The organism is Rhizobium sp. KNZ14-9A, from assembly GCF_056755015.1.
In genome coordinates this window covers 114,886-230,228 of sequence record NZ_JBPGXB010000004.1, presented here as the reverse complement: position 1 = coordinate 230,228, position 115,343 = coordinate 114,886, and the positions used below count along the sequence as shown (strand labels likewise).

The following is a 115,343-nucleotide window of genomic DNA, read 5'->3' as shown; positions in this document are numbered from 1 at the left end:
CGATCTGATCGCGATCGTCACCGCCCGCGACGTCGAGCACTATGACGACATCGCGGCCCTGATCATGGCGGAAAACCCGCAGATCCGCCGCATGCACACGAATGTCGTGCTGCGAGACGTCAAGCTCGGCCTGTTCGTCCCGCTGGAATAGCGTGCAAGCAATGGTCCCGCCACCCCGTTGGGTTTGGGCAGCGGAGAGGTCCCAGGTAGAACCGGCCACTTATTGGGTGACAATCAAGGCTCAACAGAGCCTGACAGCTCATTCCTCAGGCACGCCGTCAAGAAGGCCATCATAGACATCCATGAGCGCGTTGGTGATCGCCTGACCCAGCGCGTTTCCGGCTTGGCGAACATCGTCATCGGTGCCGTCCCGCGCTGCCCTTGCAAGCTCGAAGCCCTGGTCGCCAACGATCTGCTTGGCCATTTCGATTGCCCATAGCCCGAAATCGCCGCGGTTATCGATCTTGATTGTATCGTTCATGTGCTGGGCTCCTGTGATCAGCAGCGAGGATTTACCCACTCGCGCCAGGAAAGGCCAGCCTTCGACGTGGTGTGATCTGCTTCAATCTTTCATGATGCGCCTGGATGGGCACCGGCGCTCTCAGCGAACTGGTTGTCGCAAGAAGCCTATGGGAAGTCAAAAGCGCCGCGATGGCTTGGCGGATCGTTCAATCCAAGGATTTTCTGCGGTGAATTCGTTTGTGGCGATCTCGAGGAGCTCCGGGGCGGATGCAGGATTTGCCGGCGCTCTGCTCTAAGCCGATTTTTTCAAGATTATTGTCGATTTGCGAAAGGCTGCTTCGTTGTCAATATGAGCGGGCTTGTTCAGCGGCAATGGTGCCGGCGTCTCGCTACCGGAGGAATCTTCCTATGCGTTTCATGTCTATCGTCACGTCCACCGATTCGATGCACCCGACGCCCGAGCTTATCGAGGCGATGGGCAAGCTTGCCGATCGGGAAATCAAGGCCGGCCGCATGCTCGACACGGCAGGCCTGATGCCGCTCGCGACCGGCGCCCGCGTCACGATCCGTGAGGGCAAGCTAAACGTGATCGACGGGCCTTTCGTCGAGGCCAAGGAGGTCGTCGGCGGTTATGCGATCTTCGAGCTGCAAAGCAAGGAGGAGGCCGTGGCGCTGGCGGTCGAGTTCATGCAGTTGCACAAGGATCTTATGCCCGGCTGGGAAGGCACGTGTGAAGTGCGCGCCTATTTTGAACCGGGTGCAGACGGAATCTGCGACCCTCTCGCCGAAGCAAGGGCATGATCCTCTCGACCTGTAATCGGGACGGACGGCCGTGACGGTCGCCGGCACCCATCAAACGATCCTGGCCGTCTGGCGGATCGAACAGCCGCGGCTTATCACCAGCCTGGCACGATTGCTTCGCGACGTGCCGCTGGCCGAGGATCTTACCCAGGAAGCGCTCACTGTAGCACTGGAACGCTGGCCGACGACCGGAATCCCCGAACGGCCCGGCGCATGGCTCATGACCACTGCCAAGCGTCGGGCGCTCGATCATCTGCGGCATCGCCGGATGCTGGATCAGAAGCACGAGATGATTATTCGGGAAATGGAAGCAGAAGAGCAGATCATGCCCGATCTAGACACTCCTCTGGATGACGATATCGGCGATGAAATGTTGCGCCTGATATTCACGGCATGCCATCCGCTGATCTCGCGCGAGGCGCGTGTGGCCCTGGCTTTACGGATGATCTGCGGCCTGACGACGCAAGAAATCGCCAGGGCATTTCTGGTGACGGAAGCGGCGATCGCCCAACGCATCGTCCGCGCCAAGAAGACATTGTCGGAATCGGGGCTGGCCTATGAGACACCGCATGGCGAGCAGCTGCCGCAACGTCTCGCTTCGGTGCTGGAAGTCATCTACCTGATCTTCAACGAGGGTTACACGGCCGCCCGCGGCGACAACTGGTTTCGGCTGCAATTGTGCAATGAGGCGCTGCGGTTGGGCAGGGTCCTAACGTCAGTGGCGCCGCAGGAGCCGGAGGCGCACGCTTTGCTGGCCTTGATGGAGCTGAACGCGTCCCGTGCTGCGGCGCGCACGGATGCGGCCGGCAATCCGATCCTGCTTCTAGAACAAAATCGCGGCCGCTGGGATCAGTTGCAGATTCAGCGCGGGTTGAAGGCGTTGATGCGGGCACAGGAGCTTGACGGTACTGGCGGGATTTATGCCCTGCAGGCCGCGATCATCGCATGTCACGCAAAAGCGATAAGCGCCGATGAAACCGATTGGAGGCGGATCGCTGATATCTATGCGGAACTTGCCGGGATTCTGCGTTCGCCAATCGTCGAACTCAATCGAGCCGTGGCCATCGGCATGGTCGAAGGCCCCAAGGCGGCACTGGACATCATTGAAAGCCTGCGCGATGAGCCTGCATTGAAGAACTATCATCTTCTGCCGAGCGTTCGCGGCGATCTTCTTTATAGGCTTGGCCAATACGACGAAGCGCGACGAGCCTTTGAAGCGGCAGCCGCGCTTTCCGAAAATAACAGGGAGCGTGATTTCCTCATGCGCCGTGCTGGCGAAGCTGCCGCCGCATCGAAGGGTTGATCCGGCTGAGAGCGGCTCTTTTTGCTTTAAGCTATTCTACAGCCTGAAGGCCGCCCCATCGGTCTCCGCCGTTTATCACGACCAGCGACACAGGCTTGCCTTTTCTATTGCCCCGTCAGTCCTGCCTGAATGTCCCGGCAATCGTGCTTGCCTCCTGCTCCTGCGAGACTAGCCAGAAGATCCCTCCACCGCTCGTCATGCTTTGCGACGTCATCCTGCTGAGCCCAAAGCTTGACCTTCTTGGCTGCGGCCTCGTCCTGATAGGTTTCCGCGACATCGCTGTGCAGCGTCAGAACCAGCGTTTCAACGTCTCGGGCAGACAGGATCTCGGTCTCCGATAAGCTCTTGGGATTGGTGAACGAGAGCGAATTGGGAAGCAGCCAATGCGTCCCGATTCCGCCATCTCGGAAAACACGCGGCATGGTGATCTCGTGGATGCTGACTTCAGAATTATGATCGCAATAGAGCTTCTCGATCGCCGTGCGAAGCTCCGTCTCGAGGCCGAGGCCCAACTGGCCCCCGGCGCCAAGCACCGAGCCAAAACCGAAGCTCTCGCTATAGCGGCCGGCCGGCGCCGAAACATCGGCGATGACGACGTGCAGCGGCGGCAGCGTCTGCGGTGATTGCGGCGCTGAGTGGAACGCATTGCGGATGGCGTAGTAGAGCGTCATAGCGCCACGGTTTTCGACCGCTCCGCCATCGGTCACCCAGTATCGTGTCCTTGCTTGGCCGGATGCTTCGATGTCGATTGCAGCATCGGGAAAGACCGGCGGAAAGTTTGCGCTCAGGGCTGCGGCGCGCGCGATCGACATGTCCGCATTGTCGAGTGTGACGAGCTGCATGTGCAGCGATCCGTCGTCCGGCGGAGACGCAGGCGCGGCAAGATTGGTCAGCACCAACCGCCCGCCCGCCTGGGCGGCATCCAGAAATTGGCGGCAGCGTGTCGCTCTCTCGGGAAGCGAAAGGCTCCGATCGGCTTGGCAGGAGGGGCTGTCATCGGAAAAAGATCCGACGATCGCGGTGTTGAGCATCACGCCGAAGGACGGCGCTTCCATCGTCCCGGCACCCATATGACAGATGAAGGATTCAGCGAGAATCGCGCCCAATCTCGAGCGTGCCGGTATCCAGCCCGTCACGTCCTCATCCGGCCTTTGAGCTTCACGGCAGGCCGAGGACGCCCAATGCCAGCGCCCGAAGGCGAAGCGCATATCGCTCGCACCATCGATCACCTGTTCGATGAAGGGCAGCGCCATGGCTTGCGAAAAATCATCCCATGCCTTGACGTCCATGCTGTCACGTGGCCGGCGAAGCTCCTGCTCATGAAGCGCGAAATAGCCGAGCGCAGCGCTGCCACCAGAGACGCCACTGACAAGCACGACGTTGCAGATCTGGTCGTGCTCGGCCAGCCCCCGCAGCAGCGAGGCCGTGTAGATCGCCGCACGCGTGCCGCCACCGGAGGCGATAACTGCAATTCGCGGCGTTGTGGGCTGGAGCGGACCGCAGCCGCCATTGGGTTGGCCGCTTTCGAATAGGAATGACGCGGGCTGCTTGCCCACATGTCGTTCGGAGCGTGTTGCAAGTTCCGGAGGCTGGATCGCCCGCAGGAAACTGAAGACAGCAGGACCGCCGATGAGGCCATAAGCCAGCGCGCCGACGAGGGCGGGATAGACGAGCGTCGAGCGCTGGAAATTGCGCAGGCTCGCAAGCAGATCCCCGGCCGGCGCCTGCTCGGCGGGCAGGCGCTCCAGCTGCGCACGAAACTGCGCGAGCACTTCCGCCGGCGTCATGAACTGTATCGCCCGGCCAGACGCGGCCTTGGTCCGCTGCTGGTACTGATCCTCGTAGCGGCCCTCGATCTTCAGGCGCCCCGCGCCATGCAGCGCGATTGTTCGGCCTTGGTTGCGGACCGTGCTCAAGGTCTCGCTGCCTTCATAGTCGTAAGCGATTTCGACAGGAGTGATCGTCTGCCGCTCCCTGTCCATGAGACGCATAAGCCGGCGCGCGACGAAGTGATCGCACCAGAAGGCATAGTACCAGGCGACGGCATAGGCGAAGGCGATATAGCGCATGAGCGTCGTATTGCCGTAGCCTTCGGAGCCGGCATTGAAGAGATAGGTGATGTAATGAACGTCGGCGAGGCGAAGCACTGCGACGACAATGACGAGAACGCTGATGACCCGCTGCGGGCCAATGAAGAAAAGACGCCCGATCGTCTGAAGGATTTCCATCAACCGGTCGAACAGGATGCCGAGGAAAAGGGCGATCCATGCGGCAAACCCGGTCACCAAGAAAGCGTACCAGAGATAGTGATCCGGCACGAACAGGGTGAGTAGCGATCCGGGCAGAAGCAATTCGACCGGATAGCGGATTGGGGCGATGACAAGGGCCGACACCAGCGCGGCAATCGGTCCGCGGCCCATGAAATCGTAGCGATTCTTGGGCAGGAAAAGCTCCACTTTCGGCAGGCTGTCGGCAAGCCCGCCGCCTGCATTGGAGCGGAATAGGCACCGCGAGAGCAGCCAGGCCGCCGGCAGCGCAAGCACGAGTGCGCAGACGATCACGGCGCCGATATGCAGGCGGGGCCGCGCCGTCATCATGCCGTAGGTTTCCGGGCGCGAATTGATGATGAGAAGCGCGGCAAGGGCCGCAAGGATCACCAACTGTCCGGCAAGCAGATACTGGTTGAAGACCGCTTGCCGGCTAGCTGCCGCATGCAGCAGGAAAAGAAGCGCGAACCCGATCGCAAGCAGACCGAGATTGCCCCAGCGCATCTCGACGGTCGGACCGAGCGCCATGGCAAGGGTCAGAATGCCCCCGAGCAGCGGCACAAACCAGGCATAGCCGTCGGGTGCGAGCCATCGCCACGCGAGGCGCCGCCCCTTCGGCAGCGGCTGGTTCAGCCAGGCATCGAATTCCCGCCACCATCGAACGAAGCCCCGGACGCGTTCGCCGAGCCAATTGTAGATGCTGGCTTCCCGATGGATGGGGTGTTCGCTCATCAGCGTGTTTCCAGTCAGCTGTCGGTGAGAATGACATCGGCCGCCTTCTCGGCGACCATGTAGACGGCAGTGGCAAGGAAGTAGCCGGGAATGCGGGGAAAGACCGAAGCGTCAACGACGCGCAGGCCTTCGATGCCGTGCACCCTGAAGCGGCTGTCGAGCACGCCGCCACCTTCGCGGGGGCCGATGGCGCAGGTGCCGCAAGCATGATGGCCCCAGGCGTTTTCGGCCACATAGCGGCGAAGCGCTTCGTCGCTCTCGTTCTGCCGGCCAGGCTCCTCTTCGCTTGCGATGAGATCGTCCATCGCATCGTTGACCTTCCTGACGAAGCGGATGGCATGGACGACGGCATTGAGATCGAGGTCGTAATTGCCTGTTCCCTCGAAGAAGGAATGAAACATGACGGCAGGCGGGGCCGCGGGATCGACGCTTCTCAGCCGCACCGTTCCGCCCTGATTTTCGGTATAGGCCTTGAGGATCGCCCAGGTCATGTAATCAGGCTTGCGGATGCGTTCGGAATAGCGAGGATAATAGCCGCGGAAATCGGCCAGCAGCGAAAAGCAATGCAGGTCTGGTTCCGTCAGCGTGTCGCGGGATTTAAGCGTCAGGGAAAACATGACGCCGTTGCTTGTATAGTTGCCGATGCGAAATCTGCGCCACCGTCGGTAATGGGCGTCCCCCGTCGTATAGGTGACGCCCTTGAGGGCCGACCAGGGTTCGTTCACCCGGCTGACGACGCCGACCTCGTAGCGGTCCTGCAGGTTCCGCCCGACGCCCGGAAGCGCCTCGACGACGGGAATATTGTGCTCATCGAGATGGCCGGGATCGCCAATACCGGAGAGCATCAGAAGCTGGGGCGAGGCGAAGGCGCCGCCTGACAGGATGATCTCGCGGCCGGCCCGAATGACTTCCTCACGCCCCTCCCCGTTTATGCAGCGAATCGCGACCGCGCGCTTGCCGTCAAATTCGATGCGCGTGACCAGAGTGTTCAGGCGAAGCGTCAGGCGGTCGGGGTACCGCTTCACCACGTCGAGCAACCGCTCGCGCGGCCCGTGCCTGGTGTGGCGTCGCGTCGAAAGCGGTGTGACGCGCACGCCGCAGGCGCCGACGTTCCAATTGCGGTGGTCGTTGGGGTCGATCTCGGTCGTCTCCCAGTCGGAGCCCCGCTTGCCGAAGGCGTCGGCCGCCGCGCCGACGCAGCGCAGCAGCGCCCGCCACAACGGCCAGTCGCGCAAGGCCCGAAGCGGCAGAGCCCGCTCCGTCGTCATCCATCCCCACCATCCGTGGCCCGTCGGATTGAGGCCTGTTGCCGCGGCGAGCCACCGCCACAGGAAGAAGCGGTAGCGGCAGCGCTCGATGCGCTCGAAATAGCCCTGCATGTGCGAGGCCTTCCAGCTTTCGTCTCCGGTGATCGCAAAGATGTGGTTCCAGTCGCGATGATTGGGCCGCACGATGATCATCGCATGATGGGCGGTGCAGCCGCCGAGCCCACGCACGCGCGGATAAAGCACACCGTCCTTTTCTTTGCAGTAGCGCCAGTCGCGCTCCTGCATTTCCTGATTTTCGTAGTGGCGCACCCAATGGTTCTCGGCCATGCCGGGATGTTCGGAGGCAAAGGCATGAAAGGCAGGCACGCGACAGGCATCGGCAAGCGGCATGTCGGAGCCGTCGTCCGACTTCGCCAGCGGATCGCCGCCGGCCTCGATGACGAGCACCTTTCGCCCCTCTTCGGCCAGCCGCGCGGCGAGAACGGCGCCGCCGGCGCCGCTGCCAATAACGATATAATCGTGGGTCGGCCCGCCGGACATCGTCAGAACTGCTTCAGATAGGAAATCAGGGCATTCTTGTCCGATTGCGGCAGACCGGCGCCGAATGTGTGCCCACCATTGACCACATAGTCAGGGCATTTGCTCAAGCCCACCAGGCGATCGATGAGCTTCGTGTCGCGCACGACCTTTTCAGCTTTGGCGAGCACGGCGGGATCTGCGAGTTCCTTCGGCGTGCATTGCCCGCCGAGCTCTGAGAAGGCCCCAATCAGCGCCGGGCCGTTGGCAATTAGGCGCTTGTAATTGGCGAATTTGCTCTCCTCATCATTGTCGGGCAACAGCTCGGTGTTGGTCAGCGCGTTAATAGGGAAACCGGCTGGGAACGGGCCGACGGTGATCGAGCCGTCCTTCTTGAAGGCCCAGCCGGCGACCTTGTTCAGCAGGCCGGTGAAGGGCTTCACCTTGTCGGGCACGAAGCCCGGCGGCACGATGAGGCAGGAGGGAGCGCTGGTGCGGTAGATATAGCCCGGCACCGGCGCCTCGGTCATCTTATCCATGCGGCGGGTCTGCGGCGAAAGCATCTGGCGAATGGACCGGTCGAAAACCCCCAGCCTGTTTTCGACACAGGGCAGATAGGGATCGTCGGCATCGGCCGCCGGGCACGCGGTGCCGCGACCGGCGCCGTAGCCTGCGGCATGGTCCTGATTATAGTAGTCGGCCCCGTAATAGCTGTCCTCGTGCCCGACCGAATTGTTGAGCAGGAAGGGCGCCGTCGACCACAGACTGACCAGCGAGGGCGGCCTCAGATAGCCGCGCCCGTTGCCGGCCGCCTGCAGCGGCGTTGCCGCCCCCGAAACCGGATGATTGACCGTCACCTCATGTGGAGGCGGCAGCGACTTGTAGGTGGAGGAGGTGAAATTGTCCCAGATATCGCCCGAAAGACCGTTGGTGGCGATCGCGCTGCAAGCATTGGTGCGCACGACGTCCATCGGCACGCGCCGTTCCGTCGACAGGTAATTGCCGTCGAGGAAATCCTTTCCGTTCTCATCCTTTTGCGTGACGAGCTTGACCATGCCGTGCTTGAAGGCATCCGACTGCGCCCAGGCCCAGTAGCGGTCCCAGCATTCGCGATAATGCGGGCCGGCACCGCCGCCTGCGCAGATGCCCTGATCGACGCCGAGCTCCGGCCCCGGCACCGGCTGCTTGCTCGAATGACAGGCGGCGCAGTTTTCGGCAAAGACGATCTTTCCGCGCTCGACCTCGGCCGGATCGCGCGCTTCGAGCAACTTTTCTCCGACCGGCGTATCCTTCAGGTGATCGGCGCGGGCCGCGACCAGGAAGAATATCGCCATGTCAGGCGTCATCGCCTCAGCGGCCTGCCAGTAGACCGAGTTCTTCGCGGCTTCGGCGATGCGGATCGGCGAGATCTTCTGCCCCCCGAGGAAGGGGCGGAAGTGCAGCAGCCATTCCTCGCTGAAGAGGCCGATATTGAGATAGACGCGATTGAGCGCACCGAGCGTGCCGACGGAATCGGCGCCGTCCTTCAGGACGCGCATCGAGGCGACCGTGCCGGTCGCCTTGTCGTAGAGGGAGCCGAAGGCTGCGGTCTGCGGATAGTCCTGCGCCTGCTTGTTGTCCTTCTCGTCCCCCTTGATGATTTCCTTGCCGGTCTTTGCCCCGATGCGCAGCCGCTCCAGGACGTCGTAGACGGCATTCATCGTGCGGGGATTGTTCATGTAATCGGTCGAGACCAGCGAGGTATCGAGCGAACCCGGCGGGTTCGTATGGAACAGCTGGAAGAGGAAGTTCCTCTCGTTCTCGGCCGGTTCCCCAGGCGTCGCGCGCGGTTTGGTGTTCCAGAAGAAAATGCGGTCGACCCAGAAATACTGAGCGCCGGGATTGGACGAGATTTCGGAGAATTCCGGGCTCTCGACATTCTTTGGCGGGTTGATCGGATTGGGGCCGACATGACAGAAGGCGCAGGACATGCCGACGCGATAGGGACGCACGAGATCCTTGTCGTTGTAATAGGAGGGATCGGTGTAATAGCGCACTGCATCCCAATGTTCGGCGGCCTTGCTGTCGAAGTCAGGATTGGGGAAGAGACGCAGGCCCATCACGCCCGTCGGTTCGCCATAGTAAGAGCCGACCGGGATTTTCTTCTCTTCGTCCTTCACCTTGACCATGGTGCCGCGCGCGCCGATCTGCACGCCGGGATAGCGGGCATCCGCCTCGGCATTGCCGCCGAAACTGTCGGCCGCGCAGTCCTTTTTGCGCTGATCGATCCACAGCCCCCAATGATCGGGATCAGCGCTCTTCGGAGTGTCGAAGCAGGGTTCGTTGACGAGCCCGAGATAGCGGAAGCGGTTGTTACGGCCATAGGCCATCGTCGGATGGGACGAGATGGTCTTCAGGAGATCGAAGGAGCCAATCGTCGCGCTGGCAGCGAAGTCCCAGAAACGGTCGTTGCCGCCGGTCCAGACGATCCAGGCATTCTGTCCGCGGATCGCCGCCTTGCGGACGGCCTCCGGATCGAGCCCGGTGGCGGTTGCGACCTCCTTGATCTCGTCGGGATAATCGGCGCCGGCTGCAGGCGGCAGCAGCAAGCCCTTGTCCATTGCCGCGAAGTAAGGCTCGCCGGCCCCGGGAAATTCCTCGACCTTGCGATGGACTGTCTTCGCCTCGTCCTCAACATTGCCGAACTGGCTCGCATCCGGCTCGATCAGCCACCAGACGATGAGCGCAACCGCAGCAATGGCGATGACGGCGAGCGTGACGACGGCTGCCACGATCCAGGCGAGAAACCGCACGATGCGCTGTCTGACGTTTGCCATTGCCCCCTCCTGATGGTCAAAGTGTCTTGAGATAGGAAAGCAGTTGCTCCTTCGCCTCCGGCGGCAAATCCGTGCCCCAGAGATGACCGCCATTGCCGTTGCCCGGAAGGCTCGTATCGTAGAGCGTGCCGTATTGCTCCCCCGGCGTATCCGGCATGCTCACGAAGCCGCCATTGTCGGCATCCACAAGATCGGAGCCGCGGTAAAACTGCCCCGGCCGCTCGGCAGGCGGAAGCAGCAGGGCGCGCAATGTCGGAACGCTGCCATTATGCAGGTAGGGACCGCGCAGCCACAGGCCACCAAGGCCCGTGGCGACATAACCGTCGGTCTTCTGGAAATTGGCAAAACCCCAGGCATAGCGCGGCTCATAGGCCGCATAACGGTCGCGGGCTGCTAATGTCCACATGTCGAGGCGATGGCGGTCCGTACCGAGCTCGACGATCGGGACCGGTGTCCGGTAGCGTGCGCCCTTGGCTTCATGGCAGACGGCGCATTGCGCGGTATAGATCGCACGGCCGGCGTCGACTGCCGCCGCATCGACATGATAGGGATCGCCTGCCGGCTTGAGGGGAGAAAACGGCGACGGCGGCGGCCCCTGCAGGCGGATGAAATCCATAATGCGGCGAAGACCCTCTTCGCTTCCCCCGTAGGATTTGTAGGTCATGCCGTCGCCGATCGCGCCCGAGACCACCGTCTCGTAGAGATCGGTCTGCAATCCGTCCCAATGGAGTGAGAAGCGGCGCGTATTGGTGGCGGCGAGGTCGGCAAGCGACCACAGCGGCATCATGTCGGAATTGCCGATCGTGTGGTCATCGGCAAGTTGGAGGTTCTGGAACTTGACCGGATTGAAAGGATCGATCCGGCCCGGTCCCCAGTCCGGCCAATCCTTCATCCAGGCAAACTGCCGCCCCTGTTCCTGGAGGGCTGCCCGGGTCGCCGGCACCAGGACGAAGCGATAGAGCGCCCGCTCCCAGACCGGCATGTCATAGATCCTACCGATCTCCGTCATCACCCGGTCGGCGGTAAACCGCGGATCGGCGCCGACATCGATCAGAAAGCGGATATAGGCCTGCGGATTGACCCGCGTCCCAGGGCCTGCCTCGACCAGCCGCGCCGGCTCGGCGGCATGGAGCCGATAGCTGCCCTGGTGGCAGAAGGCGCAGTTCGGCGCAACGCGCTCTATGACGCCGAGCGTCTTGACCGACAGGCCGACCGGAACCTCGTCGCCGGCGCGCCAGTAGAGGCCGAAGGCGCCATAACCGTCCGCGTTTGCCGGCAGATGTTCGGGAAAGAGCTGCGGCAGGACGCGCCAGATCCAGTAGGGAATTCCCTGCGCCTCTTCATTGCCGATCGAGCCGTGATTGAAGACTTCGGCCAGATCGTTCGTCCTCGGCTGGGCGACCGGCCGGAAGAGCAGGAAGAACAGCGCAAAAGCGCCGACGACGATCAGGACGAGAACGGCGAAAAGCCATTTCCAGAAGACGCGCCTCATGCCTGTCTCCCTTCGGCGATGTTCTGTTCGAGCCGCAGGATGCGCAGGAGACAGAAAAGCGTCGCAATGCCGACCGACCCGTCGAGGAAGACGCCGGCGAGATAGCCGATCGGCTGGTCGAACACGAAGACGGCGAGAAAGAAGAAGACCGTGCCGAGCGTGCGGGAAGGGAAGACCGCGAGCCAGGCGAAGACGCGGTAACGGTCGATATCGAGCGTCGCCGGAATGTAGAAGATCGACAGGATCCCGAGCAGCAGTCCGGCAAAGCGCGGCCAGATCAGCTGGTTGACGGTGATGCCGAAGAGGCCGAGGATCCATTCCGGACAGAAGATGAGCGGCAGGACGAAGGCGAAGTTCAAAAGGATGCCGATCCAGACGAGGACCGCATGCCGTGCCTTCCATTTGCTGAGCGATCGCGACTGGGTCATAGCGTCTTCATATATTCGACGAGGGCGTCTTTTGCCGCCGCCGGCAACTCCGTGCCGTAGCGATATCCTTCGTGGCCGGCATTGCCATTTCCGGGACGCGCCGTGTCGTAGCGAAAGAGATCGCCGCCGGCAGACTGATCCGAGCGATAGCCCACTTTGGCGAGATCGAACTCGTCGCTGCCGCGGAACCAGACGGACGGCCGCTTGGCGCTCGGTTCAAGCAGATCGCGCAAGGTCGGCACCGAGCCGTTGTGCAGATAGGGCGATCGCGCCCAGATGCCGTCGAGCGGGTGATTGGCATAGCCGTCCGTCTTGTGGAAGCGGCTGAAGCGCCAGGGATAGCCGGCATAGAGCAGGTTCTGCTCGGCGGCGAAATTTGCCGTATAGGAGGTCCAGCGTCCCGCATCGGTGCCGATATCGGCGAGCGGAACCGTCTTGCCGAGGCGCGTGAAACGCTGCCTGTCGTAGCTGTAGTCCTTCGCATTCTTGAAGCCGTGGCAATCGGCGCAATAATGCAGGAACAGCGTCTTGCCCTCCGCCGCCTTCGCCTGATCGATCTTGGCGGCGACGGGGAACGGCGGCGAAGGCAGATCCCACATCCAGTCCTCAATGCGCGCGATCGACGCCCGGTCGACCGTCACGGGCGTCACACCGGCGCCGAGTGCGGCACTCAGGTTTCGTTCGGCCACGGAATCATTGTTGCCGTCCCAATGGAGGTTCATGCCCTCGCGCGGGCGCTGGCGCCAGATGGCGGGATAGTCGGAAGAGCCGTTCAGCGCAGCACCACTGATATGGGCCTCGTCCATCGGAAAGTTGAACTGCAGCGCCTTGTAGGGATTGAACGTGTCCACGCGGCCCGGGCCCCAATCCTCCTGGCGCTTGACGAAATCGAGCTGGGTGCCGAGATCGAGGAAGGCGTTCTTGACCCGAGGGAAGACCACGTAGCGATAGACCAACCGCTCGAAGACATTGAGATCGCCGCCGACCTTGGGGCTATCGATCGTCGCGATCAGCGCATCCGCGGTAAAACCGGGATCGCGGCCGACATCGATGAAGAAGCGAATGAATTCCTGCAGGCGCAGATTATTGGAAGGTGCGCCGGGGATGAGATGGCGAACCGCGTCGCCAGAAAGATGATAGGTGCCGACATGGCAGACGGAACAGTTGAGCCAGACCCGCTCGACGCCTGAGACCACGCGGCGCGACACCCCGATCGGAAGGTCGTCGCCAGGGATTTCGTAGAGGAAGCCGAAGCGGGCCCAGCCTTCCGGCCCGAGCTTGTCGGCATACATGACCGGCAAGGCCTTGAAGACCCAGTAAGGCGGTCCCGTCGCCGTCTCACTGCCGATCGAGCCGTGCATGAAATGCTCGCTCTGGCTTTTGAAGGCGACGACATACTGGTTGACGAACACCAGATAATAGACGAGCGCGAGCAACAGCAGCACGACGATCGCCAGCCACCAGCGGCGATGGCGGGCGACGGCGATCTCGACGGGCGTCTTGCGGTCGTTGTCGCTGCTCATAGGTCCACTCCGAATGCGCGGGTGATGGCGCGTGTCAATGGAAGGTCGGCGGCTCGAAAACCGACATGACCTGCTTGATCATCTTGCCGTAGCGATCCTCGAAGCTCGTTCCGTCAAACCGGCTGAGATCGTAACAACCGAGTGGGTTTTCGAGATCGTTGAGCAGACACTTGTTGCAGTAGGTGCATTCCTTCTCCGGGCCGTTGGCCTCGGCGAGGATCTTCGGCAGATCGTTGTTGGCGATCAGCGGGCGGGCCATGGTGACGCCGTCGCAGGCTTTCGAGCGGATGGCTTCGGCGATCCTGTCGGCATGCTGGAACCCGCCGGTACAGAGCACCTTGATGTCGGGATCGATCTTGCCGATCGCTTCGGAAACCGCCCGCGCATAATCGAGATTGATGCCCTCGATGACCTTGCCCCTGCGCCAGCGCCAGAGCGCCTGGAAGGCGCGCCCCAAAAGGGGATTGGAAAAGATCGCATAATTCATCGGCGCCCGCGTGCCCTGCGAGAGCATGCCGTCGTACCAGCGATGCAGGTCGTTCAGCGGCAGGTCGCCGGCCGGATTGCGCGGATGCGGAAATGTCGAGCCGCTCGAAACATGGAAGGAGTCGACGCCCTTGCCGCCGTCGAGCAGCATCGTGCAGATCTTGAGCGTCTCGTCGAGCGTGTTGCCTTTCTTGATCCAGGGATAGAGCCAGTCATTGTGGTCGACGCCGTTGATCTTCATCTGCAGATGGAAGTCCTGGCCGACCTCGCGGCGGATCGCCCTGACGATCTCGAGCACGAAACGCGCCCTGCCCTCCCAGCCGCCGCCATATTCATCCGTCCGGTCGTTGATGCCGGAACTCAGGAATTGCGTCAGCAGATAGCCGTTGGCGCCGTGAAGCTCGACACCGTCGAGCCCCGCCTCCCGGGCACGCCGCGCCCCTTGCGCGAACTGCTCCACCACTTCCGCGATTTCGGGTTTCGTCATCGCCTGGGCGAGCAGCCCATGGAAGTAGTCGCTCTTATCGGTCGAACTCAGGCCCTTGTTGAACAGGTTCTCGACGCCGCCCATGTCCTGCTGGCGACCGGAATGGCTGAGCTGCATGATGAACCGACAGTCATAGCCGTGGATACGACGGCCGACCTCCCGCCAGAAGGGGATCTTATCGTCGTCGTCGATCATCGCATAACGCACGAGGATTCGGCCACGCACGGAGACCGGCGTAAAGGAGGAAATGATGCAGCCGATCCCGCCGCGCGCGAACTTCTCCTCCCAGTTCAGCCGGGCGTTCCCGCCGTGACCGTTATAGTCGTCGAACTGGCCGGATATATTGGATCGGAAAAGACGGTTCTTCACCGTCAGCGATCGAAACTTAAGCTCATCGAAAATGAGCGCCGCATTGTCGGCGTGGATGTATTGACTGTCTGGATGCATGAAGGCCTATCCGATTGACGTGCCGAGGCAACGGAAGAGGAAGTAAAAGCCGATATGCAATGCTAAAGTTATAACTTTCTAGTGTATTGAAAGCTAATGCAATTTAATGTGGTTTGCAAACGAATTTCGGGAACATGCACCGCTTTACGCGGCAAGTCGCATGCAACCATCAGGATACAAACCCGGCGATGTTTGCAGTCATCTTGTTGATCGTGCCCGTGATGATCAGCAGGGCGGCGAGCACCACCAAATGGTTTCAGCAATTTGTAGGTGCATCGAAGCGGTCAATCGCCAATCCTCTGGAGGATAGAATTGCAACGATCCGCCGGTCGCCTCATCGGCGCAGCCTCAGGAGCGGCAGAACGCTTTACGCCTCGACATCGCCGGCATGAACGTGAGCCGCGGCGCCGATAGGCGGTTTTGTGATGGAACTGCCGGTCTTGGCTCGAAAGAGATGAAGGCGCGCGGGCCGGACCACAAGCTGCAGGGTTGCACGGTCCTTGACCGCCACATGATCAGGCAGGTGGACGATCGTTGCAGTCCCGCTGCCCTCCACCACGCCATATACATAGGTATCCGTGCCGATGCTTTCGGCGTAATCGACTTCGAAGCGGATCGGAAAACCGTCGGCGCCATTGCCCTTGGCGAGTTCGAAATGGCTCGGCCGGACACCAAGGACCACAGGTTCGCCGACGGTCGCATCCCCCAATTGCGCCGGAATGTCCAGGCGGCCGAAGCCCGGTACGTCGACAACAACATGACCAGGACCGGTCCCGGCAAGCATTCCATCGAAGAAGTTCATCTGCGGCGAGCCGATGAAGCCCGCGACAAACTTGTTGGCCGGGGCCTCGAACAGCTCCAAAGGGGTGCCGACCTGCTCGACGCGTCCGGCATTGAGGACGACGATGCGGTCCGCCATCGTCATGGCCTCGACCTGATCATGCGTCACATAGATCATGGTGGCGCCAAGCCGCTTGTGGAGGCGACTAATCTCGCCTCTTGTCTGCACGCGAAGTGCGGCATCCAGATTGGACAGCGGTTCATCGAACAGGAAGAGCTTGGGGTTCCTGACAATCGCACGACCGATCGCCACGCGTTGCCGCTGGCCCCCCGAGAGCTGTTTCGGGCGTCTATCGAGGAGAGGCTCGATCGCAAGCATTCTTGCCGCCTCCACCACACGCCGATCGATTTCGGCCCGGCTCATCGTGAGGTTTTCGAGGCCGAAGGACAGATTCTTGGCAACGGTCATATGCGGGTACAACGCATAGGACTGAAACACCATCGCGATCCCGCGATCCCCTGGAGGCGACGCCGTCACATCATCGTCGCCAATGATGATCTTTCCCGCGCTCACACTTTCGAGGCCAGCGATCAGGCGAAGCAATGTGGACTTGCCACACCCTGAAGGGCCGACCAACACGACGAATTCGCCCTCACCCACATCGAGATCGACACCATGGAGAATCGAATGATGGCCGAAGCTCTTCCTGACATCGTTCAATTTGAGACCGGCCATGAATCCATTCCTTTGACGTTTCTTCCGGAGGCGGCCGCAGCCACACCGAGGCGATCGGATCTCCTCACATCTCGGTTCAGTCTGCGTGGAAGCAATTAGTTCGTCAAGATGACGAACGTATTTTTCTATCGGCGACCATCAGTTTCCTCCCGTCTGCAGACAGGATTTTCAATAAACCCCATCCTGAGCGGCTCGCGCCTGCGCAGGTTCCGGCGGTCATTGTTCTCGGCTATCTGGCCTTTGGCGATGAGCAGCCGCCGTCGCCTTCATCGGTGGCGGGACCGTCATTGCGCCTGGCCATTCCGGTACCGCGACCATTGTCGTGTGACACGGAGATCTGAGTGACAATCAAAGCGGCGGCGGCGGCAAGCGCCGCTGCTCCGGCAAGGTCTGGGGAGAAAAAAGCAGGTTGTGAACGTGGTTCAGTCCAATCGCGAGAGCCCCGACCAGCGTTGCCCGACCGCCAAGAACACTTGCCTCGACATCAATGGCACGGCGGCTCGCCTTCACGATACCTCGCCGAACGCCTTCGGCTATCAGGGGGTGGCGACCGATACTGCCGCCGAGAACGACGATCTTGGGATCGACGATCGCATTGACGGACACGACAAGCAGCGCGGCAATGTCCGACACCTTGCCGATCACCTCGACCGCGATCGGGTCGTTCTTTTCGGCAAGTTCCAGGATGTCCCGGACCGAGGTGTCCTTCTCACCCCCCGAACGCTCGTAGAGCTCGCTAATTCCGCGAGCCGCGATCGCGCATTCCAGCGCGCCCCTTTCAAGACTGTCCTTCGTGTATGGATCGGCACCGAACGGCATGTAGGAAATCTCGCCGCCCGCTCCGTTTGCGCCACGCATCAGCTTGCCGTCCTGGAGCACGCCGAGCCCGATACCCGTCCCGAGCGAAATGAACGCCACGGTATCGATTGCGGTCGCGCATCCCTGCCAGGACTCGCCGATAACGGCTGCGTTGACATCGTTTTCCAGGACGACGGGACAGCCGAGCCTCTGGCTGAGCGTCCTGCCGATATCGATGCCGGCGATATCGGCGAGGTTCGGCGCCATCGAGAGCGCACCCGTCGTAGGATCGACGACCCCTGGCGTCGCTATCGCCGCTACGAGAACGAACTCCCTGGCGATGCCCATCTCCACAAGCATCTTCGACAGCATTGCTTCGGCCTGGTCGATCAGATGATAGCCGCCACGGCGGTCGGACGGATAGTCGATCTCGCCGACAACGTTTCCGACGATGTTGCCAAGCACGATGCGCGTCGTTGTCGCGCCCATGTCGATACCGACAGCATAGCCGGCATCGCCATTGACCTCATAGGTAATGGCCGTGCGGCCGATGCGACCGCTCGTGACGCCTTTTTCCCGAACCCAGCCACCTTCTTCCAGCGCCCTGATGACCTCGGACATCGTCTGCTTCGAAAGGCCTGTGATCTTTGAAAGCTCGGCTCGCGAGGTAGGTCCGGCATGGAGCAGCACGTCCATAACCGCGCGCACGGAGATCTGTCGCAGCACGGGAGGCGCGTTTTCGGTCAATACCATCGTCGAGCTACCCCGCCAGATCCGTCTTCATCGTTGCACCGGTGTTTTGCTTTTTCCATGAAAGCCCCCCGATTTCAAACAGCTTGTTGACAGTTCGTGGGCGCGGCCATAATAAATTCGTCAACCTGCCGAACAAATATCGCAAAAGGACTGCATTTGTCAAATATATCAACCATTGCGTCTGGCTTGCGACAGGCGAACAGCGTCCATCGTTCGGACGAAGCGGGCGGATCTGAAGGCATGGTCGCCGGTGTCGACCTCGGCGGTACCAAGGTCCTGGTAGGACTTGCCGATCTGCAGGGGCGTATTGTGGCAAAGGCCGAAGAGCCGACCGAACACGGCGCGGGAGCCCCTGTATTGCGGCAAATTCCACGGATGATTTTGTCCCTGGTGCAGGACAATCGCGATCGGGGGCCGTTGTGCAAGGCTGTTGTCGGCGTACCGGGTGCGGTATCGCCGTTGACGGGGCTTGCGTCACTTTCCCCTCACCTGGCCATTCCAGCCGATCAGCCGCTCGCCGCGCTGCTCGCACGAGCCCTGCCCTGCCCCGTCGTGGTTGAAAACGACGTGAATCTCGCAGCTTTCGCCGAGGCCACTCTCGGCAAAGGACAGGATCAGGACTCGCTTGCATTTATCGCTTTCGGAACCGGTGTCGGCATGGGGCTGGTCATCGGTGGAACGCTCTTCCGCGGCCAGCACGGGCGGGCAGGCGAACTGGGTTTTCTGCCGCTAGGTCCCAATCCTCATCAGGCGGCGCCGCAGGCCCGCGCCGGTCTCTTCGAGGATCAGGTTGATTCACCCGCGGTGCGCAGCCTGTATGGCGATGGGACGCTGTCGGTCGCCGAGATATTCGCTCGCGCTGCTGCCGGAGACGGGGAAGCTGTCGCGGCCATCGAAACACTCGCAAAATCGGCGTCGGTCGGCCTGGCCTCCGTGCAAGCCCTCTTCGACCCCGCTCTCATCGTGCTCGGTGGGGGCATCGGGTCGCGCGGCGAGTTTGTCGACGCCGTCAGGCGTCACATGTCGACGCTTCTGCCGTTTGAGACACGGATAGAGGCAACCGGGATTGGCCCCGAAGCTGGCATGCTCGGGGCGCTTATGCTTGGCCTGACCGATCTTGCGGCAACTGAGAATGCAGGAAAACAGGAAGCCATCCAATGAGCGCCGCATCAGCAAAACCGCAAGTTCTGATACCACTTGATGACGGACAGCTTCGTTCTACGACACCGGTGCTTGTCCCGTTCATGGCTCCGCGCCTGCAGGGCGATTGTCGGCCGGAAGGCAGGATTGAACTTTCGCTATGGGGCGCCGGCAAGCTGGTCAATCTGACCTTCACCGGCTGGAGCGCCCCTTTCACCTATTCCCCGAACCGGGTGGAAGCGCATGGCGGAGGGCTTTACGTGGCGCAGTCGGCGCCGGCGCTCTTCTTGAAGGGCGCAAAGCTGCGGACCTTCATCCCTGCCCGGCGCTGCGCCTGGTGGGGCACGATGGCGAAACGCGAACCGATCGAACGGCAAGAGGGTCGCCGCATTGCGCGCACCGGTTGGGGCGTCGCCATCGCCGAACAGAGGCGGGACGGCATTTTCGTGACCGCCGGCGCGACGATCGAGGAAGCGCTTGCAGCGCTCGAGCTCGACCAGACGAAACTGATTGCCGAGGCCAATGCCTACGTCACGCGTTGCGATGCGATGCCGGAGGCGCCTGCCCTGATGCGCAGCATGATCTCGCAAAGCCTGCATGCCGCTCTTTCCAGCATAAGGCGGGACGAGCATGGTGCCTTTGCCGGCCTCGCCGCCGGCCAGGCCTACAGCGCGCCGGCTCGCACCTATTACCGTGACGGCTATTGGACGCTCCAGGCTCTCCTGGATCGGGAACCAGAGGCAGTTCGCGCCCAGATCGATCGTCTTGCGCGCGGTGTGCAGGAAAACGGCGAGGCGCCAAGCGGCGTCATCCTGACGGGACCTGGGCAGGCCGAGGAATGGGAAAAGGTGCGTCTGACAGATCCCCGGATCAAGGAGGAGCACCTTCGACCCGGCGACTGGTGGAGCGATCACTTCGACAGCCCGCTCTTCTTCATTCTGACGATCGGCGACTATATCAATGCGACCGGCGACGGCTCACCGCTGTCCCTGTACTGGGACAAGGTGGTGGCGATCTTCAATCGTTACTGCGGCTTCGACGAGACGGGAACCGGCTTGCCGATCAAGCCGCGGCATGACCGCGATTGGGCCGACAATGTCTACCGCCACGGTTACGTGGCCTATGATCTCGGCCTGTGGATCGGTGCCCTCGACGTCATCGCACAGCACGGCGCCTCGCTCGACAAAGCCGTTGCATCGAAGGCGGCAGCCGTGGCGCAAAAGGCGCGCGCTTCGCTGGACGAGGCGCTTCTGCAACCGGGTGGCACTTACGCGGACTACGGGACAAAGACAGATTTCGTCGAAGACCACCTGACGCTGGACAGCCTGACTCTGCTTCGCTTCAAGGCGGTTTCTCCCGAGCGAGCGAAAAGCGTTCTCGCCAAGGTCCAGGAGATCCTGGAAAGTCGCAACAACGACGGCCAGCCTTATGGCGACTGGGGCGTGCTTTGCGCCTATCCGCCGTTCAAGCGCCCCAAGGATACGCGTGAGAAGTCCTATTTCGCGTATCGCTACCACAATGGGTCGGACTGGCCCTATCTTTCGGGCCTTTATGCCGAGCAACGGCTTGCCTACGGCCTGGACGGCGCGGACTACCCGCTCCTGCGCTGGTGGAAGACCTGCCTCGAAGAGGGCTGGATGGGTGCCGTCGAATATTTCTCGCCACCCTGGGGGCGTGGCTCGCTGCTTCAGGGATGGAGCAGCATGCCGGCCGCCGCAGCCCTCGCCCACAAGGACAAACTGCCGGCGGCGATCCGCTAGAGGTTTTCCGACCGGTCGCCACGGAGACGGCGTTTGAAAGAGAAAATGCAAAGGGCCGCCGGAGAGGCGGCCCTTTTTGCACGATATGTTGCAGCACTATTCCTTCGTTGCGCCCGCCATCAGGCCGTTCATCAACATGCGCTGCAGGGCTGTAAACATGACGAGCACGGGCAGCACCGAAAGCACCGACATGGACAGCAGCCTGGGCCAGTTGATACCGAAGCGCCCCACCGTATTGGCAAGCGCGACCTGGACCGTCCACTTGTCCTGGTCGCTGATGATCAGGAACGGCCAAAGATAGTCGTTCCAGCGCCATACGAGATTGAAGGCGAGCAGCGTGCCGATTGCGGGTATGGCGAGCGGAACGATGATCCGCCACAGGATCCGCCATTCCGGCGTACCATCGAGGCGCGCCGCCTCTAAAAGGCTGTCAGGAATGTTGGTGATGTACTGGCGCATGAGGAAGACCCCGGTCGGGGTTGCCGCCGGCGCGATGATGATGCCTGCGAGCGTATCGAGAAGATTGAGATCCCGCAGCACCAGAAAGACCGGGATCATGATGATCTGCAGCGGCACCATCAACGACGACATGATGAGCAGGAAGAAGAGCGTGTCTCCTTTAAACCGAAACTTCGCAAGTGCGTAGCCGGCCATGACGCTGATGGTGACGGACAGCAGCGCCGAGAGCACGGAGACAATGGCCGAATTGCGGAAGAAGATGAGGAACTTCGCGCGCGACACCGTGTCGATGAAGTTCTGCAACGTCGGTTGCGCCGGCAAAATGGTCGGCGGCCACTGGAAGATCTCCTGTTGTGATTTCAACGAAGACAGGAAGAGCCAGATCGGCGGCATCAGGAAGACGAACAGTGTCAGCACGACAAAGGCCAGTCGCCAGGGAGAGTAGATACGTGTCATTTCTCACTCCGCGATATGCGCAACTGGAAGATGGTGAGGAACAGCAGGATGATGAACAGCACCATGGATTGGGCGGCCGCAACGCCAGCCTGCATCGGTTTCTGGAACGCAGTGTCGTAGATCGTCTGTATGAGGTAGACGGTCGCCTTGCCCGGACCGCCGCCCGTCAGGGATACGACGAGTTCGTAGACCTTGAAGGCCTCGATCGAGGACAGGACCAGGACGACGGCGAGCGTCGGCTTGAGGAGCGGCAAGGTGATATGGGTGAATTGCCGCCACTTGCTGGTGCCGTCGATCGAGGCCGCCTCGTAATAGTCGGTGGAAATCGCGGTCAGGCCTGCAATGAAGATCATCATGTTGAAGCCGGCTTGCGCCCACACCCAGGCGATGACGACGGCGATCTGAGCCATCGTGTCCTGTTCCAGCCATGGGATTGGCGCGATGCCGGTCAGCGAAAGCAGGTAATTGACGAGGCCGTTGTTGAGGCCGAACAACCAACGCCAGGCGACGCCGATGATCAGCAGGCTGATCATGGACGGGAAGAAGACGATTGTGCGTACGATGGCAAACAGCCTGGTCTGTGGCGCCAGCAGGAGAGCCAGCGCCAACGAGACGACGATGTTCAGCGGAACCGCGACGATGACGAAAAGAACGGTCTTGAGCAATGAAACCTGAAAATCGGCATTGCTCAGGAGCCCGATGAAGTTATCCAGGCCGACATATTGCGGCAAGGTGCTGGGCACCTGCGGAACGACGACCACACCCCGCTTGAAAAAGGCCATGAAGAGGCCCTGGACCAGCGGGTAAAGGGTGAAGGTAACGAGGAGCGCCATTGTCGGCACCATGAGCAGGTAGGGCCAGCCGAGGCTTGCCAGGCTGCCTCGCAGACCTTTCGGCACTGGGTGGGGACCCAGTGCCGAACGGCTATCTTCCAGTATGTCCGTCGTCACTTGCCAGCCTCAAGCGAGGCATCGGCAGCCTTCTTGATCTGCGAAATGGCCTCGGCAGAGGAGATCTGACCGGCAACAGCCTGCGTGACGGCTGTCTTCACGGTACCCCAAACAGCCTGCATCTGCGGCCAGGCCTGGTCGGTCGCAGCGTAAGCAGGGCTGGCGTTCAACTCGGCCTGCATTGCCTTGATCGCATCGGTCGCGGCCGGATTATCGTACTTGACGGCTGCCGCCTTCAGGTTGGCCGGGATCATGCCGAAGGTCTTGGCGTACTGTGCCTGAATATCCGGCGAGGTGACCCATTTGATGAAATCGATCGCTTCCGGAAGATGCTGGCTCGTGTTGAAGGCCACGATATAGTCGCCTCCGTAGATCGACGAGGCGACGGTGCCCCGCGGCGTCGGACCGGCCTGCCACGCAAAATGCGCGTTGTCCGCCAGTCCGGCGATTTGCCAGCTTCCCGACATATAGGCTACGGCCTGACCGGCTGTGAAGATTTCCTTCGGATTGTCCGAACTCGCACCGGACCAGAGCCCGGGCGGCATTGCGGCCTTCGTGATGTCGATGAACTTGTCGAGCGCGCTCGTCCACGCTGCCTCGTCCATGACGACCTTCACAGGTTCTTTTTCCGTATAGATGTGGTTTCCGTACTGATACTCGTGAACGATCCAGCGGCTTGCCGAAACGTCCCAGACAAGCGGATAGCGCGTACCCGACTTTTCGGCGACTTCCTTGATCTTCGGAACGAATTCATCCCAGGTCCAACCGGTTGCGTGGTCCGGGATGGCAATCCCGGCCTTCTTGAAGGCATCGACATTCAGGAAGACGCCCGTGGAGGTTACACGCAGCGGCGCGGCGATAACCTTGTCGTCGAGCTTGGCGCCATCGCCCCAGCCCTTGACGAAGTCGTTGATCCATTCGGGGCCGATCTCCTTGTTGAGATCGACGAGGAACGGACGGATAACCGGCTCCATCGACGAAGTGAGCGACAAATCCGGCATGATGCCGGAGGCCGCATATTGCTGGAACTTCTGGACCATCCCGTCATAAGGGGTGATCTCAAGGTCGAAGGTCGTGTCCGGGTGCAGTTTCGTGTACTGATCGAGCAAGGCGCGTGTGTTTGCCTCTTCCTGATCATTGTCGACATACCAGACGATCTTCAGTTCGGATGCTGCCGCAAGCGAAATCGTCATCGCCAGGGCGCTTGCCGTCATAATCAACGTCTTGAGCGGTTTCATAGGGTTCCCCTTCTTTGCTCCTCAAACTTTGGCAACAACCGGCCTCCAAATCTCCCTTTGGCCGATCGTTTGTTCGTAACCATGACGAATTAAATACGAGTTTTCGGTGGTGTCAACACAAACAAGATTGACCGCATCAATTAGTTCGTCCTGTTGACGAATAAAATGGCATAGCTTAATCATCCCGAGAGCCAGAGGAGAAGCAATGGATATTTCAGTCGAGCCGAATGGCGCTGACCTGCAGCAATCTATCGACAGGCTGGTTAGCGCCGGCGGAGGAACGCTTCTCCTGCAAGCGGGCAGGCACATTACGGGACCCATCCGCCTGTTTAGCGGTATTACGCTGTCAATCGGGCCGGGTGCCACGCTAGAGTTCGTCCCCGATTACGCGCTCTATGCCGGAAATTCGGTGAGCGTAATCGCCGAGGGATCCGATCGCGCCTATATCGTCGCGCAGGAGGCCCATGACGTCGCGATCACAGGCGAAGGCAAGATCCTTGCTTCGGGCGGCGCCTTCAGCACCGGCTTCGACGAGACGGTCGGCACCTACACGCCGAGCGAAAAGCGGCCGAGGGTCCTGGTGTTCGAAGACTGCAGCAAGATCAGGCTGGAAGGCTTTGTCATCGAAGATTCGCCGATGTGGACGGTCCACCTGGTGCGCTGCCGTGACGTGATCGTCGAGGGCATAACGGTATTCAACAACCGACAACTCCCGAATACGGACGGGATCGTCATCGACAGCTGCGCAAAGGTCGCAGTGCGCCGCGTCATCATCAAAACGGCGGACGACGGCGTCTGCCTCAAGACCAGCCGAAGCGAAAGGGGCATCGCAGGCTGCGTGGAAATCGAGGTTTCGGATTGCCTCGTCGAGAGCAACAGTTGTGCATTGAAGATCGGCACGGAGAGTTTTGGTGACATCCGCAACGTCGCCTTCTCGCGTTGCAAGGTCCAAGATTCCAATCGCGCCCTCGGCATTTTCTCGCGTGACGGCGGAGTGATCGAAGACGTCGCCTTCTCGGACATAGAGATCGATTGCCATGAAACGCCCGATGGTTTCTGGGGCTCGGGTGAGCCGCTCACAATTACCCAGCTCGATCGCAGGCCGGAGATACCGGCTGGCCTCGTCACCAATGTCCGCGTCGAGAACGTGACGGGGCGCTGCCAGGGTCCGATCAATCTCTTTGCGGCGAGAAACGGCGGGATTGCCGGAATGAGCCTCAGCAATATTCAGTTGACGATCGAGGAAGGCTTACTGGGAACAGCCAGGCAATATGACCTGCGCCCCACAAGTGCCGATCTCTCCCCGCCCAAGGACCACGAGGGTCGTGGCAATGCCTGGTTGCGGGGAGCGGACGGAAAAATTGTCGGCCTTATCGATTATCCGGCAGGCATGCCGGCGCTCTTTGCGCATAATATCGCTGGCCTCACGCTCGACAATATCGAAATCCAGCGTCCGGAGCCTCTGCCAGACGGCTGGAACACCGAAACCCTTTGCATCGAGTGAGCGATAGGGGTCAGTCACACCAAGAGCAATTTGGCGCATGATGTGATGGAGGCCGTCCCGGGATCGTCGTCCTTACTGTTCCATCCATCAGGAAGAACGCACGTCCCCGGCGGCCCTCATCGTGGCTATTCTCTCGCTTTGGCGGCTCCGGATGGTCTTTCCTTAAGACGCCACCGCTACCGTCCTTCGGCTCAGGACGCCAATCACCAGGGATCCACAAAGCGCGGCAATAGCTGCAAAGCCGAACACCCCTGCCAGCCCCTGCGCCTCGACGATGAAGCCACCAATGGCCGCCCCACTCGAAATGGCGACCTGGAAAGTAGTCAACATCAACGCACCGGCGCTTTCCGCTTCATCGGATGCTGCTTGCGTGACGAAGCTTTGAACGCTCACCGGCAGGGCTCCGAAGGAAAAACCCCACAGCGCGGTCGCGACAAACGCGACGCTTGCAAGGTTGCCGGCAAGCGCTAACGCCATTGTTGTCGCAGCGATCCCGGTAGCCGCGATGACGATGGACAGCGCCGTGCTGCGCTCGGAGACAAAGCCTCCGAACAGATTTCCGAGAAAACCGCCGATCCCGAAGGCCAGCAGAACCACGGATATCCCCTCAACCCCAAAATGTGGCACCGTTTCGAGGAAGGGCCGAATGAAGGTAAAACCCGCGAAATGGCCGGCAACCACCAGCAAGACGGTCAGCAGGCCCAGTCGGATTGCCGGGCGACGCAGCACCGTGGCCATCGTGCCCAATCCTGCGGCGCCGGTCGACGGCATCGCAGGCAGGGTGAGGAGCTGAGCGATGAAGGCAAGGCCGCCGACTGCAGCCGCGATGACGAATGCAGAACGCCAGCCGTAGGCTTCTCCAACCCAGGCGCCGACAGGTGCAGCGCAAACCGTTGCAACGGATACGCCAGTCATGATGATCGCCATCGCCCGCGGCATCAACCGCTCTGGAACAAGCCGCATGGCGAGCGCCAGCGACATGGCCCAGAAGCCGCCGAGCGCGATCCCGAGCAACCCGCGAGCAACGAGAAGCGTCGCGAGCCCATCAGAGAATGCTGCCAAGAGACTGGAAACAACGAGCAGGGCTGTCAATCCGAGCAAGGTGAGACGACGGTCAAATCGGCTGGTGCCAATGACAATTGCGGGGCCTGCGATCGCGCCGATGACGGCGGTCATCGTGACCGACTGGCCGGCAGCACCGATACTGACATGGAGATCTTGTGAAATTGGCGTAAGCAAGCTGGCTGGAAGAAACTCGGCCGTCACGAGACCGAAGACGCCGAGCGAAAGCGATACCACGCCTGCCCAGGCCGGATCAGCCTCCTTCTTGTTCGCGTGGAAGCCATTGGCTTCGGGATTGATGTTCATATGCCATCTCCAAAGATTGTGATGACAAGGCTAGACGGCTCACGCTGGTGTTTCTATGCTAGAAAATCCACAAGACATGACTGTTCGTCCAAATGACGAGGGCACGATGAGTGATGCACTGACGGAAATGATGCGAGGGCTTCGTCTGGATGGCGTCGACTACGGCCGCTGCCAGCCGTCCGCCCCATGGGCGACGGCGTTTCCGACCAAGGATGAAGCGCAGTTTCACTTTCTGGCAGCCGGAGAAGCATTTGTGCAGACGCCGGACGGGGAATGGATGGAAATGCGCCCGGGGGACGCGGTCCTGCTGCCGCGGGGCGATGCCCATGTCCTTGCAAGCGCGCCCGGTATAGTGCCGACGCCCGTCGAATCCATGCCGCGCAAGGCGGTCTGCGATGGGATCGTCGATCTGCAATGCCCCTGCGCGGATAGTAAGAACCTGCTGTTTTTCGCGGTCATGCGCTTCAATGTCGACAAGCGGCATCCCTTGCTGCAACTGATGCCCGATGTGATGCGGACAAGCGATCTGGCAGCCAGTGAACCCTCCATCCCTGCCCTGCTCGATGCGATGATGCACGAGGTCGATATGAACCGCGTCGGCGCGGGCGGTATCCTGGCCCGGCTTGCTGATGTTCTGACCGCGACGATCATCCGCGCCTGGGTGGAGCACGGCTGCGGCGATGCTTCCGGATGGTTGACAGCCGTTCGCAATCCCGAGGTCGGGCGGGTCCTGGCGGCGATCCATCTCGACCCTTCCCATGACTGGACGGTCGAAGAACTCGCTCGCAAGATGGGCGCTTCCCGTTCTGGTTTCGCGGAGCGCTTTGCCAGGGCCGTTGGCGAAACACCCGCTCGATACGTCGCTCGCATGCGCATGCACCAGGCGCATCAGTGGCTACGTGAAGGACAGCGCGTGGCCGCGATTGCCGAACGCCTCGGCTATGAATCGGAGGCGTCATTCAGCCGTGCGTTCAAACGCATCATCGGCGCCCCGCCCATGGCCTTCCGCGGGCGACCGCCGGATGGTCGCGCTTCCGCAATACCGTGATCTGTGAAGCACACACAGCTTCGATGCCAGTTTTTGTGACAGCCGCTTGACGACTTGCCACCGGCGGTGCTGCGCATGACCAGCCCACCTGATCCGGTTTCATCAGATAGGTCGGCGTCAGATTGATCAGGCTTTCGGCGTCATGTGCTCAATTCGAAATCCAATCTTTGTCGTCCATGGAGATTGCACATTCGGCTGGAGCTGGACGACCTGTCTACGCCTTTCGGCTGAAAACCCGCGAAGCTCCTTCCTTCCGCCGATGATAATGCTAGAATTTCGGTTAGTGATCCGGCTAACATCAACAGAGTGATGAATGAAGGCTTTGCCTACAAAGGCCGCGGCGACGGTAATCGTACTGTTCGCACGCGCGGTCACGGCGGTCCGCGCCGTGTGGCCCGAGGGAGGGCTGCCTTCCCGACCCTGCGTTTATTATGCCAACCACTCCAGCCATGGTGATTTCGTTCTGGTCTGGACGGTATTGCCGCCCAGACTGCGCCATCGAGCCCGTCCGGTCGCCGGAGCCGAATACTGGTTGAAGTCCTGGCTCAATCGCTTCATCGGCAGAGATGTCTTCAATGCGGTGCTAATCGCGAGGGATCGGGACAAGCGGACGGAAGACCCCGTCACTCAGATGGCCTCGGCCATCGATGCCGGTTCGTCCCTCATTCTCTTCCCGGAGGGAACACGAAACCAGTCCGATGCAAGGCTCCTCCCGTTCAAAAGCGGCATTTTCCATCTGGCTGTGGCGCGCCCTGATGTCGATCTCGTGCCGGTCTGGATCAGTAATCTGAACCGCGTCATGCCAAAAGGTGAGATCGTTCCGATACCGCTGATCTGTACAGTTACCTTCGGCAGCGCTTTGCAGATCGCGCCGGGCGAAGACAAGGATGTTTTTCTCGAACGGATGCAGGCCGCTCTCCTGGCACTGTCTCCGAACACTGTAGGCGGTGGGGAATGAGTGGCGCGAATTCCGATCTTATGACGCTCGTGGCCGGGATCTTCGGCGTACTCATCGTTGCGTCAGTCATCGGTTACATATTACAGCAACGCCTCTCGCCGAACGGTTCGAATGCGGCTGTCGAAAACCTCAACGCGCGGATCAAGGCGTGGTGGGTCATGGTCTTCCTGATCGGCATTGCTTTCATAGCAGGCCGTGTCGGCGTTCTGATCCTGTTCGGCTTTTGCTCATTCGCCGCGCTTCGCGAATTCGTAACCCTCATCAATACAAGAAGAGCGGATCACTGGGCGCTTGCGGCAGCCTTCTTCGTCGTCGTTCCGATCCAGTATTTTCTGCTCTGGGCTGAACAATACGGCATCTTCTCGATCTTCATCCCGGTCTATGCCTTCCTGCTCATGCCGATCATCTCGGTACTCCGAGGCGACACGGAGCGCTTTCTCGTTCGCATCGCGGAAGTACAGTGGGCCCTGATGATCTGCGTCTTCTGCGCCTCCCATGTGCCGGCGCTGCTGACCTTGAAGATACCGGGATATGAGGGCCGCAATGTGCTGCTGATCGCCTTTCTGGTGATCGTCGTCCAGCTCAGCGATGTCCTGCAATATGTCTGGGGCAAACTCTTCGGACGCACCAAGATTGCTCCAAGACTGTCGCCCTCGAAAACCGTCGAGGGCTTTGTCGGCGGGATCATCAGCGCGACGCTGATTGGAACGGGCCTCTGGTGGATTACACCATTCGCACCGCTTCAGGCAGGGCTTCTCGCCTTGGTCATCACGCTGATGGGCTTCTTCGGTGGCCTGGTGATGTCGGCCATCAAACGCGACCGCGGCGTCAAGGACTGGGGCAATCTCATCGAAGGCCATGGCGGATTGATCGATAGGCTGGATTCCGTCGTCTTCTCGGCACCCATCTTCTTCCATCTGACCCGCTACTGGTGGTCGCTCTGATGCCCGTTGTGCTGCAACGTCTTTTGCGCAGCGGCGTGGTACACGTCCTGTTCGCTTTTCTGGCGATGGGCAGCTGGGCCATTTTCGCCAACCGCGCTCATCTTATGCCGGCGCCGCTCCTTGCCGGCCTTGTGCAGGGGACGATATCGGCCTGCCTGACGCTTTTCCTGAAATCGGTAATCGACTGGCTTTCCAGCCGCTTCAGCGGTTCAACACGATTTTGGGCGCCGCCGCTGATTGCCTGCCTTGGCTCGGCCAGCATTCTCGTGGCTATCCACGCGGCGAGCGGCACACCGGAGATACTCCGGACCATCGCGCTTCCGCTGCTGGTGTCGACGATTTATGCAGCGATCTACAATTATTCGATCTCCGCAAGACGAGGTTTCGACACATGATGGAGACAGGAGACAGGAGACCTCTGGCAAGCCGCAATACCCGCTGGGCGGGCGCAATTGCCCGATGGATGGCCGCGCGGGCCATCACGCCGAACCAGATCTCGCAAGCCAGCATGCTGGCGGCAGCAATCGCCGGCTGCACTTTCTATCTGGCGGGACAGACAACGGGTTTGCCACGTGCCGGCTACCTGCTGCTGGCCGTTCTATTCTGCCAGGCGCGCCTTCTTTGTAATCTGTTCGATGGCATGGTCGCCGTCGAAGGCGGAAAGGGAGAGGCTGACGGTCCCTTCTGGAACGAGTTTCCAGATCGCATCGCCGACCTGATGATATTCGCCGGCGTCGGGTACGGCATCGACATGCCGGGGCTCGGCTGGGCGGCGGGAGCCTTCGCCGTGCTGACAGCCTATGTCCGGGAACTCGGCCGCGCCACCGGCACTCCCAGCGATTTCTCCGGCCCGATGGCCAAGCAGCACCGGATGGCGACGATCACGGCGGCGGGATTGGCATCCCTTCTCGAGCCATTGTGGGATGGGCAAAACCAGATCCTGACGATCGGTCTCTGCGTAATAGCGGTGGGAGCAGCCCTTACAACGATCCGCCGCTCGAAAACATTGGTAACACGCCTCAAGCATCGCTGACGAGGTGGTCATAGGGTCGACGCCAAGATCCCAGGGGAGGAAGTGGACAAGTCAAAAGGTGACGCTGTCCGACGAGTCGACGTCTTCGCTCGCTCGCAGAGGAAGGACGGACCATGCCGGTCGTGATGCATGAAATGGCTTTCACGCATGAGGTCTCCAACAAAGTCGTTGTTCTCCACAAGGGCAAATCGAAGAAGAAGGCGAGCCCGGGCAGATGTTTGCATCTCCGAAATCCTTGCGATTCAATCAGTTTTTAGCCGCCGAACGACGTTAGAATTAGCAAAGCCCTGCCCCGCGCGCTGCCCGGTCCAGCTCCTCGCGAAAATCGGGGTGGGCCAGCCCGATCAGCGCCCTTGCCCGCTCAGCCACGGACTTGCCCTTAAGGTTCGCCCACCCATACTCCGTAACGACGATATGCGTGTCGTTGCGCGATGTTGTCACTGGTCCGGTCAGCGTCGGAACGATGCGCGAGAGCGTGCCTTTCGCCGCGGTGGAATGACAGGCGATGATCGATCGTCCCCCGCGCGAGGCATAAGCGCCGCGCACGAAATCAACCTGGCCGCCGGACGCACTGAACTGCCTCCCGTTCACGAACTCGGAATTGCACGCGCCGTTCAAATCGACCTGCAGCGTCGCGTTGACCGACACCACCCGATCATTCTGCGCGATGATGAAGGGATTGTTCACATAATCGACTGGGTAGGCCTCAACTGCCGGGTTGTTGTTCAGGAAGTCGTAAAGGGCTTGATCTCCGAGCGCAAAAGTGAAGATAGACCGCCCGGCATGTATCTGCTTGCGACTGTTGTCGACCACGCCCGCCGTGACCAGCCTTGCGAGGCCCGGCGTCATCATTTCCGTATGAATGCCGAGGTGGCGATGCTGTGAAAGCCCCGAGCACACCGCATCAGGCAAAGCGCCGATACCCATTTGCAGGCAGTCGCCATCTTCCACCAGGTCCGCAATGATCGCCCCGATGGCATCATCCACCTCATTACGCTCAGCGGCGAGCAACACGGGCAGGCTGACATCGTTTTCAACCAGCGCTGTCACGCTTGAAACAGGAATCATGCAATCACCCCGCACATAGGGCATATTGCTGTTGACCTCGAGGATCAGGCGAAGTCCGGGCTTTCGCGATACCGTGAGCGCATAGTCGGTACTGGCGCCAAGGCTGAAATTGCCATCGGCGTCCATCGGTGAGACGGTTGCAATCAACGTGTCCACACCGACATGTTCGACCATTGAGCGCGGCACCTGGCTGAAATGACAGGGTACCAGGTCGACCGCGGGCAGCGCCTCCGCCAATCTCCTCTTGTCGAGCGCACGCTCGACACCTCCATGAAAGTAGCTCATTGGGACGATCAGGTCGCGCAGCTCGAAATCGAATACACTAGTGCCGGCGACGCCAGTGCAAAGAAGATAGTAGAGCCGCACATTTTCGACAGCTCCCGCGCGAGCCCGTTCGGCAAGCGCCGCGAGGATAGCGGGCGGCTGACCGGCAGCCAGTGGCATCGCGACCTTCGCGCCGGACGGAACCATCGTGACCGCCGTGTTTGCAGATGTCAGCCGTTCGCGATACAGCCTCTGATGGATCGTCGTCATTGGGCCCTCCTCCCAGTGCACATTTCAGAACAATTCAGTATCCAGTGCCATGCTCACAAAGTTATCGGCATTTGCGACCGGTGCAGGCGCTTTCGTCTGCTACAGAACACTCTTTAAAAAGCGCCGAGCGCGTATTTTTTGCAAGGCTGGACGCAACGACGCCGCCCTCGAGCGAGCCTTCCTCGGTGCTGTTTTGGTCGCAGCTTTCGAGCACACGCAGCGGCACCCTCGCAAAGCCGCACCTACTGCCAGAATTCTGATCAGCTATGGGAAGCGTCCTAACCGCCCGAGGCGAGGGTCGGCGGTCGATGTCCAATATAAGCCCGGCGCCTCCGCAGACCATGGAAGCCGAAATTGACGACCGTCCCGCCAACGCCGACTACGGGTCAACCATCGCGATGGTCGTCAATCGAGAGGATGGTTTGTATGTAGTTTGAGTTGACCGACCTCGATCGCTAGACGACAGTTGCAACTTGCAGCAAGGCAGGAGGAAATGCGATGGACGAGCCAGACCGGTGGCGCCATATGGAAAGCGCCCCGAAAGACGGGAGTCGGATCTTGGTCACGATCCGCTCGTCCGAACAGGGACCGGCAGAAGTTGACCTCGCGTATTGGTCGAACGGCGATCAGTTCGGTGGAGAGGGCTGGCGCGCCTCTGATTCCTCCCCGGACACATCATCGAATATGCTGAGCCGGAATTGAAGTGTTGGATGCCGATGCCCGCGGCAAACCGCAGCCGCAGCTCGATGCCCTCGCCCTGGGAAGGCGACGACACTGAGCAGCTCGACGGGTCGGGGATTTAAGAACTCGCGCTGAACGACAATGGTTTCTGCCTCCGCATAAGAGGTCCAGATTGCCGTCGACTGCAACAGGGATTCCGCCTGCGGCTCGCATCGGTCCAGCCTGCGAAGGCGCAACGGCAAACCGATGTTAACACGTGCCATCTCCCGCGAAGATTGACGCGCTCCGCTTCGGTGTGTGGCGTCCCGGTGGTCAACTGTTTGTTTCGACCATGTTGAAATGATCATAGAGCGCAATCGCTCTTCAAATCGCGCACCGCTTCACAAACCTTCTTGGCCGCTGCCTGCACCTGCGCATCTCAATCCGACAGAGCTGAACATAGTCGTATTTTTCCCAAGATCGATCCCGCTATTCTCTGGGAATAGTTGGCAGCCTTTGGCGACGCCTGCAAAGTGACGTCGCCTAAACAACATTCCTTTGACGCTGCTTTGACGGTGGGGTGCTACGGCCAGTTTGCGAAGTTATGCAGAGGGATTTCAGCCGGTTATGCTTCAGTTCAACCATCGCCAAAGTATCGATTTGCCTTTTGGAGTTCCGGTTTCCCTTATCGGTTGCTTGCCAGACGCCGCAGTTGTGGCAGACTGGCCTGCGCATGCTAGGTCTTCGAGCTGCCAAACCAGCACATCGGAGGCAACGGGGGCGGGGCCGGTGGATTGCATGGACAAGGAGCAAAATCCGTTTCGGATGTTCCTGCTCGGGCCTTTCGCCCTTGTGGACGCTGGAGGTCGGTCGGTTACTCCGAAATCAAAAAAGGCCCAGGCTCTTCTGGCGATGCTTGCATTGTCCGCCCGTGGCTCGCGCTCGAGAATCTGGCTTAGGGACAAATTGTGGAGCGATCGCTCTGACGACCAGGCGGCAGCTAGTCTGCGCCAGGCTCTTTTCGACATTCACAAGACTCTGGGGCCAGCACGTAATCTCTTAATTACGGATAAGAATACCGTTTGGCTGGATATGGATCAACTCGTACTCGACACCGACCTGGTGGTTCGGGCGGAGCGGTCCGCGGATCAAATCACTGATGAATTGCTCGAAGGTATCGACATCCGCGATCCGGAATTCGAGGACTGGTTAGCGCTGGAACGGCAGAACTGGTATCGCCGGCTCGATGAAGGACAAGTCCATGATGTATTCGAGCCGCGACAGCAGCCGAGCCGCGATATCGCCAAACATTCAGCGCTGCTGCCGCTGACAGGCGCCCCGGATGTGCCGAGGCCAGGCAAACCCACGGAAACCACCGGCAGCGGCCCAAATCCGCGGCGAGCTTCCGGTGACTGGCGATGGGTGATGGCGCTTCAGTCACCCATCGTGGTGGGCGCTGGAGAGGGCGGACAAATTGCTGCGGCACGATTCCAGAATCTCATTGCAAAAGCCGTCATCGACGGGCTGGCCATTGGCGTCACCGACCTCTCCTTCACCCTGCCGGATATTGAAGAGAGTGAACAGCAAATCAGCCTTCCGATATGCCTACAGCTTCGCGTGACGTTTGACGGTGACATGGTGCTGATCGAACTGGTGATGAAGCACCTGATCAACAACCGCATTCATTGGCTGGGCAGTCAGGCAATCAACCGCACGCAGTTCGAGCGGGGCGAGTTCGGCACCGCCGCTGCGCTGATCAGCCAGGCCATCGATCAGTTGGCCTATTTCCAGGAGACCCAGGCAAACGACAGCCGATTGTCGCAAGACGGTCTCCTGATCGACGCTGTCAATGCGATCTTTCGGCTGTCGCGCAGCGATCTTGATAACGCCGAGCGGCGCCTGGAAGAACAGATCCAGTATCAACCGCGGTCATCGGCTTTTGCCTGGCTGTCGTTCATCCGGACTTTCCAGGTCGGCCAACGTTTCAATGCGCTCGACGCGCATCTGATCGAGGAGGCCCAGGCCTATGCGCGCAAGGCGCTGGAACTCGATCCGCAGAATTCCGTGTCGCTCGCACTCGTCGGCCACGTCCATTCGTTCCTGTTCTGCGAATATGACTATGCGGCCAACCTGTTCGAAAAATCGATCCGCCTGAACCCGGCCCTGCCGCTCAGTTGGGATCTCTACGCCATGCTTCATTGCTATGCAGGCCAGCCCGACAAGGCTGTGGCCATGGCGCGTTGGGTGCAGGAGCTCGGCGTCTACAGCCCGCATAAATATTACTTCGATACGACCAAATGCATTGCAGCGGCGCTTGCAAGCGATCATGCCACGGCCATAGCTGCAGGCGAAGAGGCCCTGCGGGCACGGCCGAACTTCAACAGCCTGCTGCGCTATCTTGCCTCCAGCCATGCCCATTCCGACGATCTCGGCGGCGCGCGCCATTACCTGCAGCGGCTTGAGGCGGCCGAAGGCGGCTTCTCCATCAATGCCTTTCGCGGCAGCGGCTATCCGCTGCTCAACACAGGTGGCGGCCAGATCTTGATCGACGGCCTGCTCAAGGCGGGCGCTAAGCTGCGCTGAACCCCGGACAATTTCTTCAGAACTTCGCGCAAGGAGGCTGCAATGGAAGCGGACACTACCCCGGAACCACAATCAAAAATTGTTTCATTTCTAGACAGTTATAAATTCAGGATTGAGCCGGATACGGTTCTTCCATGCGAACCGAGGGGCGATGCGATCGCTAATCCCCTCGCCGCCGCATCGCTGGCTGCGCCTGATGCAGCCTCCGAACCTGCACTTTTCTTCGGCACGGATGAAGATGCATCTCCCATGGCCGGGCCCATGATGGCGACGATGGCCGTAGCCTCGGTCCTCAACAAGAGCGTCGCGAACAAGTCGGTGCTCAACAAGGCGTCACTGAACAAAAACAAGAATAAAAATAAGAACAAAAACAAGAACAAGTCGACGATGGACGGCGCCAGCCTCGGCGTGTCGCAACTTATCCCCTCCTTCGAACTGCGCAGGCTGCACCAGCAGCCGTCACGCAACGCCTATACCGCGGCGCGACGCTTCACCTGGGAAATGCTGGATATACTTCCGCCGCCCGGCCCGGATTATACCCGCCTCGAGACGACGGTGCTGCTTTCCATGCAGCGCCGCGACCGCGAACGTGTGCGGCGCCTGCCCGACATCCAGATCGAAGCGACGATCTCCGTGGCGGAATTCACCCGCGCACTGCATATCGAGGATCTCGGGGGCTTCGAGCAGACGGAAGGCCTTTTGCAGGCGATCCTGACGGCCTGCGAATATGTCGGGCTGATCTACAAAAGCCAGTTTAACCGGCTGCGGCCACACCAGTTCGAGCCCATGCTGCGGCCGCTACTGGCCGTGCCTGGCCACGAGTCCTATCCCAGCAACCACTCGTTCCAGTGCTTTTCTATCGCCTTCGCGTTCTCGACGATCCTGCCGGAACATCCGGCCACCGACGAGCTTGCCCGCATCGCCCAGAACGTCGCCGAAAACCGCGAATGGGCCGGCCTGCACTATCCGAGCGACACGCAGGCGGGGCGAGATCTCGCCCGACGCTTCGCTCCTTACCTCCACGACGCGTTCGGTCCTCTGTTCCAGGCCGTACACGACGAATGGGTCTGAATTCGCCAGCTGCTGCTCAATAGGATGACAACCATGACGGATCAAACACAAATGCCTGAGCCCGCGCCGATCGACTACTATTATCTCTGGCACCTGACTGCCCTAGGCGTCGTCGACGCGGAATATGGATCGGCTCCGCCTGCTCCACCGGCACTCGATGCGAGCGCCGCACGCGCGCTCCCCGATCCCCTTATCACCGGCACGGTCTGGGATGCCATCGCTTCCGCCGGCCCGTTGCAACCGGCACGGGTCGCGCTGATCGATGTCGGCGTATCTCCGGATCATCCCAATCTGGCAACCCGGCTTGACCGGGAAGCGTCAATCGATTTGACGACCCATCGTTACGGCGCGCGCGTGCTCGAAGTTCTCGATACGACCACGTCCTTTGACCGTGAGGAAAGGCATGCCTTCTTTGCCGGGCTCAACATCGCTCCGCTCGGCAATATCGGCCTTTCGAATGACGACCGGGACTATCTCAGTGACCTGGTTGCCGAATATGCCGCGTCGGAGGGGGTTCTCCGGCGGCTCTACAATCCGGAATCGCTATTCGCATCGCATGGTACCTGCTGCGCGGGGCTGATTGTCGGCGAACCCGCCGTTGTTGCGGAAGAAGGCACAGCAAGCCTCCCGCCGGAAGGAGCCTTCTACGGGAATGGTGACGAGCTGCGCACGAGCGGCAATCGCAATGTCATCCCCTATTTCGGCGTTGATCCTTTCTCGAGGCTCATCTCGATCAGAACGTCCTTCGAAGACGATGTCAGGCAGTTCATTGCGGCTTTTCTTTATGCCTATCATCAGAAAGCGGACGTGATCGTCTTGCCGCGCGGTCTTCCTGACCCCAAACGCAGCATTGTCGATCCGAAGAACGAGCTGAAGGCGGACCTGGAGCTATGGAAAAACCAGGATGCCGCCAATCTGTTCACGCGTATTGCCGTTGCTGATCAGGGTGGGCCTGAACTGGAGCCGAAAGCCGCGCAGGAAGGATCCAATCCGGATCGCCCGTGGCATATCCTCAAGCAACTCATCCTCGCCATCAGCCGGCACATCCCGATTGTCTGCGCCGCAGGAAACAGTGGCGAAAGCCAGTTGATCTATCCGGCAAGTCTTGCCGCCGATAACAACGGCATCATTGCTGTTGGGGCCGTTACCGTCGAAGGTTTCCGTTCGGGTTACAGCAATTACGGCGAAGGATTAACGGTTGTCTCCCCCTCTGACGATGGTGAGGTCTTCAACAGGCATCAGTTGCGCCTCGACCGGCTTTCTCCATTTGCGGCGCAGCACGACTACGGCACTTTTCGAGCGCGGGAATACTACTATTCGCACTTCTCGCTGCTGACGACGGACCTGTCGGGGATTTTCGGCTATAATCATGGCTCCGATCCGTGGTCTGCCATCGTGCCGTTCGGAATCAATCCGGGCATCGGGGGCGGATACTATACCACTTTCGGGGGCACCTCCGGCGCGTCGGCGCAGGTGGGTGGGCTATGCGCCCTGATACAGCGGGCCCACAAGAGCCGCCACAATCCCGGTGACCGCCTTTCGGGGCCTCACGTGAAGTCCATTCTGAAGGCCGCGTCCCGCCTGGACGCCATTGTCGCGCCCGGAACGAGGAAACTGACGGCGGATTGCATGAATGCCGAAAGCGAGGACGCGCTCGATATGGCCTATTTCTTTGGTTCGGGCCTGCCGAACGCGCGGGCGGCAGTACAGGCAGCTCTTGCCATCTGAACCTCGGCGGTGCGTTTTCCATAATTCGAAGCCTCCTCTGTCGAGGGGGCTTTTTCTTTGTTTAGGCCCTTTTTACGGATTTTTAACGCGGTACTGGCGGGCAAATGACGCCCTTGGGCAATAGTGCCTCTCAACAGACGACGCACACCGTCCCGATGCCGGACGAAGCGGCCCCAACCGGGGCATCTTCACCCGAGATGCAACCTTGATCCGCCCGAAGACAAACTCACGGAGGCTGTTGATGTCCGCGACCCGCATTCAACAATTGGCAGATGAGGCGCGCCACCTGCTCAAGGGCAATCCCTTGATGGCAAGTACCGTCTCCCGGCAGCGTGTCGCAACTCGCAACCTTTTGAAGCGACGCTTCCAATATGGCCGTACGCTCGCGGCGGTTTCGAAGTTCGCCGATTGTTCGGCCGGGGTAGAGGCGCTGGCGGGACATTTTCCCGACCTTGCAGATGGTGGATACGCTCGCCTGCTCGAGCTTTTGCCGGCGGTCGCCGGATCGGTCAGCACCGACCCTTACCGTTCATCCGTGCTTGCAGCCTGGATGGGAGGGCTCGCACGTAGTCTGGAATGGCGGGCGGGCGGCTCCGATGCGCAGATCGTCCGCCGCTATCTGCGGACGGATCTGATCGCAGCCGATCTTGAACTCGAACGTCAGCCGGCATGCCGGCTTTCCTGCGGCATTGGCCTCGTCCGCATCGAGAGCCCGGCGTGGAGCCATGTCATGCAAGCCCTCCTCCGCCAATCCATGCCGGACTACCCCGGTCCCGACGACCCCGTCACGGGCGAGGCCGAATTGGACCGCGTCGCCGACCATCTGGAGAAGGCCTTCTCCTTGATCGCGGAACTGGACGTAGGCAGCTATCAACGTCTGGTCGCCGGCCTGCACACGCTTCACGTCGGCGTGCGGCGTGAACCGTCGTGTTCCTTCTCAAGTTCGAACGAATTACCGGGTAGCGCGATGATCGCCCTTTCAAGAGAAAGATTGCGCGACGACGATCATGCCGCGACAGCGGCCCAACTGCTTCACGAGGCGGGGCATGTCCTGCTGGGGTTTTATACGACCTCGGCGGCGGCATCCCTGCCTGGCGAGTTCCGGTATATCTCCCCATACGAGAACGACCTACAGACGCTCGAGAGCATCCTGCATACGGCCTACGCCATTCCCTGGGAGTGTGCCTTCCGCATGGCATGCCTATCCGCCGAGGTGGATCCTGAGCACCGCGCCCTGAAAACGGCATTCATAATCGCCTATGCTGCGCGGCAAATCCCGCTCATCGATATCGCTCGGAAAGGAATCGAACGTCTCGGCGGCGATGTCCTCCTCGACCTCCCAGACATCGCCGCCATTCCTTCCTGGAGTGGCCGGATCCTATTCCTCGTGAGCCAGTTGCTTGCCGAAGAGCCCATTGCACACCGCCAGGCTCACCTTGCCGAGCGCCAACGAGTTCTCGATCGCCAAGCCTGGAACATCGGACAGGTGCTTCTGCGCGGCAAGGAGCCGATCGATCCGCGGATGGGTCAGCGAGAGATCGATGACAGCGGCGACAATGTCTGGCTCTGGTACGATGGCAGATTTCACGTGATCACGAAGGCTGCCGACCATGAAATGAGCAAGGATTACGGTCGCTGCGCCGAGACGACCCGTGTAACTGTGCCCAGCGAGATGGAGGCGATGTGATGGTCAATTCTCGGTCTAAACGATTGTCAGCGGCTGCCAGCGCGTCCGTCGATTTCCCGAACCCCTTCGCCCACAGCTTTGGGCGGAGCGGCAGAGGGGCTCTGTTCACCGGCAATAGTGCTGATGCTGTCGAGGAACAGAGCCCCAATGTTACCAGTGCTGCATTCGGCGCGTCGTCGTGGGCATCCGATATGCGGGCGGAGAACGAATATGTCTCCGCAGCAATCGATCACCACGACACCTTCCTGACGCCTCTTTGCTATCGGCAACGCGACTTCGCGCGGTTTCGCGAAATCGACTTCGTCATCATCGGATGCGGCGGCGTCGGCTCGCAGATTGCCGTCCAGCTTGCGACCCTCGGCGCGCGCCATTTCCTTCTCGCGGATGCGGATCGTATCGGCGAGAATAACTTAAGCGACCTCCCTTGGGCGGGAAAAGCTGACCTCGGCTGTCTGAAGACAGACAAGCTGGCGACTTATCTGGCTGCACGTTTTTCTGCCAACGTCTTCGCACTGCCGGAAACTGCGGAAGGGGCTGCTGCGCTTCGGTTGATCGCAGACTATGCCGATAATCCGTTCGTCGTTCTCGCCGGCGAGGATTCCCTTTCGGTAGAGAAGTTCGTGGCAGCCGGTCGCGCATCGGCAGCCGGCATGCCCCCCTATTTGCAAGCGAGCCGCTACGGAGGCTATCGCAACACCAGTTCCGCTGTCGTGGTGCATGCCGTCTCGCAGATCGCTCAACAATGCCTTTCGAAACACTCTGCCTCGCCAGGACGCCGATGGATTGCCAACCTCAAAACCGATCAGGGCGAGCTCCGTTCTCCTTCCAAAAACCTCGCAAGTGGAGGCCCGTTCGTCGCTCCTGGAGGCGCCAAGAAGGAACCGGTCGAAATCGCTGATGCCATCAATCCGGCGGCGCCGCATTCACAGATGTGGTCACTCGCGCCATGTTCGCTCATCTACGATGCTGGCGAAACTGGCGGAATGAATAGTGAGCTGACGATATCAGAAGCTCTTCGCGATCCGCTGATCGCCATGGTGATGCGAGCCGACGGCGTAACCTGCGAAGAATTGAAGCAACTCCTGGAGACAGCAGCCCGTAAGGTCGAAACGAATCTGTCTGACGAAGTTCAGGAACAATGAGATTCGATATGATGACAAATTTCCCAACGATAATTCTTGCTTTTGCGGGAGGTAAAGATCGCAAGGTGATCCGTACCGCTCGCGAGGCTGCGCCACTGCTGCTGAATGAATGGCCCACCGACGATGGCGAGGAATTCTTCACGGCGGTGAGAATCTGTTTGGAGGTCCTTACCGGAAATACCGAACCCGAGAACTTGCACGAGGCAATCGTCCGCGCTGCATATGAAGCGGGTATTGCTGCGATCACGACTGATCACCGCCTAGGTATCCTCAGGATCTATCCGGTTACCGAGGTCCACCGCCCATGCGCCCCTCGCAATCCCGCTCCCGTCGAACCGCTTCCACAATTGCCATCAGGGCGCCGACCGCGGCAGCGAAAATGGTTGGGGCGATCCAAAAGGCATCGGGATGTTTCGAATGAAGGTGAAACTGCCCACGTATCTCTTCGCGACAACCGGAATGAGAAGGCCAAGATATTGTGATTTGCCGAAGCTCATCGACCTGCGCGAAGCTATGCTCGCCCTGTTGGGCTGGTCCCAAAACTCTCGCGAAACCGGCGGGAGAAGTGTGAGCGCGACACGTAGCCCGCAGCCTCGGCGGCGGCGATTGCCGTAGCGCCAGATGTGATTGCATGTTGCGCGGCCTTTAGTCGCTCGCGCCGCAAGATTGCGCGGAAGGACGTGCCGTCCGCGGCCAATCGACGTCGTAGCGTGGACGCTCCAATTCCGAGTTTTCCTGCGACATCAGAAACGTTCCAAGCCTCCGAAGGGGCCGTTGCGATCAGCCAGGCGATGTCGTCGGACAGGCTTTGTCTGAAGAGCGGTCGCGCCTCGGCAAGTGGCCGCAATAGCGCCAGTACCTCTGTCAGCCTCAGCCGTTTGATTGTTTCGCCGACGCTGACATCGGCGATCGTGGATGCTGCGTGGCAAATCGTCTCGACGAGATCGATGCTCAGCGGCACGGCGTCGAGATCGACTGCATTATGGGCGCGCTCCGCAACGGAGAGCGGTGGAATGCCCTCCGGCAGGAACGGCACATCGAGCCGCAACGCTGCGTAGACGCCGGTTTTATCGTCTGGAATGTTGACCACGTCCATCGGCACGCCACCGGGCAAGACGAAGAGCGAGCCGGCCGAAAAGGACCGGGTGCGATCGCCAAGCCACACGTCCTTTTGGCCATAGAGCACGACGCAGATCATCGGACAATCAAGGCGAAGAGCTGCCACCCGTTCGCGGTCGAAGCAGCAATAGGCGAAAAGCTGCCCGCCATAGGGATGCATCCCAACATCGAGCTTTCCCGCCACCATGGGGCGGAGTCGATCGAGCAGGCGTTGGGAAAGCTCGGAACGTCGGTCGCGGATCATCATGTTCATAAGCACAATCTATGAGAAGGCGCGGCAAGAAAAAATACCGCCGGTGAGCGTTTCGGGCCCAAGTGATCACAAATCTGGCGCATGCCGAGTGGCCAAGGGCGGCACAAGAAGGATCTTCAAGACAAGGAGACCTTCATGAAGACCTTCAAATTTGCGCTTGCCATCGGGGCAACGGTCGCATCGCTGTCCTTCGCTTCCACGCCGACACGCGCTGCTCCAGACCTTGAACTCTGGCGTCTCGACTGCGGCGACGTCATCGTCAAGGATTTATCGATGTTTTCCGACACCTTCGCTTTTGCCGGCAAGAAGGGCGAGCTGACGGATAGCTGCTACGTTATCCGCCACGGCGGCGACTACCTTCTTTGGGACACCGGGCTTCCCGCCGGCATCGTCGGCAAGGCACCCGATCAGAATGCGCCGATCGGCGTCTCGCTCAAAACCGACATCCCGACTCAGTTGAAACAGATCGGCATCAAACCGGAGCAAATCGCAACCGTCGGCATCAGCCACAACCATTTCGACCATCTCGGGCAGGCTGCGACCTTTTCGAAAGCCACGCTTATGATCGGCGCCGCCGATTGGCAGACTTTTCACGACAATCCTCCGCCCTTCGCGGTCGTACCAGATCTCGTCAAACCCTGGCTCGATGGCAAGGCGAAACTCGACCTCGTGACGGGTGACCGTGACGTCTTCGGCGACGGTTCCGTGATGATGCTGTCGATGCCTGGTCATACGAAAGGGGAAGCCGCCCTCCTGGTAAAGCTTGCAAAGATGGGGCCGGTCCTGTTGTCCGGCGATGTCGTGCATTTCGAGGATAATCTGGCCACCCACGGCGTGCCGGGTTTTAATGAAAACCGTGCCGACACGCTCGCATCGATGGAACGCCTCGAAGCGGTGGCAGCCGGGCTGAACGCAACGCTCGTCATCCAACACGATCCCACTCATATTTCTCGCCTGCCGGCCTTCCCCGAAAGCGCAAGATAAGCGACGCGATCGCCATCGGCACATAATCACAAATGCCACCGGCGTTGACATGCCGGTGGCAGCAACACGGTCGGGCTCGCCAACATCGTTCCCTTGGCAACCGGAGGCCGGCCATCCCTCCTTCACCTCCAGCGGTCTTTTCGGGCTCGAGGTGCTCGGCACTAACGCTCCTTTCGCCCTTTTTCATGCGCTTCATCGAAGCTCAATGTGCGATGGATCCGACGTTCGCATCACCATGGACCCGGCGAACAGGCCACTGGATCGTTTTCAGGCGCTTTGCGCGCAATAGGCACGCCAGCCGCCATAACCAGTGATATCCGGCTGGCCGGCGACGGCCGCACTTTCACAGAGAAAGCCGGTCACCTGCGAACCGTCGTCGAGCGTCAGCTTGCCAACGCCGAGCGGCGCGGGAATGCGACCGATGAAATCGCCGAAACCAGCAACCGGCAGCGCCCAAATTTCGACGACGACCGGCGCACCACCTTCGGCGCGGATCAGGCCCGGTTTGGCCGGAACAGTTCCAGTCAGCGCGTAGAGCCTGTAGTCGCTGCTGGTGGCGGTGGACCGGCGGAAAAAGCCGCCGCGTTCGACAAGTTCGTGGTTGAGCGGCATGCCGGAAAGATGGGCACCGACCACGGCGATCTCCCGATAGCCTTCCGGCAGCGGCTGTTCGACGACTTCCGGATACGGGTTGTCGAACTTGGCCAGCTTGAGGCCCGTTGCCTTGTGGAAGGCGGCGGCTATGCCGGCTGCGCGCGCCTCCTCGAAACCCGGCGCCAGGAACGTGACGCCGAGCGGCAGGCCGTCCTTGCGGAAGCCGTTGGGAACGGCAATACCGCAAAGCCCCATGAGATTGACGAAGTTCGTATAGATGCCGAGCTTGCTGTTCAGCTCGATCGGGTTCGCGGCGATCTCCTCCTTTGTGTAGATCGTCGGTGTCGTGGGCACCAGCAGAACGGCGATGTTCTTCCATACGGCGCGCGTTTCGCGCTTGAGTTCGGCGATGCGATGGATTGCCGCGAAGGTGTCGATGGCGCTGAAGTTGCCGGATTTCGAGAGGATCTGCCGCGTTACCGGATGGATTGCATCCCGATACTTCTCCAGCACGCTGTCGAGGCTGAGCGCGCGTTCGGAAATCCAGGGGCCGTCATAGAGAATGCGTTGCGTTTCCTCGAAGGGCGTGAAATCCACCTCGACCTTCTCGCCGCCCAAGGCGATCAGCCGTTCGACAGCTTCGCCGAATAGGCGCTCGGCTTCGGCGTCACCGAAGAAACGAAGCGCATCGCCGGCCGGCACGCCGAAACGGAAGTGCGGCGGCGGCGCGACGGGAGTGAGCTGCACCTCGTCGGCTTCCGGCTTCGAGAAGGGATAGGACGGGTCATAGCCCGCCATCAGCTTCAGCACGCTCATGCCGTCCTCGACCGTCAGCGAGAATACGGAGAGCGTTTCGATGGTCTTTACGCAGCCGCCGCCGGAAACACAGGCATTGCTGACCAGACCGGGCGTCGGCTTGACGCCCACGATGTTGTTGAAGCCTGCCGGTACGCGTCCCGAGCCGGCGGCATCGTTGGCGATGGAAAAACTCGAAAGACCGGCGGCCACGGAAACGCCCGAGCCCGAGCTCGACCCCCCGGAAATGTAACGCTCGTCGAAGACGGAGGAGCAGGCGCCATAGGGTGTGCGCATGCCCACCAGACCGATGCCGAACTGGTCCATATTGGTCTTGCCGATGAGAAGCGCGCCGGCCTCGAAAAGGCGGTCGAGCGCCTGGCCGGAGGAGCGGGCAACATAGGCGGCTTCCTTGAGCGCGTTCGTCGTCGGCAGGCCGACGATATCGTTGCAGTCCTTCACCGAGAAGGGGATTCCCCAGAGCGGTCGTCCATCATGGCCGGCGGCCTCCAGCTCGGCTGCGGCCTTGAGCGCGGTCGCGCGCGACACGAGATAGGTCCAGACGTGGTCGTCGCCGCGTGCTTCTATGCGGTCGTAGATGGCGTTGACGACGCGGGTCGGCGTCAGGCCACCGGTAGCATAAGCCTTGCCGAGCGTGGTGAGATCGAGGCTGCCTGTGGCGTCGGACCAGGTGAATTCTGACATGATGCTACTCCTGAATTGTCGTTAGTGCCGCCAGGACGTCGGCGGTGGCGGCAACCGTGCCGAAAAGGCCGTTGCCGAAAGTTGTGATACGCAATTGCGCGCTGTGGCGCAGGGGCGAGGTGCCCTTGCAGGCATCCGCCACCGTCAGGCACTCGAAACCCATGTCGTTGGCCGCGCGCTGTGTGGCGTGAACGATACCTTCGGTCGGAAGGCCGGTCACGAGCAGGTTGCGCACGCCGCGCTGGCGCAGCTCATCCTCGAGCCCCGTGCGGAAGAATGCGTTGTCGCCACCATGATCGACGAGGATTGCGTTATCGGGCAGCTCCAGCCTGTCGCTCAGCGCCCATTCGGCAGAATGTCTAGCGGGAACATGGTCGCCGAGGAGACGACGGCGAGCCGCTATCGCGCTTTCGGACGGGTCTGCTCCACGGCGGGCGGCAACGACGGCAAGGCCGGCTTTCTTGGCCCCTTCGAGCAGTTCCATGGCGGCTTCGAGCTCCGGCCCGGCCGACAGCGCGGCAATGTTGCCGTTCTGGAAGCCGAGGAGCAGAAGCGCGGTGTCGATCGCCGACCAGACCCCGTCAAAGGGCCAGGAATAGGGATTGGCGGCAATGGCGCCGAAGTTTTTCATGTCGCGCTCAGCCATCGAGCATCTCCAGCATGGCTTTGAACGCAGCCCGGTCGGAGACGCCGCCCCAGCGCCCGCCGAATGCCCCAAGGATTTCGAGGGTGGCCTCGTGATTGGGTGTTTCGACCGCCGCCGTGCAGTCTTCGAGAAGCACGCACTCGATGCCGTATTCGAAACCGTCTCGCAGAGTGGATTGCACGCAACAATCCGAGGTGACACCGGTGACGACAAGGCGAGAGATGCCGCGCTTTTTCAGTTCGTCCGCCAGTTCGGTGCGGTGGAATGACGACTTGCCCGGCTTGTCGATCACCAGTTCTCCCTCGACGGGACTTAGTTCGGGAATGATCTGCCAGCCCGGCTCGCCATGCACCAGGATACGGCCAGTCTTGCCCTGATCGCCGATACCGAGCCCATGGACGCGGGTGCGCCATTGCTTGTTGGCATGCAGGTCCAAAAGATCGGGTCGGTGTCCCTCTCGGGTGTGAATAACGGTGATCTCCGCCGCCCGGGCAGCCTCGAGGACATCGCGGATCGGCGCGATGACGGAGCGGGTGTTGGAGACATCCTCGCCGAGTTGGTCGACCCAGCCGCCGGGGGCGCAGAAATCCACCTGCATGTCGATGATGATGAGCGCGATCTCCGCCCTTGAGACGGGACCGCCGAGCGGCCAGAAGCCGCCGGTTGCCGGACTCGTCACAAGGTTACTCCCGTTTGCGCGTCAAAAACGAGGATGGACGCCGGATCGATGGCGAAGGACACGCTCTCGTCGCGGCTGATGCGATGGCTGCCGTCGATCATGGCCTTCAGCTTCGGCGACGACTTCATCACATCGCGCTCGTCCTCGATCATGTCGGCATGGCCCATGGCGATCTCGCCGGAATCGAGATGCAGCAGCAGGTCGGCTCCCAAATCCTCGACGAACAGGACCCTGGCGGAGAGGGTTCCCGGTCCCGTCGAGCCCGTGGTCACTTTGAAGGCTTCGGGGCGGATGCCGGCGACAACCTTGCCGCCAATGCGTCGGGCCAGCCGGTCCGCCGAGGCCGGAAGCGGGAGCAGGAAGGGACCGATCTGCAAGGCCGGTGCGCCGTCGCGACCAACGAGGGTCGCCTCCATGAAATTGATCGGCGGCGAGCCTATGAAGCTCGCGACGAACATATTCACCGGATTGTCGTAGAGCTTGCGAGGGGCATCGAGCTGCTGCAGTGTTCCCTTGTTCATCACGGCGACGCGATGACCCATCGTCATCGCCTCCACCTGGTCGTGCGTCACGTAGACCGTGGTGACCGCCCGCATACGCTGCAGCCTCGAAATCTCTGTCCGCATCTGGCCACGCAGTCGAGCATCGAGGTTCGAAAGCGGTTCGTCCATGAGGAAGGCGTTGGGCGAGCGAACCAGCGCCCGCCCCATGGCGACGCGCTGGCGCTGGCCACCGGAAAGGCGCGCCGGCTTCCGGTCGAGGAATTCCGTCAGTTCGAGCAGCGCAGCCGTTTCGCGAACCTTCTCCGCCACCTCCTCGGGCTTGGCGCCGCGAACCTTCAGTCCGAACGCGATATTTTCGCCGACGGTCAGATGCGGATAGAGCGCGTAGGACTGGAACACCATGGCGATATTGCGCTCGCGCGGGGCAAGATCATTGGCGACGGTATCGTTGATCCTGAGCGTGCCGCCGGTGATCTCCTCAAGGCCCGCGATCATGCGCAGCGCCGTGGTCTTGCCACAGCCCGACGGACCGACAAGCACCATGAATTCACCGTCGTTGATCGAGAGGTTAAAGTCCGTCAGCGCGGCAGACTTGCCGCCCGCATAGGTTTTGGACACGTTCTGAAACGAAATCTGGGCCATGGATCTGGGTCCTACTGTACGCCGTTCGTTGCGCCCTGAACGAAGTAGCGATTCATGAACAGCGCCATCAGGACAATCGGAATTGTTGAGAAGTGGGCAAGCGCGCCGAGCGTGCCCCAGGTGATGTCCTTGGTACCGTAGGCGGTCAGCAACGCGACCGATATCGGCTTGGAATCGAGTGTCGTGAGGAACATCGGATGAAGGAAGTCGTTCCAGGAAAACATCATGCAGAACAAGGCGCAGGCGATCATGCCTGAACGGGTGGTCGGCACAGCGACCTTGAGGAAGGCACCCATCTGCGTGCAGCCATCGGTCAATGCCGCCTCTTCCATATCGGGAGGCAGCGACTTGAAGTAGGAGAACATCATCCAGGTCACGAAGGCACAGTTGAGCATGGTGTTGAAAACGATGACCGCCCACCAGCTTCCGAGCAGGCCGATGTCCCGCATGAGCAGATAGAAGGGGATCAGGGCTGCGATTGCCGGGATCATGCGGATCGCCAGGAAGAAATAGGCAAAGCCCGCGGCATATCGGGATTTGGATCTTGCCAGAGCATAACCCGCGGGGGTGCCGAGCAGCAGCGACAGAAGCGTCGTGCCGATGCTGATGACAAGCGACGAGCGCACCAGCGAGAACACGTCGAAAGCAGCGAAGGCCTTGCGGAACTGGTCGAGCGTTGGCTCGAAGAACAACCGCGGCGGCACGGAGAAGATCTGGTTCGAGGGCTTGTAAGCCGTGGAAATCAGCCAGCATACCGGCAGCAGGAAGAGCACGGTAATGGTGAGAATGGTGGTCCGCTCGAGAAAGACGCGTCGTTTGGAAACCATGGCCATCGCATTACTTCCCATTGATCCGGACATCGGCGCGGCGCACCACCAGCATCAGCGCGGTCGCCATCAGCGCTATAAACAGCAGTGTGACGTTGCCGACCGCCGACGCATAGCCGACATTGAAGAATTGCAGCCCTTCCTTGACGCCGAGCATCATCAACGTGTTCGTAGCATCGTCGGGTCCACCCCCGGTCGTGACGAAGACGGAATCGAACACGCGGAAGGCGTCCATGCTTCTCAGCGTGAGCGCCAGGAAGACCGATGGCAGCATCAGCGGCAGGATAAGCATCCGAAAGCGCTGCCAGGCAGTTGCGCCATCAACCAGCCCCGCCTCCAGCACGTCTGCCGGCAGCGCTTTCAATCCCGCGAGCAGGATCAGCGCCATCAGGGGCGTCCATTCCCAGCAATCGATAAAGATCAGCACCCAGAGCGCCGTGCCGCCGTCCGTCAGCAGCCCGCTGCGCGGCCCGATCCCGGCCTCTGACAGGAAGTAGCCGATCATACCGTAGTCCGCACCGAGCAACGCCTTGAAGATCAGGCCGACCACAAGCGGGGTGATCGTGGCGGGAATGAGCAGGAAGGCAAGGACGATGCGATTGAAGCGACTGTCGCGCCACAGCAGCAGTGCAAGGCAGAAGCCGAAAACCAGCTGCAACCCGACACTGAAGATCGTGAACTGAAAGGTATTGAGAATGGCCTTGCGGGCCGACGGATCCGAGAAGATGTCGAAGTAGTTCTGGAGGCCAACGAACTGGGTGCGGGCCGGGCGCAGAAGATGGTATTTATAGAAGCTGTACCAGATGCCCTGTCCAAGTGGCCACAATCCTACGGCTGCGACATATATGACGGCCGGCGCGGCCATGAAGAACAGGAAAAACCTGCGACGGTCTGAGAAGCTGTAACGCACAGGTCCAACGCTCCACTCTAAATTCGGCAGGCTGTCGCGGGAACAGCCAGCGCCTGTCATGTAGGTCGCAACTTTACTCAGGTTGCATTGAAGGTCGGCCCGCCACCCTTTTCTCCCGGATGGCGGGCGTCAAAGTCTGTCAGAACAGTTTTTCGGCTGCCGCCTGCGCTTTGTCCAGCGCATCCTTCGGCGTAACCGAGCCAGAGAGCGCCGAGTTCACGGCAGTGCCAAGCAGATCCTGGATTTCCGGATACTGGGGAATGCGCGGGCGGAATTCGCCATTGCCGTGCTCATAAGTTTCCTTGAGAACCGGCAGGAAGTCGAATTTCGCGTTGAGATCAGGGTCATCGAGCTCGCTCTTGCGGATGAAGCCACCTGCCCCGAGCATATTGAATTCCTTGTGGACCTTCTTGCTGCTGATCCACTTGATAAAGGTCCAGGCAGCGTCCTGCTTGGAGGCGTCGATGTCGGCATTGATCGACAGGCCCCAGCCGCCGACGCCGTATTGCGGCGTCATGCCCGTTGCGACCGGAGCGACCGAAATACCAACCTTGCCGACCACGTTGGAGACCTTCGGATCGGAATAGGACGTCGCACCGACGGACCATGTCTGCATGAAGGCTGCAAGCCCCTGACGGAAACTTTCTTCGCGACCGCCCCAGTCATATTCGATTGCGCCGGGAGGTGCGGCCTCCGTGAAGAGCTGCTTGTAAACCTCGAGGCTCTTGATATTGGCTTCGGAGTTCAGCGCCGGTTGGCCATCCTTGTTGAGAATGGAGCCGCCAAGCTGATTGTTATACTGCATCCAGTCTTGCGCGACCGCGGGCCCCTTCTGGCCATTGGCGACAAAGCCATACTGCTTCTTGGACGGGTCGTTGAGTTTCAGGGCGTCCTGGACAAGTTCTTCCATGTTCGCCGGCGGCTTCAGGCCGGCGGCTTCCAACAAGTCCTTGCGATAGGCCAGAACGTTGGCATAGGCCGCAAGCGGATAGGCAACATATTTGCCGTCATATTGCCCGAGGGATTCAAGGATCACCGGATAGATATCGTCGAGATCGAGTTCCGCCGCGTCGCGCTTTACCCTGTCGGTCAGGTCAACCGTATACTTGTTCTCCGCATAGGCGCCGGCCCAAACGATGTCCATGGTGACGAGGTCGTAGCCCTTGGTGTCGCCAATGAAGTCGGCGGTCGTCTTGGTCAGCAGCGTGCCATAGTCCATGATCTCGACCTTGACGTCCGCGCCCGTCTCCTCCTTGAAAGCGGGGGCGAGCGCCTGAAGGACGTTCGCGAAGCCGTCGTTCATGGAGGCGATCGTCAGCGTTACGCCATCGAGCGACTTTGCCTCGGCATAGGCAGCAGAAGCCATGAGCGCGAGCACCGATACCGCCAGCCTGCCTGCTTTAATGGTCATGCATGGTGAGGATAGTTTCATCATGGATCGCCAACCCCTTCTGTTTTTGAACCGGATGAAGGCAGGTTAGCTATGACCGCACTCAAGTCAAACAAAAATTCACATCCATCACAAAAAACATACCGAAGTCTATCTCTCTGATTAATCCTTTTGCAGGATGATCAATGCGTAGCCGCGATCTGATTTATTTTAAGGCAGTAGCGTCTAATTTTTCATCCTATTGTTTTTACAGAGATATTTTTCCACTCTATATTTCCCCGTTTCGTTCTCAGTAGGGAGCCACCGTTTGTGTTGCGAAGAAGAGTGCGTGTGCGAAAAAAATGAAAACAACACAATCAAACACTTTACAACTTTCCCCCTCTCGATACCTTGGTGTCGTTTCCTGGAGAAATGTCGCCATGCAGCCATCGCCAATGGATGTTTCAGCCCCACACCGCCCCGCATATGGTGCCGCAGCCGTCGCCGCACTTGAAGCGCAGGTTGCGCGCGACCTCACAACGATAGAAGTAGGCCTGCGCGAGTGGGTGCCGGAACGACGCCGCACATCCGGCGAGGCGATATCAGATGTCGTCATCGTGGGAGCAGGTCTCTCTGGCCTGTCGGTTGCCTTTGGGCTGAAGCGGCAGGGCGTCCAGCGCATACTCCTCATTGATGCTGCACCGGAGGGCCGCGAAGGACCCTGGATCACAACGGCGCGCATGCGCACATTGCGTTCGCCCAAGACCCTCACCGGGCCGGATCTCGGAATTCCGTCATTGACCTATCGGGCCTGGCATGAGGCCACATATGGGTCGCAACATTGGGAGACGCTGGACAAGATCGATCGGATCGACTGGATGGCATATCTCGGCTGGTTCAGATCGGTCCTTGCGCTGAATGTTTGCAACGATACAAAACTGATCCGGATCGAGCCCGATGAAGGGCATCTGCGCCTCCTTGTGGAACGAGAAGGGGTGCTAGGAGAGCTTTCCTGCCGCAAGGTCGTGCTGGCCACCGGCCTCGAAGGGGCCGGCAGCCTGAACGTGCCGGACGCAATTCGTGAAAACCTTCCACGTCAGCACTGGACCCATAGCGGTGACGAGATCGATGCCGGCTTCTTTGTCGGCAAACGGATCGGCGTGCTCGGTGCAGCCGCATCCAGCTTCGACTGGGCGGTCGCAGCTCTCGAGGCTGGCGCTGAATCCGTGACGGTTCTGGCGCGCTCGACTGTCCTGCCTCGCACGGAACTGCTTGATTGGTCGAATTTCCCCGGCTTTCTCAACCATTTCGCCGATCTCGATGATCACAGCCGCTACAGATTTGCCCGGCGGATGTTTGCCTTCAAAACACCGCCGACCAACGAGATGTTCAACCGCGCCATGGCACATGAGGCGTGCCGGCTGGTGACGGGCGCCTCTGTGCGGTCGGTCGCCATGGAGGGCGAGAAGATTTGCATAGGAACAGCCGCCGGCGATTTTCGGTTCGATCACCTCCTGCTCGGTACGGGCTATCGCGTCGATCTTTCATGCCGGCCGGAGCTTTCCAACCTGATCGGTTCGGTTGCGACATGGGAGGACCGCTTCATCCCGAACGAGGGAGAGGATGACCGCGATCTCCTGGCCTATCCCTATCTGGGCCCGGCTTTCGAATTCCTCGAGAAGACGCCTGGCTCTTTGCCGATGCTCGCCAACATCCATGTCTTCAACAATGCGGCGGTCCCGAGTCTTGGGCCTGTATGCAACGGCATCACCGGACTGAAATCTGGCGTGCCGAAGCTCGTTTCCGGCATCTGTCGCGGCCTTTTCAAGGCCGATATCGAGCATTTCTACCGATCGCTCGACGACTACGACAAGATCCATTTCCAGCCGGAATATTGCTTCGACGGCGGCGCTGCCTGAGGCGCCGGCCCGTCATCTGTCCTCAGGGCGCTAAGAATATGCCCGACGTTCAGCCCGTGACTTACCCCTGAAGGGCATGCGCATCGAAATCGATCAGCCCCATGCGGCGCGCGGCGACGACCTTGTAGAGCCGATCGCCGGTATCGCGAAACTCCTCGAATGCCGAAAACACCAGCGAATGGTCGTGTTCGTCATTTGAGGCGACGGCAGCGGCGGCAATGATCTCATCCGGCGGCACCGGCACAGTCCGCCATTGGTCGAGAACCTCCGGCGAGGGCAACGCCGGCATGTCAATCTTGGTATAGAGCGCCATGACGACTTCCCAGAAATGCATGGCGAGGCGTTGCGGCTCATCCAGATGGGGACTGACGAGCCGCAGCCAATGGCAGCCGGTGACGGCATGCAGGGCCTCGAAACTCATTGTCGCCGCAAACAGCGCAAGGGATGCGGGACGCATCCTGCCCAGCAGATCCGGCAACGGCGCCAAACGCCCGAGCCGCTCCTGAAACGCCGGCACCTTGCCCATGGCCTCGATCCATTTCCAGAGCAGATAGGTCGGCGCGTCGATATTGCGAAGCCGCGGATCGGCATGCATGTCGAGCAAAAGAGAGACCGGATCGATGGCGTCACGCCGGCGATCGGCCGGAATGGCGTCGTAAGACAGGTAGGTGGCCGCCCAGTAGCCGAGCGCGACGGCAATCTCGGTATCGTCGCTGCGAAGCACCGCATAGGCGAGCCTCATCAATCCATGGGTGGCGGAAGCGGCAACGCCGGGAAAGAGGCGTGGCAGGTAGCGCCGGATGGCTGCGTGCCCGCCTATCTCGGCAACGACCCCCAGGAAGAAGCGCCGCAGGTCGCCCTCATGTTCGCGCTGCCCCAGCACCGTTTCCCAGTTCGAGGCATCGAGCTGCCTGACCGCCGCCGCCGGCAAGGGAACGGCATGAATGCGCGTGTAATGCTCCGCATATTCCTCCAGCCGCGCGGGTGAAGCGCCGAGCCGTCCCATAGCTTCGAGCACCATGGGAAGATGGTTGGCAAGCAGGACCGGAAACTCGCCGCTGTGACGGCCGATATCGGCGATCAACGAGGGCAGCCGCGCCCCGGCCGACGGATCGGGATAAATGCCTTTCAAGGAAGTGAACATGATCGCGCGCACCGTTTCTTCTGTCCGGAGACTTTTGCCCATCGGAAATGAGCCACAGGGGCTCAATTCACGAATAAGGAACAATCTCTAACAAAAAACAACAAATAGCAACCTGCCCCCTCACTCCGGGGGAATTTCCAACGGATTATCGTTCGCATGCTCAATGCATGCAACGCGCATTCACGTCTTCAAAGGACAAGCACGTTCTCAGAAAGCAATCGTGATCCGGATTTAGGGACACTGCTTCGTGGATATGCGGAACTGGCCCGGTCAATTGGCGACGATAATTTCCACGTTTGCGTTGGTCAGCGCCTTGTAGAGGTCACCCGTCGGCATTTCGTCACAGATAAGCGTATTGAACTCCGTCAACGCGGCCACATAGACCAGAGACATGTTGTTGAATTTGGTTGAATCGCACAACACCACACGCCGGGACGCTCGTGAAAGATAGATACGCTTCATGTCCGTTTCTTCGAACGAATAGTCGAAGATCCCCTCTGGCGTCAGGCCGGAAACACCGACGAAGGCCACGTCGAACCACAGGGATTCGAACTGGTTCACGGCGGAAGAACCGCCCGTGGACATTTCCTCGCCGCGGATTCGACCGCCGGCGAGATAGATCTCCGCTCCTCTTCCGGCCAGATGTGCGGCGCTGCGAATGCTGTTGGTGAAGATCTTCGTATGCGGACGTACCGCCAGGGTTTCCGATACGAAATAGGTGGTCGTTCCAACGTCGAGCGCGATGCTGCGAGCGCCCGCGGCAAGATCGACGGCGGCAGAAGCAATCCGCTTCTTCAGGTTTTCATTTCGAACAAGGCGGGTTTCGAAGGCTGGCTCTTCGCTGTCGGCACTTTCGCTGACCGGCATCGCCGGCGCACGATCTGGCTTCACCGCGCCGCCATGGGTGCGAATAAGCTTGCCGTCCTTTTCGAGTTCTACGAGATCGCGGCGGACGGTCATTTCCGACACCGAGAGCTGCTGGGCCAGATCGCTTACGGTCACTGAGCCGAAGCGGCCGATCGCTTCGACAATTGCGGCCTGCCTGACCTGCGCCAGGAATTTGGGCCGTTCATTCGTTTTCAACGCCGACTGGTCCCTCGCCATCTGCCTCTTGTCTTTCGTTTGTCGCCAATGTCTGTTGCGACGAAGATAAAAGCTAGCTTAGCCGAAAGGGAAAGCGTTTCAAACAAAGCATGTTCGAATCAAACACGCCATGCACAGACGATTATGATCACCTCTGTGCGGAAGTACAGGCTGCACATTTCGCCTAACACGTATGGCTGATTGCATTGCCTATCGAAAAGAGGGCTGCGACCCCGGCCAGCACGTCGATCGTCAGATCCGGCCGCCGGTCCGTGTCCTCTTCCTCGAGACCGCCCTTCTGCATGGTGAAGAGCACAGCATAGAGACCTGCGGCCCTGGCGGAGACGAGACCGGTGAGACTGTCTTCGACAGCCACGATCGATGCAGGAGAAAACCCCAGGCGTTCTGCCGCGTTGCGATACGGCATGGGCGAGGGTTTGCCCTCCGCTACATCATCGAGGCTGATCGAAAAACGGATGCAGGAGGAAATGCCCATGGCATCGAGATTGGCGTCGACGATGGGCCTGCAGGAATTGGAAACGCATACTTGCGGAATGCCGATATCGGCGAGCATCCGGATGGTTTCGACCGCTCCTGGCACGGCCTGCAGGCTGTGCCGGTTTTCAATATAGTGGCAATTGATCGCGTCCAGCCATTCCTGTTCTGCGAGCCCTTGCGGCAGGCGGGACTGCAACAGCTTCCAGACGTCGCCCATGTGGACGCCGCGAAACGCCATATCCGGAAGATCGGACAGGTCGACGCCGAAACCCTGCGATGCCGCCACCAGCGCGCGATGGTGCAACGGTTCGCTATCGACCAGCGTTCCGTCGATATCCCACGCAACGGCCAGAAAGCCGGCATCACTCACGAGCCGGCTCTCCAGCGCGGCGCGAGCCGTTCGTAGAGGTCACGGTAGCGGAGGTAACCCTCCCGGTATGAAGCAACGTTCTCGGCCTGCGGCTGCAGGACTTCGGAGAAGGTGACGAAGCGGGTCACGCCCCGCCAGTCGTTTTCAAGGCCGACGCCGATCGCTGCCGTCCATGCCGCCCCGATGCAGGAGCCAGGATGACCGGACAGACGCTGTACCGGCGCATTCAGCACGTCAGCCACGATCTGCATCCAGATGGTGCTCTGCGATCCGCCGTCCGACACGAGGAAGCGCCTGAGATGGTGGCCCATATCGACCAGAACCTCGATATGGTGGCGGATCGCATAGGCATAGGCCTCCAGGAGGGCTCGCCAGAGATGGCCGATATCGTGCGAAAGCGTGAGCCCCTCAATGACGCCGCGCGCTGCGGGATGATGTATTGGGGTCTTCTCCCCGAGCAGATATGGCAGAATGGTCAGCCCGTCCGCGCCTGCAGGTTTGGCAGAAGCCAGGACATCAAGATGCTGATGAAGGCTTCGCCCCGCGGCCCGCGCCGCTTCCCGCTCGCCTCCGGCAAATGTCTCGACGAACCAGTTGAGGGCCGAACCGCCAGTCGACATGCAGCCATTCGGCATGAACAGGCCCGGCACGAGATGGTAGTCCAGAAACAGGCGCGGATCGGGCTTGACGAGATCAGTTGCTGTGAGAATGTCGACCGCTCCGCCGAATTTCAGGAGCACGTCGCCCGCATCAATGACACCTGCCCCGAGCGCCGAGGCGATCATGTCCGCCGCGCCGCCGACGACTGGCGTGCCGGCCGCCAGGCCAGTCTCGCTCGCGCCGCGGGCATCGATCAAGCCCATGATCTCGTGCGAAGCCCGCTTGGGCGGAAGGACGTCGGGCCTGACATGGGCAAGGCGGATCAGGTCCTCGTCGACAAGGCCCGTCGAAATATCCACGAAACCTGCTTCGAGCGCCCAGTTCTGCTCCATGGCCCGGCTGCCTGTCAGGCGATAGTTGATGTAGTCGTAGGAGCCGAACACAGTGGCAATGCGGGAGAAGACTTCCGGCTCGTGCCGCTCGATCCAGCGCAGCTTGGCCGTGACGAGTTGCTGGTTGATGCCATTGCCGGCCCGCTTGAGAAAATCGGGCTCGTTCCATTCCTGCCGAAGTTCGGCAACCTCCGCCCCGCAGCGGCCATCGCTCTGCTGGATGCTCGGACGCAGCACGGTACCCTCGCCGTCAAGCAGCACCACAGCCGGCAACATGCCGGTGACACCGACGGCCTTGACCTCGGACGCTTCGATGCCGCTCGCGTTCAGGAGTTCCGTCACGATGGCGCGCACATTGGCCCACCATTCGGCCGGGTCCTCCTCGGCCCATCCGGCGTGGGGGAGGAAAGCGTGACCGGGCGGGTAGCGGTCGCCAATATGCGGTCAGGTAGCCCGACCAGGATGCCGATGGTCGAGGTCGTCCCGATATCCAGGCCAAGAACAACGGTCATAAAGCGGTTCCGTCTCAGCGCAATGTTTCGACTACGTCCATGAAGCGTTTGACGCGACTTGCGTCAACCGCATTCCAGGTGTTGCCGTCGACCTTGAAATGGGTGCCGATGACGACACCCTGCGCCATGCCGAGAATATCCCGGACGTTGTCGATGTTGACGCCGGTATTGGCGAAGACCGGGACGTCCTTTATGACGTCGCAGACATCGCGCAAGTCCGACTGATTGGCCGGCTGACCGGTAATCGGGCCCGAAACGAGGATCGCATCGGCAAGCGAGGAGAACACGGCGCTCCGGGCGCGAAGAGCGATCGGGCGCTGGTCGAGAGAATGGGCAAATTCCGCGTTGATGTTGAACAGCATCTTCATGTCCTTGCGGCCGAGAGTGGCGCGCAGGCGCGCGGCGCTGGCGCAATCCGGCTGCCACAATCCCATGTCCGAGGCGAACAGGCCCGTGAAGATCTCGCGCACGAAGCTTGCGCCGGTGACGGCCCCGATGGCGACGCTGGCCAGCGGATCCCACAGGTAGTTGACGCCGAACGGTACTTTCAGCGACGGCTTGATCGCCTGCACGATAGCCGTCATGGCCGCGATGCCTTCCGGCGAGCCCTTGAACACATACGGGCGGTCATTTTCATTGCCGAACATGATGGCGTCCACGCCGCCGGCCTGGAGCTTCTCCACATCCGACATTACACCATCGATCAGTTTCTGGACGCCGCCATCGGCATCATAGAGCGGAGAACCCGGCAGCGCCCCTATATGGGCCATGGAGATCACGACTTTCTTGCGGGCTCCAAAGCAGTCAAAAACCATTTCCAGATCCTTTAGCGGCGTCAGACTTTTCCGGGCGAAACAACCCGTCCGGTGTGAGATGTCGAAAGCATAGACAGAGAAACGAACGCAAGCAAACAAAAAAAACATTTGATAAGTTCGATTTTGTTTCTTATCGTGGTGCAGCATAATAAGGAGCAGTCATGACTCATCCGAGTTTCCCAGAACTACGCGAGTGCCGTGCCTTCCTTACCGGAGGCGGTACCGGCATCGGTCTTGCCATCGCAAAGGCGCTCGCCCGGCAGGGCGTAACGATCGCCATTGCGGATATCGATGTGCGATCTGCCGAAAAGGCGGCGCAGGAAATCGGAAACGGCGCGATTGCCCTCGAGGTCGATGTGCGCAAGCGCGCGTCGGTTCAGGCGGCTTTTTCGACCGCGCTGGAGAAACTGGGCAGCATTGATATCCTGATCGCCAATGCCGGGGTTTCGACCATGCAGAAGGCGCTGGAACTGACCGACGAGGAATGGGATTTCAACTTCGATGTGAACACTCGCGGCATATTCCTGACCAACCAGATCGCCGGGCGTCATTTCTCGGAACAGGGACGCGGCTGCATCGTCAACACTGCATCGCTGGCCGCCAAGGTCGGCGCCCCGCTTCTCGCGCACTATTCCGCGAGCAAGTTTGCGGTGCTCGGCTGGACGCAGGCGCTGGCGCGCGAGCTTGCTCCCCAGGGGATCAGAGTGAATGCTGTTTGCCCTGGCTTCGTCAAGACTGGAATGCAGAGCCGCGAGATCGAGTGGGAAGCCACCTTGCGAAGCATCACGCCGGAGCAGGTTTTCAACGAATATGTCGGGCAAACACCGCTCGGTCGCATCGAAACACCTGAGGACGTCGCCGACGTCGTCGTCTTCCTATGCTCTGACAGCGCCCGCTTCATGACCGGCCAGGGCATCAACGTTACCGGTGGCGTCTATATGACGTGATGGGCCGGGACGGCAAGCGTACCTGAGCACAAGTGCAAGGAGATGCCGCCAAACGGAGTATTCCGGTTTCAGAGTTTGTGCAGCTGGGATGTCGACGCACAGTCCGGGGATATCACGTTCTCGTGCTTAACGGGTGCGGTGCGAGGTCTTCAAGCACGTGGCCCTGCGAATATCCGCTTTGTATGCAGCGAAACCGTTCCTCAAGTGTGCGTCGGATGGCAACCGCGATCGTTTCTTCCGTTTTATCCGCGAGCATTCGAGCCAACTGTCCGGCTCTTCTTTGCCGTTTATCGGCAAAATCGATCTTTGCTAGAATGAATCGCCTATTGATAAACGATCATTCACCATCCCATACAATCATACGTTGACACTGGCGGAGGGGCGCCTGAAGAAGCTGCGTCAGGCAATATTCCTCAAGTTGCATTCATACCCACACGCTGATTCTTCACACCAACGTCTTTCCCTCTTTCAAACCGGCAGGCTGCCCTTGACCCGTCTCTTTCCAATGTAGGCAGGCTCTGCCATTTTCAGGCAACCTATTGTTTCTACAACAGCTAATTCATTTTTCGGCAAAAAATGAGCAAGTTGCGAGCGCTGGCCGCAAAGCGGCTGGCTGCCTTTTTAGATTTATCACTCCAACGTCCTCAGAGAGTTATCATGCGCCTGTCACGGCTTTTCGCGGTATTTCCTCTTTTTGTCCTCCTAACCTCGTGCGTTACCACGGATCCGAGGCTTGTATCGGCGCTGCGGGAGACCTCCGTTACGCAAATCCGTGTGGAAACCGCCCCCGACGTCAGCATGGGCGGCTTCGATCGCACGCGACCCGATCCGCAGCTGCCAGCGGTCGTCCGCGCGCTCGATAATTCGTTGAACCGTGACGTTAAGGGAGTGCCGGGCGGCAAGACCGCGAGCAGGCTGATTGTCACCCTGCACATTGTCGATGTTTCCAGTAAGGCCGGACGCATCATTGCCGGCAATGACAGCTATATCTCCGGAACGGTTCGCTTGGAGGACGCAAAGACGGGCCGACTGATTGCTGAGGCTCAAAACATTCGCGGCGAAGACAAGGGAGTTCGAGGTGACGGGGAAATCGGTATCGTCATAGCCATGGCGATCAACGCCGCGCAGTCTTCCCAGACGGAGGATGCTCTCGCACAGAGGCTATCGGATGCCTTCAGCCGCAAGGTGAAGGCCTGGCTGACGCAAAAATAGATCCGGCTTGCAGCGGTCGAGGCGGCAAAAAATTTGTCGGCTTAATAGACAAAAGGCGACCGTGACGTTTTCAAGGCAATGCAGGAAAAGAGTTCTTTTGTTGGCGATCGTCGGCAGGCGTCTTATCGTCGGGAGCCTTCGCTAATCGTCACTGTCGCAGCCTTTGCCCAGCAGAACCTGTCAGATCAGACAGATGTGAAGCGGGCGGGAACTTTCGGGTCCCGCCTCAATCTTCGAGATGGACGTCAGCGGTCCGCGGGTGTCGGCTCACCGAGCGAGAGCATCAGTCGGTTCGAATTGAAGAAGGCAGCCCCGTGAATAACGTCGGCAATCTCCAGGTCCGACAGCCCCTCCTCCCGAAGACCCACAATATCCTCGACGTCGAACTGCGTGGGCGTTGCGGTGATCTTGCCCGCGCCTTGGTGCTGAAACCGGGAATCTCCAGCACACCCATCTCGATCCAGCCGTAATAGCGCCCGCTTGACGTCAGATGGTCGTCATACTGCGCAGGCAAATCGCGGCCGCGTGTGCCTGACCGGGCCATCCAGATCAACGCATCGACGACGCGACGATTGTTTAGAGCGTAGCCGTCGCTGCTCCCTTCGCCCTCCGGGCAAAAAGGTCCGATCCGAGACCATCGGTCAGCGCTGGGTGTGTCGATATCCATGACACGCCTCGAATGGCCAGTCTTGAATCCAATTTGGTCAAACCGCGAATTCCAAAACGCTAAATCGTCATCACGACCTAGTCCGCGACCCACACTTTTAGCTATATAAGGAGAAGGCCCAGCAATCAGCACGCCAGCCGAAAGTTGCAATTGCCTGTGCGAAAAAGAGGTTTGAACATTTTTAATCCGGACTATCTAAATTAGATAATGCATACCTAAGTTGTGGCGGCTTTGAATTGCGGTGATCGTTCTCAGGGAAACTCGACCATGGAGAGCTCAGACATGCGTAAAGCTCGTGCCACAAGCGCGACTCCTGAAGATAGACAGGAACATGCCCCGAGCCCGATCGATCGGCTCTTATTCTTCGACCACGATTTCAATCCGATCAAAAACTTGCTGGGCGATGAACTGCCCGCTGCGCTTGCGCCCGCGATGTCGCTATGGGAGCATTTTCCAGAGCTGGACAAATCGGCGACCATGCAGGCACTCCGCTCAATGGGCGAAGGCGTCCAGTCCTTGCGATTGTCGATCAATATCAGGAAACCTGGTTCGCAAAGACTGACGATCTTTCAGATCGGAAATATGTACGCCGTTGTTCGATCGGGCGATCGCCTTGACGACGAACGAGCAACCCTATTGCATCTGGCAACCCACGATCCGTTGACGGGCTTGCCAAATCGACGCCAGTTTAGCGAGGATCTCGCTGTGTCGTTGACGCAAATAGCTGCCTCGGGCGAGACCTTGTCTCTGATGCAGCTTGACCTCGACGACTTCAAGCCTGTGAACGACACGTTGGGTCATCCGGCCGGAGACAAGCTTCTTCAGCTTGCTGCTAGCCGCATTCAAGGATGCCTTGCAGAAGACGACAGGGCTTATCGCCTCGCGGGTGACGAATTCATGGTCATCTCCATGGGCCTGGGACATCCGGCCAAGGGTCACCAACTGGCGGAAGCCCTAGTTGCGGCATTTCAAAAGCCCTTCATGATCGACGGCATCGCGGTGTTTGTCGGCAGCAGCGTTGGCGTGTCAAGTGCGCCACCGGACGGCGCCAGTCCGGAGCAACTCATGAAGGCGTCTGACGTCGCACTCTACGCCGCGAAGAAAGAAGGTCGCCGTCGCGCAAAATCGTTTGATCCTTCAATGCTTGAATTGCTGGAGCAGCGCGAGCTACTGCGCCGGAGCCTTCGAATAGCCCTGGCAAACCACCAATTCTCAATGGAGTATCAACCGATCGCGGAGGTCGGTGCCATCGTCGGCTTCGAAGCGCTTCTGAGATGGCACCACCCCCTGCTCGGAAGTATTCCTCCAAGCACCTTCATTCCGATGGCCGAAGCAGATGGCTTGATGCCGGAAATAGGCGCATGGGTTTTGGAACAGGCATGTCGGGAAGCGATGAACTGGCCACAGAACTACATCGTCGCCGTCAATGTGTCGGCGGCTGAATTCCTGACAAACGGCCTTACCGATCGGATTTCGCAAACGCTGGATCTTGTCGGATTTCCATCGGATCGCCTGGAGCTTGAAATAACCGAGAGCGTGCTGCTCGAGCGGACTGTCAACAACATCGACACCCTCAATACTCTCAACGTGCTGGGCATCAAAATCGCCCTCGACGACTTCGGGACAGAATATTCATCCCTCAGCTATCTGAAAACATTCCCTTTCGACACGATAAAAATCGATCGATATTTTATTACCGATCTCGAAAGCGATTTCAAAAGCCAGGCAATCGTGCGCTGTGTCATTGAGCTTGCACATGGCCTCCACATGCGCGTCACCGCCGAAGGGGTTGAGACGGCACAGCAGGCGGACTGGTTGCGCAAGGCGGGATGCGACAGGCTACAAGGCTATTTGGTGAGCAGACCGCTCCCGATCGCGACGATTGGGGAATTTATCGATCATGCGAACACATCCCAAGGCCGCGCCACGCAATTGTGAGTGCGAACGTTACAACGTGTTCTAAAAGATGGCATGCGCCACCCATGTACCAACGGAGGATGTATTGGAAGAGATAGCAACCAGCATCGATCGCCATGCATTCACCCTCATGTTGTCGCTGGAAATGGATGTCGCATTGGTGAAATCCGAATGGAGATTTTGCGACAGGATTACCGAGTATCTCTCCGACATTCTCGGCCAAGGACATACCGACCCCGCCCGATATTCGAATTTTCTTTCGGTCGCGGCAAACGAGCTCGTTGAACTTGCTTTCCGCTGGTCGGGTCAATCAGGTTTGATGAGTTTCAGTCTCCATCGAAACGCCACAACAAATCGCCTGACGATTGAACTCCCCTATCAGGACCTGTCCGGTGGTCGTCACAAAAGTGCGAGCCTGATCGAGCTCCGGCCTCCCCTCGCGGCTGAGGCAGGAGAAGCAGGAGATGGGAAGGCGTTCACGGCCGATACGACGGCGCTGCTCGGAGATTTGGCGACAATATTCCGCTCAGCGATCCGGATTGAGACAGACGGTGTGGAGAGCACGAAGATCGTCGCGGATTTCCCCTTGGCCGAGGACTTTCAATGAGCCACGACGCATCCTTCGCAGTTCGTTTTGATCCGACAAACCAAGAGCTGGTTTTGTCTGGCAAGATACGGCCAAAAGGTGCCGCAGAAATCGCCGATGCCCTATCGCTGATGCAGCAAAGCCTGGAAAGGTATAGCGGGGTCGTCTACCTCAATGTCAAACGTCTGACGCATATCAACATGACGGCCTTTTCCGCCCTGGCCGATATCCTCATGGAAAGCTGCCGGACGAGACCGGAGCGGAAGATCGTCATTGTGACCTCGAGCGTGATGGCGTGGTCGGCTCCGGTTTTTGAAAAGCTGGCCAAACGCTACCCCAACCTGACGGTGGAAGTTTACGACTCGGCCTTTTATCCGGGTCAGAGCTTTGTGGAAGACGAGCAGTTCATTCCCATTCTCCGTACTCAGACTAAAATGACATGGAGGCACGAGAGAGAACTATTGCCTCGTCACGGTCTCCGGAGTGGTCTTGTCGTTGCGGACATCTGCTGCGGGATTGGTGATTTCGCAGCTTTGGTTCAACGGGAATTTAAGCCGTCCCGCCTTGTCGCTCTGGACCACTCGGTGCGCAGCCTGGACTACGCTCGTAGAGTGGCTGCGGACTTCGATTTGAAGGAAATCGAATACACCTATGGCGATGCGTCCCAGATGCTGCTTCGGGACAATCAATTCGACTTTGTAACGTGCCGGCATTCCCTCCAGATTTTCGACCGTCCCGAGATGCTGCTGCGCGAGCTCTACCGTATCTGCAAACCCGGCGGCCGGGTCTACATTACAAACGAGAAAAACTCGCATTGCCTGGGCGAGCCACATGCGGAGACGATCAAGTGGACGTATGAAGAAGTCGCCAAATTGTTCAGGCACTTCGACATGGACGTCGAGATGGGGCCGAAAAGCCGTCACCTGCTCGCAGACGCGGGCTTCGACGCGATCAAGGTCGATGCTTTCATGGTAACCAACCTTGACGGCGATCCTCAGGACTTCGCCGACATCATCGAAGCCTGGGAAAACGTCTACGCGGGCCAGATGGCTGTCCGACGGGGGGACACACCGGAGTTCATTCGCAGGTTCAGGCAGGGATTTAAAGACCACGTTTTCGCGGCCCTTCATCCGAAGGGTTACGCGGGCTGGCCGATCTGGGCGGCGTCCGGCCGAAAGCCGCTATGATGGACAGGATATCTTCGAAAAGACCGATCAAGCTGGGTTCATTCCGCGCAAAGTTCATTTTGGTTGTCGGCGGAGCAGTCCTCTTTGATCTGCTGGTGAGCGGAGGATTGGCACTCTGGAACGTCCAACGGCTGTCACGCGACGCGACGCTGGAGGTCGGGCAAGGCCTCGAGGCAGCAAGCCAGGAATACATCGGGACATATGCCGATTCCACCGCTGCCCAGGTCAGTTTGCTGTTACGGCAGGTTCACAACGATGTTGGCACGCTGGCAGGCGTGCTTCAGGCACAAATCGATGATCCCGAGCGCAATTTAGACGTCGGTGCGGCGATCGCTCGAACCTCTCCCGACAGCGTCCGCCTCGCTTATGACCAGAAGGGGAACTGGTCTCAAAACATTCCGGGCTCTGTCTCCGTAGTGAGCGTTTGGGGCTACCTGCTGAGGCCTGACCATAGTCCAAGACCTGACGTCGAGGCCGACATCCAGGCGAGCGCGGTTCTGGACATTGTAGCGCCGAGTTTGCTGCAACACGGTTCTTCCAAGCTCCAGATGTATTACATTGGCCCGAAAGAAAGGCCAATTTTCAGAACCGCACCGTATACGGATCAGGCTCAGACTTTCGACCGTCTTTATCCCGGTCACAACGATGCAAATTTCTGGGACTTCTTTTTTCCAGGGCTCTACGAGTCTTGGCAGAGCTGGGCCACAAATCGGAATGCGCGGCCGGTCGCAGACGATATCACTCAGACAGCTCCATATACCGATGCGATTACCGGGAAACTCATCGTGAGTTTCTTTCATCCTCTATGGACAGCCGACAGGAAGGACGTCGCCGGCACGGCTGGCGCGGACATCACGCTCGACCAACTCGCGCAGACTGTTGAAAATGTTAAAGTGGCCCAATCCGGGTTTGGCTTCCTCGCAATGTCCGACGGAAATGTCGTCGCGATCAACCATACAGGCGAAGAGACTCTCGGCCTGCGATCCGCGAGCGATGCGAGCGGAACAGGCGTGACCGGACTGGAGCGGTCGTTGAAGGGAAGCTCCCAACCCGAAATTGCAAAAATGGCGCTAGACCGAGAACAGGGCATCCAACACCTATTGTTGGAACGGGACGGGCAAAAAGTCCCCTACATCGTGATCGTGAAGAAACTGCCACCGACCAATCTCTGGTCCAGCGGCCCGGTCCGTCAAGAGGCGATGTCCCTCGTGCTAGCTGTACCCGAGCGGGAAATCGATGCTTCCCTATACGCGGCGCAAGCCAAGATTTCCGAAGCCACGAACCGCATCGTACTCTATCAGATCCTGGCAATCGCAATGTCGCTGGCAATCGTGACCCTCGCGGTGCTTGCCGCCTCAAAGCGAATAACGAGTGGTATCAGTGCCCTCGCAGATGCCGCGAGAAGGATCCAGACGAAGGACTACTCGGTACGGGTTGCCATCGCCAGCAAAGACGAGGTTGGCGAGGCCGGAGAAGCATTCAACAGGATGGCGGAAGAGATCAGCTTCCACACGGAAAATCTCGAGCAACTTGTTGAAGAGCGAACGGCCCAGATCGAAGATGCAAAGGAAGAGATCTCAACGTTGAACGCGCAGCTTCAGCGCGAAAATCGACGGCTTGGGACAGAACTGGCCGTCGCCGAGAGAATCCAGTTGATGGTGCTGCCATTGCATCAGGAACTTGACGAACTGCAGACGCTGGAAATAGCGGCATACATGAGACCCGCCGAGGAGGTCGGCGGCGACTATTACGATGTCTTGAAAAGCGGCAATCGTTTGAAAATCGGCATTGGCGACGTCGCCGGGCACGGGCTCGAAAGCGGAGTGTTGATGTTGATGGTCCAGTCGGTCGCTCGCGCACTGCAGGAGGCAGGCAATGTCGATGCGGTGAAATTTCTCACTGACCTGAATAGCGCTCTTTTCAAGAACATCGTGAGAACCAAGATCGACAAGCACCTCACTTTGGCATTCCTCGACTACGACGGGAAAGAAATGATCCTGTCTGGCCAGCACGAAGAGGTGATCGTAATACGGGCGAGCGGCGAGATCGAACGTATCGATACGATGGATTTGGGAATACCGATCGGACTGCAGGCCGATATTTCCACGTTCATCAATACGCGCAGGATAGCGTTTGAGAAGGGCGACCTCATTCTTCTCCACACAGACGGCGTGACGGAAGCCGAAAACGACGCTGGAGAACTGTTTGGCATTGACCGTCTGTGCCTTGAGGCACTTCGCCTCAAGAACGAAAGTGTCGACAAAATCGTCTCGGAAATCGTTGCGGCATTAATGCATTTTATCGGGTCACAAAAGATCCACGACGACATCACACTTCTCGCAATAAGACATAGGTGACGCATGACACCAACGTTATATGGGATCGAATCTCTGGCAAATGAGAACCTGGATGCAAGCACGCGTCTGACATTGCGCGATGGACCGCTTCAACTCGGGTGGAAGCATTCGGGGATGACATCGGACTTCATCGCAGAAGTAATGGCTCTCCCGTATTCTCAGTCAAGGAAAGCGTACACGCAAGCGCATCACGACATCGGATATCTCAGCAATGAGCTAATCGAAAATGCCGTCAAATTTCGACAGCCCGGAGAAATCCTTATCGAAGCCGGGATATCGGACGATTGTTTTTTCATGAGGACAACGAACAGCATCGATAGCGCATCGTCATCTCGTCTTCAGCAGCTGCTGCACCGGCTTCGGTCGAGGGAACCCGGCGAGCTTCTTCTCGAACGGATCGAAAGCAATGCAATATCGGAAGGGAGCGGATCCGGTCTGGGATTGCTCACCCTCCTAAGCGATTACGATGCAAAAATGGCATGGGCATTCGAAGAAGCCGACGACGACCATGTCAAACTGACGACGACTGCATTGGTGGCGTTGCCGCCCTCCTCCAAGCTGTGAGCGAAAAATGGAAATCAGCGACGAAAATTTCCGCGTATGGGCAGAAAACACCGAGGTATATTTCGATGGTATATTTCGGCTGGCGGGACCCGACGCCTACGCGCCCATTCATTCGATGGTACTGGGGCTGCTCCATGAAGGACACAAACAAGTAACATTCAATTTGACGGGTCTCGAATTCCTCAACTCCTCCGGCATAAACCTACTTGCCAAACTGACCATCGAGGCCAGGAAAATGGGCGAGCTGCAGCTCGTTGTGAAAGGCACCAACCAATATCCCTGGCAAGCGAAATCGCTTCCGAATCTGAAAAAATTGCACCCGCTGCTTGATTTGCGCCTAGCGTAACGGTTCGCTGCGAAGACAGGGACAAGGCCATCACGACTCCCGGTGAGCGAGGCAATGCACCGACCCGTCCATAGGCGGTGCCGGCGCCCGCAAATGGAGGCTACCTCCGCCGCATGACATTGACGATGAGAACACCTGCGATCGCCAACATTCCACCAGCTGCACCAATTGTCGTTGGCGTTTCGCCCAGCCAGGTAAACCCGATCAGTGTTGCTGTCGGCGGCACGCCATAGAGGAAATTCGTGGCACGCGCGGCCGGAAGCCGCTTCAGGGCAACCGCCCAGGTCACATAGGCAACCACCGTCGGGAAAACCACCAGATAGGCAACGTTTGAAATGACGATCGTCGGGGCAACAGCCAGGGCCTTGACGGTGGCGGGTATCGCCGGGAGGAGTGGAAGCGAACCGAGAAATAGAACCCAGGCGGTCACCGTCAACGCCGGCAAGCGGGCGAGAACAGGCTTCTGCAAGACGCTTGCAACTGCCGAACAGAGGGCAGCGCCAAGAATTAGAATAGCGTTGAGGTCGAGGCCGAAGCCGTCGGCGGCGGAAGCGGCGATCAATGCCACGCCTGCAAACGATACGGCGGTACCGACCCATCCCCATAGGCCGAAGCGCTCGCCAAGGAAGAGGGTGGCGATCAGCGCGGTGAAGATCGGCATGGTGTTGATGATGAAACTTGCCGGTCCCGCCGGCACGGTTTGTTCGCCGGTATTGAGGAGCACCGCGTAAGTGGCAATGAACAAGACGGCAGCAACGGAAATCCGGGCAAGATCGGCCCCTTTCAGTGGGGTCCAGCGAAATGCCAGATAGCAAACAGCAATCAGGCCGGCCGGCACATAACGGGCGGTCGCGAGCTCGACAGGCGTCAACGGCCCGAGACAGACGCGGATGACGACAAAAGAGGATGCCCAAAAGGCGATCGTCACGACAATCGCCAAAAAGGCAACAAGATCGAACCCTGCCTTGTCTTCCGGATCTCCAACCACCGTCGCCATGTTTGCCCCCATGCTTGCGTGCGCCGAATTAAGCGTCTCCTTTCCGGCTTGAAAAGCACCGCAATCGATGATCTGGTGTGTCCATGGTTCACAGCTCGCAAAGTCTCCCGCCACTCGATACGCTCGAAGCTTTTTCCCGAGCCGCGCGCCTTGGATCCTTTTCCGCTGCCGCCGAAGAAGCCGGCATCACCCATGGGGCGGTTTCCAGACAGATCTCGCGCCTGGAGCGGTGGCTGGGCGTTCGGCTGTTCGCCCGTCAGGCGCGGGGCGTCGCTCTTACACCGGAAGGCATCCGCTTCTTTGCTCGCGCCGAGGAGGCGCTTGCCCTGCTCAGTGGGGCTGACGAGCGATGGATCCCGCAGCGGCACAAGACGACGGTGCGCCTTTCACTCACGCCGTCCGTCGCGTCCTTGTGGCTATTTTCGCGATTGGGAAAGCTGGAACTCGACGACATTCACATCGAACTCTTCCTGGAGCACAGGCTTGCAGATCTCGGCGAGGGAACGGATCTTGCCATTCGGTGCGGAAGAGGCCCCTGGGCCGGCGTTCGTGCGACACCGCTCTGGCAGGAGAAATCCTTTCCGGTCGCTGCACCGTCGCTTGCAGGGCAACTGGCTGGGAACTGCGACGCTCGATCGCTCCTCAAGATGCCGATCCTGCATGATTCGACCATCGAGGGCTGGCGGCGCTGGCTCGCGGCCGAGGACATCGACTATCTGCCGCGCGGGCAGGATCGTCGTTTCGAGGATTACAACCTCGTCATCGACGCCTGCGTCCAGGGCGTCGGCATCGCGCTCGCCCGCCCCCCGTTATCGGACGCAGCCATTGCGTCGGGTCGACTGGTTGCTGTCTCCGAAAGAGCGTTGGACTATCACGTCTCGTTTCATATTGTGCGGCCCGACGGACCTTTGAGCGGGCCAGCGACGGAACTTGCCAGACGCCTCCTTCAGGAAGCCGGGCATGCCGAGGCTGCAATCGGCGCTTTCATAGCGCCGGCCAAGAGGGCCTAGTCCACCCGCAACGATCCAGTTGCTACCCGAGCAGAGTTGGGACAAGGCATCGGCCAGCGCCAGACGCTTGGTCGCCTTGATGGAATTCGAACCTGCCATAGGCTCGTGCCTCGATTGACGCTTCCGTAAATTGCCGATGATTTTGGCGCGAGAGGCATAATATGATTTACGGATCCTCCGCGAAGAATTTACCACCAGAAAACCGGCTGATCACGAGGTGCCTAGCACCTCCAGCGCAATGCAGCGGTAGCAACAGGCGAATCCCATAGAGAAAGCTCCTCGTCCGTGAGGAAGGCGAGTGTGATGGAAAGGCCCTGCATGTCGAGCGAAGTGGCGTAGGTGCCGACAAGCGAGCGCTCGACCCGCAGGCCGTGTTCCGACATGATGTGAAGGGCAGAGTTGTAGGCGAGATAGAGTTCAGCAGGCGGCGTGCCGCCAAGTCCGTTCACCAGAAGCAATGCTCTGTCTGTGCTTCGGCTGGTATCGCTGAGGATCGTCTCGCTGAGATACCTGACGATAGTGTCAGCGTCGGAGAAGCGCTCTCTCGAATGACCCGGCTCCCCATGAATGCCGACGCCCATTTCCACCTCGTTCGGCCCGAGCGCGAAGGTTGTACGCTGGGTGTCCGGCACGGCGACACCGGTCAGGGCAACGCCCATCGACCGGATGCGTGAGGAGAGGCTATCGCCAAAGGCTTTTAGTTCCGAAAGGGATCGACCCTGCTCGGCAGCCGCTCCGAGCAGCTTTTCAGTGATGAGCGTGCCGGCAACCCCACGTCGCCCGCGACCGTCGCCGCCCCTCGTTGTTTCGATGTCGTCGCAGGCAAGGACGATTTCAATTTTATGCCGGTCCGAGGCCATCTCCGACGCCATTTCGAAGTTCATGACGTCGCCATCGTAGTTCTTGACGACGAGCAAACAACCGGCGCCGGTGTCTGCTTCCTCTATCGCGCTGACGATCTGGCTGGGCGTGGGCGATGTGAAGATATATCCGACGCAGGCAGCATCGAGCATGCCGCGACCGATGAAGCCGATATGCATTGGCTCATGGCCGGCCCCACCACCAGAAATGATTGCGACCTTGCCAGGAACCAGTTCACGGCGGCGTATACATTTACGGTCGGCGCCAAACACAACGAACTCCTGATGGGCGCGCACAAAGCCTTCGATGCTTTCGGCGACCATGGTCTCCGCTGTGTTCATGAATTTCTTCATCAAGCCCCTCCCAAGGCGATGATCATGCCAATCCGTTTGCATATGCCACAAGGGCTTGCTTAATCCGGCAACCCTGAAATTGCGGCAATCTTCTGCACCAGATCGGCAATCGCTTCCTCCAGCAGCCGGTTGCGTCTCTCGTCGCCGAAATCGGGCACCATCAGCGAAATGTGCCGCAGTTTTTCCGAGGCGCCAAGTTCCGGCAGCTTGCCTGGATGTGCAGCTTGATAAGCATCCAGAAAGCGCTCCTGTTCAGCGGCACTGAAATGACACACCCGGAAGATCGTCGCGAGATGCCGGGCAGGAAGCGGCGTTGCATAGGTCGGGCTCGTTATCTGCGTGACGAAACTGCGATGTTTGCCAAGTTCCGTCGCGAGCCGCTGGCGTGTTCCAGAAGGCCTGTTGTCGATGATTTGCGCCAGAATGGACTTGTAGGCGATAATGGCGTCTTCCGTGTCTTCGCGCGCCATCCTATTCTCCGGCTGCCTTTGTCCCATCTGCCTTCAGGCCGACGATTGCCGATCTTATCGCGGGAAGTTGGGCGGGTGCCACGGAAAAATGGCGTATGCCTGCGGCAAGCAGATCCGCGGTCAGGGATGGATCCCCGGCCATGTCGCCGCAGATGCTGACCGGTTTGCTTCCAGCGAGTTTTATGGCCTGGGTGAGTAGGCGCAGTACGGCCGGCACCGCCTTGGCCTGGTAAAGCGTAAAGTCGGCATTCTCGCGTGACGAGGCGACAAGATATTGCGCAAGGTCGTTCGTTCCGAACGAAAAGAAGTCAGCGCTTTCGAACTCGTCCAGCATGAGCGCGGCAGCCGGGACCTCTACCATCATTCCGATGGGAGGCATGCGATGCGGCACACGGCGTCGGGCGAGCGCGTCGGATTCTTCCCGATAGATCTGTCTGACATCATCGACGTCGGATGGAAACATCACCATCGGCAGCATAATGCGAAGACTGCCGAAGACTGCCGCGCGCAAAAGCGCGCGGGCTTGAACACGCGCGATCTCCGGCCGGGCAAGCAGAAGACGGATACCGCGTAGCGAGGGTACTTCGGCAAGTCCAGCGAGTGGCTTGTCGCCTCCTATATCCAGCATGCGAATTGTCGTTGACCGGCCATCTGCCCAATCCAGCAGCCGGCGGTAGATTGCAAACTGCTTTTCTTCGTTTGCGGCATCTCCAAGCGATGTCAGTGCAAATTCCGAGCGCATCAACCCGATGCCGGCGGTTGTCGCAACATCGATCGCATCGACTTCGTCGGGAGCGTTGACGTTGACGGCCAGCAGGACCTGCGAGCCGTCGGCGGTGTACAAAGTGCCGTTGTCGGCCGTCGATGCCATGCTTGTCAGGCGATGGCCGAGCGGAGCCGGCGTCGCCCCCTGCTTGGCTATCTGAAGCATGATGATACCTGAATCGCCATCAACCCCAATATGTTGTCCCTTTTCCGTCGCGAAGCGACCGGCGCCGATGACCATCGGGACCGAGCGAGACCTGGCAAGCAGCGCCACATGGCCGACTGCGCTGCCCGCATAAAGAGCGATACCCCCACCGGCCGACCAGTCATGTGCCAAGAAGCGACTGGGCTCCATGTCTTTTCCAACATAGATGGAGCCGGCCGGAAAGTCGTCGATCGGCGCCCCGGTCAGGATCGACAGGACGCGATTCTTGACGTCGAGAATATCGACGGCACGCGCCTGCACTTGGTCTTCCTCCGCGCATTCCAGTTCCCGGATATAGCCATCGAGTGTCCCGGCCCAGGCAAACGCCATATTTTCGCCCGCGTCGATCCGCGCGCCGGCCGTCTCCATCAGCGTCGGGTCCTCGAGCACTTCGATCTGAAACTCGATGATTTCTCCGCTCTCAGGGTCTGTCCCGGCCGCAATGTTGCGTAATTCGTGTATGGCCTTCTTGATGGCATCGCCGAGTTCGACATGGCCGGAAAGGCTCGATGGCGGCAACGCAGCAGCGGCCATCGGCCTCGCGACATAGGCCGGCCCGGTTGCAACGCCCGGCGATGCACCTATGGCTTTCAGACTAGGCGGTGCGGCCATGCTTCTTTTCCTCATCGAAGTTACGCTCGACGAGGCCTTTCAATGCGCGAATCGCTTCCTCGGCGAGGATCCCCTCGGCGCGAATCTTGAGCAATGATCCCTTACGGATCCTGGCACCCATGATCTTGATGATGCTCTTGCCATTCAGCCAGACATCGCTGCCGTTGATCGCGACTTCGATCGAGCAGGGAAACGACTTTGCAAGCCGCGTGAATGTAACCGAGGGCCGCGCATGCAGTCCAACGCCATGCTTGACCTCCACCTCCGTCTGGCAGTTGGCATGCATCTGTTCGCCCTCACGGCCTCCCATGCGCAATCCGCCGCTCATCAGGGTGATAGCTCCTCTGCCGTCGCAATCACCTTGCCCAGCGATGCGCCGCCGGAGGCCTCGGCCGCCGCGATAACAGCTCCCTCCACGACGGGTGCATTACAGATCGATACCAGCTTCGACCGCGGCAGGCCGAGCATTTCGACCGCCATTTCACTGTTGGTTTCAGCTCCACCAAGATCAACGAAGACGGCAACGCCTGCGTCCGACCAAGCCTCCTCGATGGCTTTGAGAATACCGCGGGCATCCGTCCCGAGTTCGCCGTGACTATTACCGCCCGACCAGGCAAGCGGCACACTGTCGCCGACCATCTGCCGCACCATGTCGGCAGTACCACGCGCAACCAAAGGCGAGTGGGAAACAATCACAATCCCAACGTTGGGCCTCTTCCCATTCATACAGGTCGGTACTCCTCGAGGTAGCGGCAGATCGCAGTTGTCAGCAGTGCACAACTTGAAGCGCCCGGATCGACATGACCGATCGACCGGTCTCCGAGATAGGAGGCACGCCCGCGCATGGCTCTCATCGCTGCCGTCAGCTGGGCAGAAAGTTCGGCCTGGCGCGCGATGTCCGTCAGAGGCAATCGATGTGCGAGCGCGTCCTGAACGGGATAGAGAACATCAAGAAGCGTCTTGTCCCCAGCATGTGAGCGGCCACGACGCGCGACCGCATTGATCGCCTGTTTCAGCGCCGAAGGAAAATCCTTCTCCTCGTCCGGGGCACGGAGCTCGCGGCCCATCTCCATGAGCAACGTCCCGTAAAGCGGGCCTGCCGCTCCGCCGATGTTCATCACCAGCGTCAGGCCAATTTTCTCAAGCGCGTCAGGCAAGGGAAGGGCAGAAACGAAGGCGTCCTCGGCGCTCACCGCTTCGCAGCCGCGGCGCATATTCGTTCCATGATCGCCATCACCAATGGCGCGATCAAGCGCACACAGGTGCTCGCTGTTTGCCGCGATCGTCGCACGGCAAGCTTCGATCAATCCCATGAGAAGAACCGGTTCAGCCAGCACCCGAAACCCTCCCGCCTGCAGAACTCATACGAGCGCTGCCATTACCTCGAATACGCCTGCCACGGCCACGGCACCCGGATCGGGCACACCTTCCAGATCCCTTTCGCCAACGTAGGAGGCACGACCGGCCTTGGCCTGTCGCATCGCTCTTGTCGACTGAGCACCTGCCGTCGCCGCTTTTGCCGCGGCTGCAACACCCTCCGATGAAAGGGCCGCAAGCGCGGGAGCCAGTGCGTCGACCATAGTGCGGTCGCCCACAACGGCGCCTCCATAGAACGTCATCCGATCAAGCCCGGCAAGCAGGGCAGCGGCGATATCCTCCTTTTCGGCCATGGACTTGGATGCGGCCGTGAAGAAGATCGAGAGAAGAACGCCGCTGGAGCCGCCCATGCTAGTGCTCAGGATTTCGCCGATGGAGGCCATCGTCGCGGCAGGATCTTTCAAGGGAAGTGTGTCGATGCGGGCAAGAATGCTGCGGGCTCCGGTCGCAACGGTGGAGCCGGTATCGCCATCACCAACCCGGCCATCCAGGCGGTTGAGCTCGCTTTCGAGCGAGATCAGGTGCTCGCAAAGTGCGGTCAGGAGACGACGATTATCCCGATCTTCGCTGGCGGGCGCCGCTTCGCTCTGCGCCGACGCACGTTGTGGCGCGGGAAGGATAGCGATCTCGTGTCGTTCGGTCGCGGGCGGCCAGGCATGGGGTTCGACGGCGGCCCTCAGGGCGGCTTCACGGTCGGCGTCCAGTCGAATGAGCGACAGGGAAAAGCCGTTCATGTTGAGAGCGGTCATCATCGGTGCCGGCCCAATGATCAACCGAACACGGTTGGCGATCGGCGACGACAGCACAGTGTTGGCGATGACGCCCATTTCGAGCGGCGGCACAGCGCCGAGATTGTTGATCAGCAGCGCATGATCTCCCGCACCATCGAGCTTCGCCGCCAGTCGCCCGGTCATCGTCGCGACCAGATCGGCAATCGGCTGCAGGGAAATACGCTCGACCCCGGGCTCGCCGTGAATACCGAGGCCGAGTTCGCCTTCGTTGGCGCCCAGTCGATCCTCATGCGTTTGGCCCGGCACGCTGCAGGTTGAAAGCGACATGCCGAGCGAAACGATGCTGCCCGCTGCGGCGGTCGCGAGGCCCGCCACCGTCTTGAGCCCGGCGCCGGCTTCGGCATGGTAGCCGGCGATCTTGTGTACGAACAGCGTGCCGGCAACGCCCCGGGGCTGGCTGATGCCGGGGATCGCGATATCGTCGGCAACGATGACCATCTCGACGTCGAAACCCTCGGCACGGGCCTTTTCGGCGGCGAGACCAAAATTGAGGCGATCGCCGGTATAGTTCTTGACGACCAGCAGGACGCCCTTGGGGCCGGTTACGGCGCGGATCGCCGTCAGCACCGCATCGACGCTCGGCGAGGCGAAGATTTCGCCGGATACGGCTGCGGTAAGCATGCCCTTGCCGACGAAGCCTGCATGCGAAGGCTCATGCCCCGCCCCGCCGCCCGAGATAATGGCGACCTTCGACTTGTCCCAATCGGCACGCAGTATCACCTTGATTTCCGGGAACGTGTCGATACGGGCGAGACGACCGGCACTGCTTGTCTGGAGCAGGCCGTCCAGGGCTTCGGTGACAATGGTTTCCCGGCGATTGAAGAAATGTTTCATGGAGACAGACCCGTCTTTTATGCCAGTGAGTTTGTTTCTTTCAGTTGCTTATCAAAGACGCTGACCGCTGGCGTCGAAATAGAGTGGATCGCGCAGCGTCAGGCTTATTCGATCACCCGGCCGGATCGCGCGATATGGATCGGCAAGCGTGACCAGCTTGTGGTCGCGCACCTTGATGTGAAGGTGGTTCTGGTCCCCCAGATGTTCGATCCAATCGATCTTCGCATCGGCGTTCTGATCGACGATGATATCAAGATGCTCGGTTCGCGCGCCGATCGTCTTCGTTCCCGGCGGCGGATTGGCACCGGGAAGAAGATCGGCCGGCAACAGGTTGATATGTGGCTGGCCAAGGCGCGCGGCGACATGAAGGCTGGCCGGATTGCCATAGATTTCGCGCGGCGTTCCGACCTGCAACAGTCGTCCTTCCGAGACAATGCCGATCCGATCCGCCATGGTCATCGCCTCGACCTGGTCGTGGGTTACATAGAGTAGAGTCGAGCCGAGTTCTTTCTGGATGCGCTTCAGTTCCAGGCGCAGTTCTGCGCGCAGTTTCGCATCGAGCGACGAGAGCGGTTCGTCCATCAGATAAATGGCGGGTCGGCGCACGAGCGCCCTGCCGATCGCAACGCGCTGCATTTCGCCGCCCGACAGACGCGTTGAACGGTTCTCCAGCTTGTGGTCGATCCTGACCATGCGCGCAATTTCGCGGACACGGCGGTCGATTTCTTCGCTTGCAAGTCGGTGCGCCGGGGCCCGCAGCGGAAAGGCAAGGTTGTCGTAGACCGTCATATGCGGATACAGCGAGTATTGTTGAAAGACGAAGGCGACATCCCGTTCAGCGGGAGCTTCGCCTGCAACATTGCGGCCGCCGATTTCGATACGCCCAGCGTCGGGGTGCTCCAGTCCCGCAATAAGACGCAACGTGGTCGTCTTGCCGGCACCCGTCGGCCCGAGCAGAACGACGAATTCACCGTCTCGGATCGACAGGTTGAGATCGGCCAGAGCCTGAGTGTCACCGAAACGCTTATTGAGCCCCTTGAGAACGACGTCAGCCATGCTGAGCCTCCGAGTAGAGTGCCGAGGCAACAGCGCGGCCCGACTTGCAGTCGAACAGCGCGAGCTTTCCCGGATTGAGTTCAAGGCCAACAGTCTCGCCGATACGGAAATCGCGGTTTGCCGGAACGCGTGCCTTGATCACGCCGCTCGATGTCTCGATTGCCACGACCTGATTGGTTCCGAGATATTCGCTGCCATAGACGGCTCCGCGCAAGGGTGACGCGTCGCTGAGGCGGATATGTTCGGGCCTCACGCCGAGCGCAAGCTCCGCCTCGGCCATATCCTGGTGCACCTCGGGAATGCTGACGTCGACGCCGTTAAGCGATATCGACCGCGCTCCCGCCTTGAGGCCCGACGTGAAGCGCATGAAATTCATCGGCGGCGAGCCGATGAAATCCGCGACATACATGGTGGCTGGCTTGCTGTAGATTTCCTGCGGTGTGCCGAATTGCTCGATGACGCCATGGTTCATGACCGCGATCTTGTCGGCCATCGCCATCGCCTCATGCTGATCATGCGTCACGTAAACCGTCGTCGCGTGGATGCGGTTATGCAGTTCGCGCAGCTCATGGACCATCACCTCGCGAAATTCGGCATCCAGCGTGCCAAGCGGTTCATCCATCAGGAAACACTTCGGACGGCGCACGATCGCGCGGCCGAGAGCCACGCGCTGGCGGTCGCCGCCCGCAAGTCCGGAGACGGACCGGTTCAAGATATGATCGATCTGCAGCAGCCGCGCGGTCTCCTCGACGCGCTGGCGGATCTGCGCCTTCGGCATACCTTGCGACAGGAGTGGAAAGCCGATGTTCTTGCGCACATTCATATGGGGATAGAGTGCAAAAAGCTGGAAGACGAAGGCAATGTCGCGGGCGCTGGCGCGGTTGAAGGTGACATCCTCCCCATCAAGATAGATCTTGCCGCTGGTCGGCAATTCCAGGCCGGCGATCATGCGAAGCGTCGTCGTCTTGCCGCAGCCAGAGGGGCCGAGCAGCGCCAGGAACTCGCCGTCATGAATGACGAAGCTCGAATCCTGCACCGCCACGAAGCCGCCGAACTGCTTGCGGAGATTTTCTATCCTGATGTCCGCCATGGCTCACTCCGGAAACTTCGAGACGATGATGAACATGGCGGTGCCTGCGAGCAGCGTCACCAACGAATAGGTATAGAGCACGAGAAGGAACGGCTGGAAGAGCATGAGGAAACCGATGGCGATCAAGGCGGTCGCGATGTTCTCCATGGGGCCTCGGCGCAAAAAGAACGGGCGCTTCGGACGGGATGGGCGTGGGGTCTCGATGAGATGGGTCATTTGCGAACCGCTCCGAAAGTGATGCCGCGCAAGAGCTGCTTGCGCAGCAGAATGGTGAAGACGAGGATCGGGATCAGGAAGATCGTTGTTCCCGCAGCAACCGCAGGCCAGTCCTGGCCGCCTTCGCCGATGATGGTCGGGATGAATGGCGGTGCCGTCTGGGCTTCACCCGAGGTCAGCAATGCGACAAAGGCATATTCGTTCCAGGCAAAGATCAGGCAGAAGATCGCAGTGGCGGCGATGCCTGTGGTGGCCTGCGGCAGGACGACCTTCCAGAATGCCTGCAGCCGGGTGTAGCCGTCGATCATCGCAGCCTCTTCATATTCGCGCGGGATCTCGTCGATGAAGCCTTTAAGCAGCCAGACGGCGAGCGAGACGTTGACTGCCGTGTAGAGCAGGATCATGCCCAGCGCCGTGTCGGAGAGGCCAAGCTCGCGGTACATCAGATAGATCGGTATGGCGACCGCGATGGGCGGCATCATGCGCGTCGACAGGATGAAGAACAGAAGGTCGTCGGCGAGTGGTATCCTGAAGCGGGAGAAACCGTAGGCGGCCAAGGTTCCCAACGACACGGCCAGAAATGTCGAGCCGAAGGCAATCACCAGAGAATTGGCAAAACGCGGCAGGAAATTCGAGGGACCCGCAATGACCATGTTTCGCTTGCGGGTCACCTCATCACAGGTGCCGGTCGGTGCAGGCAGGGAGGCGATGTATTCCGGCGTCTGACGCGTTCTCGTCGTCAGCAGATTGCAGTAGCCTTCCAAGGTCGGCGTGAAGACGATCTTCGGAGGATAGCTGATGGAATCCGGCGGAGATTTGATACTGGTCAGGAAAATCCAGACAAGCGGGATCATCGTGATCAGGGCGTAGAGGATCACGATAGCACCGGCGATCCTCTTGCTGGTCGGGCTCGGCTCGACGACCGAATGGGCTGAGGTAACCGAGCTCATCGCTGCTTCACCTTGTTGAGTGCCTTGACGTAGATGTTTGCGAGACCGAACACGGCAACGAAGAGGACGATGGCAAAGGCCGACGCCCGTCCGGTTGCCCAGCTCTCGAAGGCGGCACGCTTCAAGGTGATGGAGGCAACCTCGGTGGTCGAGCCCGGGCCACCCCCTGTCAGCAGTGTCACCATGTCGAACATCTTGAAATTCTCGATGCCGCGAAACAGCACCGCAAGCATGATGAAGGGCAGCGCCATCGGCACGGTGATCGACCAGAATTGCCGCCAGGCGGAGGCGCGGTCCACCTCGGCCGCCTCATAGATATAGTCGGGGATGGAACGCAGGCCTGCCAGGCAGATCAGCATGACGTAAGGCGTCCACATCCAGGTGTCGACGATAATGATCGCCCACGGCGCAAGCGAAACGCTGCCGAGCATCTGGATGTCGGCTGTCGGGATGCCGGTGACCAGGGAAACGGCATAGGCGAAGAGACCGATCTGCGGCTCATAGAGGAAGCGCCAGAAGTTGCCGACGACGGCTGGAGACAGCATCATCGGGATCAGGATCAGCGTCGTCCAGAAGGCGTGGCCGCGAAACTTGCGGTCGATCAGATAGGCGAGCGTAAAACCGATGACGGTCTGCAGCAGGATCGTCCAGAAGACAAAGTGCGCCGTCGTCTGCATCGCCTGCCAGATGTCGGGGTCGTTGAGCACCCGCTCGTAATTGCCCAATCCAACGTTCAGGACCGGCGCATTCGGACGGTTGGCGCGATAATTCGTGAACGACAGATAGATCGCCCAGATCAGTGGAAAGATGTTGATGGCGAGAAGCAGGAGAATGGTGGGCGCGATAAATACCCAGGCGATCGCTCGATCGGATAGTCCGCGGACGCGGCGGGCAAGCGATGTCGGCGTCGCCCTTGCAGTTGCGTCTGCAGCCTTCTCGACCATAGAGGAAGAAGAAATGTTCAAGGTGTCACCTGGTCTTTGCGTATATGAGACACTTGGCGGCCCGGCAGTCTTGGCGAGCCGGGCCGCCATTCTGACAAGAAGGTTGTGCGTCCAGCCGGACACTAGATCTTGCCATCGTCCTTGAAGACTTCGGTCCAGTCCTTCACCAAGCCATCGAGCGCCTCTTGCGCGGTACCGTTGCCGGCCACGACATAGTTATGAACGCGCTTCTGCATGTCCTGGAGGAGTGTCGCGTAGCTCGGCTCGGCCCAGAAATCCTTCACGATCGCCATGGAGTCCAGGAAAGCCTGGGCATAGGGCTGGCTGGAAGCAAAGTCAGGAGCATTCACTACCGATTTCAGGCAGGAATAGCCGCCGAGCTGCCACCATTTCGCCTGCACCTCGGGCTGGGCGAACCACTTGATATACTGGAGAGCAGCGTCCTTCTTGTCGGAATAGGAAACGACCGATATGCCCTGTCCGCCAAGCTGAGCGAAGTGCTTCTTTTCAGCCGGATTGGGGAAGAAACCGATCTTGTCGCCGCCCACCTTCTCGTCCTTGTAGAGGCCAGGCCAAGTGAAGGCGAAATTCATCTGCATCGCGACCTGGCCGGATTTGAAGGCATCAGCCGACTCGACCATGTAGACGTTGGAGCTGCCGGGCGGAGTGCAGCAATCATAGAGCGACTTGTAGAATTCCAGCCCCTTCACCGCATCGGGAGAATTGACGAAGCCTTTCATTTCATAGGGCTTTTCAGGGTTGTCGTACTGGAAACCCCAGTCATACAGCACGTTGGTCACGCCCATCGTGATGCCTTCGGAACCGCGCTCGGTGTAGATCGAAGCGCCGTAGACCGTCTTCCCGTCGATCTCACGCTTCTGGAAAAACTCGGCGATCTGCTTCAGCTCGTCATAGGTCTTGGGCGCGGTAAGATCGCGGCCATATTTTTCCTTGAATTCCTTCTGCAGTTCCGGCCGCTCGAACCAATCCTTGCGATAGGTCCAGCCGACCACGTCGCCCATGGCAGGCAGCGCCCAGTAGTTCGGCGTATTCTTCGGCCATTCCGAGTAACCAACCACCGTCGCCGGCACGAAGTCATCCATCTTGATGCCTTCCTTGTCGAAGAAATCGTTGAGTTTGACGTAGTGGCCGTTTTCAGCCGAGCCGCCGATCCACTGGCTGTCGCCGATGATCAGGTCGCAGAGCTTTCCGTGAGAGTTCAGTTCGTTGAGAAAGCGGTCGGCATAGCTGGTCCACGGCACGAACTCGAACTTCATTTCGGTGCCGGTTTTGGCGGTGAAATCTTTCGAGAGTTCGACAAGCGCGTTGGCCGGGTCCCAGGCCGCCCAGCAGAGTGTCAGTTGATCAGCTTTTGCGAGATTGGGCAGCGCCGACGACATGATGAATGCCGATGCCAGCCCGAGAAGGGCTTTCGATTTCTTTTGCATACGTTCCTCCCAGAACCAAAGCCGGCTCCCCGCCGACATGCAAGTCCACCAATTTCAGAGAATGCCTACATGAACTCCTCAACCCTCATGTTTAGCAATATGTTTAGTGATAGACGTTTTTATAAACATTGCAAGTAACAATCGTCATGGTCCTGTCACCGACCCCGTAACGATGCAGATTGCCGGCATGTCGAACAGTGCAAGATCCTGACGTGCCACGCCGACGGGCTGAAGCGTGATTGCCACGGGGTCAGAACGACGCTATGGGCGGGGGAACGCGCCGGGTATGATCGATCAATTGAAGGGAGATCGGCTGGTGTCTGCGCAGATGGATCGCGACGGGGATGTGAAACAAACGCCAGCCGGGCTTTCGGACGTGCTCGGCTTGGGCCTGTCCGTCGTTTTCTGTGGCCTGAACCCTGCACTGTCAGCAGTCCGGGACGGCCATAATTTCTCGTCTCCCAGCAACCGCTTCTGGAGGGTGCTACACCTTTCTGGCTTTACATCGCGCCTCTTGCGCGCCGACGAAGAGCAGGAACTGCTCCAGTATGGATGCGGCATCACGGCCGCCGTCTCGCGAGCCACGAAGAGCGCCAGCGAATTGCGGCTGGACGACTATAAAAAGGCAGCACCTCTGCTCGAAGCGAAGATAACCAAGTTCGCGCCGGCTAACCTCGCCTTTCTCGGCAAGGCTGCCTTCGCAGCGATTACCGCACGGGCGGACTGCGATTGGGGAAGGCAGAGCGAGCTATTCGCCGGCGCCAACACCTGGATTCTGCCGAACCCCAGCGGGCTTAACAGAGCTTTTACCCTCGATCGACTGACGGCGCATTACCGTGACTTGAGAGACGAAATCCAGCCACGCGCCGGCTGAGTTCCATCTGCGAGCCTACAAGCGAACATGCAGATCGCAGATGCCGCCGGCCTCATCGACAATGTCAACCGAAGCAATTTCGGCATAGCGATCCGAAGGAGAAAGGGAGAGCGCTGCCCCGGTGCTGGGCGCTCCCCTCGGCGCAAGAGGCAAGCGCCTAGCTTACCCCATTGAGAACGACCATCTTGTCATCGGCCATCTCCTGCATCGTCCAAGGGATACCGCCGACGCCATAACCGGACTGGCGGCGACCTGCAAACGGCATCCAGTCCGTCCTAAACGCAGTGTGGTCGTTGATGAGAACGGTGGCTGCATCCAGACGCTTCGCCGCCCGGAGTGCAACGGCAATATCAGAGGAAAATACGCTCGACTGAAACGCATAAGGCAGCGAGTTGGCACTCTGAATTGCATCGTCGAGGTTTCGGTAACCGTAGACGCAGGTCAGCGGGCCGAAGACTTCGAGTTGCGACACCTTTGCGTCCACCGGCGGATTGAGCAGCACCGACGGCAGCAGCGTCGTTTCCGACAGACGCCCGCCTCCAAGCTGTTTTGTTCCCGCATCAACTGCTTCCCGGATCCAGTTCGCTACCCGATCCGTTTCGCGTGGCAGGATCAGTGGCCCCACCTCGGTTTGCTTGAGGGTTGGATCGCCGACCCGGAGGGCCTCGACCGCAGCAGCAAGGTTCTGGGTGAACGGCTCCAGGATATCTTCGTGCACGAATATCCGCTGGACCGACACACAGACCTGGCCTGCATGATAGTAGCCTCCTTTGACGATGGGACTGACGACTGCGGCCACATCTGCACTTCGATCAACGATAACCGGTGCAGCACCCCCATGTTCAAGCGCGCATCTCGTGCCTGGCGGCAGCTTGCTCTTGAGATACCAGCCGACTTTCGCAGATCCGATGAAGCTTAAAAACGCGACGCGGGGATCGGTCGCGAAGGATTCAGCAAGCGCGTTGTCATCGGTGACGAAGGTCTGGCACCAGCGTTCGTCCAGGCCGGCATCCCAAAGCAGCTTCACGATTTCGAGGCACGAGATGGGTGTTGTTGCCGCAGGCTTTACGATGACGGGGCATCCGACGGCGATGGCCGGCGCAATTTGATGTACGATGAGGTTGAGGGGATGATTGAATGCCGAGATTGCCGCGACGACACCGATCGGCTCTTTCGTTGTAAACGCCAGGCGATTCAGGCTCGCGGCAGTCAACCCCATCGGGATTTCCTTGCCGCCGAAGTTGCGGATTTCATCGGCGGCGTTGATCAGCCCGTCGATCGCTCGTGTGACTTCGACGATGGCGTCCGCCAGAGGCTTGCCGCCTTCCCGCGCGATCGTCATCGCGAAACGATCCCTGTTGTCGTGCAGCAGTTCCGACGCCTTTCTCAGGATCGCCATGCGCTGATACGCAGGCAACCACCCATCGCGATCGGCAAAGGCTTTCGCGGCAATATCCAGTTTGCGATCAAGCGCGGCGGCGTCATCGGTCGGTAACTCGGTGATGATCGCTCGATCAAACGCCTGATAAACCGTTAAGCTATGCGACATCTCATGCCTCCAGAATAGCCGGGAGCCGTTCGCGCAGCTCTTTCACCAGCACACGTTCATTTTCCGAATAGTCGACGGGGACGTTGACCAGATGCACGCCCCCATCTTTGAACGCATCCTCGAGAACCTGCTTGAGCTGACCGATATCATCGACCCTCGTTCCTTTGGCGCCGTAGGATTGCGCATATTTGACGAAGTCCGGATTGCCGAATGTCATTCCGAAGTCCGGAAATTCGTCGACGGCCTGCTTCCAACGGATCATTCCGTAGGCATCGTCTTCAATCACGAGAACAACAAGGTTCAGTTTCAGCCGAACGGCGGTCTCCAGCTCCTGCGAATTCATCATGAACCCGCCGTCGCCGCAGATCGCCATGACCCGCCGTTGCGGGTAAAGCATCGACGCGACCATCGCGGACGGAAGGCCAGCCCCCATCGTCGCGAGCGCGTTGTCGAGAAGCAGAGTGTTCGCCATTTTGGTGCGATAATTGCGAGCGAACCATATCTTGTACATGCCGTTGTCGAGAGCGAGAATGCCATCGTGGGGCATGACCTCTCGGATGTCGTGGACCAGCCTCTGGGGCGTAAACCGTTCCTCGGTCGCCCGGTCCGCGATACGATTGAGAATTCGCTCTCGCAGGTGAAGAAGCGCCTGCGCGTTTGGTAGCTTGCCTTCCAGGCGATCGGCGAGCGCTTTGAGTGACGGCCCGATGTCGCCGATGACCTCGGTCTGAGGAAAATAGACCTGCTCGACCGTCGCCGGCTGGTATCCGACATGAACGACCTTGGGACCGCCCTTGCCCATGATGAACGGAGGCTTTTCGATCGTGTCATGGCCGATCGTGACGATCAGGTCCGCCTGCTCAATGGCCTCGTGGACGTAGTCTCGCTCCGAGAGGGCCGCTGTGCCCATATAGAGCTCGGTTCCCCCTGGAACCGTCCCCTTCCCCATCTGGGTTGTGAAATAAGGGATGCGTGTTCGAATAACGAACTGGGCGATGTCCGACGTGGATCGAGGACGCGAGGCTGCCGCTCCGAACATGAGCAATGGACGCTTGGCCGATGCAATCAGCGCAGCCGCACGATCGAGCGCAGCGTCGCTTGCGGTCGGCAGTTCGAGCTGATGCGGCGCCACCAGCGCGATGTCGTCACACTCTTCTGCTGCGATGTCTTCAGGCAGTTCGAGATGAACTGGGCCAGGCCGTTCCTCCTGCGCGATCCTGAACGCCTCCCTCACCAGGGTCGGGATCATCTGCGGCGAAACGATCTGACGCGTGAGCTTAGTCAGCGGCTTCATCGATGCGACGACGTCAACGATCTGGAAGCGGGCCTGGCGCGATGAGAGAATACCCTTCTGGCCGGTGATCATCACCATCGGCATTGCGCCGAGAAGAGCATAGGCCGCTCCAGTCGACAGGTTCAGTGCTCCTGGCCCAAGCGTCGTCAGGCATACGCCAGGCTTTCCCGTCAGCCGTCCGTAGGTCGCTGCCATGAACGCAGCTGCCTGTTCGTGTCGCGTGAGCACGAGCTCGATTGACGATTTGCGGATGGATTCGACGACATCGAGGTTTTCTTCGCCTGGAATGCCGAAGATACGCTCCACGCCTTCGTTCTCAAGCGCCGTAATGAGGAGATCAGAGCCTTTGGTCATGGAAGGTGCCTGTGTGCTTTGACGCCGCGGTCAAGGGCGACCCGATGAGAAACGTCAGACGCTGAACATAGGTCGATTTGCGGTCCGAACCAATCGCACCTTAGTGCAGATTTTGCATGCGAGATATGCTCGCAGAACCTCCCTCGAATTTGGAGCAGCCAGTCGATCAAAATCATTGACGGCGCGCACATTGCCTGCGTGCTGCCCCTCCCATTGCCTCGCGCAGTTTATGTTCAGGAAAAAGATTCGCGAAGAATGCCGGCCAGGCGCCGGGGAGAGGCTTGGGATTTTCGCGGCAGGGTTCAACTCCCGAGCAGGATCGCGCCTGCCGTAACAATAATGCAGGCGAGAATGCGCCGAGCGGTCAAGATTTCGCCAAGGAACAGCCAGCCGATCAAAACGGCGAACACAACGCTTGTTTCCCGTAGCGCCGTGATTGGGCCGGCCGGTCCGAGTGAGAAGGCGGCAACAACCACACCGTAGGCAATCATTGCGACCAAGCCACCCCCGAGGGCCTTCCATGTGTCCGACGCTCGAAAATCGACCCGAAACCGCCGACGCATACCAATGAACGCAACAGGCAGGAACGTGCCATAGAGGACGAGCACCCAGGCAGTATAGGCGCCGCTCTGGCCGGCCCGTCGTACGCCAATGGAGTCGACCGTTGCATAGGCGGCGATGATCGCTCCTGTCGCAAGAGCGAACAGGATGGACGAAGTGGAGGATCTGCCCTTGCCAAGGGATAGGCTCATGATCCCGAGGGCAATGAGAATAACACCTGCAATCTGGAAAGGGTCCAGGCGGTCGCCTGCGACGACGAACCCGCCGAGCGTCACAAGAAGCGGTACCGTTCCACGAACGATCGGATAGACCTGCCCCAGTTCCCCATAACGATAGGCCGCGACGAGGAACACGCTATAGCCGACCTGAAGGACGGCAGAGAGAAAGATATAGGACCATGCCGCCGGCGGCGGCAGCGGATAAATGAACAGGAACGGAAGCGCGACAACCGTGCTCGCAAAGCTCATCACGGTGACGGTCCAGAGCCGATCGCCGCCGCTGCGCAGGAAGGCGTTCCATGTGGCGTGAAGGACTGCGGCGAAAAGCGCCAGTCCGATGACGGCGGCGCTCATTGCCGCGCCCTCGTCGCCAGCAGATCGGCTGCGGCCTTCCGGGCATTGTCGATCGCCTCTTTCCCCTGGCCCATCTGAGCGAGCATCGTTGCCCCCTCGATCAGCATGAACAGGGTCATGGCGGTATGCGGTGCTCGCCCTTCCGGCATTGACTGCGCCAGGATGTCCCGAATGCGGTCCTGAAGATCACGCTTCTGGCGCATGACAGCCTCGAATACCGCGTGATCCCGCTCGCCGAACTCCGCGAGCGCATGCTGAAACAGGCATCCGTGAAAATCCGGACTATCGAACCAGCGTTCATGCCAATCGAAAACCGCCATGATCTTCTCATCTGACGTCATTGCGGTTTCCGAAAGCCGGTCGAGCTGGCGTTTGAACCGATCCGTCCGCCAGTTCAGGACCTCGACAATCAGGCCGTCCTTGCTGGGAAAATGCCGATACATGGTCATCTTGGCGACCTCGGCCTCGGCAATGATCCGGTCTATGCCGGTGGCGTGGAAGCCGTCGCGCTTGAACAGGGTATAGGCAGTTTCAATAATGTGCTGACGTTTCTCGATGGCAATGGCGCGGGGTGGCATAGCTAGATCCCAAATGAGACAGACCTGTCTCACTCATATGTTAATTAACAGCTTTGGTCAATGAGCGTCGGAATCTCGGGATGGCAGCAGCGCCTTCAGCATCGGCAGCAGATGCGTCGACGGTACCCAAGCCTTCGTGGAGCGTGAGCGCAGTGTCGCTGCACTAAGCGCCAGACAGCTTTCATGCTAGATTGGCGTTCCGGAAATCCACTACGTCGAGCAAAACAGCCATGGCCGCAGCAAACAAATCGTCCCAAGCGGGAGCGCCACAGAAACGTCGCCACAAATTCCATCCCAAACGAGACCCGAAGCCACAGGTACTCGCCCAGGCCAATCGCACAGTTTTACGGATGGTTTTCGTGGTGGTAGTTGCTTTTCTCGTCGTCATCGCCGTTCAGGCGCTGTGGTAGAGCGAATGACGCTGGCCCGGAGCGGCCATGGTCAACGGAAATTTCCTGGTCTCGGAGCCTCCCGTTGGTGCAGGAGAGCACGTTCTAAGCCGCTAACGATATAAAGGTGGCGCTATATCCTGAATGGCACGTTCAGCGATTAGACCCGCCCGTCCCGCGATGCTATCGGACAGGCTAGCAACAGGCTTCCATTGCGAGGCACTTTGGTCACTCACCATACGTGCAAGCTGCTAGCTACGCTCCCGGTCAGGGCTGCAGGGACTCGGCCCGACGCCTGATCCTGATCTCGATGCGGCGACGTTCCTTGACGTCTCCCGCCTGCCCGCTGGTGAGCGTATCACCCGGAATAACCAGCTGGGCAGCTGACATCGGCAACACGGTCACGTCCTTCAGCTTCGGATTTTCCTTCAGAATATTCGCAACCGCGATCGCGCGCGCGAGTCCAAGCCCGGCATTATCGGCAGGCTGGAGGGCGTCGACAGGTAACTGGCCGTCGATGACGCCGATCGAAGCGTCGTCGAGATTGGATGTGCTTCTGGCGACGCGCTGCTCGTCCGTGTGCCCGATCACCTCGACCACGTCGACCTGGTAACGCTCGAGGTTGTCGGCAATCTGGTCCGCGATCGAGGTCTCAAGCTTGTCCTCGAATTCCCGCGTCAACGCGGCGCTGCCTGACGTGAAGTAATATCCGCCGGCTTCGGAGAGGCTAATGATAGGCGGCCATTCATGGGGTTTGATGTCCCCGTGCAGCAGTTGCTCGAGCTGGTCCGGAGCTTTGTCGAGTTGGATGTTGTTCGCTGCCAGTACCTTTGCGACCGCGGCCAGCTTGGCCAGATCAGCGGGGCTGGCGTCGTTCATTTTCAACCTGTCGATGATCTGCCGGGCAGAGACCAGCTCGCGCCATTCGCTCTCGAATTTCGCGCGATCGGTCGCCGACATGTTCGAGCCGAGTTTCGACTGCACCTCTACGAGCTGGGCGGACAGTTCCTTGTTCTGCTGTTCCAGCTGCGCGAGGCGCTGCTCGGCGTCCATCCGCTGTTTCCGCTCGGCCGTGATCATGGCGGCGGCAACCAGCAACAAGCAGAACACCAGCAGAAGCATGGATTCCGCCATCGTCAGCCCGAGGATGAGCCCGCGGTTGTATCCCTTATGCTCCAGCTTGGGGCTTCCGCTTGCCTGGGTCACCATCTGAACAACCGCCGTTTCGGCTCGTCTAGTGTCGGCCTGGTCTCCGTCTTCTCACCATCCAGGACAACCGGTTCGGCATCCACCGTCGCACTCTCGCTCGCCCCGACCACCTCGACAACGTCTGCCGTTTTCGAAGGGATGGACGGTTGCGGATTTTCCTTGTCACGCTCAAGCGCTTCCGCGATGCGATCCAGCTTATTGTCGATGCTGGTTAAGGGCCTCAATGCTTCATCTACCTTAGCGGACTGCGAGCGTGTTTCCGCGATCCCCTCCTCCATCCGCCGGAGATGGGCATCGGTCATATCCTTGATCGCGTCGATCGTCGGGGTCAGCTCGAACCGGATGACATCCTCGGGCGGCCTGATTTCTCCAAGACGGGTACCGACGCCCTCCACGGCGACACCGAACTTGTCGATGATCGTCGAGAGCTTATCCGTCGTCTCACTCAGTTTCCGTGTCGCTTCCGCTGCTTGATCTGTCACCGACCTGTTGTGGTCCTCGATGATCGATGAAAGCTTGGTCGCGGCCTCCTGGATCGGCATGATGGCCTCCCTGGAGATCGCCTCGATCACCTTGCGGATTTCCTCGCCGTTCTTTTCCGCCTGGCGACCGATCTCCTCAAAGCCCTCCGCCAGCATCTGATTGCTGACCCTGCGGTAGTTCGAGAACTCGCGAGCGGACGTGTCGAGCTCGGTTCGGACCCGTCGCGTCATCTCCGCGAGCTCGTGGCGGGCGCTGCGTTCGATGTCGATCGGATCGCGGCGCATCTGGTTGAAGAGGATGCGTAGCGTCACGCCCCCGATTGTCGATGTCACCGCGATACCGAAGTTCCGGACGATCGTCTCGATCGAAGTCTCCCCGGCGAACAGGTAGAGGGATACACCAAGGCTCGAAAGCGTAAACAGGAACCCCATGTAATAGAGGTTGTCGCCCGCCTGCTCATTGTGCAGCCGGAAGCCAGCCAGCGCTATCGACACCAGGAAGTAGATCGCCATTAGCACCAAGGGCACTGCCGTCACGACAAATGTCGACCAGGCGGCGAGCTTCGCCGACCAGATGAAGATCATTCCCCCGATCGTCACCGCTGCGAACAGCACGATAGGAGCCCAGTCCCGAAACGCGGTTCTTCCCGTGTCGTTTGATGCCATCACTCCAGTCCCTCCAGACGGGTGAAACCAGCGAACTCGCCGTTATTCTTCTCTACCCAGGATTTCCAGAACGCAGCCAGCTCCTCCATCTTGAACTTCTGGCCCGGCCGCTGGAACGCTAGGACTTTGACCTGCACCCCATCCAATGACGTCCGGAATTTCTCCCGTGCAGGACTGCTTTCGAATTTGGCGATCGAAACGCCGTCGCGATAGCTGGAAAACGCCGGGGTATGTTCGACCATATCCGAGGCAACATACAAGGTCTTAGGGATGCCTGCAGGCAAGGGTTGGAAGGCTTCGAGGTTTATGCGTTGGATGCCCGCCATGATCGGCGAGAATTCACCCGAAGCGCCAGACCCGAGTTTGCCCGCGATTTCATCCAGGGGCTTCTGGAAACCCTTCTCCCAGCGTTGCTGCACCAGCTTCGGATTGCTGGTCCACTCGTTGGCCAGATCGCCGCTGCCCGGATTGCAGCCGTGGAAGGTTCTTTCAAGCTCACCTTCCTTCTCGGTCAGCGCGTAGACGTCGATCGCTCCGTTGACCGGAACGCCGGAAACCAAGCGCTGGAACTGGTTCTTGAGGTCAAGCGATGTCGTGCCCGAAATCGGGTCAGTGACATCGAGCAGGATGGCCGTCTCGCTGGTCGGACCCGTCGTCGGGCAGAGAGATGCTTTATCGAGCGAAACACTGGACATCGCCTGGTACTTGAGCCAACCAAAGGCTCCGATCATGGCAAGCGCGACTGCCGAAAGTGCAATCGTCGCCACCACAGCGCCCGTCGAAAAGCCGCCTTTTCTGGAACGACTGCTACGCCGCCTGTTCCGCGCCAACGCCTGCCTCCGGGAATAGATTGTCCAGTCTGTGGTACTGCTCGACGGCCATCTCGAACGCGGAACCGATCTTTCTGATCTGATCGCTGAGTTCTGCTTGGGCGACCTGGATGCGTTCGGACAGAACGCGATCGTCCCATTCTTCGCTCGTTTTCAGGACGGGCGTTATTCGCTCCAGCTTGTACGCGCTCGTAAAATATTGAGGCTCCGGCTCTGTTCTCGCAGCCCGGTTCGCCTCGCGGTAGGCCGTGAGAACAGCATTTGCCGTGCGCTCAAGATGGCTCTGATACTCCGCGAAAAGCCCTGTGGTCCGCGTACGATGAGCGATGATGGCAGCAAACTCCTGGCGGCGCGAGCTCAAATCCCTCACGATCTCTTCGATCTTGTCGTTGTGGTCATCGCGGATTTCACGAAGGTTATCGATCAGGTCCAGCTTTCCAGAAATGTAATTTTGCCGCGCCTCGTCGAGTCGACGCTGGACGCCGGCAAAACCCGGATACGGATCGGTTAGCATGCAGCCGTCGATAAATGCCAGGATCGAGAAGAAAATCCCGATGGCAAAGAGCATCCATGAGTTCAACTCGGTCAAACCGAGCGGGTTCTCCTGAATTCGTCGAATGACCTCGGTCCCCGCCCCTTCCAGAATGGTGGCCGACACCTCGCGATAGTGGGCAAGAGCAAGGTTCACGGCCAGCGCAACGACGATATAGGCGGTAAGGCCGAGCAATCCGCCGAGCTTCATGAGCCATGACCGGTGGACGAGATTTCGAACGCAGAAGAAGGCGAACAACAGCGCAGCGCCGATATTGAGCACCGCGAAGACTACCGCTTCGGTGATGCCCCCGATGATGCCCTGCTCGCTGCCCTTGGCCAGGAAGTTGCCATTCATCACGATCTCGATGAGCACCAGGACGACGAGCAACGCGATCTTGACGCTTGTTGCTCCGGCGCTCGGTACCTTCGCCGCCCGATCCAGCCGATGCTGCCTCTTGAAAGACGTCATCTCGTCTTCGGCGATCTTGAGATCGCGGCGCAAGCCATGGAGTTCGTCGACGCCGCTGGCGATCTCGGCCTTGAAATCGGAAAGACTGGCCGCGTTCGCCTGCCGGATGAGCCCGAATTGCCCCTCGAAATCGAGGTTGCGAAGCCGTCCGTCGAACGTCTGGGACTGATCCTCCAGCACCTGATAGGCTGACGCCTTCTCCTGTTCGATGCGTCCGACGATGCGCTGCTCGACCTCGTCCAGCGACTGTGCCGACGGTGCCGGACGATTAGCCCTTCCGTTTTCGGTACCCTTCTCCCGGACTTCCAGCGTCTGGACCAGTTTATCCGTATCGAGTGACGGGAAGATCTCCGTGGATGCACGGAAGTCGTGACTAGATTCGCGAACACTGGTCCAGAGCTTGTTTAGTGCTTCAAACGGCAATGCGTCCTCATCGGAAACATGGTTGCGGAAATCCTAACTTGCAATGCGTAGCTCAGAGGTTGTGATCGGTCCAGCACCGGCGTCAACGGTCGGAGTTTAATCGCTCACCACGGTTAATCTGTGTCGGAAAGAAAGCCCCTATCCTGGGCGGCGGATCAAATGGTTCCGGATCACCGATCCGGACTACCTGAAGCTGCGGATGCGGACATCAATCTACCAAAAAAGTCCAACTCTCTGATCGACTTGAGCGTGCAATGGCGAGAATGTCATCTTCGCGGGTATTCCATCGGAAGTTGATATGGCGCGAAAACGCCGGCACAAGACGACATCGAAATCGAGTCCGGCGGTTATCGTCGCGGTGTTGATCTTCGGCGGCGATATCGCGCTCTTTCGGAGCGACGTCGTTGACGACGCGGCCGTCGATGCGGATTTCACCGCCGCTGATATCCTCTAGTCCCCGCCAGCATGCGCAGAAGGGTGGACTTGCCGCAGCCGGACGGCCCGACGAGCGTGACAAACTTACCGTCCTCGATATCCGCGGAAACCCTGTGGATAACGGAGGCCGCACCGTATTGCTTCAGAACCCGGTCGATTGCTACCGATGCCATTGTCTGTCCTCCCTCACAGTTTCAATTGCCAGACGCCGGCTTCTGCGACGGCGCCGGTGAGTGTTGCCGAACGTGCGGCGGCAAAGCCCGGAATGCGTTTGGACCCCGTCCAGCGGCCGTTGTCAGCGAAGACCTCGATGGAGCCGGCATCGAGGAAGATACGCAGGCTCGACGGTTTCGCGCCGGTGGCGACGTAACGTGGCGGCGTCTTACCGGTGCGAGCGTCGAAGACAATCGCCAGACCATCGGCATCGAGTTTCACGCCTAGATCGACATCCGGATGATCGAAGGTGAGATCGAAGGCGGCGCCCGGCTCTGTGAGATCAAGTACGATCTCGACAGCGCCGCTGCCGAGCGGCACGGTCTTGCCGGCGGCAAGCCCGGTGTCGTCCAGCAACTGATGGCGCAGGCTTTTGACGGCTGCGACCGGCGGGGTCAGCACGATGTCGCCGTCGAGAAGCACGCGGCGCGGCAGGGTCATGGTCGTCGGGAAATCGTCCTTCCTGGAAAAATCCGTCCAGTTGGCCAGCCAGGCGATGCCGACCGGCTCATCGCTATCAACGAAGGCCTGGAAGGCATAGGCATCCGAACCGAAATCCAACTCCTGCTCGATCTCCGCCGTGAAGGTGCGGCCATCGAAACTGCCGACGATGACGGAAGTGAGGTTGCGGCGGCCGGTGGCCGGGTCACGGCTGGTAAGCAGACCGAAGATCAGCGCCCAGCGGGTTTCTGCGTTTTTGCCGGAAAGCCGTACCATGCAGGGGCATTCCGCCGCCGTCATGCCGAAACCGTCCTCGCGATGGATGATGCCGAGGAAGGTCCAGCCATCGGCACCTTGCGCGTCTGCGGTTTCATAGAGCAGTACGACGCCGCCCTTGCTGTCGCGGCTGCCGAGCAGCATCTTCCAGCGGCCGTCCGGGCCTTTGAAGACATAGGGGTCGCGGAAATCGGTGGTGAGGTTCAAGCCTTCCGGGCGCAGCGGCATCACGGTTTCCGACGGGCCGGCGACGATGCCGTCGCGGCTGACGGCGGAAAGCTGGATTTGCTCTTCCGGTTGCCGGTCACGCACATGCTCGGTGTAGAAAACGCGGATTTCCTCGCCTTCTGGGCCGGCGCCGGGGATCGCGGAGCCGGAGAAGGCGCCGCCGCGGCCATCGTCCTTTTCCGATAGATGCGCCGCCGGGAAGAGGAACATGGGCAGATGCGTCCAGCGGACGAAATCCTTCGAGACCGCATGGCCCCAGTGCATAGTGTTCCAACGCGGCTCATGAGGATAATGCTGGTAGAAGAGGTGAACGTTTCCGCCGAACCGTCCAAAACCGTTCGGATCGTTCATCCAGCCGAAGGGCGGGCGGAAGTGGTAGCTGCCGGGCACGTCGGGGGCGGCGGTGCGGGCATCGCTGTACAGGACGCGGATACCCTCCTTCATCACGGCTTCCGGCCGGAAGGCGTAAGCGACGGAGAGCGCTGTGGTTGTCGCATCATAGGACAGCGTGGCACGACCGCCCTTCGCGAGCGTCACAGCGAAGAACTCAAATTCCCCCGTGCGACGGGTCGTGGGCTCGCCGATGTCGTTGCCATCAACGGCGACGAAGAGCTTCGCCTCGCCGCCGGCATGGCGCGCCTTCAGCCAGAGATGCAGCACCGTGCCTTCGGGGAGCTCCGCTTCGATGGTTTCAGGTGCTGACGTTTCGGACTTTGCCTGCAGAGACATGATCAACCTTTCACGGCGGAGCCGACGAATGAACTGACGAACCAGCGCTGGAAAGCCAGATAGAGAATGAGGACGGGGATCATCATCAGCACCGAGGCGGCCATGGCGCGGTCCCAGTAGATGCTGTCCTGTCCGAAGAAGGTGGCGATGGCGACGGCAATCGGCCGAGCATAGTCGGTCTGGGTGACCAGCGTCGGCCAAAGATACTGGTTCCAGCTTTCGATGCCCATGAGGATCGAGACCGTGGCGAGCGCCGGCAGGCTGAGCGGCATGTAGATCGACCGGTAGATGCGGAAGGGCGATGCGCCATCCATTTCCGCCGCTTCATAGAGTTCCTTCGGCAGCTGTGCGAAGAACTGGTAGAAGAGGAAGACATAGAGCGGGCTTGCCACCCAGGGCAGGATTTGCACCGCGAAGGTATCCGTCAGCCCCGCCCGCGACATCATGACGACGAGCGGCATGATGATGCTTTCTTGCGGGATGACATAGAGCGCCACGACCAGCGCCAAGAGCGCCGCCTTGCCGCGCAGCGAGCCCCAGGCCAGAACGAAGCCCGCCATGGAGTTGATGACCAGACCGGAGACGACTGTGGCAACGAGGATCACCAGCGAATTGAAGAGATATCGGCCATAGGCCAGCTCGCCGGAGAAATGGGCGATCTCCTTGTAGTTCGATAGCGTCGGGTCGCTGACCCAGAAGGCGCGGAAGCTGCCCATGTCGGCGAGGATACGGAAGCGGTCGTCCTTCAGGCTGGCGATCAGCAGCATGAACAGCGGCGAGATCATCACCAGCGCGATGACCAGGATGCAGAGGCTCTGCACGATGCGCAGGCTTCTCTTGCCGTTGCCCCTTGCGATTGCCAGCGGGGTGGGCTGGCTCAAAGCGATATCAGACATCGAAGCGCCTCAGGAGTTTGCGTTGCAGGAGCGCGATCAGAAGAACGATGACGAAGAGGATGACGGAAACGGCCGATGCGTAGCCGAGTTTCTGCTCCTCGAAGCCGGCGCGCACCATGTAGTGGACAACGGTTTCGGTGCTTTCCTTCGGGCCGCCCTGGGTGAGGATCGCCACCTGCGTATAGAGCTTGAAGGCCTGGATGGTAGTGATGACCAGCACGAAGACATGGGTCGGGCGAAGGCCGGGCATGGTGACGTGCCAAAAGCGGCGCAGCGCGCTTGCCCCGTCGATGCGGGCGGCATCGTATAGTTCTTCGGGAATGCCCTGCAGGCCGGCGAGATAGATGATCATCTGAAAGCCGTAGGCCTGCCAGGCTGAAAGCAACACGATGGAGAACATCGCCCAGTTGGGGTCGCCGAGCCAGTCGATCGGCTGGATCGTGCCGCCGGAAAGGAACCCGACGATCTGGTTGAGCGGGCCGCTCGGATACTGGAACAGCGTGCCCCAGATGACGCAGACCACCACCATGGAGGTGATCGCCGGCAGGAAGAACAGGCCGCGCAGCAGGTTTTGCATCGGCAGCTTCTGGTGCAAGAGTAGCGCGGTCAGGAAGGCGAGGCCGCACTGCACCGGCAGCACCCAGATGGTGAAGCGCGTAACGTTCCACAGCGAGGTCCAGAACAGAGGATCGGTGAGGACGCGCTCGAAATTCAGGAGGCCGACGAAGCGCACCGGCGTCGGGCGCGGCACGAGCGGCTGGTTGGTCATCGCCGTCCAGAAGGACAAGAGGAACGGCGTGATCAGGAATATCGTCAGAAGCAGAACGGCGGGCGCGATCATCGCCATTTCCTGCCAGAGCCGCTGCTTGTCGCGGCGTTTCGCCGGATGCCGCAAAGCGGGCGTGGAGGTCTGCTGCAAAGTCATTGTTTCCTCCTCATCGGTCATCCTCCCGAGATAGTCCAGGGCCGGCCGGAGAACCGGCCCCGTCAAAACCCCTTACAGCTGCTTGTCGAAGGGCGGGTAGCCGGCGTTGTCCTCGATATCCTCGTCGATCTTCTTGGCAGCCGCCGTCAGCGCTTCCTGCGCGTCACCACCGTTGAAGATCTTGTCGACGGCCTGCATGAAGGCCGAGGTGATCGTCGGATAGGCCGGGTGCGGCGGACGGGCGACCGCGGTCTTGGAAGCCTGCTCAAAGGCGATGGCGAGCGGACCGCCTTCCGCATAGAGGGGGGATTCGGCAGCGAAGCTCTTCAGGCCCGGATAGGCGGACTGGGTCTTGGCGTACTCCCGGTACTCCTTGTCCTTCAGCAGAAAGCTCAGGAACTTGCCGGCGATCTCAGGGTTTTCCGAGGTCGCGGAAATGCCCCAGATCCAGGTGCCGTTCGGGCTCACGCCCTTGTCGCCGATCTTCGGCAGCGGCATGACGACAATATTGTCCTTCATCGCTGCCGATGCTTCCGCGTAGAACCAGTGGCCGCCCATAGCGAGGGCGGCCGGCTGTCCCTCGGCGTAGAACTGGTTGGTGCCCGACGAAGTCGGTACGACCCAGCCCTTCTTCACCCAGTCCTGCATCATCGTCAACGCCTTGACGCAGGCCTCGCCATCGAGCGTGCCGCTGGCCTTCCAAGTCTTGCGGTCGATCAGGTCGCAGCCGGCGCTTTCGAGCAGGGGGCCGTAGGCATAGGTGATCCACTCAGTCTTGATGCCGTAGCCCCGGAAGGTGTCGATCGGCCACTTCACGCCTTCGAGCTTGGTAAGCTTTTCGAGATAGCCTTCGAATTCCTCGCGGGTCCAGGCATCGTCGACCGATTTCGGAATGCGGGCGCCAATTGCTTCAAGATATTTCTTGTTGCCGTAGAGCACGACTGAGGAGTCGGTGAGGCCGATCGCATAGAGATCCTTGTCGATCGGATAGGTGCCCTGGGCGATATTCGAATCCGTCATGTCATCGAGCAGATCCTTGTCAATGAGCGGCTTGACGGGCTGCAGATAGCCGGACCAGACATAATTGGCGAGGAACGGAGCATCGAGTTCCATTATATCGGGCAGCTGCTTGGCCATGACGGCGGCGCTGAACTTTTCGTTGTAGGCATCGTGCGGTGCGTAGATCATCTCGATGTCGACATCGGGATTGGCGGCCTCGAAGCGTGTGGCAACGTCGCCATAGGCCTTCACCCAGCCGGGATCGCCCTGGTGCATAGCGTGGATGACGGTCTTCGCCTCGGCAAAACCGGCGGTTGCGACAAGCGCGGCGGACGCGAAGAGTGCGGAAAGTAAACGATTACCCATTAAAATCCTCATTGGCATTCTCCTCCTATTGGACGCTATCGATGTTCAGACGGATGCCCGTTCGACCAGATGGAACGGCAGTTTCCGCAGATGCGGCGGTTCGGGCTGCTCGGCCAAGAGGATCTCTATGGCAAGGCGGCCCATGGCGCGGTGCGGCAGGGCCATCGTCGTCAATGGCGGGTCCAGCCGCGAGGCAAGCTCGACCTGGTTGTCGAAGCTTGCCACCGCGATATCATCCGGAATGCGAAGGCCGGCACGGGCAAGCGCCGCATAGACTTCCATCGCCACGCGGTCATTGCCGCACAGGATGGCGTCCGGCCGTTGACCGGATTTCAGAAGCGCCTCCACATGAGAGGCAACAAGGCTTGGCGCGCGGTCGCTGTAGACGCTGCGGCGCACCGCCGGCAACACGCCGACGGGGTCGATGCCCCCCTCCTCAAGCGCCGCACGAAACCCGATCTCGCGTAGCGTGCCGGCGAGAATGCCCGGCAGGTTGATGAAGGCGATGCGCCGGCGGCCAGCGACGAGGAGATAACGCACGATCTCCCGCGCGCCGCCTTCTTCGTCCGGCACCAGCGCGGTGACGCGGCCGGCAGCCTCGCGGCAGTTGATCATGACGCCGACGGCACCCGCCAACCTGTCCGACAGGGCGACATCCTTGTGATACATGGCGGCATAAGCAACGGCGCGCGGCCGGAACTGCTGCACCTCGTCGAGCACCGAGCCAAAAGACTGGCCGCTGCTGTGGTTGACCGCAAAGACCGCCATACCGGCGCCGCGGGCCGCCCCGTCGAGGCCACGCACGATCTCGGTGGCGAAGGGCGAAGTGATGAGGCCATCGGAGACGACGCCGACCAGCGGCAGCCAGCCCTGACGGACGCCACGCGCCGCAAGGTTGGTCACATAGCCGAGTTCTTCCGCAATGGCCTTGATCTTCTGGCGCGTATCGTCCGACATGCGGGCGGAGCCGCCGTGCAATGCGCCGGAAACCGTCTTTACCGAGACGCCCGCACGCTGGGCGATGTCAGAAAGCGATACTGCCACGATCCTCCCCATCCTCCTTGGGTTATCGATTACCCATTAGCCGCGGCGGACGCGTTTTGTCAAGCGGCTTTTTATGCGCACTGCTCGGCGTTCCGAACACCTATCTGTCGATCAGCGGACAAAACTGACCCCTTATCGGCGTGCAATTTTGGCTCTGACGCAGTTTGATGATGACTTTGCCTTATCCAGGACCGATGACGCGGGGCTTAGGATCGCCCGCGGCCTCTCACAGGAGCGCCCTGCGCTAGAAGCAAACCTCGAGCGTGTTTCAATCTCTCAAATCTAGCGCAAGCAAATCAACCCGCGTATTGACTCTCTGGGTAAGATTGCCAGTGTTCTTGAATGCAAAGTGTTCGAACTCCTTGTGGAACCCGGCGAGGGCGAACAGCCGCAGGCAAACCTTCGACCAGGGCGCCGAAACTACACTACGGCAATCTCGAACAGGCGAATTGTTATCAAGCGGTATCGGCCACCTTGAAGGGTATCGAACCGTCGACGCCTAAGTCGATCGGACAATATTCAAATCTTTAAGCCAAGTCCCTCTACGCCTCGCGACGAGGACGCTCGCGAGGCGTAGAGGGACTTGCTTGAAAAACTTCAAAATAGCTGCCATTTCTCGGACGGTCGATGGTGCGTGTATATCAGCCATAGGTTGTTTTTTTAAGATGACTGAAAGGGATGTAGCGGTGACCAGCAAAGAAGGTGGGCCAGTCGTCGTATTCGACGCCATGTGCGTTCTTTGCTCGGCGAATGCCCAGTTTATTCTGAAACACGATCGAAATCATCATTTTCGGCTTGCCTCGATGCAGAATGAGGTCGGCGCCAACCTATATCGCAAATTTGGCATCGACCCCGCCGATCCGGAATCGATCATCGTCGTCGATGGCGAAAAACTCTATCGCGATAGTGATGCAGTCCTTGCCATCTATTACGGGCTTGGCGGGTTATGGAAGCTGGTTGCAGTCGGGAGGATCGTACCTCACTTCATCAGGGATCCGCTCTACCGCTGGGTTGCCAGGAACCGCTATCGCCTTTTTGGCAGGCGGGAGACCTGCTGGCTGCCATCCTCCGAACAAGCAGACCGCATATTGTGAAGAGCGTCATCGTCCTCGGCGGCTATGGAGCGTTTGGTACACGCCTGTCGAGACGCCTTAGCGCCGATGGATGGTCGGTTCTCGTCGCCGGCCGGAACCAGTCAAAGGCCGCCGAGCTGGCTTCGCAGCTTCCGTATGCGCGGCCGCTTGTTGCCGATCGGGACAGAGATCTGTCTCCAGTTCTGTTGCAGCATCGGCCATTCCTGCTCATCGACGCGGCAGGTCCCTTCCAGGGTAGCAGCTATCAGGTTGCAGAAGCGTGCATTGCGAACGGCGTGCATTATATCGACCTCGCCGATGGGCGGGGCTTTGTCTCCGGAATGACAAGCCTGGACGCTGCTGCCCGTCGTGCCGGTATAACGGTCGTGACGGGCGCATCGAGCGTCCCGCTCTGTCGGGCGCGGTAGTGGAGCGCCTTGCGGCTGACATGGACGATGTCCGCGTCGTGAACCTTTCGATCAGCGCATCAAAAAAGGCGACAGCTGGAGCCTCGATCGCAGCAGCCATATTGAGTTATGTCGGCAAGCCGGTGCGGCTGTGGCGTGGCCGTCGATGGGTGCAGGAAATCGGATGGCGGATGCTGCGCTGGGAGACATACCGGGTCGCCGGCCAAAGCCCAATCCGGCGACTTGTCGCCCTGTCCGATGTCCCTGATCACGACATAGTCCCGGAAACGATACCGGGCCGGCCTGCGGCAGTCTTTCGCGCGGGTCCGGAATTCGCATCACAGTTGCTGCTGGTCTGGCTGCTTGGCTGGCTGGTCCAGTGGAGATGGCTGAGATCACTGAAGAGCTTTTCAAAATGGCTCGTCACAGATGCGCTGATTATGGCCATCTGGCGCAGAGGCAAGTCGGATGCGCTGCTCCACCATTCGGACCAGGGCAGCCAAGGCAGATTCAACCGGTCGCCGCAACACCCCAAACCAGGAGGTGTTAATGGCTACGGGAAGACGGAAATCAGAGCGGTCAACGCGCCAGAAATTATCCTCGCCAGGGCGGCCACCGGTATGGCAGCGTGAGAACCTATGTCGGTTCTGGCGAGAAGTGGCGGCGAACGTGTTCGACTACATCGAGCGCTTCTACAATCCGAAGCGTCGGCATTCGACACTGGGCTACCTCAGCCCGATGGAATTTGAAAACAAGGTTGGATTAGCTTAACTCGGTGTCCGAAAAACCGGCAGCAGGCCAGGGGTCAGTATTCGGGGCCTATTCGTACACTGACAGCAAGCCGGCTCTAACCGCGCGAAAAATGTCGTCAATTTTGAACGAAAGGCACGTTCTTTGCCTCATAGCTCCGTCTTGTAAATTCCACCTATGGCGCTGCAGAAATCGCTGTGCTATCGTTCAAAAAATTCAAAATTCTTAGTTTTTTCAACGACGTTTAGACGACACCTATGCTGACTGCCTGCGATGAAGCGATGCAGTCACTATAACTATGGAGCGTTGCGATGCACGCGCAATACAAAACGGGAGGAGCGCTTCAAACTTCAAAGAAGCTCGCGTTAAGTCCCATCATCGATTGAAAGGGAAATAAGATGAGGGGGGCTCGACCTTTCGAGAATTACGATCCGAAACGAGCTGAGGCGGAGCGCCGTAGAAATGAAGCATGTCTGGCTGAAATGCAGAAGCTCAGCCAGACGGGCAGCTTCACCTGGAACGTAACTACAGGCGAGATTGCGTTGTCCGACGAGACTTATCGTATCCTCGGTTATAAGCCCTCTATCGATGCCTCTATTGAAATATTGGTTAGCCGTACACATCCCGATGACATGGCGCTCATCGAGCGCATTCTGGATCAGGTCGCGCAAGATCGGAAGGATATGGATTTCGAGTACCGGCTACTGATGCCCGATGGCCTAGTGAAGTATCTTCGCGCTGCGGCTCGCGTCCTTCCGAGCGATTTAGGGGAACTTCAATTTGTTGGCGCCATCTCCGACATAACTGAGCGCAAGCATTGGGAGGAGCGCAGCCGCCACTCGGAAAGTCACCTGCGTGCTATAGTTGACACTATTCCGGCTATTGTGTGGAGCACGAGGCCTGATGGCAGCAATGATTTTCATAACCAGCGTTTGCTCGATTATACCGGATTTTCCCCGCAGGAAGCCGCAGGTTCCGGTTGGCTGAAGATGATCCATCCCGATGACGTGGAGAGACATGGCGAGGCCTGGCGGAGCGCCGTTACGACTGGCGCACTCTTCGAGTGCGAGTCGCGGCTCAGACGGTTCGATGGCGAGTATCGATGGTTTCTGGCCAGAGCTGAACCTTTCCGCGATGAGCAAGGTCATATCATTAAGTGGTACGGAACCAACGTCGATATCGATGATCGCAAGAGAGCGGAGCAATCCCTGCGCCGCAGTGAGGCTTATCTCGCCGAGGCGCAGCGGCTTAGCCATACAGGCAGCTTCGGCTGGAACGCATCAACCGGCGAGATCTTCTTTTGGTCTGAGGAGGTCTACAGAATCTTGGGGCGCGATCCAGCGGTTCGCATGACGAGCCACGAAGCAATGCAACGCCTTCACCCTGACGATATCGAAAGCGTGCGGCACGTGCTTCGTGATGCAGCCAATCGCAAGGACTTTGATTTCCAATGCCGCCTCGTGATGCCAGCCGGAGCAACCAAACATATCCACATCACCGCTCATTCAGTTCCGAGTGGGTCGGACGACATCCATTTCCTCGGCGCTGTTTCCGACATTACGGAGCGTGTAACAGCACAGGAGATGCTGAACGGCTTACAGGCAAACTTCGCCCACGCTTCCCGCGTATCCGTCTTGGGTGAATTAACGGCCTCGATTGCCCATGAAATCGCGCAGCCGCTGGCAGCCATTGCGGCGAGCAGCGGAGCCGGACTCCAATGGCTGGAACGAACCGAACCCGATCTGCTAGAAGTCCGCAACGCAACAGCAAGCATCGTAAACAATGTCCGCAGGGCCACCGAGATAATCGCGCGTATTCGCTCAATGGCGACAAGGACATTGCCTGAACATACCGTGCTTTCGCTTGACGATATAATTCGGGAGGCTCTAACTTTTCTTCGCTACGAGGTTCAGGCGCGGAATGCCCACATCGCGCATTATACCGCATCAATCGAGCCACTGGTGCTTGCCGACAGGACGCAACTTCAGCAGGTTTTGGTCAACCTTGTCATGAATGCGATGCAGGCTTTGGTCCAGGGCCAGGAGCGGAAGATTACAATCCAAACCACAATTGAGGAAGAGACCAGCGTCATCTGCTCCGTCGAGGACACCGGTGCCGGCATAAGGCCAGAACATCTGCCGAGAGTCTTCGAGAGCTTCTTCACGACGAAGGAAGGTGGAATGGGGATGGGGTTGGCTCTCTGCCGATCTATTCTGGAGGCGCACGGCGGCAACTTGACTGTTCAGAATCTTGAGGGTGGTTCCGGTGCGCGTTTCTCCTTCACCCTTCCCTTGGCAGGCAACGCGGCCAAACAGATATGCGATCAAACTAATGTAGAAAGCATGCCAGACCTCTTTTGAACGAAAGGCACACTCTTTGCTTCATAAGCCCGTCTTGTAAATTCCAACTGTGGTGTGACAGAGATTGCCGTGCTACCGTTCGATACATTCAAAATTCCTATTCCTTTTCAATGGAGTTGAGACGGATGCCTGTGCTAACTGTCCGCGATGATACACGTCTTTACTACAAGGATTGGGGCACCGGGCCGGTGGTGGTTTTCAGCCACGGATGGCCGCTTAGCAGTGATATGTGGGAAAATCAGATGATGTTTCTCGCGTCCCAGGGCTATCGAGTTGTGGCGCATGATCGGCGCGGTTTTGGTCGGTCGGATCAACCCTGGCATGGCTACGACCACGATACTTTCGCGGACGATCTGGACGAGCTTATTCGAGCGCTCGATCTGACGGAGGTCACGCTCGTCGGCTATGCCATGGGTGGCGGAGAGATCGCCCGATATGTCGGCCGGCAGGGGACCGCCAGGGTCTCCCGCATCGTCCTCATTGGGGCAACCACCCCGAAGCTGGCGCAAAGCGACGATTATCCGTGCGGCGTTCCGGAACCTGTATTCGAAGGCGTCCGCGCCGGCTTGAGGGCGGATCGGGCGGAGTTCATGCGTGGCTTTGCCCGACTGTTTTTCGGAGCGGATCGGGACGCCTCGACGGTCTCTGAAGGAAGCATGATCCAGCTGCATCAAATAGCTATGCAGGGCTCTCTGAAGGCGGCACATGACGCGATCACCGCCTGCGCATCCACCGACTATCGCGGCGACATTGAGAAGTTCGACGTTCCAGTGCTGATCATCCACGGCGAAGACGACGCATTCGTCCCGTTCAACGCCACCGCCGAACAGGCCATTCAGCTCATGCCCGAAGCCGAGCTCAAGGTTTATGAGGGTGCTCCACACGGGCTGTTGTTCACACACAAGGACAGGCTGAACCAAGACCTGCTTGGTTTCTTGCGGCAATGAGTATCGGCGCCTCACCAGGCCGCGCTGGCGACGGCGACCTCTTTCGCGCCATGCCGATGGGCCTCTTTCGCCTTGCGGCGAAGGAAGCTTGGGAGGTCGTCGCGAACCTTGCGCCGGCCGATAAAGGCAGTGGCGCGTTCGAACCCAGCCAGGATGTCAGCTGCACGCTCGGTAACGTCTGCCTCATAGCGGACGCCAATCCGAGTGCCTGCGCGCTGCTTCAAGTCAAGGATCCGGCGGAGATCGTGATGCAGCCGCTCGCATCGGTTCTTCCGGAGGATGCGCTCAAACAGTTCGCCGGCGGCCTCTATCGACTTTTTCGTGGTCAGAAGGCGATTGCCTATGACGGCACCGTGACGATTGCCGGTGGAGGCAAGCATGAGGTCGCTTTCAATCTCTGGCAGGATGTGCGCGACCTGGCGCCAAACGATATCTATCTTAGCTTCTCGAGTCTTCGTGAGAGGATATCGCTCGAGCAGACAAAGGATGGCCTGCAAAGCGACCTGGCGCGTTCGGCCCGCATATCGCTGCTGGGGGAGATGACTGCCTCAATCGCGCATGAGGTCAACCAGCCGCTCGGAACCATCGTTGCGAGCGCGGAGGCCGGCCTGCGGTGGCTGTCCGGGGACGAGCCGGAGATTGCCGAGGTCAAGCTCCTCCTCGAACGCATTGCCAAGAACGGCAAACGCGCAGCCGACGTCATCGCAACAATGCGAGAGATGGCAAGCAACAGGAAGTCGGAACGGGTGCCGACCGACATCAATTCGGTCATCGAGGAAGCGGTACTTCTCCTGCGGACAGATTTCGCCAAACGCCAGGTCACCCTGCGCCTCGATCTGTCCCCTACACTTCCGCTTGTGAAAGCAGACAAAACGCAGATCCTGCAGGTGATCGTCAACCTCGCTTTGAACGCTGCACAAGCCATGTCGGACGGACAGGCGTGGAACAGGACTTTGTACATTCGCACTCGGCAGGGCATCGCCAACGTCGCGGTGGACGTCGAAGACAGTGGACCGGGGGTTGATCCTCGTGTTCGCGAGAAACTTTTCGAAAGCTTTTTCTCGACCAAGGAAGCGGGCATCGGCATGGGTCTTGCCATCTGCCGTTCGATTATAGAGGCGCATGGAAGTCGGATCGAGCTCCAATCGACACCCCATCTCGGGGCACGCTTCAGCTTCGCCCTGCCGGCGGAGCAGGCACTGGCCAATGGATATAGGTGACGAAAAACACGCAGGACGATCTGTCCGAAGGATCGACCAGTGTCTCAACTCGGTTTGGATATGAATACGACACCAACTGTGCACGTCATCGACGATGACCATGACCTTCGCCTTTCGCTCGACAGCCTGCTTCGGTCCGTCGGCTTGAAAACCGTGCTGCATGAGACGGTTCCGAATTTCTCGGTCTTCACGGAATCGGATGGCCCCACTTGCGCGCTTGTGGACGTGCGTCTTCCAGGCTCCAGCGGCCTCGATTTCCAGGACCAGCTCCTCAGGAGCGAGAAGTCCGTTCCGTTGATCTTCATGACTGGTTTTGGCGATATACCGATGACCGTCCGCGCGATGAAGGCCGGCGCCATCGACTTCCTCGCAAAGCCCTTTCGAGACCAGGACATGCTGGACGCGGTGTCGCGAGCACTTGAAATCGACCGGCGGCGGCGGTCGAAGGATTCCGAGGTCTCCTCATTGAGGGCGCGCTACGAGGACCTCAGCTCGCGCGAAAAGGAAGTGATGGCCCTAGTCGCGACGGGGTTGATGAACAAGCAGATCGCCGGACGACTGTCGCTGAGCGAGGTTACCGTCAAAATCCATCGCGGTTCGGCGATGCGCAAGATGGATGCTCGCACGCTGGCCGACCTCATCAAGATGGCCGAGACGCTCAGGCTGAACGAGACCTGACCACGCCTCATCCGGCTAGAACGCCGATTTCCTTCAAGCTGGTGGCCAGTTCATCGAAGCCAAACGGTTTGGTAACAACACTACGGGCGCCGCAACCGTAAGCCTTCTTTTCCAGTTCCGGGGCGCCGCGTCCGGTCATGAGGATGATCGGCAATTCCTGAGCTGTCCGCCTGAGGATCCTCGTCAGCTCAAGGCCGTCCATCCTGGGCATATGGATATCGCTGATGACGCAGGCAAAGTCGAAGAGGTTCGCTCGGTCGATCAAGAGTTCGGCTGAACTGAAGCTTTCGACTTTGCACCCAAGCGAGCGAACAAGGCTGCTTAGTGCCGCCAAGAACTCAGCGTCATCATCGACAATCCCAATAAGTGCGGTTGGCGGCATCTCAGTTTGTTCCATGTGCACCGATCTTAAGATGCCTCTCGGCTAAGCATAGAGGGACATTCGTATCCTTCAATCATTGCGTAGTGTGTTGTGAATTTCGTTCGCGAGCGAAGCAATCACGAGCTAAAAGCAAAAGTTCGGTCATCTATCCATTCGCCTTGGTAAATGATTTGCGTCAACTCAAACTTCACGGAAAAATCTGTTGTCAGGCGGCGACCGTCCGCCTTTCCGGGCTTGTCATATATCGCCGCCAAGCGCTCGGCGTCGTGCCAGTCACACGTCGGAAGATCCTCGAAAGATGAGCCTGGTCGGCCAACCCGCAATCGAGCGCGATCTCGCAGAGCGGTGCGTCGCTGTTCAGCATGCGATATTTCGCGAACTCCACCCGACGTTCGACAACATAGTTGTGGGGAGATATGCCAAAAGTCACCTTGAACGCGGCCGAAAAATAGCTGGTGCTGAGCTTTGCGATCTGAGCGAGTTCATCGAGAGCGATCGGATACGAAATGCGCTCCTCGATATAGGTCTTCACGCGATTGATCTGCCACGGAGCGAGGCCGCCAGCGGGATTGCGCTGGCGCTCCGCGGGCTCGATCGAGATCGCAAACGACTTCAACAAGCTCGAGGCCTGCTTCATGAGATCGATAGCGATCGTCTCGTCCTTTTCGACACAGCGGATCGCACACAGAAGAAGGGAGGACACCTCCTCCGCGGTTTCCGTCGCGATATTCTTGAAAGCGATGGGAGAAACGTTGTGGGCAAAAACGGCAGCGGTGGCGGACATCGTCTATCTCCAATGTGACCCTGTAAACTTTCGATGGTGTCATCTTGGAACGGAAGCACTGATCACGAAATTGTACACTGATCCGGTTCCGGCACACATGCGTCCTAGTGGGTCATACCAAGGTATTATCGGGGCGAAGCGGATGGGGCGGGCTTCGGCGGAACATCGCTTGGAACATATTGATTCCGCAGAGGATTTTCGTAGCTTCAGAAGCCAGCCCAGCTTCGGCAAAAAGCAGCCCCCGCCGAAACAGGCCGCCACCCGGGCAAAGGCGAGGCGCCGTGATCCCACGACATCCCGCCTCGTTTCAAGAACCATCGCGCGGACGCTCTTCGTCCGACTATGGAAGAGTGTTTTCAGTTTGCCGTCGGCGCGCCGTCGTAGTTGGCCGGGATCCAGAAGAAGTGTCTATCCTTCGCCTGCACATGGCCGAGGCCTGGGAAGGAGATATGGGCCGCGCCGATCCAATAACCCTTCTGCGCTGCGTCGGCGAAGATGGCAAGCCGTTCGCTTTCGGCCATTTCGGCATCGCTGTCATATGCAACCGTCACCGCGGGGTCAGGGAATTGCACGGCGCCGACATGAACGACATCGCCCCACAGCAGCAGCTTGGCGCCGTTGCTTTCCACATCGAAGAAGCTATGGCCGGGCGTGTGGCCGGGGCTGGCGATCGGCTTGATGCCGGGGGAAAGTTCCTCGCCGTAGGTGAACGGCTTGAAACGGCCAGCGTCGATATAGGGCTTCAGAGATGCCTTGTCGCCTTCGAACATCGATTTCAGAAGCTCTGGGGCTGCTGCTTCATTGCCGTCCTTCAGCCAATAGTCGGCATCGGCCTCGCTCACCCTGACGACGGCATTCGGAAAGGCCATCTTGCCGTTCGGCGCCACGCCGCCGACGTGATCGGCGTGCAGATGGGTCAGATAGATCTCATCGACCTGCTCGGGCGCGTAACCGGCCGCCCGAAGGTTGTCGACGAGGTGGCCGCAGCAATCGCCGTAGAGGCTGCCCGCGCCACTGTCGACCAAGATGAGTTTCGATCCCGTGTTGATCAGGAACGCGTTGATCGATCCCGCGACAGGAACGGCAAGATTGCTTTCGGCGAGCAGTGCATCGGCTTCGCCTGGTGAGGACTGATCGAGCGGCACGCTCTGTCCACCAATCGATGATGTCTTCGTGAGCACCTTGTGAACCGGGAACGCATGCGTGCCATCGGACAGCGCGGTGATTTCGAAATTGCCGAGCGTCATACGGTAGAAGCCGGGGGCTTGCGTACCGACTTTAGGTGCCGCGGCGAACGCATATCCGTTCAGCAGGTTCATGGCGAGGATCGAGCAGAAGACGAATAGGGCAAGGTTTAACCCCAGGCCTGTGGCCCTCCACTGCCGGCTGAAGGAGCCAGCGATGAAATCTCGGTAGTTCATAGGTTTCTCCTGATTCTGACGAGACGTACTGTTTCATCGCGCTGTGCTGTATCGCGCAGCGTCGCAATCTATTCGGGAGGGACAGATGGAGCCGTGAGACCAGCGGAGTCGGAAACCGAAGCGCCCCGGGCAGCGTGCCAGGCACTGCGGGCGTCGGAACCCGACCTATTCCCCGGTGCTACTCGTTAGCAACATCGACCTCGGGGCGATCGCCTGCTTCGACATGTTCCCGATGCCACGAGCCGTCCTCGGATTGGAAAAGGATCTCCGCGTTGCGGCCCTCAAGCTGCTGGCGACGCGCCGCGCGATGGGCTGCTTCGCGTGCTGCGACATGGCTCGGATAGGTCTCCGACCAGACGTCGTTCAGCCGATAAGCCCAGCCGCCGTCATGCTGGCCAATGTGATATGTCAGGTGCATCGATGCGTTTCCTTTTTCATGGTCATCCCTCTTCGAGAGGCTCAGTTTGCCCAGAGACCCAGCAGTTGCGACAAGCTCTTGTCGAACGACCGCGTGCCTCCGATGTTTTGAAGCCGTTGTAGGGGGAAGCCAGCCTATCCGTATTGTCAGTTTCTCCGTTCCGTGGACGTTTCGCCTGCCGATCTCGGCAGTTGGAGCGGCGGCGTGCGAAGATGTTGCCGCGACCAAACGACTGCATGATTTGCGGCCGTTGGCTGAGGTGCTACTGTCAATCGTCACCTCGACCGAGGTGGGTGACGTCCCCTCCCCCAAGCCTGCGGATAAGCATCCGCCAGACCGGACGCTGTCCGATGCGAACTTAGGCCGATCGCAATGCCATCAACCCATCTTAAAGGGCAGACGCGCCCAGCCGACGCCCATGATCGGCGATATTCTTTCCGACAAGCAGCCGCTCCTTTTGGTAGCGACTGAGCGCTTCGGAAAGATCTTCCGAGGCCAGCAACGCTTCTCTCAGCGCAAGCGTGTCACCTGCAGCCTTGGAGACGCCCATTGCCGTGTGCGGCCGAACGACAAAGGCGGCATCGCCTATCAAGGCCGTATGCGCGGATGCGATTTTTGCCGCTTCAAAATCGAAGATCCCCTGGATGGAAGGCTGAGGCTCGGCTTCGATCGCCTTTACGAATGGGGGCGGCAGCATCGCGGCGGCATCCGCCCGGAGCGTCTGTAGCCGCTCCTCCGACAATGCGCCTCGCGGCAGGGAATAGTCGAATGATCTGCCGTCGGCGTCGATGAATAGCGTCTGCAGTTCGCCCGGTGCGACAGGACGGTACCAGACCCAGTTATACCGGCGCTCACCGGGGCCGGTTTCACCGTGCGGGCCGGGAACGAGATAGCCGAGGATATGGATCCCGCTTGTCACGTAAAAGGCGAAGCGATCCAGCAGGATCGCAGCTTCCTGCGGCAATGCCGTCTCCGGAATAAGGCCGCGCCAAGCCACGTAGCCGGCAAAGCGGTTCGACGTATCCTCGTTAAGCAGAGGACGAACGACCGAGCCGAGACCGTCCGCGCCAATAACGAGATCGGCATTTTCCCGCCGGCCATCGGCTAACAGGAGCTGAGCGCATTCGGGGCCTTCGATCACTTGGACGACGGGTTGCCCAATGTGATAGCTCCCGGCCGCCATATGAGACGCAACGGTTGAATAGAGAAAATCCCAGGAAATCTGGGTCTGCGGCGTCCGGAAGGTCTCGCCAACACTTCCATCCCGGTTGAGGAAGATCCGTTCATGGGCGACCACGCCGACACGAGCGACATGTTCGCAACCGATGGCGCGCAGGATCCTGAAGAGGTCGTGCTGTCCGACAAGGCCTGCTCCCCGCCCGGCCAAGCCGGACGAAGAGCGTTCGTAGATTTTCACGTCGTGGCCGTCGCGCTGGAGAAGAATGCCGGCAAAGAGGCCTGCAAGCGATCCTCCGACGATCCGAATACGCAGCCGCTTCATGGCGATCTCCTATCGAGCCCGGGTCGGCGTGGTCGAACGGGCGCGGTGTTCAGCCGCACGAATGGCCAGGGCGACCACCGCAAGCAGGGCGCCGAGAGCGCTGACGCCAATCCAGCCGCCATACCCCCAGGCCGCTGTCGCCAGCGCCGCGCCGACCGCGCCACCGAGGAACATCGAGGTCATGAAGATGGTATTCAGTCGGCTGCGAGCCTCGGCATCAAGCGCGTAGACGATATGTTGGTTCGATACGAGTGCGCTCTGGATGCCGAAATCAAGAATAACGACACCGATGATAAGAGCGATGAGCGAGGCCCAAAGACCGAAGATCACCCAGGCGATCAGCGTCAGCAAAGCGCCCATCCAGACGACGAAATGCGGTCCACGACGGTCGGCGATCTTGCCGGCAAGCGGTGCGGCAAAGATGCCCGCCGCACCGACGATGCCGAAGAGGCCGGCGACGTCGGCGCCGAGATTGAAGCGCGGCGTCTGCAGATAGAGCGCCAGGATCGTCCAGAAAGCCGTGAACGAACCGAAAAGCGAGGCCTGCATCAACGCGGCCGTCCGAAGCGCGCGTTCCCGCTTCCACAGATGGGCGAGCGACTTGATGGCGTTATGATAGGCCATACGGGAGGTCGGCCGATGATGAGGCAGAGCGAAGTGCATCAGAACCGCCGCGGCGAGCGCCAGCGGCACGCCAATCCAGAACATCTCGCGCCATCCCGCATGCTCGCCGACGAAGCCGGACAGCGTTCTGCTGAACAGGATCCCGGACAGCACGCCGGCCATGACCGTGCCGATTGTCGAGCCGCGCTTCTCGGGCGATGCGAGTGAGGCAGCAAAAGGAACGATCTGCTGAGCGACCGTGGAGCTGGCACCGACGACGAACGAGGCCAGCACGAGCGACCAGGCGGTGGGCGCGATAGCCGCGAGCGCAAGCGCGACCGAGAGAATGATGAACTGGCCAATGATCAGCTTGCGCCGATGCACGAGATCGCCGAGCGGAAGCAGGAAGAAAAGGCCGAGTGCATAGCCGAGCTGCGTCGCCGTCGGGATAAAGCCCGTTATCGGCTGGTGCTCGAATTCGTTCTCGATGATCCCGAGCATCGGCTGATTGTAATAGATATTCGCCACGGCGATGCCACTGGCCGCCGCCATGGCAAATAAAGCCGGCTTCGAAAGCTCTTTCGAGCTCGCCGGCCGATGTTGACTGAACGTGTCCATGATCCTTGCCTTTCTGGTTGAAAAGATATGCTGTTATCTAGCTTTTTATCGGAAAGCGTTTTAGCCATCTTGGACGATTGGCCTGTATAACGGATATCGATAGAATGGAGATCGGTGAGGCTGAAAACGGCAAGCCGGCGACAGGAGATGTTGTAACGACACTCCCTGTCGCGGAGCCGAGGACCATGAGACGAATTGCGATTGTGCTTCTGGCTGCGGGGGCATCGAGCCGCCTCGGCAGCGAGGGCCATCATAAACTCCTGGCAACCTTTGATGGCGTCCCGCTTGTCAGACGGATCGCAGAGCGCGCTGCATCGAGTATCGCCGATACGGTTGTAGTCGTCACGGGTGCAAGGGGCGAAGATGTCGCCATCGCAATCGACGGGCTCAGTCTCAGGCTAGTCGTCAACGCCGAATACAGGTCGGGAATGGCAAGTTCGCTCGGCGCAGGTCTCAGGGCGCTCGCAATTACAGAATATGATGGCGTCCTGGTGCTGTTGGCCGACATGCCGAGGATCGAAACAGACCATCTCAATCGGCTGATCGCCGCTTTCCGAGCAAGCCCTGTATCTTCGGTCGTGCGCTCCGTCCACAATGCTCAGCCGGGCAATCCAGTGATCCTTCCGCGGGCGCTTTTCGAGCGCGTTCAGGCGCTTGAGGGAGATGTCGGCGCAAGACGGCTGATCAAGGCATCGGGATGGCCGATCATCGACGTCGAAATCGGTGAGGCCGCGTCAATCGACGTGGACACGCAAGAAGACCTCCTCGCTGCAGGAGGTCGCCTCCATCGCTAGCGGATATAGGGATTGGATTACAAGGGCCTGATTGGGTAGTAAGAATATCGGAAACTGATGCAATGAATACAGAAGATGTTCTTGTGTTTACCTCAGCCGCCGCAGCCGGAAGCCTCGCTGGCGCGGCGCGGCGCCTGGGCATCCCGGCGATGGCCGTGACGCGGCGCCTAGCATCCCTGGAGGCGGGGCTCGGCGTGCGGCTGCTTCATCGAACGACTCGTTCGCTGTCATTGACGCCCGAGGGAGAGACCTTCCTCCCCTATGCGCAGGCTCTAATCGAGAACGAGGCGGCAGCAATCGCCCGACTCAACTCGGAAAGCCCGGGCGCTTCCGGCTTGTTGCGGGTTTCCGTGCCGATCTCCTTCGGGCTGAAGTTCATCATGCCGATGGTTCCGCCTCTTCTGCAGCAAAACCCAGAACTGCGCATCGCGGTCGATCTGAGCGACGGACTACCCGATCTGGTTGCCACAGGCACCGACCTTGCCATCCGCATCGCCCGATTACGCGACAACAGTCTCATCGCCCGCAAACTCGCGGACAATCCCCGCTCTGTGGTCGCAAGTGCCGATTATGTCGCTCGACGTGGCAGGCCGGAAAATGTCGAGGATCTATCACAGCATGACTGCCTGGCGCTCGGCAGCGCGACACATTGGTCATTCGTCACGCCAGCGGGCGAGCGGCACGTTCGCCTGGACGGACGATTTTCCTGCAGTAGCATTGCCGGTTGCCACGCTGCTTGCGTGGCTGGCGGCGGTGTCGCCCTGCTCTCGAAATGGTATGTCGAGGACGACATCAAGGCCGGGCGGCTGGTCGAGATCAGGTTCCCCGATGCCGCTCCCGAGCAGATCGCGATCTGGGCGGTCTATCCAACGACGCAGTTCGTCCTACCCAAAGTTCGCGTTTTCATCTCCGCTCTTCAACGGCATCTGGCGCAGGCCGGGGTGACTGGATCAAGCGAATGAGGTGAATGCGGGCTGAGGAGCCGTCATCCGTGCTCCGTTCAAAGAGTGACGATCGCTGCCCTCACCCGCTCCGGCGTCATAGGCATATCCCGGAACCTCACCCCTGTCGCGTCGGCCAGCGCATTGGCGAGTGCTGCCGAGGTCGGCCCCTGCCCGCATTCGGCAACGCCGAGAAACGGCTGGCCGGGTTGCTCCTCGACGATCACATCGATCTTCTCCGGAATGTCGAGGAAGCGCAGGATCGGGTACGCGCTCCAGTCGAAGCTGGTGCGGATCGTCTCATCGTTCGTGACCTCCTCGCGCGTGCACCAACTGAGCGATTGAATGATCGCACCCTCGATCTGGTTCTGAACGCCGTTCGGACTGACCACTTCGCCACAGTCAGCGGCGGCTTGAACTCGGTGGACGGTGATGCGCCCTGTATTCTGGTCGACGCTGATCTCCAGGCAAACGGCGCAATAGGCGCCGAGGTTCTTATAGCGTGCAAAGCCCATGCCGAACCCATGGGAAGGACCTCTCTTCTGACGCCTGCGCCAGCCGAA

General features: G+C 59.8%; 98 protein-coding genes and 7 pseudogenes (2 of these 105 only partly in view). 40 read left to right on the top strand and 65 right to left on the bottom strand.

Features of this window, described 5'->3' with window-relative positions:
* Nucleotides 1-151: the 3' portion of an Lrp/AsnC family transcriptional regulator gene (locus ACR9ZQ_RS31500; RefSeq protein WP_310381608.1), read on the top strand. 314 nt of this gene lie to the left of the window's left edge; the window shows 151 of its 465 coding nt (coding positions 315-465); the start codon falls outside the window, past its left edge; it ends in the stop codon at nt 149-151.
* 108 nt (nt 152-259) lie between these two features.
* Here the strand turns inward: ACR9ZQ_RS31500 and ACR9ZQ_RS31495 are convergent, their stop codons facing one another.
* Complete coding sequence (locus ACR9ZQ_RS31495; protein WP_310381606.1) at nt 260-481, bottom strand: hypothetical protein; 222 nt, start codon at nt 479-481, stop codon at nt 260-262.
* 389 nt (nt 482-870) lie between these two features.
* Between ACR9ZQ_RS31495 and ACR9ZQ_RS31490 the strand changes: the two genes are divergently transcribed.
* Nucleotides 871-1,263, top strand: a complete 393-nt coding sequence (locus ACR9ZQ_RS31490; protein WP_310381604.1) for a YciI family protein — start codon at nt 871-873, stop codon at nt 1,261-1,263.
* A 31-nt stretch (nt 1,264-1,294) separates the two neighbouring features.
* The gene (locus ACR9ZQ_RS31485) at nt 1,295-2,566 is read left to right on the top strand and encodes an RNA polymerase sigma factor (protein WP_481429597.1); all 1,272 of its coding nucleotides are present in this window, start codon (nt 1,295-1,297) and stop codon (nt 2,564-2,566) included.
* Nucleotides 2,567-2,670: 104 nt separating this feature from the next.
* Here the strand turns inward: ACR9ZQ_RS31485 and ACR9ZQ_RS31480 are convergent, their stop codons facing one another.
* From ACR9ZQ_RS31480 to ACR9ZQ_RS31440, 9 genes are all read right to left on the bottom strand, one after another.
* Entirely contained in the window at nt 2,671-5,565 is a 2,895-nt protein-coding gene (locus ACR9ZQ_RS31480; RefSeq protein WP_481429596.1) for a patatin-like phospholipase family protein, read from the bottom strand.
* A gap of 14 nt (nt 5,566-5,579) precedes the next feature.
* A complete protein-coding gene (locus ACR9ZQ_RS31475) occupies nt 5,580-7,373 on the bottom strand; it encodes a GMC family oxidoreductase (RefSeq protein WP_481429595.1) in 1,794 nt (597 codons plus the stop codon).
* 2 nt (nt 7,374-7,375) lie between these two features.
* Nucleotides 7,376-10,165, bottom strand: a complete 2,790-nt coding sequence (locus ACR9ZQ_RS31470; RefSeq protein WP_481429594.1) for a c-type cytochrome — start codon at nt 10,163-10,165, stop codon at nt 7,376-7,378.
* 16 nt (nt 10,166-10,181) lie between these two features.
* Entirely contained in the window at nt 10,182-11,657 is a 1,476-nt protein-coding gene (locus ACR9ZQ_RS31465) for a c-type cytochrome (protein ID WP_481429593.1), read from the bottom strand.
* Nucleotides 11,654-12,085 carry a hypothetical protein gene (locus tag ACR9ZQ_RS31460; protein ID WP_007814655.1) on the bottom strand — a complete coding sequence of 144 codons (432 nt, stop codon included), beginning with the start codon at nt 12,083-12,085 and terminating at the stop codon, nt 11,654-11,656. The genes ACR9ZQ_RS31465 and ACR9ZQ_RS31460 overlap by 4 nt, the downstream gene beginning before the upstream one ends.
* Nucleotides 12,082-13,608, bottom strand: a complete 1,527-nt coding sequence (locus ACR9ZQ_RS31455) for a c-type cytochrome (protein ID WP_481429592.1) — start codon at nt 13,606-13,608, stop codon at nt 12,082-12,084. Before ACR9ZQ_RS31455 ends, ACR9ZQ_RS31460 begins: the two co-directional genes overlap by 4 nt.
* Before the next feature lie 34 nt (nt 13,609-13,642).
* Nucleotides 13,643-15,028, bottom strand: coding sequence for an NADH:flavin oxidoreductase (locus ACR9ZQ_RS31450; RefSeq protein WP_310381590.1), 1,386 nt, complete (start codon nt 15,026-15,028; stop codon nt 13,643-13,645).
* A 367-nt stretch (nt 15,029-15,395) separates the two neighbouring features.
* Nucleotides 15,396-16,544, bottom strand: a complete 1,149-nt coding sequence (locus ACR9ZQ_RS31445; protein ID WP_481429591.1) for an ABC transporter ATP-binding protein — start codon at nt 16,542-16,544, stop codon at nt 15,396-15,398.
* Between the two features lie 348 nt (nt 16,545-16,892).
* Nucleotides 16,893-18,095, bottom strand: coding sequence for an ROK family transcriptional regulator (locus tag ACR9ZQ_RS31440; protein WP_310381587.1), 1,203 nt, complete (start codon nt 18,093-18,095; stop codon nt 16,893-16,895).
* A 240-nt stretch (nt 18,096-18,335) separates the two neighbouring features.
* Between ACR9ZQ_RS31440 and ACR9ZQ_RS31435 the strand changes: the two genes are divergently transcribed.
* A complete protein-coding gene (locus ACR9ZQ_RS31435) occupies nt 18,336-19,256 on the top strand; it encodes an ROK family protein (RefSeq protein ID WP_481429590.1) in 921 nt (306 codons plus the stop codon).
* Nucleotides 19,253-20,995 carry a GH116 family glycosyl hydrolase gene (locus tag ACR9ZQ_RS31430; protein ID WP_481429589.1) on the top strand — a complete coding sequence of 581 codons (1,743 nt, stop codon included), beginning with the start codon at nt 19,253-19,255 and terminating at the stop codon, nt 20,993-20,995. Before ACR9ZQ_RS31435 ends, ACR9ZQ_RS31430 begins: the two co-directional genes overlap by 4 nt.
* A gap of 96 nt (nt 20,996-21,091) precedes the next feature.
* On the opposite strand, the gene ACR9ZQ_RS31425 is transcribed toward ACR9ZQ_RS31430, so the two are convergent.
* The 3 genes from ACR9ZQ_RS31425 to ACR9ZQ_RS31415 are packed head-to-tail and all read right to left on the bottom strand — an operon-like array spanning nt 21,092 to nt 24,098.
* Nucleotides 21,092-21,910 carry a carbohydrate ABC transporter permease gene (locus ACR9ZQ_RS31425; protein WP_007814669.1) on the bottom strand — a complete coding sequence of 273 codons (819 nt, stop codon included), beginning with the start codon at nt 21,908-21,910 and terminating at the stop codon, nt 21,092-21,094.
* Entirely contained in the window at nt 21,907-22,860 is a 954-nt protein-coding gene (locus ACR9ZQ_RS31420; RefSeq protein WP_310381579.1) for a carbohydrate ABC transporter permease, read from the bottom strand. The genes ACR9ZQ_RS31425 and ACR9ZQ_RS31420 overlap by 4 nt, the downstream gene beginning before the upstream one ends.
* Nucleotides 22,857-24,098, bottom strand: a complete 1,242-nt coding sequence (locus ACR9ZQ_RS31415) for an ABC transporter substrate-binding protein (RefSeq protein WP_477820325.1) — start codon at nt 24,096-24,098, stop codon at nt 22,857-22,859. The genes ACR9ZQ_RS31420 and ACR9ZQ_RS31415 overlap by 4 nt, the downstream gene beginning before the upstream one ends.
* Before the next feature lie 205 nt (nt 24,099-24,303).
* Here ACR9ZQ_RS31415 and pglB point away from each other — a divergent pair, with 205 nt between their 5' ends.
* Nucleotides 24,304-25,602, top strand: coding sequence for a polygalacturonase PglB (pglB, locus tag ACR9ZQ_RS31410; protein ID WP_481429588.1), 1,299 nt, complete (start codon nt 24,304-24,306; stop codon nt 25,600-25,602).
* A gap of 162 nt (nt 25,603-25,764) precedes the next feature.
* On the opposite strand, the gene ACR9ZQ_RS31405 is transcribed toward pglB, so the two are convergent.
* On the bottom strand, nt 25,765-26,970 hold the full coding sequence (locus ACR9ZQ_RS31405; protein ID WP_310381574.1) for an MFS transporter: 1,206 nt from the start codon (nt 26,968-26,970) through the stop codon (nt 25,765-25,767).
* A 106-nt stretch (nt 26,971-27,076) separates the two neighbouring features.
* Between ACR9ZQ_RS31405 and ACR9ZQ_RS31400 the strand changes: the two genes are divergently transcribed.
* The 5 genes from ACR9ZQ_RS31400 (at nt 27,077) to ACR9ZQ_RS31380 (ending at nt 30,953) form a co-directional block, all read left to right on the top strand.
* Nucleotides 27,077-28,018 carry an AraC family transcriptional regulator gene (locus ACR9ZQ_RS31400; RefSeq protein WP_481429587.1) on the top strand — a complete coding sequence of 314 codons (942 nt, stop codon included), beginning with the start codon at nt 27,077-27,079 and terminating at the stop codon, nt 28,016-28,018.
* 313 nt (nt 28,019-28,331) lie between these two features.
* Complete coding sequence (locus ACR9ZQ_RS31395) at nt 28,332-28,976, top strand: lysophospholipid acyltransferase family protein (protein ID WP_481429586.1); 645 nt, start codon at nt 28,332-28,334, stop codon at nt 28,974-28,976.
* A complete protein-coding gene (locus ACR9ZQ_RS31390) occupies nt 28,973-29,920 on the top strand; it encodes a phosphatidate cytidylyltransferase (RefSeq protein ID WP_481429585.1) in 948 nt (315 codons plus the stop codon). Before ACR9ZQ_RS31395 ends, ACR9ZQ_RS31390 begins: the two co-directional genes overlap by 4 nt.
* The gene (locus tag ACR9ZQ_RS31385; RefSeq protein ID WP_481429584.1) at nt 29,920-30,315 is read left to right on the top strand and encodes a hypothetical protein; all 396 of its coding nucleotides are present in this window, start codon (nt 29,920-29,922) and stop codon (nt 30,313-30,315) included. The genes ACR9ZQ_RS31390 and ACR9ZQ_RS31385 overlap by 1 nt, the downstream gene beginning before the upstream one ends.
* Nucleotides 30,312-30,953 (top strand): CDP-alcohol phosphatidyltransferase family protein, encoded by a 642-nt coding sequence (locus tag ACR9ZQ_RS31380; RefSeq protein WP_481429583.1) that lies wholly within the window; start codon nt 30,312-30,314, stop codon nt 30,951-30,953. The genes ACR9ZQ_RS31385 and ACR9ZQ_RS31380 overlap by 4 nt, the downstream gene beginning before the upstream one ends.
* 276 nt (nt 30,954-31,229) lie before the next feature.
* On the opposite strand, the gene ACR9ZQ_RS31375 is transcribed toward ACR9ZQ_RS31380, so the two are convergent.
* Complete coding sequence (locus ACR9ZQ_RS31375; RefSeq protein WP_481429582.1) at nt 31,230-32,555, bottom strand: acetyl-CoA hydrolase/transferase family protein; 1,326 nt, start codon at nt 32,553-32,555, stop codon at nt 31,230-31,232.
* 498 nt (nt 32,556-33,053) lie between these two features.
* Here ACR9ZQ_RS31375 and ACR9ZQ_RS31370 point away from each other — a divergent pair.
* From ACR9ZQ_RS31370 to ACR9ZQ_RS31340, 7 genes and pseudogenes are all read left to right on the top strand, one after another.
* A pseudogene (locus tag ACR9ZQ_RS31370) lies at nt 33,054-33,358 on the top strand (hypothetical protein).
* Nucleotides 33,359-33,842: 484 nt separating this feature from the next.
* Entirely contained in the window at nt 33,843-35,798 is a 1,956-nt protein-coding gene (locus tag ACR9ZQ_RS31365) for an SARP family transcriptional regulator (RefSeq protein WP_481429581.1), read from the top strand.
* A 42-nt stretch (nt 35,799-35,840) separates the two neighbouring features.
* Nucleotides 35,841-36,869, top strand: coding sequence for a phosphatase PAP2 family protein (locus ACR9ZQ_RS31360; protein ID WP_481429580.1), 1,029 nt, complete (start codon nt 35,841-35,843; stop codon nt 36,867-36,869).
* A gap of 33 nt (nt 36,870-36,902) precedes the next feature.
* A complete protein-coding gene (locus ACR9ZQ_RS31355; protein ID WP_481429579.1) occupies nt 36,903-38,597 on the top strand; it encodes a S8 family serine peptidase in 1,695 nt (564 codons plus the stop codon).
* Between the two features lie 205 nt (nt 38,598-38,802).
* Nucleotides 38,803-40,284 carry an aKG-HExxH-type peptide beta-hydroxylase gene (locus ACR9ZQ_RS31350; protein WP_481429578.1) on the top strand — a complete coding sequence of 494 codons (1,482 nt, stop codon included), beginning with the start codon at nt 38,803-38,805 and terminating at the stop codon, nt 40,282-40,284.
* A pseudogene (locus ACR9ZQ_RS31345) lies at nt 40,284-40,904 on the top strand (ThiF family adenylyltransferase); the annotation flags it as partial. The gene ACR9ZQ_RS31350 and the pseudogene ACR9ZQ_RS31345, both read left to right, overlap by 1 nt.
* Nucleotides 40,905-41,434: 530 nt before the next feature.
* Nucleotides 41,435-41,908, top strand: coding sequence for a DUF982 domain-containing protein (locus ACR9ZQ_RS31340; protein ID WP_481429577.1), 474 nt, complete (start codon nt 41,435-41,437; stop codon nt 41,906-41,908).
* A 29-nt stretch (nt 41,909-41,937) separates the two neighbouring features.
* On the opposite strand, the gene ACR9ZQ_RS31335 is transcribed toward ACR9ZQ_RS31340, so the two are convergent.
* The gene (locus tag ACR9ZQ_RS31335) at nt 41,938-42,798 is read right to left on the bottom strand and encodes a helix-turn-helix domain-containing protein (protein ID WP_477924132.1); all 861 of its coding nucleotides are present in this window, start codon (nt 42,796-42,798) and stop codon (nt 41,938-41,940) included.
* 135 nt (nt 42,799-42,933) lie between these two features.
* Here ACR9ZQ_RS31335 and ACR9ZQ_RS31330 point away from each other — a divergent pair, with 135 nt between their 5' ends.
* Nucleotides 42,934-43,782 (top strand): N-acyl homoserine lactonase family protein, encoded by an 849-nt coding sequence (locus ACR9ZQ_RS31330; protein ID WP_481429576.1) that lies wholly within the window; start codon nt 42,934-42,936, stop codon nt 43,780-43,782.
* A 267-nt stretch (nt 43,783-44,049) separates the two neighbouring features.
* Here the strand turns inward: ACR9ZQ_RS31330 and atzF are convergent, their stop codons facing one another.
* The 7 genes from atzF to ACR9ZQ_RS31295 all read right to left on the bottom strand — a co-directional run bounded on the left by atzF (nt 44,050) and on the right by ACR9ZQ_RS31295 (nt 51,518).
* A complete protein-coding gene (gene atzF / locus ACR9ZQ_RS31325) occupies nt 44,050-45,876 on the bottom strand; it encodes an allophanate hydrolase (protein WP_481429575.1) in 1,827 nt (608 codons plus the stop codon).
* Nucleotides 45,877-45,880: 4 nt separating this feature from the next.
* The gene (locus ACR9ZQ_RS31320; RefSeq protein ID WP_481429574.1) at nt 45,881-46,522 is read right to left on the bottom strand and encodes a cysteine hydrolase family protein; all 642 of its coding nucleotides are present in this window, start codon (nt 46,520-46,522) and stop codon (nt 45,881-45,883) included.
* The gene (locus ACR9ZQ_RS31315; RefSeq protein WP_481429573.1) at nt 46,515-47,201 is read right to left on the bottom strand and encodes a cysteine hydrolase family protein; all 687 of its coding nucleotides are present in this window, start codon (nt 47,199-47,201) and stop codon (nt 46,515-46,517) included. Before ACR9ZQ_RS31315 ends, ACR9ZQ_RS31320 begins: the two co-directional genes overlap by 8 nt.
* Complete coding sequence (locus ACR9ZQ_RS31310) at nt 47,198-48,346, bottom strand: ABC transporter ATP-binding protein (protein ID WP_310381538.1); 1,149 nt, start codon at nt 48,344-48,346, stop codon at nt 47,198-47,200. Before ACR9ZQ_RS31310 ends, ACR9ZQ_RS31315 begins: the two co-directional genes overlap by 4 nt.
* Before the next feature lie 11 nt (nt 48,347-48,357).
* A complete protein-coding gene (locus ACR9ZQ_RS31305) occupies nt 48,358-49,179 on the bottom strand; it encodes a carbohydrate ABC transporter permease (RefSeq protein WP_310381536.1) in 822 nt (273 codons plus the stop codon).
* Nucleotides 49,180-49,183: 4 nt separating this feature from the next.
* Nucleotides 49,184-50,083 carry a carbohydrate ABC transporter permease gene (locus ACR9ZQ_RS31300; protein ID WP_310381534.1) on the bottom strand — a complete coding sequence of 300 codons (900 nt, stop codon included), beginning with the start codon at nt 50,081-50,083 and terminating at the stop codon, nt 49,184-49,186.
* 139 nt (nt 50,084-50,222) lie between these two features.
* The gene (locus ACR9ZQ_RS31295; RefSeq protein ID WP_310381532.1) at nt 50,223-51,518 is read right to left on the bottom strand and encodes an ABC transporter substrate-binding protein; all 1,296 of its coding nucleotides are present in this window, start codon (nt 51,516-51,518) and stop codon (nt 50,223-50,225) included.
* A 374-nt stretch (nt 51,519-51,892) separates the two neighbouring features.
* Here ACR9ZQ_RS31295 and ACR9ZQ_RS31290 point away from each other — a divergent pair, with 374 nt between their 5' ends.
* On the top strand, nt 51,893-53,371 hold the full coding sequence (locus ACR9ZQ_RS31290) for an FAD-dependent oxidoreductase (RefSeq protein ID WP_481429572.1): 1,479 nt from the start codon (nt 51,893-51,895) through the stop codon (nt 53,369-53,371).
* Between the two features lie 61 nt (nt 53,372-53,432).
* Here ACR9ZQ_RS31290 and ACR9ZQ_RS31285 read toward each other — a convergent pair whose 3' ends face one another.
* The 5 genes and pseudogenes from ACR9ZQ_RS31285 to ACR9ZQ_RS31265 form a co-directional block, all read right to left on the bottom strand.
* Nucleotides 53,433-54,515, bottom strand: coding sequence for a questin oxidase family protein (locus ACR9ZQ_RS31285; protein ID WP_481429571.1), 1,083 nt, complete (start codon nt 54,513-54,515; stop codon nt 53,433-53,435).
* Between the two features lie 270 nt (nt 54,516-54,785).
* Nucleotides 54,786-55,619 (bottom strand): DeoR/GlpR family DNA-binding transcription regulator, encoded by an 834-nt coding sequence (locus ACR9ZQ_RS31280; protein ID WP_481429570.1) that lies wholly within the window; start codon nt 55,617-55,619, stop codon nt 54,786-54,788.
* A 163-nt stretch (nt 55,620-55,782) separates the two neighbouring features.
* The gene (locus ACR9ZQ_RS31275) at nt 55,783-56,466 is read right to left on the bottom strand and encodes an HAD family hydrolase (protein ID WP_481429569.1); all 684 of its coding nucleotides are present in this window, start codon (nt 56,464-56,466) and stop codon (nt 55,783-55,785) included.
* A pseudogene (locus tag ACR9ZQ_RS31270) lies at nt 56,463-57,970 on the bottom strand (FGGY-family carbohydrate kinase). The gene ACR9ZQ_RS31275 and the pseudogene ACR9ZQ_RS31270 overlap by 4 nt, the downstream one beginning before the upstream one ends.
* 14 nt (nt 57,971-57,984) lie before the next feature.
* Nucleotides 57,985-58,785, bottom strand: a complete 801-nt coding sequence (locus tag ACR9ZQ_RS31265) for a BtpA family protein (protein WP_310381519.1) — start codon at nt 58,783-58,785, stop codon at nt 57,985-57,987.
* Nucleotides 58,786-58,946: 161 nt separating this feature from the next.
* Between ACR9ZQ_RS31265 and ACR9ZQ_RS31260 the strand changes: the two genes are divergently transcribed.
* Both ACR9ZQ_RS31260 and ACR9ZQ_RS31255 read left to right on the top strand, forming a co-directional pair.
* Nucleotides 58,947-59,732, top strand: coding sequence for an SDR family NAD(P)-dependent oxidoreductase (locus ACR9ZQ_RS31260; RefSeq protein WP_481429568.1), 786 nt, complete (start codon nt 58,947-58,949; stop codon nt 59,730-59,732).
* A gap of 657 nt (nt 59,733-60,389) precedes the next feature.
* Nucleotides 60,390-60,944, top strand: a complete 555-nt coding sequence (locus ACR9ZQ_RS31255) for a hypothetical protein (protein WP_481430954.1) — start codon at nt 60,390-60,392, stop codon at nt 60,942-60,944.
* A gap of 245 nt (nt 60,945-61,189) precedes the next feature.
* Here the strand turns inward: ACR9ZQ_RS31255 and ACR9ZQ_RS31250 are convergent.
* Both ACR9ZQ_RS31250 and ACR9ZQ_RS31245 read right to left on the bottom strand, forming a co-directional pair.
* Nucleotides 61,190-61,351: pseudogene (locus tag ACR9ZQ_RS31250) on the bottom strand (alkylhydroperoxidase domain protein); the annotation flags it as partial.
* 92 nt (nt 61,352-61,443) lie between these two features.
* Nucleotides 61,444-61,611: pseudogene (locus ACR9ZQ_RS31245) on the bottom strand (IS5/IS1182 family transposase); the annotation flags it as partial.
* A gap of 282 nt (nt 61,612-61,893) precedes the next feature.
* Here ACR9ZQ_RS31245 and ACR9ZQ_RS31240 point away from each other — a divergent pair.
* From ACR9ZQ_RS31240 to ACR9ZQ_RS31215, 6 genes are all read left to right on the top strand, one after another.
* Entirely contained in the window at nt 61,894-63,549 is a 1,656-nt protein-coding gene (locus ACR9ZQ_RS31240; protein WP_481429567.1) for a putative bifunctional diguanylate cyclase/phosphodiesterase, read from the top strand.
* A gap of 64 nt (nt 63,550-63,613) precedes the next feature.
* Nucleotides 63,614-64,135, top strand: a complete 522-nt coding sequence (locus ACR9ZQ_RS31235; RefSeq protein ID WP_310381512.1) for a hypothetical protein — start codon at nt 63,614-63,616, stop codon at nt 64,133-64,135.
* A complete protein-coding gene (locus ACR9ZQ_RS31230) occupies nt 64,132-65,301 on the top strand; it encodes a methyltransferase domain-containing protein (RefSeq protein ID WP_310381510.1) in 1,170 nt (389 codons plus the stop codon). The genes ACR9ZQ_RS31235 and ACR9ZQ_RS31230 overlap by 4 nt, the downstream gene beginning before the upstream one ends.
* A complete protein-coding gene (locus ACR9ZQ_RS31225; RefSeq protein WP_481429566.1) occupies nt 65,298-67,658 on the top strand; it encodes a SpoIIE family protein phosphatase in 2,361 nt (786 codons plus the stop codon). The genes ACR9ZQ_RS31230 and ACR9ZQ_RS31225 overlap by 4 nt, the downstream gene beginning before the upstream one ends.
* A gap of 3 nt (nt 67,659-67,661) precedes the next feature.
* Nucleotides 67,662-68,222 carry a slr1658 superfamily regulator gene (locus ACR9ZQ_RS31220; RefSeq protein ID WP_439018350.1) on the top strand — a complete coding sequence of 187 codons (561 nt, stop codon included), beginning with the start codon at nt 67,662-67,664 and terminating at the stop codon, nt 68,220-68,222.
* A 7-nt stretch (nt 68,223-68,229) separates the two neighbouring features.
* Complete coding sequence (locus tag ACR9ZQ_RS31215; RefSeq protein ID WP_007814738.1) at nt 68,230-68,568, top strand: slr1659 superfamily regulator; 339 nt, start codon at nt 68,230-68,232, stop codon at nt 68,566-68,568.
* A 100-nt stretch (nt 68,569-68,668) separates the two neighbouring features.
* Here the strand turns inward: ACR9ZQ_RS31215 and ACR9ZQ_RS31210 are convergent, their stop codons facing one another.
* Entirely contained in the window at nt 68,669-69,565 is an 897-nt protein-coding gene (locus ACR9ZQ_RS31210) for a DMT family transporter (RefSeq protein ID WP_310381501.1), read from the bottom strand.
* Nucleotides 69,566-69,648: 83 nt separating this feature from the next.
* On the opposite strand from ACR9ZQ_RS31210, the gene ACR9ZQ_RS31205 reads away from it, so the two are divergent.
* Nucleotides 69,649-70,575, top strand: a complete 927-nt coding sequence (locus ACR9ZQ_RS31205) for a LysR family transcriptional regulator (RefSeq protein WP_481429565.1) — start codon at nt 69,649-69,651, stop codon at nt 70,573-70,575.
* 221 nt (nt 70,576-70,796) lie between these two features.
* Here ACR9ZQ_RS31205 and ACR9ZQ_RS31200 read toward each other — a convergent pair whose 3' ends face one another.
* The 13 genes from ACR9ZQ_RS31200 to ACR9ZQ_RS31140 all read right to left on the bottom strand — a co-directional run bounded on the left by ACR9ZQ_RS31200 (nt 70,797) and on the right by ACR9ZQ_RS31140 (nt 82,547).
* The gene (locus tag ACR9ZQ_RS31200) at nt 70,797-71,789 is read right to left on the bottom strand and encodes a dihydroxyacetone kinase subunit DhaK (RefSeq protein ID WP_310381497.1); all 993 of its coding nucleotides are present in this window, start codon (nt 71,787-71,789) and stop codon (nt 70,797-70,799) included.
* Between the two features lie 59 nt (nt 71,790-71,848).
* Entirely contained in the window at nt 71,849-72,259 is a 411-nt protein-coding gene (locus tag ACR9ZQ_RS31195; RefSeq protein WP_310381495.1) for a hypothetical protein, read from the bottom strand.
* 1 nt (nt 72,260) lies between these two features.
* Nucleotides 72,261-73,841, bottom strand: a complete 1,581-nt coding sequence (locus tag ACR9ZQ_RS31190) for a putative PEP-binding protein (protein ID WP_481429564.1) — start codon at nt 73,839-73,841, stop codon at nt 72,261-72,263.
* Nucleotides 73,825-74,169 (bottom strand): HPr family phosphocarrier protein, encoded by a 345-nt coding sequence (locus ACR9ZQ_RS31185; RefSeq protein ID WP_310381492.1) that lies wholly within the window; start codon nt 74,167-74,169, stop codon nt 73,825-73,827. Before ACR9ZQ_RS31185 ends, ACR9ZQ_RS31190 begins: the two co-directional genes overlap by 17 nt.
* Entirely contained in the window at nt 74,169-74,567 is a 399-nt protein-coding gene (gene dhaM, locus ACR9ZQ_RS31180; protein ID WP_310381490.1) for a dihydroxyacetone kinase phosphoryl donor subunit DhaM, read from the bottom strand. Before dhaM ends, ACR9ZQ_RS31185 begins: the two co-directional genes overlap by 1 nt.
* The gene (gene dhaL, locus ACR9ZQ_RS31175) at nt 74,564-75,154 is read right to left on the bottom strand and encodes a dihydroxyacetone kinase subunit DhaL (protein WP_481430953.1); all 591 of its coding nucleotides are present in this window, start codon (nt 75,152-75,154) and stop codon (nt 74,564-74,566) included. The genes dhaM and dhaL overlap by 4 nt, the downstream gene beginning before the upstream one ends.
* Nucleotides 75,155-75,202: 48 nt before the next feature.
* Entirely contained in the window at nt 75,203-76,843 is a 1,641-nt protein-coding gene (locus ACR9ZQ_RS31170; protein ID WP_481429563.1) for a dihydroxyacetone kinase subunit DhaK, read from the bottom strand.
* A gap of 51 nt (nt 76,844-76,894) precedes the next feature.
* Complete coding sequence (locus ACR9ZQ_RS31165; protein WP_481429562.1) at nt 76,895-77,899, bottom strand: ABC transporter ATP-binding protein; 1,005 nt, start codon at nt 77,897-77,899, stop codon at nt 76,895-76,897.
* Nucleotides 77,892-78,989, bottom strand: coding sequence for an ABC transporter ATP-binding protein (locus ACR9ZQ_RS31160; RefSeq protein WP_310381484.1), 1,098 nt, complete (start codon nt 78,987-78,989; stop codon nt 77,892-77,894). Before ACR9ZQ_RS31160 ends, ACR9ZQ_RS31165 begins: the two co-directional genes overlap by 8 nt.
* Before the next feature lie 3 nt (nt 78,990-78,992).
* Nucleotides 78,993-79,205, bottom strand: coding sequence for a hypothetical protein (locus tag ACR9ZQ_RS31155; RefSeq protein ID WP_007814759.1), 213 nt, complete (start codon nt 79,203-79,205; stop codon nt 78,993-78,995).
* Nucleotides 79,202-80,155, bottom strand: a complete 954-nt coding sequence (locus ACR9ZQ_RS31150; RefSeq protein ID WP_113185064.1) for a carbohydrate ABC transporter permease — start codon at nt 80,153-80,155, stop codon at nt 79,202-79,204. Before ACR9ZQ_RS31150 ends, ACR9ZQ_RS31155 begins: the two co-directional genes overlap by 4 nt.
* The gene (locus tag ACR9ZQ_RS31145; RefSeq protein WP_310381481.1) at nt 80,152-81,120 is read right to left on the bottom strand and encodes a carbohydrate ABC transporter permease; all 969 of its coding nucleotides are present in this window, start codon (nt 81,118-81,120) and stop codon (nt 80,152-80,154) included. Before ACR9ZQ_RS31145 ends, ACR9ZQ_RS31150 begins: the two co-directional genes overlap by 4 nt.
* Nucleotides 81,121-81,221: 101 nt before the next feature.
* Nucleotides 81,222-82,547 (bottom strand): ABC transporter substrate-binding protein, encoded by a 1,326-nt coding sequence (locus ACR9ZQ_RS31140; RefSeq protein WP_481429561.1) that lies wholly within the window; start codon nt 82,545-82,547, stop codon nt 81,222-81,224.
* A gap of 328 nt (nt 82,548-82,875) precedes the next feature.
* Between ACR9ZQ_RS31140 and mug the strand changes: the two genes are divergently transcribed.
* Nucleotides 82,876-83,421, top strand: coding sequence for a G/U mismatch-specific DNA glycosylase (gene mug, locus ACR9ZQ_RS31135; RefSeq protein WP_481430952.1), 546 nt, complete (start codon nt 82,876-82,878; stop codon nt 83,419-83,421).
* 157 nt (nt 83,422-83,578) lie between these two features.
* Here the strand turns inward: mug and ACR9ZQ_RS31130 are convergent, their stop codons facing one another.
* The 14 genes and pseudogenes from ACR9ZQ_RS31130 to ACR9ZQ_RS31065 form a co-directional block, all read right to left on the bottom strand.
* Nucleotides 83,579-84,970, bottom strand: a complete 1,392-nt coding sequence (locus tag ACR9ZQ_RS31130; RefSeq protein WP_481429560.1) for an aldehyde dehydrogenase family protein — start codon at nt 84,968-84,970, stop codon at nt 83,579-83,581.
* Nucleotide 84,971: 1 nt separating this feature from the next.
* Complete coding sequence (locus ACR9ZQ_RS31125) at nt 84,972-86,618, bottom strand: acetolactate synthase large subunit (protein WP_481429559.1); 1,647 nt, start codon at nt 86,616-86,618, stop codon at nt 84,972-84,974.
* A 302-nt stretch (nt 86,619-86,920) separates the two neighbouring features.
* Nucleotides 86,921-87,751 (bottom strand): EamA family transporter, encoded by an 831-nt coding sequence (locus tag ACR9ZQ_RS31120; protein ID WP_481429558.1) that lies wholly within the window; start codon nt 87,749-87,751, stop codon nt 86,921-86,923.
* On the bottom strand, nt 87,748-88,329 hold the full coding sequence (locus tag ACR9ZQ_RS31115; RefSeq protein ID WP_481429557.1) for a TetR/AcrR family transcriptional regulator: 582 nt from the start codon (nt 88,327-88,329) through the stop codon (nt 87,748-87,750). The genes ACR9ZQ_RS31120 and ACR9ZQ_RS31115 overlap by 4 nt, the downstream gene beginning before the upstream one ends.
* Before the next feature lie 656 nt (nt 88,330-88,985).
* Complete coding sequence (locus ACR9ZQ_RS31110; RefSeq protein WP_310381469.1) at nt 88,986-89,927, bottom strand: OmpA family protein; 942 nt, start codon at nt 89,925-89,927, stop codon at nt 88,986-88,988.
* Nucleotides 89,921-91,075, bottom strand: a complete 1,155-nt coding sequence (locus tag ACR9ZQ_RS31105) for a BAR domain-containing protein (protein ID WP_481429556.1) — start codon at nt 91,073-91,075, stop codon at nt 89,921-89,923. Before ACR9ZQ_RS31105 ends, ACR9ZQ_RS31110 begins: the two co-directional genes overlap by 7 nt.
* Nucleotides 91,075-91,905 carry a hypothetical protein gene (locus ACR9ZQ_RS31100; protein ID WP_481429555.1) on the bottom strand — a complete coding sequence of 277 codons (831 nt, stop codon included), beginning with the start codon at nt 91,903-91,905 and terminating at the stop codon, nt 91,075-91,077. Before ACR9ZQ_RS31100 ends, ACR9ZQ_RS31105 begins: the two co-directional genes overlap by 1 nt.
* Nucleotides 91,883-93,331 carry a hypothetical protein gene (locus ACR9ZQ_RS31095; RefSeq protein ID WP_481429554.1) on the bottom strand — a complete coding sequence of 483 codons (1,449 nt, stop codon included), beginning with the start codon at nt 93,329-93,331 and terminating at the stop codon, nt 91,883-91,885. The genes ACR9ZQ_RS31100 and ACR9ZQ_RS31095 overlap by 23 nt, the downstream gene beginning before the upstream one ends.
* Nucleotides 93,332-93,704: 373 nt before the next feature.
* Nucleotides 93,705-93,939, bottom strand: a pseudogene (locus ACR9ZQ_RS31090) (ATP-binding cassette domain-containing protein); the annotation flags it as partial.
* A gap of 13 nt (nt 93,940-93,952) precedes the next feature.
* Nucleotides 93,953-95,653: a glycoside hydrolase family protein gene (locus ACR9ZQ_RS31085; RefSeq protein ID WP_481429553.1), complete on the bottom strand. Its 1,701-nt coding sequence runs from the start codon at nt 95,651-95,653 to the stop codon at nt 93,953-93,955.
* 2 nt (nt 95,654-95,655) lie between these two features.
* Nucleotides 95,656-96,549 (bottom strand): carbohydrate ABC transporter permease, encoded by an 894-nt coding sequence (locus ACR9ZQ_RS31080; RefSeq protein WP_477820248.1) that lies wholly within the window; start codon nt 96,547-96,549, stop codon nt 95,656-95,658.
* A complete protein-coding gene (locus tag ACR9ZQ_RS31075) occupies nt 96,542-97,474 on the bottom strand; it encodes a carbohydrate ABC transporter permease (RefSeq protein ID WP_481429552.1) in 933 nt (310 codons plus the stop codon). The genes ACR9ZQ_RS31080 and ACR9ZQ_RS31075 overlap by 8 nt, the downstream gene beginning before the upstream one ends.
* Nucleotides 97,475-97,546: 72 nt before the next feature.
* Nucleotides 97,547-98,839, bottom strand: a complete 1,293-nt coding sequence (locus ACR9ZQ_RS31070; RefSeq protein WP_481429551.1) for an ABC transporter substrate-binding protein — start codon at nt 98,837-98,839, stop codon at nt 97,547-97,549.
* A 45-nt stretch (nt 98,840-98,884) separates the two neighbouring features.
* Nucleotides 98,885-99,895, bottom strand: coding sequence for a LacI family DNA-binding transcriptional regulator (locus tag ACR9ZQ_RS31065; protein WP_481429550.1), 1,011 nt, complete (start codon nt 99,893-99,895; stop codon nt 98,885-98,887).
* A gap of 653 nt (nt 99,896-100,548) precedes the next feature.
* On the opposite strand from ACR9ZQ_RS31065, the gene ACR9ZQ_RS31060 reads away from it, so the two are divergent.
* The 8 genes and pseudogenes from ACR9ZQ_RS31060 to ACR9ZQ_RS31025 all read left to right on the top strand — a co-directional run bounded on the left by ACR9ZQ_RS31060 (nt 100,549) and on the right by ACR9ZQ_RS31025 (nt 107,318).
* Entirely contained in the window at nt 100,549-100,977 is a 429-nt protein-coding gene (locus tag ACR9ZQ_RS31060) for a thiol-disulfide oxidoreductase DCC family protein (RefSeq protein WP_481430951.1), read from the top strand.
* On the top strand, nt 100,974-101,384 hold the full coding sequence (locus ACR9ZQ_RS31055) for a saccharopine dehydrogenase NADP-binding domain-containing protein (protein WP_481429549.1): 411 nt from the start codon (nt 100,974-100,976) through the stop codon (nt 101,382-101,384). Before ACR9ZQ_RS31060 ends, ACR9ZQ_RS31055 begins: the two co-directional genes overlap by 4 nt.
* 20 nt (nt 101,385-101,404) lie before the next feature.
* Nucleotides 101,405-101,995, top strand: a complete 591-nt coding sequence (locus tag ACR9ZQ_RS31050) for a hypothetical protein (protein WP_481431023.1) — start codon at nt 101,405-101,407, stop codon at nt 101,993-101,995.
* Between the two features lie 28 nt (nt 101,996-102,023).
* Nucleotides 102,024-102,134 (top strand): annotated as a pseudogene (locus tag ACR9ZQ_RS31045) (IS3 family transposase); the annotation flags it as partial.
* A 461-nt stretch (nt 102,135-102,595) separates the two neighbouring features.
* Nucleotides 102,596-104,473: a PAS domain-containing sensor histidine kinase gene (locus tag ACR9ZQ_RS31040; protein WP_481429548.1), complete on the top strand. Its 1,878-nt coding sequence runs from the start codon at nt 102,596-102,598 to the stop codon at nt 104,471-104,473.
* A 125-nt stretch (nt 104,474-104,598) separates the two neighbouring features.
* Nucleotides 104,599-105,420: an alpha/beta fold hydrolase gene (locus tag ACR9ZQ_RS31035; protein WP_481429547.1), complete on the top strand. Its 822-nt coding sequence runs from the start codon at nt 104,599-104,601 to the stop codon at nt 105,418-105,420.
* Nucleotides 105,417-106,640 carry a sensor histidine kinase gene (locus ACR9ZQ_RS31030; protein WP_481429546.1) on the top strand — a complete coding sequence of 408 codons (1,224 nt, stop codon included), beginning with the start codon at nt 105,417-105,419 and terminating at the stop codon, nt 106,638-106,640. Before ACR9ZQ_RS31035 ends, ACR9ZQ_RS31030 begins: the two co-directional genes overlap by 4 nt.
* 60 nt (nt 106,641-106,700) lie before the next feature.
* Nucleotides 106,701-107,318 (top strand): response regulator transcription factor, encoded by a 618-nt coding sequence (locus ACR9ZQ_RS31025; RefSeq protein ID WP_113324222.1) that lies wholly within the window; start codon nt 106,701-106,703, stop codon nt 107,316-107,318.
* A gap of 7 nt (nt 107,319-107,325) precedes the next feature.
* On the opposite strand, the gene ACR9ZQ_RS31020 is transcribed toward ACR9ZQ_RS31025, so the two are convergent.
* From ACR9ZQ_RS31020 to ACR9ZQ_RS30995, 6 genes are all read right to left on the bottom strand, one after another.
* The gene (locus tag ACR9ZQ_RS31020) at nt 107,326-107,715 is read right to left on the bottom strand and encodes a response regulator (protein WP_481429545.1); all 390 of its coding nucleotides are present in this window, start codon (nt 107,713-107,715) and stop codon (nt 107,326-107,328) included.
* A gap of 190 nt (nt 107,716-107,905) precedes the next feature.
* Entirely contained in the window at nt 107,906-108,484 is a 579-nt protein-coding gene (locus ACR9ZQ_RS31015; RefSeq protein WP_481429544.1) for a helix-turn-helix domain-containing protein, read from the bottom strand.
* Nucleotides 108,485-108,840: 356 nt separating this feature from the next.
* A complete protein-coding gene (locus tag ACR9ZQ_RS31010; RefSeq protein ID WP_481429543.1) occupies nt 108,841-109,905 on the bottom strand; it encodes an MBL fold metallo-hydrolase in 1,065 nt (354 codons plus the stop codon).
* A 178-nt stretch (nt 109,906-110,083) separates the two neighbouring features.
* Nucleotides 110,084-110,323, bottom strand: a complete 240-nt coding sequence (locus ACR9ZQ_RS31005; protein WP_481429542.1) for a DUF2188 domain-containing protein — start codon at nt 110,321-110,323, stop codon at nt 110,084-110,086.
* Nucleotides 110,324-110,711: 388 nt separating this feature from the next.
* The gene (locus ACR9ZQ_RS31000; RefSeq protein WP_481429541.1) at nt 110,712-111,824 is read right to left on the bottom strand and encodes an FAD binding domain-containing protein; all 1,113 of its coding nucleotides are present in this window, start codon (nt 111,822-111,824) and stop codon (nt 110,712-110,714) included.
* Between the two features lie 9 nt (nt 111,825-111,833).
* Complete coding sequence (locus ACR9ZQ_RS30995; protein ID WP_481429540.1) at nt 111,834-113,045, bottom strand: MFS transporter; 1,212 nt, start codon at nt 113,043-113,045, stop codon at nt 111,834-111,836.
* 185 nt (nt 113,046-113,230) lie between these two features.
* On the opposite strand from ACR9ZQ_RS30995, the gene ACR9ZQ_RS30990 reads away from it, so the two are divergent.
* On the top strand, nt 113,231-113,839 hold the full coding sequence (locus tag ACR9ZQ_RS30990) for a nucleotidyltransferase family protein (protein ID WP_481429539.1): 609 nt from the start codon (nt 113,231-113,233) through the stop codon (nt 113,837-113,839).
* Between the two features lie 62 nt (nt 113,840-113,901).
* A complete protein-coding gene (locus ACR9ZQ_RS30985; protein WP_113324213.1) occupies nt 113,902-114,801 on the top strand; it encodes a LysR family transcriptional regulator in 900 nt (299 codons plus the stop codon).
* Between the two features lie 38 nt (nt 114,802-114,839).
* Here the strand turns inward: ACR9ZQ_RS30985 and ACR9ZQ_RS30980 are convergent, their stop codons facing one another.
* A protein-coding gene (locus ACR9ZQ_RS30980; RefSeq protein ID WP_481429538.1) for a xanthine dehydrogenase family protein molybdopterin-binding subunit crosses the window boundary here: on the bottom strand, nt 114,840-115,343 show its 3' portion. Its footprint extends 1,755 nt past the window's final position; 504 of the gene's 2,259 nt are visible here — the last part of the coding sequence; its start codon lies off the right edge, out of view; its stop codon occupies nt 114,840-114,842.

Coding starts and splice junctions, on each gene's coding strand:
- ACR9ZQ_RS31075 (WP_481429552.1), bottom strand. CDS start 97,474: ATGACTTTGCAGCAGACCTCCACGCCCGCTTTGCGGCATCCGGCGAAA.
- ACR9ZQ_RS31000 (WP_481429541.1), bottom strand. CDS start 111,824: ATGAAGCGGCTGCGTATTCGGATCGTCGGAGGATCGCTTGCAGGCCTC.
- ACR9ZQ_RS31015 (WP_481429544.1), bottom strand. CDS start 108,484: ATGTCCGCCACCGCTGCCGTTTTTGCCCACAACGTTTCTCCCATCGCT.
- ACR9ZQ_RS31130 (WP_481429560.1), bottom strand. CDS start 84,970: ATGTCGCATAGCTTAACGGTTTATCAGGCGTTTGATCGAGCGATCATC.
- ACR9ZQ_RS31260 (WP_481429568.1), top strand. CDS start 58,947: ATGACTCATCCGAGTTTCCCAGAACTACGCGAGTGCCGTGCCTTCCTT.
- ACR9ZQ_RS31445 (WP_481429591.1), bottom strand. CDS start 16,544: ATGGCCGGTCTCAAATTGAACGATGTCAGGAAGAGCTTCGGCCATCAT.
- ACR9ZQ_RS31265 (WP_310381519.1), bottom strand. CDS start 58,785: ATGGTTTTTGACTGCTTTGGAGCCCGCAAGAAAGTCGTGATCTCCATG.
- ACR9ZQ_RS31255 (WP_481430954.1), top strand. CDS start 60,390: ATGCGCCTGTCACGGCTTTTCGCGGTATTTCCTCTTTTTGTCCTCCTA.
- ACR9ZQ_RS31330 (WP_481429576.1), top strand. CDS start 42,934: ATGAAGACCTTCAAATTTGCGCTTGCCATCGGGGCAACGGTCGCATCG.
- ACR9ZQ_RS31305 (WP_310381536.1), bottom strand. CDS start 49,179: ATGGCCATGGTTTCCAAACGACGCGTCTTTCTCGAGCGGACCACCATT.
- ACR9ZQ_RS31195 (WP_310381495.1), bottom strand. CDS start 72,259: ATGGCGCGCGAAGACACGGAAGACGCCATTATCGCCTACAAGTCCATT.
- ACR9ZQ_RS31430 (WP_481429589.1), top strand. CDS start 19,253: ATGAGCGCCGCATCAGCAAAACCGCAAGTTCTGATACCACTTGATGAC.
- ACR9ZQ_RS31440 (WP_310381587.1), bottom strand. CDS start 18,095: ATGGTATTGACCGAAAACGCGCCTCCCGTGCTGCGACAGATCTCCGTG.
- ACR9ZQ_RS31405 (WP_310381574.1), bottom strand. CDS start 26,970: ATGAACATCAATCCCGAAGCCAATGGCTTCCACGCGAACAAGAAGGAG.
- ACR9ZQ_RS31030 (WP_481429546.1), top strand. CDS start 105,417: ATGAGTATCGGCGCCTCACCAGGCCGCGCTGGCGACGGCGACCTCTTT.
- ACR9ZQ_RS31360 (WP_481429580.1), top strand. CDS start 35,841: ATGGAAGCGGACACTACCCCGGAACCACAATCAAAAATTGTTTCATTT.
- ACR9ZQ_RS31400 (WP_481429587.1), top strand. CDS start 27,077: ATGAGTGATGCACTGACGGAAATGATGCGAGGGCTTCGTCTGGATGGC.
- ACR9ZQ_RS31160 (WP_310381484.1), bottom strand. CDS start 78,989: ATGGCGGACATCAGGATAGAAAATCTCCGCAAGCAGTTCGGCGGCTTC.
- ACR9ZQ_RS31125 (WP_481429559.1), bottom strand. CDS start 86,618: ATGACCAAAGGCTCTGATCTCCTCATTACGGCGCTTGAGAACGAAGGC.
- pglB (WP_481429588.1), top strand. CDS start 24,304: ATGGATATTTCAGTCGAGCCGAATGGCGCTGACCTGCAGCAATCTATC.
- ACR9ZQ_RS31225 (WP_481429566.1), top strand. CDS start 65,298: ATGATGGACAGGATATCTTCGAAAAGACCGATCAAGCTGGGTTCATTC.
- ACR9ZQ_RS30990 (WP_481429539.1), top strand. CDS start 113,231: ATGAGACGAATTGCGATTGTGCTTCTGGCTGCGGGGGCATCGAGCCGC.
- ACR9ZQ_RS31450 (WP_310381590.1), bottom strand. CDS start 15,028: ATGCATCCAGACAGTCAATACATCCACGCCGACAATGCGGCGCTCATT.
- ACR9ZQ_RS31215 (WP_007814738.1), top strand. CDS start 68,230: ATGGAAATCAGCGACGAAAATTTCCGCGTATGGGCAGAAAACACCGAG.
- ACR9ZQ_RS31365 (WP_481429581.1), top strand. CDS start 33,843: ATGCTTCAGTTCAACCATCGCCAAAGTATCGATTTGCCTTTTGGAGTT.
- ACR9ZQ_RS31080 (WP_477820248.1), bottom strand. CDS start 96,549: ATGTCTGATATCGCTTTGAGCCAGCCCACCCCGCTGGCAATCGCAAGG.
- ACR9ZQ_RS31470 (WP_481429594.1), bottom strand. CDS start 10,165: ATGGCAAACGTCAGACAGCGCATCGTGCGGTTTCTCGCCTGGATCGTG.
- ACR9ZQ_RS31480 (WP_481429596.1), bottom strand. CDS start 5,565: ATGAGCGAACACCCCATCCATCGGGAAGCCAGCATCTACAATTGGCTC.
- ACR9ZQ_RS31465 (WP_481429593.1), bottom strand. CDS start 11,657: ATGAGGCGCGTCTTCTGGAAATGGCTTTTCGCCGTTCTCGTCCTGATC.
- ACR9ZQ_RS31035 (WP_481429547.1), top strand. CDS start 104,599: ATGCCTGTGCTAACTGTCCGCGATGATACACGTCTTTACTACAAGGAT.
- ACR9ZQ_RS31040 (WP_481429548.1), top strand. CDS start 102,596: ATGCAGAAGCTCAGCCAGACGGGCAGCTTCACCTGGAACGTAACTACA.
- ACR9ZQ_RS31170 (WP_481429563.1), bottom strand. CDS start 76,843: ATGAAACATTTCTTCAATCGCCGGGAAACCATTGTCACCGAAGCCCTG.
- ACR9ZQ_RS31185 (WP_310381492.1), bottom strand. CDS start 74,169: ATGAGCGGCGGATTGCGCATGGGAGGCCGTGAGGGCGAACAGATGCAT.
- ACR9ZQ_RS31060 (WP_481430951.1), top strand. CDS start 100,549: ATGACTGAAAGGGATGTAGCGGTGACCAGCAAAGAAGGTGGGCCAGTC.
- ACR9ZQ_RS31085 (WP_481429553.1), bottom strand. CDS start 95,653: ATGTCTCTGCAGGCAAAGTCCGAAACGTCAGCACCTGAAACCATCGAA.
- ACR9ZQ_RS31165 (WP_481429562.1), bottom strand. CDS start 77,899: ATGGCTGACGTCGTTCTCAAGGGGCTCAATAAGCGTTTCGGTGACACT.
- ACR9ZQ_RS31140 (WP_481429561.1), bottom strand. CDS start 82,547: ATGCAAAAGAAATCGAAAGCCCTTCTCGGGCTGGCATCGGCATTCATC.
- ACR9ZQ_RS31375 (WP_481429582.1), bottom strand. CDS start 32,555: ATGACGACGATCCATCAGAGGCTGTATCGCGAACGGCTGACATCTGCA.
- mug (WP_481430952.1), top strand. CDS start 82,876: ATGGATCGCGACGGGGATGTGAAACAAACGCCAGCCGGGCTTTCGGAC.
- ACR9ZQ_RS31380 (WP_481429583.1), top strand. CDS start 30,312: ATGATGGAGACAGGAGACAGGAGACCTCTGGCAAGCCGCAATACCCGC.
- ACR9ZQ_RS31425 (WP_007814669.1), bottom strand. CDS start 21,910: ATGACACGTATCTACTCTCCCTGGCGACTGGCCTTTGTCGTGCTGACA.
- ACR9ZQ_RS31025 (WP_113324222.1), top strand. CDS start 106,701: ATGAATACGACACCAACTGTGCACGTCATCGACGATGACCATGACCTT.
- ACR9ZQ_RS31230 (WP_310381510.1), top strand. CDS start 64,132: ATGAGCCACGACGCATCCTTCGCAGTTCGTTTTGATCCGACAAACCAA.
- ACR9ZQ_RS31105 (WP_481429556.1), bottom strand. CDS start 91,075: ATGGCATCAAACGACACGGGAAGAACCGCGTTTCGGGACTGGGCTCCT.
- ACR9ZQ_RS31460 (WP_007814655.1), bottom strand. CDS start 12,085: ATGACCCAGTCGCGATCGCTCAGCAAATGGAAGGCACGGCATGCGGTC.
- ACR9ZQ_RS31385 (WP_481429584.1), top strand. CDS start 29,920: ATGCCCGTTGTGCTGCAACGTCTTTTGCGCAGCGGCGTGGTACACGTC.
- ACR9ZQ_RS31290 (WP_481429572.1), top strand. CDS start 51,893: ATGCAGCCATCGCCAATGGATGTTTCAGCCCCACACCGCCCCGCATAT.
- ACR9ZQ_RS31355 (WP_481429579.1), top strand. CDS start 36,903: ATGACGGATCAAACACAAATGCCTGAGCCCGCGCCGATCGACTACTAT.
- ACR9ZQ_RS31120 (WP_481429558.1), bottom strand. CDS start 87,751: ATGAGCGCCGCCGTCATCGGACTGGCGCTTTTCGCCGCAGTCCTTCAC.
- ACR9ZQ_RS31415 (WP_477820325.1), bottom strand. CDS start 24,098: ATGAAACCGCTCAAGACGTTGATTATGACGGCAAGCGCCCTGGCGATG.
- ACR9ZQ_RS31010 (WP_481429543.1), bottom strand. CDS start 109,905: ATGAACTACCGAGATTTCATCGCTGGCTCCTTCAGCCGGCAGTGGAGG.
- ACR9ZQ_RS31150 (WP_113185064.1), bottom strand. CDS start 80,155: ATGAGCTCGGTTACCTCAGCCCATTCGGTCGTCGAGCCGAGCCCGACC.
- ACR9ZQ_RS31065 (WP_481429550.1), bottom strand. CDS start 99,895: ATGGGGAGGATCGTGGCAGTATCGCTTTCTGACATCGCCCAGCGTGCG.
- dhaM (WP_310381490.1), bottom strand. CDS start 74,567: ATGAATGGGAAGAGGCCCAACGTTGGGATTGTGATTGTTTCCCACTCG.
- ACR9ZQ_RS31475 (WP_481429595.1), bottom strand. CDS start 7,373: ATGTCCGGCGGGCCGACCCACGATTATATCGTTATTGGCAGCGGCGCC.
- ACR9ZQ_RS31280 (WP_481429570.1), bottom strand. CDS start 55,619: ATGGCGAGGGACCAGTCGGCGTTGAAAACGAATGAACGGCCCAAATTC.
- ACR9ZQ_RS31455 (WP_481429592.1), bottom strand. CDS start 13,608: ATGAGCAGCGACAACGACCGCAAGACGCCCGTCGAGATCGCCGTCGCC.
- ACR9ZQ_RS31295 (WP_310381532.1), bottom strand. CDS start 51,518: ATGATGAAACTATCCTCACCATGCATGACCATTAAAGCAGGCAGGCTG.
- ACR9ZQ_RS31155 (WP_007814759.1), bottom strand. CDS start 79,205: ATGACCCATCTCATCGAGACCCCACGCCCATCCCGTCCGAAGCGCCCG.
- ACR9ZQ_RS31190 (WP_481429564.1), bottom strand. CDS start 73,841: ATGGCCGCACCGCCTAGTCTGAAAGCCATAGGTGCATCGCCGGGCGTT.
- ACR9ZQ_RS30985 (WP_113324213.1), top strand. CDS start 113,902: ATGAATACAGAAGATGTTCTTGTGTTTACCTCAGCCGCCGCAGCCGGA.
- ACR9ZQ_RS31490 (WP_310381604.1), top strand. CDS start 871: ATGCGTTTCATGTCTATCGTCACGTCCACCGATTCGATGCACCCGACG.
- ACR9ZQ_RS31020 (WP_481429545.1), bottom strand. CDS start 107,715: ATGGAACAAACTGAGATGCCGCCAACCGCACTTATTGGGATTGTCGAT.
- ACR9ZQ_RS31435 (WP_481429590.1), top strand. CDS start 18,336: ATGGTCGCCGGTGTCGACCTCGGCGGTACCAAGGTCCTGGTAGGACTT.
- ACR9ZQ_RS31070 (WP_481429551.1), bottom strand. CDS start 98,839: ATGGGTAATCGTTTACTTTCCGCACTCTTCGCGTCCGCCGCGCTTGTC.
- ACR9ZQ_RS31285 (WP_481429571.1), bottom strand. CDS start 54,515: ATGTTCACTTCCTTGAAAGGCATTTATCCCGATCCGTCGGCCGGGGCG.
- ACR9ZQ_RS31340 (WP_481429577.1), top strand. CDS start 41,435: ATGATGACAAATTTCCCAACGATAATTCTTGCTTTTGCGGGAGGTAAA.
- ACR9ZQ_RS31220 (WP_439018350.1), top strand. CDS start 67,662: ATGACACCAACGTTATATGGGATCGAATCTCTGGCAAATGAGAACCTG.
- ACR9ZQ_RS31310 (WP_310381538.1), bottom strand. CDS start 48,346: ATGGCCCAGATTTCGTTTCAGAACGTGTCCAAAACCTATGCGGGCGGC.
- ACR9ZQ_RS31050 (WP_481431023.1), top strand. CDS start 101,405: ATGGACGATGTCCGCGTCGTGAACCTTTCGATCAGCGCATCAAAAAAG.
- ACR9ZQ_RS31115 (WP_481429557.1), bottom strand. CDS start 88,329: ATGCCACCCCGCGCCATTGCCATCGAGAAACGTCAGCACATTATTGAA.
- ACR9ZQ_RS31335 (WP_477924132.1), bottom strand. CDS start 42,798: ATGAACATGATGATCCGCGACCGACGTTCCGAGCTTTCCCAACGCCTG.
- ACR9ZQ_RS31390 (WP_481429585.1), top strand. CDS start 28,973: ATGAGTGGCGCGAATTCCGATCTTATGACGCTCGTGGCCGGGATCTTC.
- ACR9ZQ_RS31320 (WP_481429574.1), bottom strand. CDS start 46,522: ATGGCTGAGCGCGACATGAAAAACTTCGGCGCCATTGCCGCCAATCCC.
- ACR9ZQ_RS31495 (WP_310381606.1), bottom strand. CDS start 481: ATGAACGATACAATCAAGATCGATAACCGCGGCGATTTCGGGCTATGG.
- ACR9ZQ_RS31005 (WP_481429542.1), bottom strand. CDS start 110,323: ATGCACCTGACATATCACATTGGCCAGCATGACGGCGGCTGGGCTTAT.
- ACR9ZQ_RS31240 (WP_481429567.1), top strand. CDS start 61,894: ATGCGTAAAGCTCGTGCCACAAGCGCGACTCCTGAAGATAGACAGGAA.
- ACR9ZQ_RS31110 (WP_310381469.1), bottom strand. CDS start 89,927: ATGGTGACCCAGGCAAGCGGAAGCCCCAAGCTGGAGCATAAGGGATAC.
- ACR9ZQ_RS31205 (WP_481429565.1), top strand. CDS start 69,649: ATGGTTCACAGCTCGCAAAGTCTCCCGCCACTCGATACGCTCGAAGCT.
- ACR9ZQ_RS31395 (WP_481429586.1), top strand. CDS start 28,332: ATGAAGGCTTTGCCTACAAAGGCCGCGGCGACGGTAATCGTACTGTTC.
- ACR9ZQ_RS31200 (WP_310381497.1), bottom strand. CDS start 71,789: ATGAAGAAATTCATGAACACAGCGGAGACCATGGTCGCCGAAAGCATC.
- dhaL (WP_481430953.1), bottom strand. CDS start 75,154: ATGGGATTGATCGAAGCTTGCCGTGCGACGATCGCGGCAAACAGCGAG.
- ACR9ZQ_RS30995 (WP_481429540.1), bottom strand. CDS start 113,045: ATGGACACGTTCAGTCAACATCGGCCGGCGAGCTCGAAAGAGCTTTCG.
- atzF (WP_481429575.1), bottom strand. CDS start 45,876: ATGTCAGAATTCACCTGGTCCGACGCCACAGGCAGCCTCGATCTCACC.
- ACR9ZQ_RS31210 (WP_310381501.1), bottom strand. CDS start 69,565: ATGGCGACGGTGGTTGGAGATCCGGAAGACAAGGCAGGGTTCGATCTT.